The sequence below is a fragment of the Mycobacterium sp. WUMAC-067 genome (assembly GCF_020217485.1).
Classification (GTDB): Bacteria; Actinomycetota; Actinomycetes; order Mycobacteriales; family Mycobacteriaceae; genus Mycobacterium.
In genome coordinates this window covers 1-115343 of sequence record NZ_JAEKMI010000004.1, presented here as the reverse complement: position 1 = coordinate 115343, position 115343 = coordinate 1, and the positions used below count along the sequence as shown (strand labels likewise).

Annotated in this window: 90 protein-coding genes, 1 tRNA gene and 1 pseudogene (1 of these 92 running past the window's edge); 33 read left to right on the top strand and 59 right to left on the bottom strand. The window is 68.9% G+C overall.

The genetic code is table 11. From position 1 onward, the window contains the following. From JF781_RS04140 to JF781_RS04065, 16 genes and pseudogenes are all read right to left on the bottom strand, one after another. Positions 1–2692, bottom strand: the 5' portion of a protein-coding gene (locus JF781_RS04140) for a type I polyketide synthase (protein WP_225327528.1). It extends 416 nt beyond the left edge of the window; 2692 of the gene's 3108 nt are visible here — the first part of the coding sequence; its start codon is at positions 2690–2692; the stop codon falls past the left edge of the window. Positions 2693–2694: 2 nt separating this feature from the next. Then, positions 2695–9108 (bottom strand): type I polyketide synthase, encoded by a 6414-nt coding sequence (locus JF781_RS04135; RefSeq protein ID WP_225327527.1) that lies wholly within the window; start codon positions 9106–9108, stop codon positions 2695–2697. Beyond that, the gene (locus JF781_RS04130; RefSeq protein WP_225327526.1) at positions 9089–15481 is read right to left on the bottom strand and encodes a type I polyketide synthase; all 6393 of its coding nucleotides are present in this window, start codon (positions 15479–15481) and stop codon (positions 9089–9091) included. Before JF781_RS04130 ends, JF781_RS04135 begins: the two co-directional genes overlap by 20 nt. Before the next feature lie 125 nt (positions 15482–15606). Further along, entirely contained in the window at positions 15607–16668 is a 1062-nt protein-coding gene (locus JF781_RS04125; protein WP_225327525.1) for a type III polyketide synthase, read from the bottom strand. 111 nt (positions 16669–16779) lie between these two features. Then, complete coding sequence (gene argH, locus JF781_RS04120; protein ID WP_225327524.1) at positions 16780–18210, bottom strand: argininosuccinate lyase; 1431 nt, start codon at positions 18208–18210, stop codon at positions 16780–16782. 71 nt (positions 18211–18281) lie between these two features. Further along, on the bottom strand, positions 18282–19487 hold the full coding sequence (locus JF781_RS04115; RefSeq protein WP_225327523.1) for an argininosuccinate synthase: 1206 nt from the start codon (positions 19485–19487) through the stop codon (positions 18282–18284). Positions 19488–19514: 27 nt separating this feature from the next. Continuing rightward, the gene (locus JF781_RS04110; protein WP_083016028.1) at positions 19515–20009 is read right to left on the bottom strand and encodes an arginine repressor; all 495 of its coding nucleotides are present in this window, start codon (positions 20007–20009) and stop codon (positions 19515–19517) included. Then, positions 20006–20932: an ornithine carbamoyltransferase gene (argF, locus tag JF781_RS04105; protein ID WP_225327522.1), complete on the bottom strand. Its 927-nt coding sequence runs from the start codon at positions 20930–20932 to the stop codon at positions 20006–20008. The genes JF781_RS04110 and argF overlap by 4 nt, the downstream gene beginning before the upstream one ends. After that, positions 20925–22118: an acetylornithine transaminase gene (locus JF781_RS04100; RefSeq protein WP_225327521.1), complete on the bottom strand. Its 1194-nt coding sequence runs from the start codon at positions 22116–22118 to the stop codon at positions 20925–20927. Before JF781_RS04100 ends, argF begins: the two co-directional genes overlap by 8 nt. Further along, positions 22115–23002, bottom strand: a complete 888-nt coding sequence (argB, locus tag JF781_RS04095) for an acetylglutamate kinase (RefSeq protein WP_225327520.1) — start codon at positions 23000–23002, stop codon at positions 22115–22117. Before argB ends, JF781_RS04100 begins: the two co-directional genes overlap by 4 nt. Beyond that, positions 22999–24210, bottom strand: a complete 1212-nt coding sequence (argJ, locus tag JF781_RS04090; protein WP_225327519.1) for a bifunctional glutamate N-acetyltransferase/amino-acid acetyltransferase ArgJ — start codon at positions 24208–24210, stop codon at positions 22999–23001. The genes argB and argJ overlap by 4 nt, the downstream gene beginning before the upstream one ends. Continuing rightward, a pseudogene (gene argC, locus JF781_RS04085) lies at positions 24207–25266 on the bottom strand (N-acetyl-gamma-glutamyl-phosphate reductase). Before argC ends, argJ begins: the two are co-directional and overlap by 4 nt. A 31-nt stretch (positions 25267–25297) precedes the next feature. Further along, positions 25298–27784, bottom strand: a complete 2487-nt coding sequence (gene pheT / locus JF781_RS04080; protein ID WP_225327517.1) for a phenylalanine--tRNA ligase subunit beta — start codon at positions 27782–27784, stop codon at positions 25298–25300. Continuing rightward, positions 27784–28827: a phenylalanine--tRNA ligase subunit alpha gene (gene pheS, locus JF781_RS04075; RefSeq protein ID WP_225327516.1), complete on the bottom strand. Its 1044-nt coding sequence runs from the start codon at positions 28825–28827 to the stop codon at positions 27784–27786. The genes pheT and pheS overlap by 1 nt, the downstream gene beginning before the upstream one ends. 139 nt (positions 28828–28966) lie before the next feature. Continuing rightward, positions 28967–29785, bottom strand: a complete 819-nt coding sequence (locus JF781_RS04070; protein WP_225327515.1) for a rhomboid-like protein — start codon at positions 29783–29785, stop codon at positions 28967–28969. 9 nt (positions 29786–29794) lie between these two features. Then, positions 29795–30715 (bottom strand): adenylate/guanylate cyclase domain-containing protein, encoded by a 921-nt coding sequence (locus tag JF781_RS04065; RefSeq protein ID WP_225327514.1) that lies wholly within the window; start codon positions 30713–30715, stop codon positions 29795–29797. Positions 30716–30915: 200 nt separating this feature from the next. On the opposite strand from JF781_RS04065, the gene JF781_RS04060 reads away from it, so the two are divergent. Further along, on the top strand, positions 30916–31983 hold the full coding sequence (locus JF781_RS04060; RefSeq protein WP_225327513.1) for an oxygenase MpaB family protein: 1068 nt from the start codon (positions 30916–30918) through the stop codon (positions 31981–31983). Here the strand turns inward: JF781_RS04060 and JF781_RS04055 are convergent. From JF781_RS04055 to infC, 4 genes are all read right to left on the bottom strand, one after another. Then, positions 31970–32761: an RNA methyltransferase gene (locus tag JF781_RS04055; protein WP_225327550.1), complete on the bottom strand. Its 792-nt coding sequence runs from the start codon at positions 32759–32761 to the stop codon at positions 31970–31972. The two genes, JF781_RS04060 and JF781_RS04055, sit on opposite strands and share 14 nt — an antisense overlap. 30 nt (positions 32762–32791) lie before the next feature. Then, positions 32792–33187 (bottom strand): 50S ribosomal protein L20, encoded by a 396-nt coding sequence (gene rplT / locus JF781_RS04050; RefSeq protein WP_008257634.1) that lies wholly within the window; start codon positions 33185–33187, stop codon positions 32792–32794. Positions 33188–33275: 88 nt separating this feature from the next. Further along, entirely contained in the window at positions 33276–33470 is a 195-nt protein-coding gene (rpmI, locus tag JF781_RS04045) for a 50S ribosomal protein L35 (protein WP_014942304.1), read from the bottom strand. Between the two features lie 36 nt (positions 33471–33506). Further along, positions 33507–34115 carry a translation initiation factor IF-3 gene (infC, locus tag JF781_RS04040; RefSeq protein WP_225327549.1) on the bottom strand — a complete coding sequence of 203 codons (609 nt, stop codon included), beginning with the start codon at positions 34113–34115 and terminating at the stop codon, positions 33507–33509. Positions 34116–34658: 543 nt separating this feature from the next. Here infC and lysX point away from each other — a divergent pair. The 5 genes from lysX (at position 34659) to JF781_RS04015 (ending at position 42950) form a co-directional block, all read left to right on the top strand. Beyond that, positions 34659–37928, top strand: a complete 3270-nt coding sequence (lysX, locus tag JF781_RS04035; protein WP_374109666.1) for a bifunctional lysylphosphatidylglycerol synthetase/lysine--tRNA ligase LysX — start codon at positions 34659–34661, stop codon at positions 37926–37928. A gap of 77 nt (positions 37929–38005) precedes the next feature. Then, complete coding sequence (locus JF781_RS04030) at positions 38006–39490, top strand: alpha/beta hydrolase family protein (RefSeq protein ID WP_225327511.1); 1485 nt, start codon at positions 38006–38008, stop codon at positions 39488–39490. Between the two features lie 5 nt (positions 39491–39495). Next, positions 39496–39915 (top strand): DUF6653 family protein, encoded by a 420-nt coding sequence (locus JF781_RS04025; RefSeq protein WP_225327510.1) that lies wholly within the window; start codon positions 39496–39498, stop codon positions 39913–39915. Between the two features lie 161 nt (positions 39916–40076). Beyond that, on the top strand, positions 40077–40742 hold the full coding sequence (locus tag JF781_RS04020) for a TetR/AcrR family transcriptional regulator (RefSeq protein ID WP_225327509.1): 666 nt from the start codon (positions 40077–40079) through the stop codon (positions 40740–40742). 60 nt (positions 40743–40802) lie between these two features. Further along, positions 40803–42950: an Rv1355c family protein gene (locus JF781_RS04015; protein WP_225327508.1), complete on the top strand. Its 2148-nt coding sequence runs from the start codon at positions 40803–40805 to the stop codon at positions 42948–42950. A gap of 23 nt (positions 42951–42973) precedes the next feature. On the opposite strand, the gene JF781_RS04010 is transcribed toward JF781_RS04015, so the two are convergent. Continuing rightward, entirely contained in the window at positions 42974–43753 is a 780-nt protein-coding gene (locus tag JF781_RS04010) for a class I SAM-dependent methyltransferase (RefSeq protein ID WP_225327507.1), read from the bottom strand. A gap of 336 nt (positions 43754–44089) precedes the next feature. On the opposite strand from JF781_RS04010, the gene JF781_RS04005 reads away from it, so the two are divergent. Beyond that, complete coding sequence (locus tag JF781_RS04005; protein ID WP_225327506.1) at positions 44090–45460, top strand: cytochrome P450; 1371 nt, start codon at positions 44090–44092, stop codon at positions 45458–45460. Between the two features lie 215 nt (positions 45461–45675). After that, positions 45676–47541 carry a bifunctional diguanylate cyclase/phosphodiesterase gene (locus tag JF781_RS04000; protein ID WP_225327505.1) on the top strand — a complete coding sequence of 622 codons (1866 nt, stop codon included), beginning with the start codon at positions 45676–45678 and terminating at the stop codon, positions 47539–47541. A 38-nt stretch (positions 47542–47579) separates the two neighbouring features. Here JF781_RS04000 and JF781_RS03995 read toward each other — a convergent pair whose 3' ends face one another. Together JF781_RS03995 and JF781_RS03990 are read right to left on the bottom strand one after the other, a co-directional pair. After that, positions 47580–48182, bottom strand: coding sequence for a bifunctional 2-polyprenyl-6-hydroxyphenol methylase/3-demethylubiquinol 3-O-methyltransferase UbiG (locus tag JF781_RS03995; RefSeq protein WP_225327504.1), 603 nt, complete (start codon positions 48180–48182; stop codon positions 47580–47582). Positions 48183–48543: 361 nt separating this feature from the next. Continuing rightward, complete coding sequence (locus JF781_RS03990) at positions 48544–49278, bottom strand: hypothetical protein (protein WP_225327503.1); 735 nt, start codon at positions 49276–49278, stop codon at positions 48544–48546. A 338-nt stretch (positions 49279–49616) separates the two neighbouring features. Here JF781_RS03990 and JF781_RS03985 point away from each other — a divergent pair, with 338 nt between their 5' ends. Then, on the top strand, positions 49617–49862 hold the full coding sequence (locus JF781_RS03985; protein ID WP_225327502.1) for a hypothetical protein: 246 nt from the start codon (positions 49617–49619) through the stop codon (positions 49860–49862). 84 nt (positions 49863–49946) lie between these two features. Here JF781_RS03985 and uvrA read toward each other — a convergent pair whose 3' ends face one another. After that, entirely contained in the window at positions 49947–52865 is a 2919-nt protein-coding gene (gene uvrA, locus JF781_RS03980; RefSeq protein ID WP_225327501.1) for an excinuclease ABC subunit UvrA, read from the bottom strand. Between the two features lie 131 nt (positions 52866–52996). Here uvrA and JF781_RS03975 point away from each other — a divergent pair, with 131 nt between their 5' ends. Continuing rightward, the gene (locus tag JF781_RS03975) at positions 52997–53695 is read left to right on the top strand and encodes an MBL fold metallo-hydrolase (protein WP_225327500.1); all 699 of its coding nucleotides are present in this window, start codon (positions 52997–52999) and stop codon (positions 53693–53695) included. 19 nt (positions 53696–53714) lie between these two features. Here JF781_RS03975 and JF781_RS03970 read toward each other — a convergent pair whose 3' ends face one another. Further along, positions 53715–54158 carry a universal stress protein gene (locus tag JF781_RS03970; RefSeq protein WP_225327499.1) on the bottom strand — a complete coding sequence of 148 codons (444 nt, stop codon included), beginning with the start codon at positions 54156–54158 and terminating at the stop codon, positions 53715–53717. A 284-nt stretch (positions 54159–54442) separates the two neighbouring features. On the opposite strand from JF781_RS03970, the gene JF781_RS03965 reads away from it, so the two are divergent. Further along, positions 54443–56026: a hypothetical protein gene (locus JF781_RS03965; RefSeq protein ID WP_225327498.1), complete on the top strand. Its 1584-nt coding sequence runs from the start codon at positions 54443–54445 to the stop codon at positions 56024–56026. A gap of 12 nt (positions 56027–56038) precedes the next feature. Here JF781_RS03965 and JF781_RS03960 read toward each other — a convergent pair whose 3' ends face one another. The 3 genes from JF781_RS03960 to JF781_RS03950 all read right to left on the bottom strand — a co-directional run bounded on the left by JF781_RS03960 (position 56039) and on the right by JF781_RS03950 (position 61876). Continuing rightward, positions 56039–57457: an MFS transporter gene (locus JF781_RS03960; RefSeq protein WP_225327497.1), complete on the bottom strand. Its 1419-nt coding sequence runs from the start codon at positions 57455–57457 to the stop codon at positions 56039–56041. Positions 57458–57514: 57 nt separating this feature from the next. After that, positions 57515–59686 carry an excinuclease ABC subunit UvrB gene (gene uvrB, locus JF781_RS03955; RefSeq protein ID WP_225327496.1) on the bottom strand — a complete coding sequence of 724 codons (2172 nt, stop codon included), beginning with the start codon at positions 59684–59686 and terminating at the stop codon, positions 57515–57517. Between the two features lie 126 nt (positions 59687–59812). Next, positions 59813–61876 (bottom strand): serine/threonine-protein kinase, encoded by a 2064-nt coding sequence (locus JF781_RS03950; RefSeq protein WP_225327495.1) that lies wholly within the window; start codon positions 61874–61876, stop codon positions 59813–59815. Positions 61877–62028: 152 nt separating this feature from the next. Between JF781_RS03950 and JF781_RS03945 the strand changes: the two genes are divergently transcribed. Together JF781_RS03945 and JF781_RS03940 are read left to right on the top strand one after the other, a co-directional pair. Beyond that, positions 62029–64533, top strand: coding sequence for an FHA domain-containing protein (locus JF781_RS03945; RefSeq protein ID WP_374109665.1), 2505 nt, complete (start codon positions 62029–62031; stop codon positions 64531–64533). A gap of 94 nt (positions 64534–64627) precedes the next feature. Next, complete coding sequence (locus JF781_RS03940; protein ID WP_043955770.1) at positions 64628–65077, top strand: DUF402 domain-containing protein; 450 nt, start codon at positions 64628–64630, stop codon at positions 65075–65077. On the opposite strand, the gene JF781_RS03935 is transcribed toward JF781_RS03940, so the two are convergent. Together JF781_RS03935 and sigK are read right to left on the bottom strand one after the other, a co-directional pair. Beyond that, on the bottom strand, positions 65058–65756 hold the full coding sequence (locus JF781_RS03935) for an anti-sigma factor (RefSeq protein WP_225327493.1): 699 nt from the start codon (positions 65754–65756) through the stop codon (positions 65058–65060). The genes JF781_RS03940 and JF781_RS03935 overlap by 20 nt on opposite strands. Further along, positions 65753–66316, bottom strand: coding sequence for an ECF RNA polymerase sigma factor SigK (gene sigK / locus JF781_RS03930; protein ID WP_014942324.1), 564 nt, complete (start codon positions 66314–66316; stop codon positions 65753–65755). The genes JF781_RS03935 and sigK overlap by 4 nt, the downstream gene beginning before the upstream one ends. Before the next feature lie 368 nt (positions 66317–66684). Between sigK and JF781_RS03925 the strand changes: the two genes are divergently transcribed. From JF781_RS03925 to JF781_RS03895, 7 genes are all read left to right on the top strand, one after another. Beyond that, entirely contained in the window at positions 66685–67233 is a 549-nt protein-coding gene (locus JF781_RS03925) for a fasciclin domain-containing protein (protein ID WP_374109664.1), read from the top strand. Between the two features lie 89 nt (positions 67234–67322). Next, entirely contained in the window at positions 67323–69032 is a 1710-nt protein-coding gene (locus JF781_RS03920) for a cytochrome c biogenesis protein DipZ (protein WP_225327491.1), read from the top strand. 103 nt (positions 69033–69135) lie between these two features. Next, positions 69136–69720, top strand: a complete 585-nt coding sequence (locus JF781_RS03915) for a fasciclin domain-containing protein (RefSeq protein WP_275254156.1) — start codon at positions 69136–69138, stop codon at positions 69718–69720. Next, positions 69651–69899 carry a hypothetical protein gene (locus tag JF781_RS28395; protein WP_255641029.1) on the top strand — a complete coding sequence of 83 codons (249 nt, stop codon included), beginning with the start codon at positions 69651–69653 and terminating at the stop codon, positions 69897–69899. Before JF781_RS03915 ends, JF781_RS28395 begins: the two co-directional genes overlap by 70 nt. After that, on the top strand, positions 69899–70066 hold the full coding sequence (locus JF781_RS03905) for a hypothetical protein (protein ID WP_225327490.1): 168 nt from the start codon (positions 69899–69901) through the stop codon (positions 70064–70066). The genes JF781_RS28395 and JF781_RS03905 overlap by 1 nt, the downstream gene beginning before the upstream one ends. After that, a complete protein-coding gene (locus tag JF781_RS03900) occupies positions 70059–70844 on the top strand; it encodes an Fpg/Nei family DNA glycosylase (RefSeq protein ID WP_225327489.1) in 786 nt (261 codons plus the stop codon). Before JF781_RS03905 ends, JF781_RS03900 begins: the two co-directional genes overlap by 8 nt. Before the next feature lie 58 nt (positions 70845–70902). After that, positions 70903–71316: a hypothetical protein gene (locus JF781_RS03895; protein WP_225327488.1), complete on the top strand. Its 414-nt coding sequence runs from the start codon at positions 70903–70905 to the stop codon at positions 71314–71316. Here JF781_RS03895 and coaE read toward each other — a convergent pair whose 3' ends face one another. From coaE to polA, 5 genes are all read right to left on the bottom strand, one after another. Further along, positions 71317–72531 carry a dephospho-CoA kinase gene (gene coaE / locus JF781_RS03890; protein WP_225327487.1) on the bottom strand — a complete coding sequence of 405 codons (1215 nt, stop codon included), beginning with the start codon at positions 72529–72531 and terminating at the stop codon, positions 71317–71319. An 18-nt stretch (positions 72532–72549) separates the two neighbouring features. Beyond that, entirely contained in the window at positions 72550–73992 is a 1443-nt protein-coding gene (gene rpsA, locus JF781_RS03885) for a 30S ribosomal protein S1 (protein ID WP_014942332.1), read from the bottom strand. Between the two features lie 103 nt (positions 73993–74095). After that, positions 74096–75631 carry a carotenoid oxygenase family protein gene (locus tag JF781_RS03880; RefSeq protein WP_225327486.1) on the bottom strand — a complete coding sequence of 512 codons (1536 nt, stop codon included), beginning with the start codon at positions 75629–75631 and terminating at the stop codon, positions 74096–74098. Positions 75632–75648: 17 nt separating this feature from the next. After that, positions 75649–76278 (bottom strand): TetR family transcriptional regulator, encoded by a 630-nt coding sequence (locus JF781_RS03875; RefSeq protein WP_225327485.1) that lies wholly within the window; start codon positions 76276–76278, stop codon positions 75649–75651. 13 nt (positions 76279–76291) lie between these two features. After that, positions 76292–78952, bottom strand: a complete 2661-nt coding sequence (gene polA / locus JF781_RS03870) for a DNA polymerase I (RefSeq protein WP_225327547.1) — start codon at positions 78950–78952, stop codon at positions 76292–76294. A gap of 164 nt (positions 78953–79116) precedes the next feature. Here polA and JF781_RS03865 point away from each other — a divergent pair, with 164 nt between their 5' ends. Beyond that, the gene (locus tag JF781_RS03865; RefSeq protein ID WP_225327484.1) at positions 79117–79569 is read left to right on the top strand and encodes a Zn-ribbon domain-containing OB-fold protein; all 453 of its coding nucleotides are present in this window, start codon (positions 79117–79119) and stop codon (positions 79567–79569) included. Continuing rightward, on the top strand, positions 79566–80774 hold the full coding sequence (locus JF781_RS03860; protein ID WP_196773205.1) for a lipid-transfer protein: 1209 nt from the start codon (positions 79566–79568) through the stop codon (positions 80772–80774). The genes JF781_RS03865 and JF781_RS03860 overlap by 4 nt, the downstream gene beginning before the upstream one ends. A gap of 163 nt (positions 80775–80937) precedes the next feature. Here JF781_RS03860 and JF781_RS03855 read toward each other — a convergent pair whose 3' ends face one another. Further along, positions 80938–81555, bottom strand: a complete 618-nt coding sequence (locus JF781_RS03855; RefSeq protein ID WP_225327483.1) for an ANTAR domain-containing response regulator — start codon at positions 81553–81555, stop codon at positions 80938–80940. A 113-nt stretch (positions 81556–81668) separates the two neighbouring features. Here JF781_RS03855 and JF781_RS03850 point away from each other — a divergent pair. The 8 genes from JF781_RS03850 to cydC all read left to right on the top strand — a co-directional run bounded on the left by JF781_RS03850 (position 81669) and on the right by cydC (position 90423). Next, positions 81669–81745 (top strand) — tRNA-Leu (locus tag JF781_RS03850). After that, positions 81718–81930, top strand: coding sequence for a hypothetical protein (locus tag JF781_RS03845; RefSeq protein WP_225327482.1), 213 nt, complete (start codon positions 81718–81720; stop codon positions 81928–81930). Before JF781_RS03850 ends, JF781_RS03845 begins: the two co-directional genes overlap by 28 nt. Before the next feature lie 539 nt (positions 81931–82469). Further along, complete coding sequence (locus JF781_RS03840; RefSeq protein ID WP_225327481.1) at positions 82470–83801, top strand: adenylate/guanylate cyclase domain-containing protein; 1332 nt, start codon at positions 82470–82472, stop codon at positions 83799–83801. A gap of 38 nt (positions 83802–83839) precedes the next feature. After that, positions 83840–84445, top strand: coding sequence for an HdeD family acid-resistance protein (locus JF781_RS03835; protein WP_374109663.1), 606 nt, complete (start codon positions 83840–83842; stop codon positions 84443–84445). An 86-nt stretch (positions 84446–84531) separates the two neighbouring features. Beyond that, positions 84532–86004, top strand: coding sequence for a cytochrome ubiquinol oxidase subunit I (locus tag JF781_RS03830; RefSeq protein WP_225327479.1), 1473 nt, complete (start codon positions 84532–84534; stop codon positions 86002–86004). A 42-nt stretch (positions 86005–86046) separates the two neighbouring features. Further along, positions 86047–87087, top strand: a complete 1041-nt coding sequence (cydB, locus tag JF781_RS03825) for a cytochrome d ubiquinol oxidase subunit II (RefSeq protein WP_225327478.1) — start codon at positions 86047–86049, stop codon at positions 87085–87087. A 62-nt stretch (positions 87088–87149) separates the two neighbouring features. Further along, complete coding sequence (gene cydD, locus JF781_RS03820) at positions 87150–88763, top strand: thiol reductant ABC exporter subunit CydD (RefSeq protein WP_225327546.1); 1614 nt, start codon at positions 87150–87152, stop codon at positions 88761–88763. Beyond that, complete coding sequence (cydC, locus tag JF781_RS03815; protein ID WP_225327477.1) at positions 88750–90423, top strand: thiol reductant ABC exporter subunit CydC; 1674 nt, start codon at positions 88750–88752, stop codon at positions 90421–90423. The genes cydD and cydC overlap by 14 nt, the downstream gene beginning before the upstream one ends. A 36-nt stretch (positions 90424–90459) precedes the next feature. On the opposite strand, the gene usfY is transcribed toward cydC, so the two are convergent. The 11 genes from usfY to JF781_RS03760 all read right to left on the bottom strand — a co-directional run bounded on the left by usfY (position 90460) and on the right by JF781_RS03760 (position 102257). Further along, positions 90460–90771 (bottom strand): protein UsfY, encoded by a 312-nt coding sequence (usfY, locus tag JF781_RS03810; protein WP_225327476.1) that lies wholly within the window; start codon positions 90769–90771, stop codon positions 90460–90462. Between the two features lie 185 nt (positions 90772–90956). Further along, positions 90957–92354 carry a bifunctional lysylphosphatidylglycerol flippase/synthetase MprF gene (locus JF781_RS03805; RefSeq protein ID WP_225327475.1) on the bottom strand — a complete coding sequence of 466 codons (1398 nt, stop codon included), beginning with the start codon at positions 92352–92354 and terminating at the stop codon, positions 90957–90959. Between the two features lie 144 nt (positions 92355–92498). Continuing rightward, positions 92499–93431, bottom strand: a complete 933-nt coding sequence (locus JF781_RS03800) for an acyl-CoA thioesterase II (protein WP_225327474.1) — start codon at positions 93429–93431, stop codon at positions 92499–92501. Continuing rightward, the gene (gene pyk / locus JF781_RS03795; protein ID WP_225327473.1) at positions 93400–94818 is read right to left on the bottom strand and encodes a pyruvate kinase; all 1419 of its coding nucleotides are present in this window, start codon (positions 94816–94818) and stop codon (positions 93400–93402) included. The genes JF781_RS03800 and pyk overlap by 32 nt, the downstream gene beginning before the upstream one ends. 65 nt (positions 94819–94883) lie before the next feature. After that, entirely contained in the window at positions 94884–95327 is a 444-nt protein-coding gene (locus tag JF781_RS03790; protein WP_225327472.1) for a DUF2752 domain-containing protein, read from the bottom strand. Between the two features lie 70 nt (positions 95328–95397). Continuing rightward, positions 95398–96966 carry a prolipoprotein diacylglyceryl transferase gene (locus JF781_RS03785; protein WP_225327471.1) on the bottom strand — a complete coding sequence of 523 codons (1569 nt, stop codon included), beginning with the start codon at positions 96964–96966 and terminating at the stop codon, positions 95398–95400. Further along, positions 96963–97778, bottom strand: a complete 816-nt coding sequence (trpA, locus tag JF781_RS03780) for a tryptophan synthase subunit alpha (RefSeq protein WP_225327470.1) — start codon at positions 97776–97778, stop codon at positions 96963–96965. Before trpA ends, JF781_RS03785 begins: the two co-directional genes overlap by 4 nt. Then, positions 97775–99037, bottom strand: coding sequence for a tryptophan synthase subunit beta (gene trpB, locus JF781_RS03775; RefSeq protein ID WP_225327469.1), 1263 nt, complete (start codon positions 99035–99037; stop codon positions 97775–97777). The genes trpA and trpB overlap by 4 nt, the downstream gene beginning before the upstream one ends. Positions 99038–99107: 70 nt before the next feature. Further along, complete coding sequence (trpC, locus tag JF781_RS03770; RefSeq protein WP_225327468.1) at positions 99108–99926, bottom strand: indole-3-glycerol phosphate synthase TrpC; 819 nt, start codon at positions 99924–99926, stop codon at positions 99108–99110. Positions 99927–100039: 113 nt separating this feature from the next. Next, entirely contained in the window at positions 100040–100726 is a 687-nt protein-coding gene (locus tag JF781_RS03765; protein WP_225327467.1) for a TIGR02234 family membrane protein, read from the bottom strand. Beyond that, complete coding sequence (locus JF781_RS03760; protein WP_225327466.1) at positions 100719–102257, bottom strand: anthranilate synthase component I; 1539 nt, start codon at positions 102255–102257, stop codon at positions 100719–100721. Before JF781_RS03760 ends, JF781_RS03765 begins: the two co-directional genes overlap by 8 nt. 94 nt (positions 102258–102351) lie before the next feature. Here JF781_RS03760 and JF781_RS03755 point away from each other — a divergent pair, with 94 nt between their 5' ends. Further along, entirely contained in the window at positions 102352–102810 is a 459-nt protein-coding gene (locus JF781_RS03755; protein WP_225327465.1) for a peroxiredoxin, read from the top strand. A gap of 6 nt (positions 102811–102816) precedes the next feature. On the opposite strand, the gene JF781_RS03750 is transcribed toward JF781_RS03755, so the two are convergent. From JF781_RS03750 to hisD, 9 genes are all read right to left on the bottom strand, one after another. Beyond that, positions 102817–103923, bottom strand: a complete 1107-nt coding sequence (locus JF781_RS03750; RefSeq protein WP_225327464.1) for a calcium:proton antiporter — start codon at positions 103921–103923, stop codon at positions 102817–102819. A gap of 81 nt (positions 103924–104004) precedes the next feature. Then, positions 104005–104352, bottom strand: a complete 348-nt coding sequence (gene hisI, locus JF781_RS03745) for a phosphoribosyl-AMP cyclohydrolase (protein ID WP_225327463.1) — start codon at positions 104350–104352, stop codon at positions 104005–104007. Continuing rightward, positions 104349–105137, bottom strand: coding sequence for an imidazole glycerol phosphate synthase subunit HisF (gene hisF / locus JF781_RS03740; protein WP_225327462.1), 789 nt, complete (start codon positions 105135–105137; stop codon positions 104349–104351). The genes hisI and hisF overlap by 4 nt, the downstream gene beginning before the upstream one ends. Before the next feature lies 1 nt (position 105138). Next, positions 105139–105939 (bottom strand): inositol monophosphatase family protein, encoded by an 801-nt coding sequence (locus tag JF781_RS03735; protein ID WP_225327461.1) that lies wholly within the window; start codon positions 105937–105939, stop codon positions 105139–105141. Between the two features lie 7 nt (positions 105940–105946). After that, positions 105947–106690, bottom strand: a complete 744-nt coding sequence (priA, locus tag JF781_RS03730; protein WP_225327460.1) for a bifunctional 1-(5-phosphoribosyl)-5-((5-phosphoribosylamino)methylideneamino)imidazole-4-carboxamide isomerase/phosphoribosylanthranilate isomerase PriA — start codon at positions 106688–106690, stop codon at positions 105947–105949. An 82-nt stretch (positions 106691–106772) separates the two neighbouring features. After that, a complete protein-coding gene (hisH, locus tag JF781_RS03725; RefSeq protein ID WP_225327459.1) occupies positions 106773–107393 on the bottom strand; it encodes an imidazole glycerol phosphate synthase subunit HisH in 621 nt (206 codons plus the stop codon). Beyond that, entirely contained in the window at positions 107390–108022 is a 633-nt protein-coding gene (gene hisB / locus JF781_RS03720; protein WP_225327458.1) for an imidazoleglycerol-phosphate dehydratase HisB, read from the bottom strand. The genes hisH and hisB overlap by 4 nt, the downstream gene beginning before the upstream one ends. Continuing rightward, positions 108019–109152: a histidinol-phosphate transaminase gene (locus tag JF781_RS03715; protein ID WP_225327457.1), complete on the bottom strand. Its 1134-nt coding sequence runs from the start codon at positions 109150–109152 to the stop codon at positions 108019–108021. The genes hisB and JF781_RS03715 overlap by 4 nt, the downstream gene beginning before the upstream one ends. Then, complete coding sequence (gene hisD / locus JF781_RS03710; RefSeq protein WP_225327456.1) at positions 109149–110495, bottom strand: histidinol dehydrogenase; 1347 nt, start codon at positions 110493–110495, stop codon at positions 109149–109151. Before hisD ends, JF781_RS03715 begins: the two co-directional genes overlap by 4 nt. A gap of 96 nt (positions 110496–110591) precedes the next feature. Here hisD and JF781_RS03705 point away from each other — a divergent pair, with 96 nt between their 5' ends. Then, positions 110592–111005 (top strand): nitroreductase family deazaflavin-dependent oxidoreductase, encoded by a 414-nt coding sequence (locus tag JF781_RS03705; RefSeq protein WP_225327455.1) that lies wholly within the window; start codon positions 110592–110594, stop codon positions 111003–111005. Between the two features lie 87 nt (positions 111006–111092). Here the strand turns inward: JF781_RS03705 and nadC are convergent, their stop codons facing one another. The 3 genes from nadC to nadA are packed head-to-tail and all read right to left on the bottom strand — an operon-like array spanning position 111093 to position 114576. Next, positions 111093–111953: a carboxylating nicotinate-nucleotide diphosphorylase gene (nadC, locus tag JF781_RS03700; RefSeq protein WP_225327454.1), complete on the bottom strand. Its 861-nt coding sequence runs from the start codon at positions 111951–111953 to the stop codon at positions 111093–111095. Further along, positions 111950–113530 (bottom strand): L-aspartate oxidase, encoded by a 1581-nt coding sequence (locus JF781_RS03695; RefSeq protein ID WP_225341142.1) that lies wholly within the window; start codon positions 113528–113530, stop codon positions 111950–111952. Before JF781_RS03695 ends, nadC begins: the two co-directional genes overlap by 4 nt. Then, positions 113527–114576, bottom strand: coding sequence for a quinolinate synthase NadA (gene nadA / locus JF781_RS03690; protein WP_225330647.1), 1050 nt, complete (start codon positions 114574–114576; stop codon positions 113527–113529). The genes JF781_RS03695 and nadA overlap by 4 nt, the downstream gene beginning before the upstream one ends. A 45-nt stretch (positions 114577–114621) precedes the next feature. Between nadA and JF781_RS03685 the strand changes: the two genes are divergently transcribed. Beyond that, positions 114622–115343 (top strand): NUDIX domain-containing protein (locus tag JF781_RS03685; RefSeq protein ID WP_225330648.1); only part of this gene is annotated, 722 nt, incomplete at its 3' end.

The window sequence follows — 115343 nt, the reverse complement described above, 5'->3', positions numbered from 1 at the left end:
CCGAATGTCCCAGCACGGCCGCCGCGTGCTCGCACACCAATTCGACCAGCACGCGCTGCTGTTCGTCGCGCGGCAGCGCATGCAGCTGCTGGGCCAAGTCGGGTGAGCGTGTGACGGCGCCGGCCGGCGTCGCCCCCGCTTCGCCTGCCGGCCCTGGCCCGGCCCCCAGCCAAAACCTTTCTCGCGCAAAGCCATACGTCGGCAGCTCGACTCGCCGGGCGTTCAGGCCGGCGAAGACGCCCGCCCAGTCGACGCCGATGCCGCGGGTGAACATTTGTCCGGCCGCGCCCAGGATTGATTCGGTCTCGGGGCGGTCCTTGGGCATGGTCGCCAGCGCCGCCGCCCGTTCGGCGCTCAGCGACTGGTCGACCGCGGCCGTCAACGCCGCGCCCGGACCCAGCTCCACAAATGTCGCGGCACCGGCCGCCTCGGCGGCGCGCACCCCCTCGAAGAAGCGCACCGGCTGCCGCACATGCTCCGTCCAGTACTGCGCCGACCCATATTCGGCGTCGGCCAGCAGCCCGGTCAGGTTCGACACCAACCCGATTCGCGGGCGTCGCGGTTCGATACCGGCCGCCACGGCGGAAAACTCGTCGAGCATTGGCTCCATCAGTGGCGAATGAAACGCGTGGGAGACCGCCAACCGGTGCACGCGCCGACCCGATTGCGCCAGCCGGTCCGCCAGCGCCCCGACCGGTGTCCGCTCACCGGAAAGCACCACCGAATGCGGCCCGTTGACCGCCGCGATGCTCACCCCGCCGTCCATCAAGGCGGTCACCTCGGCCTCGCCGGCGCCGACGGCCACCATCACCCCGCCGGCCGGCAGCCGCGCCATCAACCGGCCGCGGGCCGCCACCAGCCGCGCCGCGTCCGGCAGCGACAGCACGCCGGCCACACACGCCGCGGCGATCTCCCCCACCGAATGTCCCATCACCATATCCGGTGTGACACCGAAGGATTGCCACAGCCCCGCCAGCGCGATCCCCAGCACGAACAACGCCGGCTGGGCAAACTCCGTGCTCTGCAACAACTCCGGATCCGCACCCCACATCACCTCGCGCAGCGGCAGCCGCACGTGACCGTCGACCGCCGCGGCGGCCTCGTCGAAAGCGCGGGCGAACACCTCGAAGCGGTCGTAGAGTTGGCGCCCCATTCCGACCCATTGCGAACCCTGGCCGGGAAAAACGAACACGGTCTTGCCCGGCGACGTGGCCCGACCCACCGACACAACCTGATGTGGCTCCCCCGCCGCCAGCGCCGCCAATCCCGTTGTCAGCCCGTCACGATCGCCACCGACCACGACCGCGCGGTGCTCGAAGGACGTCCGGGTGCTGACCAACGACCAGGCCACGTCGAGGGCGGTGAGGTCGGCTCGCTCGGTCACGTAGGCCGACAACCGCTGCGCCTGATTGGTCAGCGCGCGTTCGGAGCGGGCCGACAGCACCCACGGCACCGCGTGGTCTGAGCCCGGGCGCGGCGTATCCGGTTGGGCGGGGGGTTGTTCCACGATGAGGTGCGCGTTGGTGCCGCCCATCCCGAAAGAGGACACCCCGGCCCGCCGCGGGTGGTCGCTCGACGGCCACGGCACCGGCGCGGTATTAACGTGCAGCCCAAAGCGATTCAGGTCCGTCTCGGGATCTGCGCCGGCGTGGTTGAGACTCGCCGGAATGGTCGAATGGCCAATCGCCAGGACGGTCTTGAGCAGGCCCGCCGCCCCCGCGGCGCCACCGGCGTGGCCGATGTTGGTCTTCACCGATCCCACAAGCACCGGATCGTGTGCGTGCTCACCGAAAACCTCACCGAGCGCCTGCGCTTCGACCGCGTCACCGACCCTGGTTCCCGTGCCGTGGGCTTCGACGTAGTCGATGTCTGCCGCCTCGAGGCCGGCGTCGGCGAGAGCGCGGCGGATCACCTCGACCTCGCCGCGCGCCGACGGCACTGTCTGGCCGGCCGAGCTGTGTCCGGCGTTGGCGACGGCGCTGCCCCGAATGACGGCGTGGATGCGATCGCCGTCGTGAAGGGCCGCCGGCAACGGCTTCAGCAGCACCAGTCCCGCGCCTTCGCCCCGCACGTACCCGTCGGCGCGTCGATCGAAGGCGTAGGTGTGGCCCGACACCGACACGGCACCGAATTCCCGTTCCAGCATGGCGATTTCGTCGGCAAGGTTGAGGTGGACGCCGCCCGCGATGGCCAGCGACGATTGCCCGGTGCGCACGCTTTCGCAGCCGAGGTGCACCGCGACCAGGGACGAGGACTGGCCGGAGTCGACGGTCATGCTGGGTCCCCGCAGCCCGAAGGCATAGGAGATCCTGTTGGCGATCATCGCCCGGCTGATGCCGGCGAACGTGTGGTGGTCGAGGTTCTCGGCGAGGTCGCGCAGCGTCAGGGCGGCGTAGTCATCCGTCATCGCCCCGAGGTACACCGAGACCGGCGCTGTCCGCAGCGTGTCCGGCACGATGAACGCGTTCTCGAACAGCTCCCAGGTCAATTCGAGGGCCAAGCGTTGCCTCGGGTCCATCGCGCAGGCCTCGCGCGGCGATAGGTTGAAGAAGTCGGCATCGAATTGCTCTGCCTCCCCGCCGAACTGGGTGTTTTCCCGACCGTCGCGGATGAGCCGCCAGAAGGAGTCGGGGCCGGCCGCTCCGGGGAACTTGCACGCCAGCCCGATGATCGCTACGTCTGTCGAGGGCAAGGTCAGGGGCCGACTTCGTCGTCGAGGATCGCAAAGAGTTGGCTCTCGGTGGCGGTGGCGAGGTCGTCGTCGAACGGGTCCTCGGGGTGGTCCGGCAGCGCCGCCGGCGCTGGAGCGGTCGCTGTCGCCAGCAGACCTTCGAGCCTTGTGACGAGCTGCGCTCGGTCGCTCGCGCTCAGCCCGGGCTGGCTGAGCAGGGTGTGCAGCTCCCGCGCAATGTCGTTGAACCGGGCCATGCGATCGGGCGGGGTGACCGGGGCGGCCACGGAGTTGGTGGCCAGCTCGGTTCCGAGGTGCTCGGCCAGGGCGGCCGGCGTCGGGTGATCGAAGATCAGCGTGGGCGAAAGGGTAAGCCCCGTCGCGATTTTGAGCCGGTTTCGCAGTTCGACGGCGGTCAGCGAATCGAAGCCGAGGTCAGCGAAGGCGTCGTCGGCGTTGACCTCCGCGCCGGTGTGCCCCAATACCGTGGCCGCGTTGCCGCAGACCAGTTCCACCAATTCGGCTTGTCGCTGTTCGGGACTCATGCCGTCCAACCGCGCCCGCAGGCCCGTCAGGGACACCATGTCGGTGTGCTCCAGGACCCGGCGGGCCGGGCGGGTGGCCAACTGGCTCAGCAGCGGCGGCAGCGTGGCGCTGTGCTGAGCCAGCGCGCCCCGGTCGAGGCGGGTGCCCACCACCATGGGCTGGTCGCCGAGCAGCGCGGCGTCCAGCAGCTCCAGCGCTTGCCGAGTGGTCAACGCGCTCAGGCCGGCCCGGCTCATCCTGGCCCGGTCGACCTCACCGAGGTGGTGTGTCATCGCCGACGGCTCTTCCCACATCCCCCACGCCACCGACAACCCCGGCAGTCCCCGAGCCCGCCGATGGGCCGCCAGCGCGTCGAGGAAGCTGTTGGCCGCCGCATAGTTGCCCTGACCCGGCGCACCCACGATGCCGGCCATGGACGAAAAGGCCACGAACGCGGACAAATTGAGTTCCTTGGTCAGCTCGTGGAGGTTCCAGGCGCCGTCGACCTTGGCGCGCAACACCGTATCGACCCGCGCGGGCGTCAATGACGCGATCACCGCGTCGTCGATCACCCCGGCGGCGTGGAACACCGACCGCAGCGGGTATTGCGAGGGCACCTGCGCCAGCACGGCCGCCACCGCGTCCCGGTCGCCGACGTCGCAGGCGACCACCGACACCGAGGCCCCCGCGTCGCGCAATTCGCCGGCCAGCTCGGCGATTCCGGCCGCCCGCTCCCCGCTGCGGCTGACCAGCATCACGTGAGGCACCCGGTGCCGCTCGACGAGGTGGCGGGCCACCGCCGCACCCGCCATGCCGGTGCCGCCGGTGATGAGCGCGGTCCCGCCCGCCAGCCCCGCGGGCCCGTCCGGCATGGTGAGCACCACCTTGCCGATGTGGCGGGCCTGGCTCACAAAGCGGTAGGCGTCGGCGGCGCAGCGCGCGTCAAAAGCCTTGACGGGCAACGGCGCCAAGACCCCGCTGGCGAACAACCCCATCAACTCGGCCAGCATCTCCGCGATGCGATCCGGGCCGGCCTCCATCAGGTCGAAGGCGCGGTACCCCACGCCGGGGTGGGCGTGCGCGACGACATCCGGATCACGCAGATCGGTCTTGCCCATCTCGATGAAACGACCGCCGGGGCCCAAAAGCCGCAACGACGCATCGTTGAACTCGCCGGCCAGGGAGTTGAGCACCGCGTCGAAGCCCCCGGCGCCCACCGCCGCGCGGAACTTCTGCTCGAAGTCCAGCGTCCGCGAATCCGCGATGTGCGCGTCATCGAAGCCCATGGCGCGCAGCGTGTCCCATTTGCCGCGGCTTGCCGTCGCGAACACCTCCGCACCCCAATGCCGGGCCAGCTGCACCGCGGCCATGCCCACCCCGCCGGTGGCCGCGTGCACCAGCACTCGTTGGCCCGCCCGCAGCCCGGCCAGCACCGACAGCCCGTAATACGCGGTCAGAAACACCACCGGGACGCCCGCGGCCTGGGCCATCGACCAGCCCCGAGGCGCCCGCGTCACCAGTCGGCGATCGGCGGCCGCTTCCGAGCCCGCCAGCCCGAATATCCCCATCACCGCGTCACCCACGGCCACATCGGTGACGCCGGGACCGACTTCGGTCACGACGCCGGCGCCCTCGGCGCCCAACTGCGCGGCACCGGGATACATGCCCAGCGCCACCAGCACATCCCGGAAATTCACCCCGGCCGCGGCCACCTTCACCCGTACCTGACCGGCTTCCAAGTTCGCCGGCGGATACTCCTGCACCGCCAGATCCTCCAGCGTCCCGGCATCGCCGGCGGCCAGCCGCCACACCGACGGCGGCTCGGGTAACCGCAACAGCGCCCGCTGGCCGGCCGGCTTCAGCCGGGCGCTGTGGGCGACGCCGTCGCGCACCACCAATTGCGGTTCGCCGCAACCGATCACCGCCGCGACGTCCAGCGATCCATCGGTGTCGACCAGCACGATGCGGCCCGGGTGCTCGGCCTGCGCCGAGCGCACCAGCCCCCAGACCGCCGCGCCGGCCAGGTCGGAGATGTCGTCAGCCGACAGGGTCACCGCCCCGCGGGTCTGCACCACCAGGACCCCGGCGTCGTCGCCGGACAGCCAGGATTGCAGGACGCCCAGGGCCTCGTGGGTGGCCGTGTACACCGAGGCGACCGAGGCGCCGGGCGGCGGCTCCCATACCGTGACCTTCTCGCCAACGCTATTGCCCGGGAGAGCAACCGGCGACCACACCACGTCCAGGAGCTCGCCGCTGCCGGAGCGCGCCGCCACCGCGGCCGTCAACTGCTCGGCCGACACGGCGCGCGTCACCAGCTCCCGCACCGACAGCACCGGCAGGCCCGACGCGTCGGCCAGGTCGACCGACACGGCTCCGGTGCCGACGGGCGCCAGCCGCACCCGGACCCGCGATGCTCCGGCGGCGTTCAGGCTCACGCCCTGCCAGGAGAACGGCAACACCGCCTCGATCCGCTCGTCGGCCACCCCGAGCGCGTGCAACGCCGCGTCCAGCACCACCGGATGGATGCCGAAGCCACCGGTCGCGACTCCCGCGTGCTGCGGGAGTTCGACCTCGGCGAAGGTTTCGGTCCCACGCCGCCACACGGCCCGCAGCCCCCGAAACGCCGGGCCGTACCCGTAGCCCCGGGCCGCCAGGTCGTCGTACGCGCCGGCCACGTCCACCGCGTCCGCACCGGCCGGCGGCCACACCGACAGATCCATCGCCGGGGCGGCGGCGCCGCCGCTCAACACGCCTTCGGCGTGCAACGTCCAATCCGTTTGCGCGACACGCGAATACACCGAGACGGCTCGCGCCCCCGTGTCGCCCGGCGCGTCCACCACCACCTGAAGCTGCACGACGCCGCCCGCCGGCACCGACGGAACCACCAGTGGCGCCGACAGCGTCAGCTCCTCGATCACCGAGCAGCCGACCTCGTCACCGGCCCGCAACGCCAGCTCCACGAAGCCCGAACCGGGAAACAGCACGGTGCCGCCCACCGCGTGGTCGGCCAGCCAGGGCTGAGCCGCCGTCGACAGCCGCCCGGTCAACACCACGCCGCCGGAATCCGGCCGGTCCACCACCGCACCCAGCAGCGCGTGCTCGGCCTCGGCCAGGCCCAGGCTGGCGATGTTCGCCGACCCCACCGAATCGCTCGAGAGCCAAAACCGGCGCCGCACAAAGGCATACGTCGGCAACGCGATCCGGCGGGCGTTCAGCCCGGTGAATGACGCGGACCAGTCCACGTCCGAACCGGTCGCGAACAGCTGGCCGGCCGCCGACAGCAGCGAGTCGACCTCGGGGCGGCCCTTGGCCATCGACACCACCGACATCGCGCGGTCGGTCGTCACGGACTGGTCGACCGCGGCCGTCAACGCCGCGCCGGGGCCGACCTCCAGAAACACGCCGGCGCCCAGCGATTCGGCCAGCTGCACGCCGTCGACGAACCGCACCGGCCGGCGCACGTGGTCGACCCAGTACGCGACCGACCCATAGTCGGGGCCGGCCAGCTGCCCGGTCAGGTTGGACACCAACGCGATCCGCGGCTCGCGGGCCGACACTCCGGCCGCCACCGCGGAGAAGTCCCCCATCATGGGTTCCATCAGCGGCGAGTGGAACGCGTGCGAGACCGCCAGCTGCCGCACCCGGGCGCCGCCGTCCGCCAGGCGGTCCGCGACGGCCTTCACCGCCGACTCCGATCCCGAAAGCACCAGCGATTGCGGACCGTTGACCGCCGCGATGCCGACCTCAGCGTTCAGCAGGGGCGCCACGTCGGCCTCGGTGGAGGTCACCGCCATCATCACCCCACCGGGCGGCAACTGCGCCATCAATCTGCCCCGGGCCGCCACCAGTCGCGCCGCATCGGGCAGCGAGAGCGCGCCGGCGACGCAGGCCGCGGCGATCTCCCCCACCGAGTGGCCGATCACCACATCCGGCGTGACGCCGAAAGATTCCCACAGCGCGGCCAACGCGATCTCCAGCACGAACAGCGCCGGCTGGGCAAATTCGGTGCCCTGCAACAACTCCGCGTCGGTACCCCACATCACCTCGCGCAACGGCAGCCGGGAGTGGCCGTCCACCGCGGCCACGGCCTCGTCAAAGGCCCGGGCGAACACCGGAAATCGTGCGTACAAGGCGGCACCCATGCCCAGCCACTGTGAACCCTGACCGGGAAACACGAACACCCGCTTGCCCACCGAGCGGGTGCGCCCGGTGATCGCGCCCGGGACCGGCGCCCCGGACGCCAGCCCCGTCAGCCCCGCCATCAAGCCCGCACGATCGGCGCCGATCAGCACCGCGCGGTGCTCGAACGCCGCCCGGGTGGTCGCCAACGACCATCCCACGTCCACCGCGGGCACACCCGGGTCGGCGCCCAGGTGGTCCAGCAGGCGTTGGGCCTGACCGGCCAGCGCATCGGGCGACCGGGCCGAAACCACCCACGGCACAATCGGATTCGAGCCGTCGCGCGGGGGCTCGCCGTCCGGCTCCGGTCCGGGTTCGGCGGGGGCCTGCTCGACGATCACGTGGGCGTTGGTGCCGCTGATCCCGAAGGAGGAGACGCCCGCCCGCCGCAGCCCGCCGTGATCCGGCCACGGCCGCGGCTCGGTCAGCAGCGACACCGCGCCGGCCGACCAATCCACGTGCGGCGACGGGACATCCACGTGCAGCGTCTGGGGCATCACCCCGTGCCGCATCGCCTGGATCATCTTGATCACCCCGGCCACGCCCGCCGCGGCCGAGGTGTGGCCGATGTTGGATTTGATCGATCCCAGCCACAGCGGCCGGTCCGCCGGGCGATCCTGCCCGTACGTCGCGAGCAGCGCCTGCGCCTCGATGGGGTCGCCGAGCACCGTCCCGGTCCCGTGCCCCTCCACGACGTCCACGTCCGCCGCCGTCAACCCGGCGCTGGCCAACGCCGCCCGGATGACCCGTTGCTGCGACGGCCCGTTGGGTGCGGTCAAGCCGTTGGACGCGCCGTCCTGGTTCACCGCCGTGCCCCGCAACAGCGCCAGGACCGGATGTCCGAGGCGCCGCGCGTCGGCCAGCCGCTCCAGCACCAGCACGCCCGCGCCTTCCGACCACGAAGTCCCGTCCGCCGCACCGGCATACACCTTGCAGCGACCATCGGGCGCCAACGCCCGTTGCCGGCTGAACTCGACGAACGCCGCGGGGGTCGCCATGACGGTGACGCCACCGGCCAGCGCCAGGTCGCATTCCCCGGACCGCAACGACTGCGCGGCCAGATGCATGGAGACCAACGAGGACGAGCACGCGGTGTCCACCGACACCGCCGGCCCTTCCAGCCCCAACACGTACGACACCCGGCCCGAGGTGACGCTCAGGGTCGAGCCGGTGAGGCCGTAGCCCTCCAGCTCGCCCTTCACCTCGCCTCCATATCCGGCGTGGATGACGCCCGCGAAGACTCCGGTCGCCGTGCCGCGCAGCGCGAAGGGGTCAATTCCCGCGCGCTCCAACGCCTCCCAGCAGATTTCCAGCATCATCCTTTGCTGCGGATCCATGGCGAGCGCCTCGCTGGGCCCGATGCCGAAGAATCCGGCGTCGAATTCACCTGCGTCCTGCAGGAAGCTGCCGTGGCGGGTGTACATCTTGCCTTTGGCGTCCGGATCCGGGTCGTAGAGGCCCTCGACGTCCCAGCCGCGATCGAGCGGAAAGTCCGATACCGTGTCCCGGCCCTCGACGACCAGCTCCCACAGGGCTTCCGGCGTGTCCACCCCACCGGCGTAGCGGCAGGCCATGCCCACCACCGCCACCGGCTCGGACAGCCGGCCTTCCAGTTCCGCGACGCGCCGCCGGGTCCGCCTGAGATCCGCCGTGAGGCGTTTCAGGTAGTCGACGTGCTGCGCGGTGCCCGGCATCGTCGCTCCCGGCGGGGGGTCAGCGGCCGAGTTCGTCATCGAGGATCGCAAAGAGTTGGCTTTCGGTGGCGGCTTCGAGGTCATCGTCGAGGGGTTCGGAGTCGGGCGGGTCGCCCGGCGCAATGGCGCTGAGCAGCGTGTGGATGCGGGCCCGCAGCGCCGAGCGCTCGTCGGCACTCCAGTTGGGCGCGCCCAGCAGCGCCTGCAGTTCGCGGGTGATGTCGTTGACGCGGGCCATCAGGTTCGGCTGGACGTCGGTGTCCGACCCCGCCAGTTGGGTGTCCAGGTGTCCGGCCAGCACGGTCGGTGTCGGGTAGTCGAAGATCAGGGTCGGCGAAAGGGTAAGGCCCGTGGCGTTTTTGAGGCGGTTACGCAGTTCGACGGCGGTCAGCGAATCGAAGCCGAGCTCCTGGAACGCGCGGCCGACATTGATGTCGGCCGGGTTCGACACCCCCAACACCATCGCGGCGTTGCCGCGAACGAGGTCGACCAATTCGCGCTGCCGGGCTTCGGGGCTCAGACCGTGTAGGCGCGCGCTGAGACCGGTGCCGGACGCGGCGATGTCCGTGTCGTCGACGACGCGCCGCGCCGGGCCGGCGGCGAGTTCGCGCAACAGCGGCGGCAGCGCGGCGACGTTGTCCGACAGGGCGGCCCGGTCCAGGCCGGCGGCCACCAACACCGGCCGGTCGGCGAGCATCGCGGCGTCGAACGCCGCCAGGGCCTGCCCGGTGGACAGCGGCGCCAGCCCGATCCTGCTCATCCGCGCCTTGTCCCGGTCACCGAGGTGCGCCGTCATCGCCGAGGCCTGCTCCCACAGGCCCCAGGCCAGCGACAGGCCCGCAAGGCCGTGGGCGCGCCGGTATGAGGCCAGCCCGTCGAGGAAACTGTTGGCCGCCGCGTAGTTGGCCTGCCCCGGGGTTCCCACGATCCCGGCCATCGACGAAAACACCACGAACGCAGACAAATCCAGGTGCCGGGTGAGCTGGTGCAGGTTCCAGGCCCCGTCGACCTTGGCCCGCAGCACCGCGTCCACCCGATCCGGGGTCAGCGACGAGATCAATCCGTCGTCGAGGATCCCGGCGGCGTGGACGACACCGCGCAGCGGATACCGCGCCGGTATCCGGGCCAGCATCGCCGCCACCGCGTCAGGATCGGCGGCGTCGCAGGCCTCCACCGTCACCTCGGCGCCGGCCCGCTGCAACCCGTCCACCAATTCCGCGACCCCGGCCGCCGCCGCGCCGGCACGGCTGACCAGCACCACGTGGGCCACCCCGTAACGGTCGACGAGGTGGCGGGCCAGCGCCGAGCCGGCCATCCCGGTGCCGCCGGTGATCACGACGGTGGCCCCCGCCAGGCCGCCGCCGCACCCGCTGAGCACCTCACCGGGTCCCGACGGAACGGTGAGCGCGACCTTGCCGATGTGGCGGGCCTGGCTGACGTACCGGTAGGCCGCCGAGGCGCATCGAACGTCGAACGTCTTCTGCGGCAACGGTATTAAGACCCCGGCCGTCAACAGCCCTACGATCTCGGCCAGCATGGCCGCGGTGCGGTCGGGGCCGGCCTCCAACAGGTCGAAGGCCCGGTACTGGGCGCCCCGGTACTGGTCGGCGACGACGTGCGGGTCGCGGACGTCGGTCTTGCCCATCTCGATGAATCGCCCGCCCGCGGCCAATAGCCGCAGCGACGCGTCGGTGAACTCGCCTGCCAGGGAATTGAGCACCACATCGAAAGGCCGGTCGCCCGCCACCGCACGGAACTTCGCCTCGAACTCGAGCGTGCGCGAATCCCCGATGTGTTCGTCGTCGAATCCCATCGCGCGCAAGGTATCCCACTTGCCGCGGCTGGCGGTGACGAATACCTCCGCACCCCAGTGCCGCGCCAGTTGGACCGCGGCCATGCCCACTCCCCCGGTGGCGGTGTGCACCAATACCCGTTCCCCGGCCCGCAGCCCCGCCAGCACCGACAACCCGTACAGGGCCGTGAGGAACACCACCGGCACGCCCGCCGCCACGACCAGCGACAGCCCCTGCGGCACCGGCGTCACCAATCGCTGGTCCACCACCGCCTCGGAGCCGACGACCCCCAACAGCCCCATCACGTGATCACCGACCGCCACGCCGGTCACGTCGGGGGCGACCTCGACGACCACACCGGCGCCCTCGGCGCCCAACCGGCCGCCGCCGGGATACATCCCGAGGGCCACCAGCACATCGCGGAAGTTGACGCCGACCGCGGCCACCGCCACCCGCACCTGTCCGGCGGTCAATTCGGCTCGCGGGCAATGGCTTACGACCAGGTCCTCCAGGGTGCCCTCGCCACCGGCGTCCAGCCGCCAGCCACCAGCCGGCAGGCTGACCGCGGAGTCCGCTCGCGCCGGCCGCAGCCGGGCCGCGTAGGCGACGCCCCGGCGGACCACCACTTGCGGTTCACCGCAGCCGATTACCGCGTGGGCATCCAGCGATCCATCGGAGTCGATCAGCACCATGCGGCCCGGGTGCTCGGCTTGGGCCGAGCGCACCAGGCCCCATACCGCGGCGCCGGCCAGGTCCGAAACGTCTTCCCCGGCAAGCGCGACCGCCCCGCGGGTCTGCACGGCCAGCACCCCGGCACCGTCGGCGCGCAACCACGATTGCAGCACCTCCAAGGCTTCGGTAGCCGCCGCGTGCACCGACTTCACCACGTCGCCCGCATGATCGGCCACCTCCCACAGCGTGGCCTTCGCGCCAGCGCTGTCGCCGCCCAGTGAGATCGGCGACCAGGTCACGTCGAGCAATCCCTCGGCGAGCGGACGCCGCTCGGGGGCCGCCGCGACCGTCAACTGCTCGGCGGAGACCGGGAGCATCGCCAGCGAGCCCACCGACAGCACCGGCAGCCCCGCGCCGTCCGCCAATTCCACCGAGACCGCCCCGGCGCCGGCCGGCGCGATGCGAACGCGCGCCCGCGCGGCGCCCGACGCGTGCAACGACACGCCCTGCCACGAGAACGGCAGCGCGGTCTGGTCCTGCTCGCCGGCGACACCGATCGCGTGCAGCGCGGCGTCCAACAGCACGGGATGGATGCCGAAGCCGCCTTCGGCCGCGGCGGCGTCATCGGGCACGGTGACCTCGGCGAAGATCTCGTCCCCGCGCCGCCACATCGCCCGCAATCCCCGGAATGCGCGCCCGTATTCGTAGCCGCGCTGCGCGAGCCGGGCATAGGCGTCGGATACCTCGACCGCGGCCGCGCCGACGGGTGGCCACACCGAGAGGTCCGCGGCCGGCGTCACCACCCCCGGCCGCAACAGGCCCTCGGCATGCAACACCCACTCCGAACCCGGCTGCGCGGCATCCGAATACACCGACAGCCGCCGCTGACCCGACTCGCCGGGCGCGCCGACCACCAGTTGCACCTGCACACCGTCAGCGGCGGGCAGCACCAGCGGCGTCGACAGCGTCAACTCGTCGAGCACTCCGCAGCTGACCTCGTCACCCGCACGGATGGCCAGCTCGACGAATCCCGCACCCGGGAACAACACCGTCTCGCCCACCGCGTGATCGGCCAACCACGGGTGGGCGGCCGTCGACAAGCGGCCCGTCAGCACCACACCGCCGGAGTCGGGGCGCGGCACCACCGCGCCGAGCAGCCCGTGTTCGGCGCCGTCGACGCCCAGGGTGGCGACGTCATACGATCCGGTCGACCCGCCGGGAAGCCAAAAGTGTTGCCGCACAAACCCGTATGTCGGCAGGTCGACGCGCCGGCCGCCCAGGCCGGCAAGCGCGGCACCCCAGTCCACAGCGACGCCCGCCACAAACGCCTGTCCGGCCGAGAGCCAGAAGCGGTCCAGGCCGCCGTCATCGCGGCCCAACGACGGAATCACGCAGCCCTGTTCGCTGTCGGGCATCGTCTCTTCGATGGCGGCCATCAGCACGGGGTGCGGGCTGGACTCGATGAACGACTGATAGCCCGCGTCGCACGCGCTGCGTATCGCCCGCTCGAATTGCACCGTCTGCCGGATGCTGCGGAACCAGTAGTCGGCGTCCAGTCCCGCGGTGTCCATGAGCTCACCGGTCACGGTGGAGAAGAACGCGACCGAGGACGACCGCGGCGCGATGCCGTTCAGCGCCGCGGCGAGCGGCTCCCGGATCGCGTCCACCGCAGCGGAATGCGAGGCGTAGTCGACGTCGATGCGGCGGGCGCGAATGTTGTCGGCTTCGCACCGCTGCATCAACTCGGTCAGCGCGTCCACCTCGCCGGACACCACCACCGCCGAAACACCGTTGACCGTGGCGATATTCAAGCGCTCACCCCATGCCGCGATCAGTTGCTCCGCGCGCGGCAGGCCGCAGGCCAGCGAGACCATGCCACCCCGGCCCGACAACCCCACCAGCAGCTTGCTGCGCAGCGCCACCACCCGGGCGGCGTCTTCGAGCGACAGCGCCCCCGTCACAGAGGCCGCCGCGATTTCGCCCTGCGAATGGCCGATCACGGCATCGGGGGTCACACCCACCGAACGCCACAACTCGGCCAGCGACACCATGACCGCCCACAGCGCCGGCTGCACCACGTCCACCCGGTTCAGTCCGGGCGCGGCCGGCGCGCCGCGGATCACGTCGATCAGCGACCAATCGACGTGTTCGGCGAGCGCGTCAGCGCAGCGGTGCAGGTGCTCGGCGAATACCGTTGAGCTGTCCAGCAATTGGGCGCCCATACCGGGCCATTGCGATCCCTGGCCGGGGAACACGAACACCGTCTTGCCGGGCGACTGCGCCCGCCCCGCCGCGACGCCGGCGCCCTGTTCGCCGGCCGCCAATTCGGCCAGCCCGCGCAGCAGCTGCGCGCCGGTGGCGCCCACGATCACCGCGCGGTGTTCGAAGCGCGACCGCGTCGAAATCAGCGACCAGCCCACGTCGACCACCCGCAGAGCGGGGTGGGCCTTCACGTGCGCCAGCAGCCGCGCCGCCTGGTTCGACAGCGCCTCGGCCGACCTGGCCGAGAGCACCCACGGCACCACCACGTCATCGCCTGAGGGCGCGGCGCTTTCGGGCTCCGGTGCATATTGCTCCACGATGACGTGCGCATTGGTGCCGCTGATGCCGAACGACGAGACGCCCGCGCGGCGCGGCCGGTCAGGCGTCGACCAGGGGCGCGCTTCGGTCAGCAGCGACACCGCCCCGGCCGACCAGTCCACGTGCGGCGTCGGCTCATCCACGTGCAGTGTCTTGGGCATCACCCCGTGGCGGATCGCCTGCACCATCTTGATCACTCCGCCGGCGCCGGCCGCGGCCGACGTGTGACCCATGTTGGATTTGATCGACCCCAGCCACAGCGGCCGATTCGCCGGCCGGTCCTGCCCGTAGGTCGCCAGAAGCGCTTGCGCCTCAATCGGATCCCCCAGCGTGGTGCCGGTGCCGTGCCCTTCCACCAGGTCCACGTCCGCGGTGCCCAGCCGCGCGTTGGCCAGCGCCGCCCGGATCACCCGTTGCTGTGAGGGCCCGTTGGGCGTCGCCAGCCCGTTGGACGCGCCGTCCTGGTTCACCGCGGAGCCCCGCACCACCGCCAGGACCGGATGCCCCAGCCGGCGCGCGTCGGCCAGCCGCTCCAGCACGAGCACGCCGACGCCTTCGGAAAACCCGGTGCCGTCGGCCGCGCCCGCATAGGCCTTGCACCGGCCGTCGGCGGCCAGCGCCCGCTGCCGGCTGAATTCGATGAACATCGCCGGTGTGGCCATCACCGTCACGCCGCCGGCCAGCGCCAGATCGCACTCGCCGGAACGCAACGACTGCGCCGCCAGATGCAGTGCCACCAACGACGACGAACACGCCGTGTCGACCGAGACCGCCGGGCCCTCCAGCCCCAACGAGTAGGCCACCCGCCCGGATGCCACACTCAGCGTCGAGCCGCGCAGGCCGTACCGCTCCAGGTGTCCCGGCACCCGGCCCTGGCCACCGTAGGAGCCGTGGAAGATCCCGGCGAACACGCCGGTCGACGAACCGCGCAGGGTGACGGGGTCAATTCCGGCCCGCTCCAACGCCTCCCACGAGACCTCGAGCAGCAGGCGTTGCTGCGGGTCCATCGCCAGCGCCTCGCTGGGGGCGATCCCGAAGAAGGCGGCGTCGAATTCCCCGACCTCCGAAAGGAACCCACCGCAGCGCGCATACGACTTCCCGACCGCGTCCGGATCCGCATCGAAGAGCCCGGCCAAGGCCCAGCCGCGGTCCGACGGGAACTCCGAGACCACGTCGCGGCCCTCAACCACCATCTCCCACAACGCCTCTGGCGAATCGACACCACCGGGATAGCGGCATCCCATGCCGACGACCGCGACGGGTTCGGTGGTGGCGGCAAGGTATTGGCGGTTCTCGCGCTTGAGCCGCTCGTTATCCTTCAGCGATTGGCGAAGGGCCCGGACGAGCTCCTCGGTGTTGCCGTTCATCGAACGCGGCCTTTCGTGTCACTCACAGCGCCAGTCGCCCATGGGCCCTTTCGACCCACCGCCACAAACTCGCCACCGCCCCAAAAGGGCGCCTCAGGGCAGGAATGGAAGTACACGAGCGACCATCAGTGCCAACGCAACAACACCAGTTCGGAACAGAATCCCGGTCCCATCGCGAGCATCAGGCCGGGACTTCCGCTCGGCGGCGGCTTGGCGAGGGTGTCGCGCAGCACATGCAACACCGACGCCGACGACAGATTGCCGATCTCGCCGAGCGAACGCCAGGTGAGTTCCAGGGCCTCCGGCGGCAGGCTGAGCGCGGCGTTGATCGCCTCGATGACCTTGGGGCCGCCGGGGTGGCTGACGAACGCGCCGATGTCGGTCGGGGTCAAGCCGTGGCACCGGAGAAACTGGGTGACGTCGTCTTCGATGTATTGCTCGACGACGGCCGCGACGTCCTTCGACAGCACGAGCTCGAACCCGCCCGATCGCACATCGAAGCCCATGGTGCGCAGCGAATCGGGGTACAGATGACTGCGCGAATCCAGGACGCTGGGCCCGCCGGCCGCAAGGTGTTCGGCGCGCCGGTCGCCCACGGCCACCACCGCCGCGGCCCCGTCGGCGAACAGCGCGCTGCCGACCATCCCGGCCAGCGACGGCTTGTATCCGGGATAGGTCAGCGAGCACAGCTCGACCGAGACCAGGGCGGCGACGGCGTCGGGCGCACCACGCAGGTAGTCGTTCGCGCGGGCCACCCCGGCCGCCCCGGCCACGCAGCCGAGCCCGAACAGCGGCACCCGTCGCACGTCGTCGCGCAGGCCGAGCCGCGCGGCGATCCGGGCGTCCACCGACGGCACCGCCAGCCCGGTGACGGTCGTCGTGATCAGCACGTCGACGTCCTGCGGCCGCAGTCCCGCCTCGTCGAGCGCGCCGGACAGCGCCTCGCAGCCGAGGTTCACGGCATGCTCGGTGAAGATCCGGTTCGCCATGCCGAAGTCGCTCAGCGTCGGGTATTGCTCGAGCGGCAGCACCAGGTGGCGGCTGTCGACTTTGGCGCTGGCATGCAGCTGCCGGACGATGTCTTCGTAGCCCGCGAACTCGGGAATGCTGACGAAGAAGTCGGTGAGGTCGCGCTGCGAATAACGGTGCGGCGGTAGCGCACCGAACACGCCGGCGACGACGCTCATTGCCTTCCCACCCCTTGGTCACGGGGATCCGGCCCGCAAGGTTCATCCGGATCTCTTTGAGCCCGCAGTCTAGTCGGCATGGCGGCGCCGGGCGGCGAAACCGATCTCATCTCAACGGCTCCCACTCGACAGGTCTTCGAGCCGTTCCTTGAGCCGTCCGGCGCTGGCCAGGACGTTTTCGATCTGCTCGGCGACCCGGACGGGCGCGGTGCCGCCCCACGCGTCCCGCGAGGCCACCGAGCCCTCGATCGTCAAAACCTCACGAACCTGCGGCGTCAGGTCACCGCTGATGGCGGCCAGCTCGTCGTCGGTCAGCTCGTCGAGCCCGACGCCGCGCTGCTCGGCGGCGCGCACGGCGGCCCCGGCGGCCTCGTGCGCGGATCGGAACGGCACCCCCTGGCGCACCAGCCATTCGGCGATATCGGTGGCCAGCGTGTACCCGGCGGGCGCGAGGGCGGCCATCCGATCGACGTCGAACGTCAGGCTGCGCACGAGCCCGGCCATCGCGGGCAGCACCAGCTCCAGCTGGGCGACCGAATCGAACACCGGTTCCTTGTCTTCCTGCAGGTCACGGTTGTAGGCGAGCGGCTGGGCCTTCAGCGTGGCCAGCAGGCCGGCCAGGTTTCCGATCAGCCGCCCGGATTTGCCGCGGGCCAGCTCGGCGATGTCCGGGTTCTTCTTCTGCGGCATGATCGAGCTGCCGGTGGACCACGAATCGTGCAGGGTGACGTAGCCGAATTCGGTCGAGCTCCACAGGATGATGTCCTCGGCCAGCCGGGACAGGTCGACGCCGATCATGGCGAAGACGAACGCCGCCTCCGCGGCGAAATCCCGCGATGCGGTCGCGTCGATGGAGTTGTCGGCGGCGGCCGCAAATCCCAGCTCGGCGGCGATCGCGCCGGGGTCCAGCCCCAGCGAGGATCCGGCCAGCGCCCCGGAGCCGTACGGGGAGATCGCGGCCCGCTTGTCGAAGTCGGCGAGGCGGTCGACGTCGCGCAGCAGCGGCTGGGCGTGCGCGAGCAGGTGGTGGGCCAGCAGCACCGGCTGCGCGGACTGCAGGTGGGTCTTGCCGGGCATGATGGCGTTCGGGTGGGCGGCGGCCTGGGTGGCCAGCGCGCCGACGACGTCCAGCGCCCCGGCGGCGACTCGCCGCACCGCGTCGCGCAGCCACATCCGGAACAGGGTGGCCACCTGGTCGTTTCGGGAGCGGCCGGCACGCAGCCGCCCGCCAAGGTCGGGCCCGACCCGGTCGATCAGTCCGCGTTCCAGCGCCCCGTGCACGTCCTCATCGGTGACCAGCGGCGAGAAGCTGCCGTCGGCGACGTCCTCGGCGAGCTGGTCCAGGCCGGCCAGCAGCCCGTCGCGCTGCTCCTCGGTCAACAGCCCGGCCCGGAACAGGATCACGGTGTGGGCCCGCGAGGCGACGATGTCGTAGGGGGCCAGCACCCAGTCGAAGTGGGTGGACTTGCTCAGCGCGGCCAGCGCGTCCGACGGGCCGTCCGCAAACCGCCCGCCCCACAACGACCCCTCGCGAGTGCTCATCTACCCGCTCCTGCGCCGCGAGTGTGAATCCTGCGACGGCTCGAGGGCGTGTCGCGTCGTGGAATGCACAGTCACGCCTCGGTGGCCTGGTCCCGGCGGGACGCGATCTTCGACGACAGCCCGTGCACGTAGACGAAACCCTTGGCGGCCGACTGGTCGAAGCTGTCGCCCTCGTCGTAGGTAGCCAGGTTGAAGTCGTACAGCGATTCGGCGCTGCGCCGCCCGTTGACCGCAATGTGGCCGCCGTGCAACACCATTCGGACCTCACCCGTCACATGTTCTTGGGTCTTGTCGACGAAGCTCTCCAGCGCGGCCTTCAGCGGCGAGTACCACAGCCCGTCGTAAACCAGTTCGGCCCAACGCTGATCGGTGTGCCGCTTGAACCGGCCCAGCTCGCGCTCGAGCGTGACGTGTTCGAGCTCGGTGTGCGCGGTGATGAGCACCATGGCGCCGGGCGCCTCGTAGATCTCGCGGCTCTTGATGCCCACCAGCCGGTCCTCGACGACGTCGAGGCGGCCGACGCCCTGCGCGCCGGCGCGGGTGTTGAGTTCCTCGATGGCCCCCAGCACCGACACTCGCTTGCCGTCGATCGTCACGGGTACGCCGCGCTCGAACCCGACGACCACCTCGTCGGGGGTGCTCCAGTTCAGCGTGGGGTCTTCGGTGTAGGCGTAGACGTCCTTGGTCGGCGCGTTCCAAAGGTGTTCCAGGAAACCGGTTTCCACCGCACGGCCCCACACGTTCTGGTCGATGGAGAACGGCGAGCGTTTGGTCACGTTGATCGGGATGGCGTTCTCTTCGGCGAACGCGATCGCCTTCTCGCGCGTCCAGGCGTAGTCGCGGACCGGAGCCAACACCTCGAGATCGGGTGCCAGCGAACCGAATCCGACCTCGAACCGGACCTGGTCGTTGCCCTTGCCGGTGCAGCCGTGCGCGACGATGCTACCGCCGTGCTCGCGGGCCGCCGCCACCAGGTGCTTGACGATCAGGGGCCGGCTGATGGCCGACACCAGCGGGTAGCGATCCATATAGAGGGCGTTGGACAGGATGGTGGGAAGGCAATAGCCCTCGGCGAATTCGTCGCGGGCGTCGACGACGACGGCCTCCACCGCCCCGCAGTCCAGGGCCCGCTGGCGGATGACCTCCATGTCTTCGCCGCCCTGGCCGAGGTCGATCGCCACCGCTACGACCTCACGGCCGGTCTCCTTGCCGATCCAGCTGATGGCCACCGAGGTGTCCAGACCGCCGGAATACGCCAGGATGACGCGTTCTGACATGAACCAATCTCCTTAGGTTGAAATCGCTTACGTGAGTTTTTCCAATGTGGTGGCCAGTTCGGCGCCGGTCATCGGCTCTCGAGCGGCCACGAAGACGGTGTCATCGCCGGCGATGGTGCCGACGACGTACGGTAGCGCCGCGCGATCGATCGCGCTGGCCAAATAGTCGGCGGCGCCCGGCGGTGTACGCAGCACCGCGAGATTCGCGCTGGCGTCGGCCGACACCAGCAGCTCGCTCAGCAGCCGCGACAGCCGCGCGGTCCCGCCGGACACGCCGCGCACCGGGTTGCCGTCCTCGGGGACCATGTAGACGCCGACGCCGCCGTCGGCACCACGCAGTTTCACCGCGCCCAGCTCTTCCAGGTCACGCGACAAGGTGGCCTGGGTGACCTCGATGCCCTCGTCGGCGAGGCGCGCCGCCAGTTCGCTCTGGCTGCGCACCTCGGCCGACGACAGGATCGCCACGATGCGGGCCTGCCGGCCGGCCCGGGTGGTTTCGGGGGTTGTTTTCGAGCGGGTCATGATCGCCGCTCCAAAAGCCACACCAGCAGCGCCTTTTGGGCATGCAACCGGTTTTCGGCCTCGTCGAAGACCACGCTGGCCGGGCCGTCCATCACCTCGTCGGTGATCTCGTCGCCGCGGTGAGCCGGAAGACAGTGCAGCACAATGGCTTCCGGGTCCGCCAGGGACAGCAGGTCCGCGTTGATCTGATAGGGCCGGAACGGCTTGACCCGGTCCAGGCCGTCGTCCTCCTGGCCCATCGACGTCCAGGTGTCGGTGACCAGGACGTCGGCGCCGCGCGCGGCCGCCGCGGCGTCGGCGGTGACGGTGACCGAGGCGCCGGTGTCCTCGGCGCGCCTGCGGGCCGCCGCCACGAACGCCGGATCGGGGGCGAAACCATCCGGGGCGGCGATGGTGACGTGGACGCCGGCGGTGACCCCGCCGAGCATCAGCGAGTGCGCCATGTTGTTGGCGCCGTCACCGAAATAGGCCATCCGCAAACCGGTCAGCGAGCCCTTGCGTTCGGCGATGGTCTGCAGATCGGCGAGCACCTGGCAGGGGTGGAACTCGTCGGAGAGCGCGTTGACCACCGGCACCGTCGCCGCCCCGGCCATCGCCTCGAGGCGCTCCTGCCCGAACGTGCGCCAGACGATGGCCTCGACATAGCGCGACAGCACCCGCGCCGTGTCCTCCAGCGTCTCGTCGCGGCCCAGCTGCGTGCTGCGGGCGTCGACGACGACGGCGTGCCCGCCGAGCTGGGCGATGCCCACCTCGAACGAGAACCGGGTGCGGGTGGAGTTCTTGTCGAACAGGACCGCGACCCCGCGCGGTCCCTCCAGGGGACGCGCGCTGAACGGGTCCTTCTTCAGTTCGGCGGCCAGTTGCAGCACCTCGGCCTGCTCGGCGGGCGACAGGTCGTCGTCGCGCAGGAAATGCCTAACCACGTGCAACCCCCTCGAAAATGGCCGGCAGCGCGGTGACGAAGGCGTCGAGCTGGTCTTCGGTGATGATCAGCGGCGGCGCCAGCCGGATGACGTCGGGCGCGGCGGCGTTCACCAGGAATCCGGCCTCCCGCGCGGCGGCCTCGGCGTCCTTGGCCCGCGGCGCGGTGAGCACCACCCCGCACAGCAGCCCGCGCCCGCGCACGTGGTCGACGAGCGGGTGGCCGAGCGCCTCGATGCCGTGCCGCAGCGACTTGCCCAGCACCTCGGCGTGGCGGACCAGGTTTTCGGACGCCAGCACCCGCAGCACCGCCAGCGCCGCCGCCGTGCAGACCGGGTTTCCGCCGAAGGTGCTGCCGTGCAGGCCGGGCGTCATCAGCTCGGCGGCGCGCCCGACGGCCAGGCAGGCCCCGATCGGCAGGCCGCCGCCGAGCCCCTTGGCCAGCGTGACCACGTCGGGGGTGATGCCGTCGTGCTGGTGGGCGAAAAACGTTCCGGTGCGGCCCATCCCGGTCTGCACCTCGTCGAGCACCAGCAGCGCACCGTGCCGCGCCGTGACATCGCGGGCGGCGGCCAGGTATCCCTCGGGCGGGACGACGACGCCGCTTTCCCCCATGATCGGTTCCAAAAACACCGCCGCCGTGTCGTCGCCGACCGCCGCGGCCAGCGCCGCGGCGTCGCCGTACGGCACGTAGGTGACGTCGCCGGGCAACGGGGCGAACGGCGCCCGCTTGCTCGGCTGACCGGTGAGCGCCAGCGATCCCATGGTCCGGCCGTGGAAAGCCTCTTGCGCGGCAACCAGTTTGGTGCGGCCGGTGAGCCGGGACAGCTTGAACGCCACCTCGTTGGCCTCGGTGCCGGAGTTGCAGAAGAACACCCGCGCCGGCGTTTCTTCGGGCGCGCCCAGCAGCGCGACCAGTTCCTCGGCCAGCGCGATACCGGGTTCGGTGGCATACAGGTTGGACGTGTGCCCCAGCGTCGCCATCTGGTGGGTGACCGCCTCGATGATCGCGGGGTGGCGGTGGCCCAGGATATTGACCGCGATGCCGCCGAGCAGGTCGAGATAGCTCTTTCCGTCCGCGTCGGTGACCACGGCCCCGTCGCCACTGGCCAGCGCCATCGCGGGGGTGCCGTAGTTGTTCATCATCACGGCTTCCCACCGCCGCTTCAGGGCGTCGGTATTACTCATGCCGGTACCACCTTGGTGCCCGTGCCCGCGTCGGTGAAAAGCTCCACCAGCACACAATGTTCGACCCGGCCGTCGATGACGTGCGCGCTCGGCACGCCCGCGGTCACGGCCCGCAGACACGCTTCGACCTTGGGAATCATGCCCGCCTCCAGGGTGGGTAGCAGTTGCGACAGTGTGGCCGTGTCGATTTCGCTGACCAGCGAATCGCGGTCGGGCCAACTCGTGTACAGGCCTTCGACGTCGGTGAGCATCAACAGCTTCTCGGCGTGCAGCGCCTCGGCCAGCGCCGCCGCGGCGGTGTCGGCGTTGATGTTGTGCACCACACCCTCGGCGTCCGGCGCCAGCGTCGACACCACCGGAATGCGCCGTGCGGCAATAAGATCCAGCACCGCGGCGGTGTTGACCCGCTCGACGTCTCCGACCAGGCCGATGTCGGTGGCCACGCCGTCGACGGTGACGCTGCGCCGCACGGCGGTGAACAGCTGGGCGTCCTCGCCGGTGATGCCGACGGCGTACGGTCCGTGCGCGTTGATCAAGTTGACCAGTTCGCGACCGACCTGGCCGAACAACACCATCCGCGCCACGTCGAGCACTTCCGGTGTGGTGACCCGGAATCCGCCCTTGAAGTCACCCTGGATGCCGAGCCGGCGCAGCATCGCGCTGATCTGCGGGCCGCCGCCGTGCACGACGACGGGGTGCACGCCGCAGTTGCGCAGGAACGCCATGTCGGCGGCGAAGGCGTGCCGCAGGGTGTCGTCGGTCATGGCGTTGCCGCCGTACTTGATGACGACGATCTTGCCGTGCAGCTGCTTGAGCCAGGGCAGGGCCTCGGCGAGCACCTGCGCCTTGACTCCGGTCGACAGGGCTTCGGTAGAGGAACTCATGAGCTGTACGCCGAATTCTCTTCGACGTAGCCGTGCGACAGGTCGGTGGTCCGGATGGTGGCCCGGCCGTCGCCGAGCCGCAGGTCGACGGTGATGTCGATGTCGGCCCCGGAGAGGTCCACCTCGCGCGCGCCCGGCGCCCCCACCCCGTCGGCGAAGACCGCGGAACCGTTGAACGACACCGTGATCCGATCGGGATCCAGGGGTATGGGCGCGATGCCGACGGCGGCCAGGACCCGACCCCAGTTGGGGTCCGAGCCGAACACCGCCGTCTTGACCAGGCTGTCGCGGGCGATGGTCCGCGCGGCGACCAACGCGTCGTCCTCGGAGGCGGCGCCGGTGACGGTGACGTTGACGCGTTTGGTGACGCCCTCGGCGTCGGCCTGCAGCTGGGCGCACAGATCGTCGCAGACGCGCAGCACGGCGTCGGCGAGGTCGCCCTGGTCCGGGGTGATCCCGCTGGCCCCCGAGGCCAGCAGCAGCACCGTGTCGTTGGTCGAGCACGCGCCGTCGATGTCGAGCCGGTCGAACGTGCGCGCGGCCGCGTGGCGCAGCGCGGCGTCCAGCGCCGCCGCGTCGACGGCCGCGTCGGTGGTGAGCACGCACAGCATCGTCGCCAGCGACGGCGCGAGCATGCCCGCGCCCTTGGCCATCCCGCCGATCGTCCAGCCGCCGGGGTGATGCAGCGCAACCTGTTTGGGCACGGTGTCGGTGGTCATGATCGCCTGGGCGGCGTCGTCGCCGCCGGACAGGCCGCCGGCCATGTCCTGCACGATCGCGCGCACCCCGGCGAGCACCTTGTCCATCGGTAGCCGGTCGCCGATCAGCCCGGTGGAGCACACCGCCACCTCGATGGCGCCGGTCTCGGTGCCCCAGTCCGACAACGCGGCCGCGACGGCCTCGGCCGTGGCGTGGGTGTCCTGGAACCCGCCCGGCCCGGTGCAGGCGTTGGCGCCGCCGGAGTTGAGGATCACCGCGCGCAGCGCCCCGGTGCTCAGCACCTGCTGGGACCACAGCACCGGCGCGGCCTTGACCCTGTTGCGGGTGAACACCCCGGCGGCCGCGTAATCGGGGCCCTCGTTGAAGACCAGGGCCAGGTCGCGCTTGCCCGAGGCCTTGATGCCGGCGGCGATGCCCGCCGCCCGGAATCCGGCCGGCGCGGTCACGCCCTGCTCGCGCACCAACCGCGGCGTCTCGATGCGCGTCACGGCGCCACCCCGATCACCGAAAGGCCTTCGGACTCCGGCCAGCCCAGCGCCAGGTTCATCGACTGCACGGCCGCCCCGGACGTACCCTTGACCAGGTTGTCGATCGCGGCGATCGCCACGAACGTCTGGGCCGCCTCGTCCACCGCGATCGCGATGTGGGCCGCGTTGCTTCCGATCACCGCCCCGGTGCGGGGCAGTTGACCGTCGGGCATCAGATAGATGAAAGGTTCTGCGTCGTAAGCCTTTTCGTAGGCTTCCCGCAGTTGCGACAGTGGCGCGCGGGTGCGGGCGGTGCAGGTGGCCAGGATTCCGCGCGACGTCGGGATCAGCACAGGGGTGAAGGACACCGTGACGTCGCGGTCGGTGACGGCCGCCAGGCCCTGGGTGATCTCGGGGGTGTGCCGGTGCGCCCCGGCGATGTTGTAGGCCCTCGCCGATCCGATGACCTCGGCGCCCAGCAGGTCGGGCTTGGCGGCCCGCCCGGCCCCGGAGGTGCCGCTGACGGCGACCACCGTGACGGCGGGCTCGATGAGGTCCTCGGCCACCGCGGGCAGCAACGCCAGCAACGCCGCGGTCGGGTAACACCCGGGGACCGCGATGCGTCGGGCGCCGCGCAGCCGCTCGCGCGCGCCGGGTAGCTCCGGCAGCCCGTAGGGCCAGCTGCCGGCGTGCGGGGAGCCGTAGAACCGCTCCCACGCGGCGGCGTCGGTGAGCCGGAAGTCCGCGCCGCAGTCGATGATCAGGGTGTCGGGGCCGAGCTGAGAGGCCAGCGCGGCCGAATGACCGTGCGGCAAGCCCAGGAACACCACGTCGTGGCCGGCGAGCGCGGCGGGCTCGGTCGGCTCGACGACGCGCTGGGCCAGCGGCGTCAGGTGCGGATGGTGCTCGGCGAGCGTGCTGCCGGCACTGGCCGCGGCGGTCAGCGCGCCGATCGAGAGGCGCCCCTGGGCATAGGCGGGGTGCCCGAGCAACAGGCGGAGGATCTCACCGCCCGCATAGCCGCTGGCACCGGCAACTGCCACCTTGATCACGTCGGCCATTTCGACGATTCTGCATGGTTATGCAGTCCTTTGCAAATCCATTCCACCTAGGTGCGGAGCTCGGCGCCGACCGACTCGGCGGCCCGTCGCACGGCGGCGTCGCGGGCCGCGGTGGCGTCGTCCTCGGTGAGGGTGCGATCCGCCGCCCGGAACCGCAGCGCGAAGGTCAGCGACTTGCGGTCCTCGCCGATCTGCGGGCCCGTGAAAACGTCGAACAACTGCAGGTCTTCCAGGAGCTCCCCCGCGCCTTCGCGCACGGCGTCCGCCACCGCGGCGGCCGGGACGTCCGCGGACACCACCAGGCTGACGTCCTGGAAGACGGCCGGGAACGGCGACACCCGGGGCGCGGGCAGCGCCGCGACGAGGGGGATCGCGTCGAGGTTGAGTTCGAGCGCGCACGTGCCCTTGGGCAGGCCGGAGCGCTCGGTCACGGCGGGATGCAGCTGGCCCGCGTACCCCACCGTCGTGTCGCCGACGAGCACCTCGGCGCACCGGCCCGGATGCCAGGGCAGCTGCTGCGCCGCCCGCAACCGCACGTCGATTCCGGCGGCGCGGGCGATGATGCGCACCGCCTCGAACGCGTCGGCGGCCTCGGCGCGCCGGCCCGGCCCCCAGGGGCCGCGCCGTTCCCGCAGGCCGGTCAGCACCGCGGCGACATGCTGCGGTTGCCGCGGCAACGACGCGTCGAGGGTGGCGATCTCGCCGTCGGTCGGCCGCCGGTCGACGGGAATCAGCGTCACGCCGCGGGTCTCGGCTGACGGCTGCACCACCTGGGCCAGGGCATAGAGCGAAACGTCCACCAGGCCGCGGGATACGTTGCGCACCAAGGCTTCCAGCAACGCCGGCAGCAGCGTGGTGGCCAAGTGCGGTCGGTCGGCCTCCAGAGGATTGAGCACGGTGGTCGCGACCCGCCGCGGATCGTCGGCCGGCAGGCCCCACAGGTCGAACACGCCGGCTGGCAGAAACGGCGTCGGCAGAATCTCGACGTAACCGGACTGGGCCAGCGACTTGCCGATGGCGCGGCGGCGTTGTTGAACGGCGGACAGGCCGCGGCCGGCCGGCGCCGACGGCAGCACCGACGGGATGACCTCGAGCCCCTCGAGCCGCAGCACCTCCTCGACGAGGTCGGCGGGCTGCACCAGATCGGGGCGCCAGCTGGGTGGGGTCACCGTCAGCGTGTCGCCGTGTTCCGCTACGGCGGCACCGATTTGGGCGAGCCGCTTGGCGGCCGTTCCCGGGGCATAGGTCACGCCGGCGATGCGGCCGGGCAGGCCGGCGTCGATGTCGATCGGCGTTCCGGCCCAGTCGTCGCGTGCCGGCTCGCCCCGCCAATCGGTCAGCGTGTCGGACACCGCCCCGCCGGCGATCTCGGCGAGCAGCGAAGCGCACCGATCCAGGGCGGCCACGGAAATGGCCGGATCCACGCCCCGCTCGTAGCGGCGGGCGGCCTCGCTGGGCAGGTGCAATCTGCGCTGGGTGCGCGACACCGCGGCGGGGTCCCAGACCGCGGCCTCGAGCAGCACGTCGGTGGAGTCGGCGCGCACCTCGGTGCTGGCCGCGCCCATCACGCCGCCGATCGCGGTCGTCGCCGTGTCGTCGACGATCAGCACGTCGGCCGGTTCGAGTTTGCGCTCGATGTCGTCGAGGGTGACGACGGTCTCGCCGGGCCGGGCGAAGCGCACGCCGAAGCCGCCGGTGATGCGGTTGCGGTCGTGGGCGTGCATGGGGTGGCCGAGTTCGAGCATCACGTAGTTCGTGACGTCGACCGCCGGCGAGGTCGCGCGGATGCCGGAGAGCAGCAGTCGGCGCTGCAGCCACCAGGGCGACACGGCCGCGGGGTCGATGCCGGTGACCGGGCGCAGCGCGAACCGCCGCACCCCGGTGTCGGGCTGCACCGTCAGCGGCCAGGCCTCCCCGTTCGCCGGCAGGGGCTTGACGTCGGCCGGGTCGACGAAGTCCAGGTCGTAGGCGCAGGCGATTTCGCGGGCCAGGCCCCGCAGCGACATGCCGTAACCGCGGTCGGGGGTGATGGCCAGGTGGAAGATCACGTCGTCGAGTCCCAGCGCCGCGGCGCCGTCGGCTCCGGGTTCGGCGGTGCCCGGCGGCAGCACCAGGATCCCGGAATGGTCGGCACCCAAACCGAGTTCGGCCGTCGAGCAGATCATCCCGTCCGATGCGCGTCCGTAGGTCTTGCGCGCGGCGATGGCGAAGCCGCCGGGCAGCGTGGTTCCCGGAAGCGCCACCACCACGAGGTCGCCGGCCGCGAAATTCGTTGCACCGCAGACGATCTCGCGGTCTTGTCCCTCGCCGACGTCGACATGGCAGAACCGGATGGGCTTCTTGAAACCGGTGAGCTCCTCGATGTCGGTGACGCGGCCCACCGTCAGCGGGCCGTCGACGGGCCCGAGGGTGAGGACCTCTTCGACCTCGTGGCCGATGTCCACCAGCGTCTGCTCCAGCTCGGCGGGGCCGGCATCCCAACCCGGCGCGCCGGCGTTCACGACCTCGCGCAGCCAGCTGTACGGAACGCGCATCAGGCACCCACCCCGAACGGCAGCGAGAACCGGACGTCGCCCTCGACCATGTCGCGCATGTCCGGAATCCCGTTGCGGAACTGCAGCGTTCGTTCCAGGCCCATGCCGAACGCGAAGCCGGAGTACTCGTCGGGGTCGATTCCCGCCGCGCGCAACACGTTCGGGTGCACCATCCCGCAGCCGCCCCATTCCACCCAGCCGGGGCCGCCCTTCTTGCCGACGAACCACACGTCGACCTCGGCGGAGGGCTCGGTGAACGGAAAGAAGTGCGGGCGGATGCGGGTGCGCGCCTCGGGGCCGAATTGGGCGCGCGCGAACGCATCCAGCGTGCCCCGCAGGTGCGCCATCGACAGGCCGCGGTCCACCGCCAGGCCCTCGACCTGATGGAAGACCGGGGTGTGGGTGGCGTCGAGTTCGTCGGTGCGGAACGTGCGGCCGATCGAGACGATGTAGACGGGCAATTCGCGCGCCAGCAGCGTGCGCACCTGCACCGGCGAGGTATGGGTGCGCAACAGCTGCCGGGAGTCCTCCGGCGCGATGTAGAAGGTGTCCTGCTCGCTGCGCGCCGGGTGGTCGGCGGGGAAGTTGAGCGCGTCGAAGTTGAACTGCTCGCTCTCGACCTCCGGGCCCTCGGCCAACTCCCACCCCATCGCGATGAAGGTGTCGGCGATGTGTTCGGCCAGGATCGTGATCGGGTGCCGCGCCCCGATCGGCTGCCGGGTCGACGGCAACGTCACGTCGATGCGCTCGGCGACCAGCACCGCGGCGTCGCGTTCCGCGCGCAGGACCGCGAGGCGGTCGTCGTAGCCCTGCTGGGCCTCGCCTCGCGCGGCGTTGACCCGCTTACCGGCGTCGGCGCGCTCGCCTTTGGGAACGCTTCCCAGCGCCTGGCGCGCCAGGGCCAGCGGTGAGCGGTCGCCGAGGTGCTCGGTCTTGACGCGCGCCAGGGTGTCGAGATCGTCGGCCAGTGTGAAGGCCTGCCGGGCGGCGTTGACCGCCTCGGTCAACGCTTCGGGCGACAGGTCGACGGGTTGCTCACCCACGCGGCGACATTCTCCTTGCTGACGAGGCTGTTAGGGCTGCCGGCATCGATCGTGCTTTCCGCGCGGCACGGGTCGAGTGCTGATCATAGTGATTCGATGCCTGGCGCCCGGCGGGCGCTGGGCAGTTGCCCGGCGGGGGTCAGCCGGCGACGGCCGGCGCCGGACCGGGCAGCGCGCCGTCGCCGTCCAGCGGCGCGACCGGGAGGCCCCGGCCGGCAACGAACTTCGCCCCCGCGTAGGCGACCAGGGCGCCCAGGAGACCGAACACCGGCGTCGCCGCCATGGTCCCCCAGTGGTGGGCCAGCATCAGGAAACCGAAGCCCGACGAAGCCGCCAGCATCAGGTACCGGGCCGGCGTCCAGTGGATCGGCTGCCGGAACCGCGCCGACACGAGCACGCCCAGGATCACCGCGACGGTGTGGCCGGCATCGGTGAAGTCACCGCCGACGATCGCCGAGGCGATGCCCGCCGCCACCCACCAGCCGACCCAGGCGGCCCGCCAGCGCGACGGGATCACCGCCGTCATCGCGCCGAGCACCGCCAGCGCGCCGTAGCTCATGCCGACGTCGCTGGCCCGGGTGATCGACACGGGCAGCCACCCGAACTCGACGGCCCCGGCCAGTGCGGCGGCCACCAGCAGCGTCGCGCCGATGTGGCCGACGAGGAACGCCACCACCAGCCGGATGGTGCGCAAATGCAGCTCTGCCAGCGCCAGCAGGCAGGTCAGGAAGGGCAGCCAGAAGTAGAGCGGACCGGCGTCGACCACCAGCGCGCTGCCCAGCAGCGTGCCGAGGTGTCCGTGGGCCAGGTTGTGCACGTTGGTGCTGGCACGCGCGACGATGACGTCATGCGCGTCCGGGCCGAGCACCAGGATGGCGCAGCTGATGGCAAGCAGCAGCGCCGCATACCCCACGGTGAATTGGACCCGGGCGAGCCGGGACACGATGCCCCCTAGCATTGGCACCCATTATGGCTGCGAATTTGTTTCGGCTGTGTCATCAGAGCCTGACAACTCCCTAAAAGTCTTGAGGCGATATATCGCCAAGTCGGCGGGCATGCCGGCGGGTTTCGGCCCGAAAACCGGTTTGCGGGTGCGCTTGGCCTCGACGCCCAACGCGTCCAGCTCGCTTTGCGGTATGAGATCTAACGTTGAACTCGACACCATGATTCCACCTTTGGTGGCCCGTTCCATAACTCGTGCGGCGATATTCACATCCACGCCGAGCCAGTCCGCGGCCAGCCGCTGCGGTCGTCCGGTGTGGATGCCCACGCGCATCCGCGGCGTGTAGCCGTCCACCTCGACCGATTGGAGCGCCTCCTTGGCGGCCAGCACGGCCCGCACGGCGACCATCGGGTCGCCGAACACGGCCATGAGCCCGTCGCCCATGCGTTTGACGATGTGCCCGCCCGCGTCGAGCAGTGGCGGCTCGAGCGCCCGCGCCACCTGACGCAGCAGCACCAGCGCCGCGTCGTCGCCGGCCTGCAAGGACCACGTCGAAAACCCGACCAGGTCGGTGAAGACCAACGTCACCTCGGGATTGGCCGGCCGCCGGGAAACCCCCTCGGTCAGCGCCTGCCACACCTGCAGCACCCCGAGGCTGACCTCGCGCGACACCGCGTCGCGGTCCCCCAGCAGCCGATCGGCCGCACGCGCCGCGGCGCGCGGACCGCCATCGCCGGCCGTGGACAGCGGATCGCCGAACTCGGGGTCCCCGGGCAACAGCCGGCGCGCGCGCCGGACCAGGGCGACCGCCCCGGGGCTGTGATTCCGGCCGTGCAGCCATTGAGTCGCGTTGTGCACCGACAGCGGTGAACGCCGCGGGGCGGAGTGCGCCGCCGGGGATTCGCCGGGCTCGCCCGGATCCAGATCGCGACGCGCGAGTTCCACCTGGCCAGGTTATTTGGTTTCGTCAGAGGCAGGCAACGACGGCCCCGCCGGGTGTGTCACAAGTCGCACCTCGCCGCCCGATCACGGTGGCGGCACACCGGTGTGGAAGCTCGATAACAGCCGCGCGGACACATCGCCGAAATCGTAGACAACATACGTTGTCAAAGTTATCGTGAGGCCAATCGGTGCAGGAGGCCGCGATGACTGGCAGATCGACTACATCCGCTGATCCGCTCGGACCAGATTCCCTGACCTGGAAGTATTTTGGCGATCTGCGCACCGGAATGATGGGTGTGTGGATCGGGGCGATCCAGAACATGTACCCCGAACTCGGGGCGGCCGTCGAGGAGCATTCGATCCTGCTGCGCGAGCCGCTGCAGCGGGTGGCCCGGTCGGTCTACCCGATCATGGGTGTGGTCTACGACGGCGACCGCGCGGCCCAGACCGGCCAGCAGATCAAGGGCTACCACCGCACGATCAAAGGTGTCGACGCGGAGGGGCGCCGCTATCACGCGCTCGATCCCGACACCTTCTACTGGGCGCACGCCACGTTCTTCATGCTGATCGTCAAGGTGGCCGAGTACTTCTGCGGTGGCTTGACCGAGGCCGAGACGCGCCAACTGTTCGACGAGCATGTGCAGTGGTACCGGATGTACGGGATGAGCATGCGGCCGGTGCCCGGGTCGTGGGACGAGTTCCAGGAGTACTGGGAGCGCGTCGGTCGCGAGGAGTTGGAGATCAACCAGGCGGTCCTCGACATCTTCGACATCCGGATTCCCAAACCCAAGTTCGTGCTGATGCCGACCCCGGTCTGGGACCAGATCTTCAAGCCGCTGGTGGCCGGGCAGCGCTGGATCGCGGCCGGCCTGTTCGAGCCGGCGGTCCGCGAAAAGGCCGGAATGCGTTGGACTCCGGGCGACGAGGTGCTGCTGCGGTTGTTCGGCAAGATCGTCGAACTCGCGTTCCTTGCGGTGCCCGACGAGATCCGGCTGCACCCGCGCGCGCTGGCGGCCTACCGCCGCGCCGAGGGACGACTGCCCAGCGACGCGCCGCTGGTCGAGGCCCCGCCGTTCATGGCGCCGCCGCGTGACCGGCGCGGACTGCCGATGCACTACTTCCCCCCGCCGCCCAAGTTGCCGTTCGACCCCGCCCTGCAACCGGCCCGCGCGCTGCTGGAACGCGCCGGATCGCTGGTACACACGACGTTGTCGCTGGCCGGACTGCGCGCCGGGCGGGGCCGCCCGAAGCGAGCGGTCAGGGCCGCGTAGGCAGTTTGAGCGCCCGCGCGCTCTGGTACAGACAGATGGCCGCGGCCGACGCCACATTCAGGCTCTCGGCGCCGCCGGACATCGGGATGCGCAGCCGGTGGTCGGCCGCCGAGGCGATTTCGCTTGCCAGGCCGTGGGATTCGGGCCCGAACAGCCACGCCGTCGGCCTGCCGAGCAGGTCGCCGGCCCGGTCCAGCCGCTGCTCACCATCCACGGTCGTGGCCAGCGCCTGCAGGCCCGCGGCGCGCACCGCGTCAACGGCGGCCAGGGTGTCGGGCGCGGCGACGACGGGGATCGAGAAGATGCTGCCGGCCGACGCGCGCAGGCATTTGCCGTTGTACGGATCGACACTGTGGCCGCCGAGGATCACGCCGGCCGCGCCCATCGCGTCGGCCAGGCGAATGAGGGTGCCGGCGTTGCCCGGCTCGCTGATCTCGACGGCGACCGCGATCAGCTGCGGCGACCCGGCCAGTATGTCGTCGAGGCGGGCCGCCGGCACGTCGCACACCGCGACCAGACCCGCCGGGGTGACGGTGTCGGAGAGGGCCTTCGCGGCGCGCTCGGTGACCGGGTGGACCGGGCAGTCCAGGGCCGCGAGCAACGACGCATGGCGCTGCCGGGCGGCTTCGGTGACAAAGACGTCGCGGACCAAGTCCCGTCGGGACGCGGCCTCGACCAGGTTGGGGCCTTCGGCGAGGAAACGCCCCGCCCGACGGCGGCCGACGTGGCGATGCAGTTTGACCGCCGCGGCGACCCTGGCTGAACGTTCGGTCAGCACCTGCCGGTCAGGCATGTTCGGTCGGGCCGGTTAGGCGGCTTCTCCCGAATCCGAGGGAGCGTTGACGTCCTCGGGCAGCGCGGCGCGGGCGATGTCCACCAGCGCGGTGAAGGCGGCCGGGTCCGCGACCGCGATGTCGGCCAGGTTTTTGCGGTCCACCTCCACACCGGCGGCCTTGAGGCCCTGGATCAGCCGGTTGTAGGTGATGTCGTTGGCGCGCGCCGCCGCGTTGATGCGCGAGATCCACAGCTTGCGGAACTCGCCCTTGCGCGCACGACGGTCGCGATAGGCGTACTGCAGCGAATGCAGCTGCTGCTCTTTGGCTTTGCGGTAGAGCCGGGATCGCTGGCCGCGATAGCCCTTCGAGGCCTTCAGGATGCTGCGCCTCTTCTTGTGGGCGTTGACCGCCCGCTTCACGCGTGCCATTGGATTTTCCTACTCTCGTTCATGCGTAGTGGGTCGATAAAGGGGGTCGCCGTGCCAGCTCGCGCTGCGGGTCTGGCCGGCGCGGTGGTCAGCCGTTCAGCAGCCGGTTGATCCGCTGGGTGTCGTTGGCGGCCACCACGGTGCGGCCGTCGAGGCGCCGGGTCCGTTTCGTCGGCTTGTGCTCGAGCAGGTGCCGGCGGTTGGCCTTCTGCCGCACGATCTTGCCGGTTCCGGTGCGCCGGAAGCGCTTTGAGGCCCCGCTGTGGGTCTTGGCTTTGGGCATGTTTCCTCTAGTTCTCGCTTGGTTCTCGCTGTTAGGTCAGTTCGATGACGGTTCGGCGTCGGCGGCGGCATCGGAATCCGGTGCCGCGCCGCCCCCCAGCTCTTCGGGATGCCGCGCCCTCGCGCGGGTCTTCGCGCCGCGGTGCGGTGCCAGCACCATCGTCATGTTGCGGCCGTCCTGCTTGGCGGACGTCTCCACGAAGCCGTATTCGGCGACGTCGGCGCCCAGGCGCTGAAGCAACCGATAGCCCAGCTCGGGCCGCGACTGCTCACGCCCGCGGAACATGATCGTGACCTTCACCTTCGATCCCGCCTCCAGGAAGCGGATGACGTGGCCCTTTTTGGTCTCGTAGTCGTGATCGTCGATCTTGGGTCGCAGCTTTTGTTCCTTGACGACGGTCTGCTGCTGGTTCCGGCGGGATTCGCGCGCCTTTTGCGCCGCTTCGTATTTGAACTTGCCGTAGTCCATGATCTTGCAGACCGGCGGCCTGGCGTTCGGGGCAACTTCGACAAGGTCGAGATCGGCGTCCGCAGCGACACGCAGTGCGTCTTCGATGCGCACTATGCCTACCTGCTCTCCCCCTGGGCCAATCAATCGGACTTCAGGTACGCGGATGCGCTCGTTGACGCGGGTCTCAGTGCTGATGGGGCCTCCCTTGTTGGGCTTCTGTGTGTCCTGCAATGACGACCGGTGACCTGGGTTCGTCGGGAAGCAGCGGCGGAGACACCACACCACGAGCAAAAAAGCCCTGCACAAGCAGGGCCCAATGCCGACCGATCACGTCCGAGAACTGCTCGGGCCGCCCGCGCTACGCGCGGAACAGGCATACACGTTGCCTGTGACCGGACCGTCGAACCTTTGACGATCCGGACAGGGATCTCGTCGGTCCGCGGTGGGAGTGGGACTCCACTTAACTGTTCCTGGCGTTCGCCGGGATGGTCGCAGGCGCCAGTTTAGCAGCCTTGAGGTGCCTTTTAGCACTTCGCCGGTCGACGGCGCTGCAACGGCCACCAACCGGGCCCGAAAACGACGTCCAAACTCGTGCCCGCCACTCTTAGCGCTTCGGCAAGCTTTTCACGGATTGAGGGCATATCCTCGCGGTCTGTGACACTCGCTTCTCCTCGTTCAGGTCCCCGTTCGGGGCCGAGCTCGGGGCCCCGTGGCCGGGCGAACTCGCGGTATCGCTGGGTGCCGGCGGCGGCCGGATGGACCGTGGGTGTCATCGCCACCGTGTCGCTGCTGGGCAGTGTGTCCCCGCTGATCCGGTACCTGATCAAGGTCCCGCGCGAGTTCATCAACGACTATCTGTTCAACTTCCCCGACACCAGCATCGCGTGGTCGTTCGTGTTGGCCTTGCTGGCCGCGGCCCTGACCGCGCGTAAGCGGATCGCCTGGCTGCTGTTGCTGGGCAACATGATTCTCGCCGCCGCCCTGAACGCCGCCGATATCGCCGCCGGTGGCAACACCGCCGCCGAGATCTTCGGCGAGAATCTCGGGTTCTCCCTGCACATCGTCGCGATCGTCCTGCTGGTGTTGGCCTATCGGGAGTTCTGGGCCAAGGTCCGCAGAGGCGCGCTGGTCAAGGCGGCCGGGGTGCTGGTGGCCGGGGATGTGGTGGGAATCCTGGTCTCCTGGGGGCTGGTCGAGTTGTTCCCCGGAACGCTCGCCCGCCCGGATCGCCTGCCCTACGTGGCCAACCGGGTGGTCGGGTTCGCGCTCGCGGATCCGGACCTGTTCACCGGCCGGCCGCACGTGTTCCTCAACGCGATCTTCGGTCTGTTCGGCGCGCTCGCGCTGATCATGGCGACGATCGTGCTCTTTCAATCTCAGCGCGCGGAGAACGCGCTGACCGGAGAGGACGAATCGGCCATCCGCGGGCTGCTCGAGCTGTACGGCAAGAACGACTCGCTGGGCTACTTCGCCACCCGCCGCGACAAGTCGGTGGTTTTCGCCCAGAGCGGGCGCGCCGCCATCACCTATCGGGTCGAGGTCGGCGTCTGCCTGGCCAGCGGCGACCCGATCGGCGATCCCCGGGCGTGGTCCCAGGCCGCCGACGCCTGGCTGGGTCTGTGCCAGACCTACGGCTGGGCCCCCGGCGTCATGGGTGCCAGCACCCAGGGCGCGCGGACCTATCGCGAAGCCGGCCTGAACGCGCTCGAGCTCGGCGACGAGGCCATCCTGCGGACCGCGGACTTCAAGCTGTCCGGCCCCGATATGCGCGGGGTCCGACAGGCCGTGACCCGGGCCCGGCGGGCGGGGCTGACCGTGCGGATCCGGCGGCACCGCGACATCGGCGCCGACGAGATGGCCGACACCATCACCCGCGCCGACGCCTGGCGCGACACCCAAACCGAACGCGGCTTTTCCATGGCGCTGGGCCGCCTCGGCGATCCCGCCGACGGGGATTGCCTGCTGGTCGAAGCGCTGGACCGGGACGGCGCCGTCGTCGCGATGCTGTCGCTGGTCCCGTGGGGAACCACCGGTGTCTCCCTGGACCTGATGCGCCGATCGCCGCAGTCGCCCAACGGCACCATCGAGCTGATGGTCAGCGATCTCGCACTCAACGCGGAAACCCTTGGCATCACCCGCATTTCGCTGAACTTCGCGATGTTCCGGTCGGCATTCGAACAGGGCGCCCAGCTCGGTGCGGGCCCCGTCGCCCGGCTGTGGCGCGGGTTCCTGCTGTTCTTCTCGCGGTGGTGGCAGCTGGAGACGTTGTATCGCTCCAACATGAAATACCAACCCGACTGGGTGCCGCGCTATGCCTGCTACGAGGACGCCCGCCTGATCCCGCGGGTCGGGGTCGCCTCGGCCCTCGCCGAGGGCTTTCTCGTCCTGCCGTTCGGCCGGCGCAAGCCGCACACCGGTCATCACCCGGCCGTTCCCGCCCGGCTGGCCGAGTCCGGGCTGCTGCACCACGACGGGAGTGCGCCCGACGTCAGCGGGCTGCAGCGACGCCAGGAGTCGGCCGACGAGGAAGAGGCGAGGTCCCGACTGCCCGAACAGGTTCGGGTGCGCCTGGCCAAGCTGAAAGTGTTGCGACGCAACGGCATCGACGCGTATCCGGTGGGCTGTCCGCCCAGCCACTCCGTCGCCGCGGCGCTCGATGCGGACGACCGGGAGGCGATCACGGTCTCCGGCCGGATCCTGCGGATACGCGATTACGGCGGGGTGCTGTTCGCCCAGCTGCGTGACTGGTCGGGGGAAATGCAAGTGCTGCTGGACAATTCGCAGTTGCAGCACGGGCGAACGGCTGACTTCACCGCGGCGATCGATCTCGGCGACCTGGTCGAGGTCGCCGGCCACATGGGCTTTTCCAAGAAGGGAACCCGCTCGCTGATCGTCGGCGACTGGCGGATGATCGGTAAGTGCTTGCGGCCGTTGCCGAACAAGTGGAAGGGACTGACCGACCCGGAGGCCCGGGTGCGGACCCGATATGTCGACCTGGCGGTCAATCCCGAGTCGCGGGAGTTGATCACGGCGCGCAGCGAGGTGTTGCGCTCGGTCCGGCAGACGCTGTTCGGCAAGGGGTTCATCGAGGTCGAGACGCCGATCCTGCAGCAGATCCACGGCGGCGCCACCGCCCGGCCGTTCGTCACGCACATCAACACCTACGACATGGACCTGTTCCTGCGGATCGCGCCGGAGCTCTATCTCAAACGGTTGTGCGTCGGCGGCGTCGAGCGGGTCTTCGAGTTGGGCCGGGCCTTCCGCAACGAGGGCGTCGACTTCAGCCACAACCCGGAGTTCACCTTGCTGGAGGCCTACCAGGCGCACGCCGACTACAAGGTCTGGATCGACGGGTGCCGCGAGCTGATCCAGAACGCCGCGCAGGCCGCCCACGGCGAGCAGACCGTCATGCGCCCACGCGACCAGGGCGCCGGTGGCCGCCTCGAACCGGTCGACATCTCCGGCCTGTGGGCCGTCAAGACCGTGTACGACGCCGTCTCCGAAGCGCTCGGCGAGCACATCGACCCGTCCACGCCGCTGGCCGCCCTGCGCAAGCTGTCCGACGCCGCGCACATTCCGTACCGGGCGCAGTGGGATGCCGGCGCGGTGGTGCTGGAGCTGTACGAGCACCTGGTGGAGGACCGGACGGAGGAACCGACGTTCTATATCGACTTCCCGACATCGGTCTCGCCGCTGACCCGCCCGCACCGCAGCGAGCCCGGCGTCGCCGAACGGTGGGACCTGGTGGCGTGGGGTGTCGAGCTGGCCACCGCCTACAGCGAGCTCACCGACCCGGTGGAACAGCGCCGCCGCCTGCAGGAGCAGTCGTTGTTGGCCGCGGGTGGCGATCCGGAAGCGATGGAGCTCGATGAAGACTTCCTGCAGGCGATGGAATACGCGATGCCGCCCACCGGCGGGCTGGGGATGGGCGTCGATCGCCTCGTCATGCTCATAACGGGCCGCAGCATCCGGGAGACGTTGCCGTTCCCGCTGGCCAAACCCCATTGATCGAGGTCAGGAACATTCGGTCCGTCGTGCGCGAACATTAGGCAAACAGGTTCCAGGCCGGTAAACAATAGATCACAATGACTCACGTGACAGCCTCGACGAACGGTGCACCCGCGCAGTTCCTGGCTCTTAGTCACACCTCGCTGATGCATGGCTGGGTGCCGACGACGATCCAGGTGCTGGCCGCGGTCGTGCTGACGTCGGCGGTCGGCTGGCGGTCTCGTCGCTGGCGCACGGTGCGGATGCCGGCGGCCGCGCTGGGCGGCGCAACCGTGGCCTACCTGACGCACTGGTACATCGTCGACCATGGGCTCTCCGAGGAACCGGCGCCGGCGGCGCTCTGGGTCTGGATCGCGCTGACGGGCATGGCGGCGGCGGTGCTGGTTCTGGGATGGCGCAGCGCGCGCCGCTGGCGGCGCGGCGCGGCGCTGCTGGCCGTGCCGTTGTGCTTGCTCAGCGCGGCGCTGGCGCTCAACCTGTGGGTGGGCTACTTCCCCACCGTCCAGTCCGCGTGGAGCCAGCTGACGTCCGGCCCGCTGCCCGATCAGACCGACCAGGCGACCGTTACCGCGATGGCCGCCAAGGGAACCCGGCCGCCGCACGGCACCGTGGTGCCCGTCGCGATCCCCTCGGACGGGTCGCACTTCAAACACCGTGGCGAGCTCGTTTATCTGCCGCCCGAATGGTTCGCCACTTCCCCACCGCCGCCGTTGCCGACCGTGATGATGATCGGCGGGCAGTTCAACACGCCGGCGGACTGGACGCGTGCGGGCAACGCGGTCAAGACGATCGATGACTTCGCGGCCGCGCATGGCGGTAAGGCGCCGGTGTTCGTGTTCGTGGACTCCGGCGGCGCCTTCAACAACGACACCGAATGCGTCAACGGGGTTCGGGGCAACGCGGCCGACCACCTCACCAAAGACGTCGTGCCCTATATGGTTTCGGCGTTCGGCGTCAGCCCGCTCCGGTCCAACTGGGGCGTGGCGGGCTGGTCCATGGGCGGGACCTGCGCCGTGGATCTGACCGTCATGCATCCCGACATGTTCAGCGCGTTCGTCGATGTTGCCGGCGACTTCTTCCCCAACGCCGGCAACAAGGCCCAGACCATCGCCCGGCTGTTCGGCGGAAACGCCGACGCCTGGGCGGCTTTCGATCCGTCCACGGTGATCAACCGGCACGGACCGTACCGCGACGTGGCCGGGTGGTTCGCGATTTCGTCGGACGGCCCGGCGGCGGGGCGCCGCGACATCCAGCTGACCGACAGCGGCGCCATCCGTCTGGCGGGACGTGAGGCGGCCGCCAACCCGGCGAATCAGACCGCGGCCGCCTATTCGCTGTGTGCGCTCGGCCGTGCCAACGGAATCGACTGCGCGGTCGTCCCGCAGCCGGGCAGGCACGATTGGCCGTTCGCGGACCGCGTGTTCGCGGCCGCGCTGCCCTGGCTGGCCGGGGCGCTGGGCACCCCGGGCATTTCGCGGACGCCGCTGCCCGCCCCGTCCGCGCCGGCCGGTGGCGCCCCGGTCGTCGTTCCGGCCGAACATTCCAACACCGCGATGCGGTAGCGCGGGTGTTATCCGTTGCGCGCGTTCGGCGTGCGGTCTTCGCGCGGCACTGCCATCCGTGGAGCGCGTGGAGCCGCTGGGCGAGCACGCCGTTGATTCTGGTCCCGCCATGGACGCGGCAATGGAGCCACGCGGTGTGGATTGCGTTGTGGCTGGCCGTGAACCCGTTCATTTTCGGCGAGCCCGCGCATCACCGCGCATGGTCGACGCGGGCCATGCTGGGCGAGGAGCTGTGGATCAGCCGCCGCCCGCGCGATGCGGCGACAGCGGTCAGCGGGGCGACGTCGGCCGCCGCATTGGGCGCGGTGCTCGCCGCCCGTCGCCGCCGGCTGCGGCCGGCGCTGATCGCGGTCGCCGTGCAGATGGCGCTGACCCTGGTGTACTGGCAGCAGATGGTGCGGTATCTCGAGCGGCAGTCGCGGTAACGGGACCTCGTGCACGAGAACGCCGTTCGCCCGGGCCGCGCGCGGCCGTCAGGCGCGTGCCCGCGCGGAGGCCGCGGCGCAACGCAACCGCGGCAGTGATACGCAGATATGGTTATCCGATACCGCCATATCGTGACGCGATGCGGGTGTATTGTCCGGCCGTGGGACCCACCCGGTTGTTTCCGTACGACCCGCCCCCTCCAGCAGAACCCTCACCCAAGGAGCGCATTCGCGACGCCGCATTGAGCTGCTTTGCCGTTCGCGGCATCGCCGCCACGACGCTGCGCGCGGTTGCCGAGACCGCAGGGGTTTCGATTGGGCTGGTGCAGCACCACTTTCGCACCAAGGCCGCGCTGAGCGCCGCCGTCGATCAGTACGTCCTGCAGGCGGTTAGTGAGGCGTTGGAACCCGCTACGCTGCCCGAGCCACCCGCCGACAATCTCAACGAGGCCGGGCGCCGGCTGACCGCGCTGATGGTCGAACGTCCCGACGTGATGACCTATCTCGGACGCGCGCTCGCCGAGGGTGGCGCATTGGGTTCGGTCATCTTCACCGGGCTGGTGGGTATCAGCGCGGGCCAGGGCGACCAGTTCGGGCAACAGGGCAAACTCCGACCCGACCTGGATCCCGACTGGGGAGTGCTCAACCCGCTCATCCTGCGCATCGGCGCCATCATTCTGCATCCCTACATCGAACTCTACCTGGGTGAGTCGTTCTTCACCGCGCCTCAGCTGCGACGCTGGGACGCCGCGGTCACCAGCCTGATACGGCGAGGGCAATTCCTCGAGCAGACGGAGCCGCAGGATAAGGATGTCATCGCCTGGTGAGCGGCCAAACGCAGCGTTACGGGGGCCGACACGCCGGTCAGGTGCTATACACGAAACACCATGGACGAGCGCACCGTAACCGCGTACAGCGCACAAATTCTCGACTCCGATGAGCCCGGCGATCGTCTGGTATTGGACCGTCTTCGAACCGATCCCACCATCGAGGTCGTCGATCGACTCGACGCCCAACTGACTAACCTGCGCGGTCTCCACCCGGCGCCGGATTCGACACTTCTCGGCGAAGGAACCCGATGGGCGTACTACCCGTGGCGGCGTGCCGTCGTTGCGGTGCTGGGGCCGCGCGGATTTCGGGCGTTACGGCTTGATCGCAACAGAAACAACATCACCATCGCGGAACAAGCCCGGCTCAGCTCGCTGACCATCGGCGTCGCTGGTCTTAGCGTCGGCCATGTCATCGCGCACACCCTGGCGGTTCAGGGATTGTGTGGCCGCCTTCGGCTGGCAGATTTCGATCATTTGGAACTGTCGAACCTGAATCGAGTGCCGGCCACTGTGTTCGACCTCGGGCTGAACAAAGCTCACGTGGCGGCGCGCAGGATTGCTGAGCTCGATCCCTACCTGGCGGTGGACGTGCTCGACACCGGGATTACCGCAGACACCATTGACGCGTTCTTGGATGGACTGGACATCGCCATCGAAGAGTGTGATTCGCTCGACATGAAGGTCGCGTTGCGGACGGCGGCCCGTGACAGGCATCTCCCCGTGTTGATGGCGACCAGCGACCGGGGACGCGTCGATGTCGAACGCTTCGATCAAGACCCTGAACGTCCGATCATGCACGGATTGCTGGACGAGCTCGACGTCGAGTTGGTGGCGGGCATGAGTACCCGGGAGAAGCTCCCGCACATGCTGCGTTACGACGAAGCCGGGCACATCTCGCCGCGCACTGCCGCATCGCTCATCGAGATCGACCGGTCGCTCTCGACGTGGCCCCAGCTAGCATCCGATGTCATTGTGGGCGCGTCGGCGTTGGCGGAGGCTGTCCGCAGAATCGGACTGGGCGAAAACCTGAAATCCGGCCGGTGCCGCATCGACACGGGCTGGGCGCTCGATCAATTGGGCGAGGTCGAAACGGCCCAGCATCGCCCTGCGCGTGACAACGAGCTTGGAGATAACCCGGCACCTCCCGCAGTCGACGACACGATCGTCGCCGCCGCGATGCGCGCCCCCTCGGGGGGAAACAGCCAGCCGTGGCGCATCGACGCGCAACCGACCGAGCTCACCATAAGCGTTGCCACAGAACATACTTCGACGATGGACGTGGGCTTCCGCGGCAGCGCTGTCGCAGTGGGCGCCGCGTTGTATAACGTGAGAATCGCCGCCGCCGCCCGTGGGATGCTCGGCCCGGTGAGTGTATCCGAAGGCGGCGCCGGGCCTCCGCTGCGGGCCACCATGCACTTCGGAAACGGTAGCGACCCGGCCCTGGCCGATCTTTATGAACCGATGCTCGTGCGCGAGACCAACCGTCATCGCGGAACAGCTCAGTCACTCGACCATCAGACGACGAAGTTACTCGCCGTGACGGCCGAGCGGGAAGGCGCGCGCCTGCACCTGCTCACCGAGCGAGACGACCTTTTGCGGGCCGCAACGATTTTCGGGGCGGCCGACCGCATCCGGTACTTGACGCCGCAATTGCACACAGAGATGGTTTCGGAACTGCGCTGGCCCGGGGATCCAGAACCCGACACGGGTATCGACGTGCGATCTCTCGAACTCGACGCCAGCGACTTGGCGTTGATGGATATCGTGCGGCGGTCCGATGTCATGGCTTACCTTGCGGATTGGAACGCCGGCAGTGCGCTGGGCGACGGCATGCGCGACGAAGTCCTCACGAGCTCCGCGCTGGCGGTGCTCACCGTGACCGGGGGGTGCCTGAGCGACTACGCCCGCGGCGGGTCGGCCGTTGAGGCGGTATGGATCGTCGCCCAGCGCGAAGGCCTCGCTGTCAGGCCGCTGTCGCCGGTTTTTCTGCATGCGCGAAGCGCTGCCGATCTCAATGAGTTATCGGCTGGCTTCGCCGGCGAATTAGCGCGATTACAAGACGATTTTGTGCGCCTCATCGCGACCGATACAGAGGAATCGATCGTGCTGGTCTTGCGCTTGACCTCCGCGCCGCCACCGTCGGTGTCCAGTCGCCGCAGCCCGAGCCGGGTCCGCTCTGGGCGCCCTGATGCGCCCGTCGCGTGACGAGCGCCTGGGGCCATCGGACCTCAGAACGGTTTCGCCGTGAATCCCCATCGCAACAAAGCCGACTCGCGGCGGGCTTGACGGCTCAGCCGGGGATCACGCGTGCCGGTCGGCGCGTTCGGTTCGCCGCGCGCGCCGAACATCCAGTACGCCTGCAGGTAGGGCACCGGTGTCGAATGACCGCGGCGCATGCCTTGCAGACCCGCTGCGGCAAGCTCTTTCGACAGTTCCGCGATCGTGAACGCCGCCGCCTCGCTCGCAATGGCATCTTGGCGCAGGACGGCGGGCGAGGCGGGGTCGGCGATCTCCAGCATCTTGGGGGCGGCTGCCGGGTCCCGGAGGCGCTGAAAATCGGAAATCCATATTGCGGCCCCGCTGCGGCGTTGGATGGCAGCGATCTGCCCAAGGGCGCCGCGCAGCGTGTCGAAATCCGGTAGCTGATGCAGTGTCCACATGCAGGAGATGGCGTCCCACGGACCGGTTGAAACCCGTTCCGGCAACGCCGTGATGTCCTCCAGGCGCAGTTCGACACGTTCTCCGAGGCCTTCGGCTTCGAACAGCTCCCGCGCCGTGGACAGCATGTTGGGGGCGAGATCGACGGCGGTGGCCCGGATGTCGGGCCGTCGGCGCAGGACGGCACTGAGCGCACGGCCGGAGCCGACGCCGAGATCCAGCAAGTGGCCTCCGGGTGGCAGCAGCGCGTCAAGCGCGCGCGCACACAAGTCGTACACCGCGCACATGCCGGGATTGGATGCACCACCAGTGTGGAACTGTGCGACGGACTCCGGATCGTCCACCACCATCGGCTCAGGAATGCGCTCCCGCCCCGGCGGATGCGACCGCTCACGCAAAACGATCCCAGGCATTCGCCATAGCGGCCGAATTCTCTTCACCCTCAACCTTTCATGGGTCCGCGTGATCGATTTCTCGTCAGGCTCTGGCGGCAGTCAGGTACCCGGCCGAAGTGTCGTAGATGATTATTAACCTGTCTGCGCAGTCTGCACTGGCGTCCCATTGAATTTCGCTGCGTCGAAACGGACGTCCTGGAATACTTGTCCGGTCAGCGGGGGCCGCAAAGCTTTCGGCCTGCGCGGTCGTTCGACCGGCGTAGGCAACAGCATTATCCGCAGGAGGTAGGCGTGGTTCAGGCCCTTGCACGTGACGGAATCGAATGCCTGCCCCTGCCGCCGGTGAACCCGATGCCTTACCGTCAGCGCCTCGCGGCGGTGCGGGAATTCAGCACGGGGACCGAACGGCTGCGTGACGCCGGCGGGCGGGTGACGTCGTTCAAGTTAGGGCCGCGATGGCTGATGCCCCCGATGGTGTTGGCGACGTCTCCGGAGGCCATCCGCGACATCCTCAGTACCAAAGACGATTCCGTGGACAAGACCACCCCGGTATTCGACCAAGTGCGCCGCGTCATCGGCGCCAGCCTCACCGATCTTCCCTTCGAGCAATGGAAGCCACGCCGGCGCACCCTACAGCCGGTGTTCACCAAGCAGCGTGTGAGCGAGTTCGGCGGTCACATGGAGCAGGCGGCGCAATCGGTGAGCGAAGGCTGGCATGAGGACGCCCTGATCGATTTGGACGCCGAATGCCGCACGATCACGTTGCGCGCGCTGGGCCGATCGGTGCTCGGACTCGACCTGGAACAACGGGCCGACGAGGTCGTCGAGCCATTGCGGATCGCGTTGGCCTACGCGGTCAGGCGCGCGACGCGCCCGCTACGCGCGCCGCGCTGGTTGCCCACGCCGGCGCGTCGGCGCGCGCGAGCGGCAAGCGCCAAACTTCACGCCCTGACGCAGGAGATCCTGCGGGACTGCCGCGCCGATCCGACGCGAGTCGCACCCCTGGTCCATGCGCTCCTCGCCGCCGAGGATCCAGAGACCGGAAAACGGTTGTCTGATGAGGAGATTTGCGACGAGCTGGTGATGTTCCTCTTCGCCGGCCACGACACCACGACGACGGCGTTGACGTATGCGCTGTGGTCTCTGGGACACCACGCCGATTGCCAGGACCGCGTGGCTGCAGAAGTCGCGGCCCTGCCGGATCGGCCGCTGACGTCCGACGACATTCCGCAGCTTGGCTACACGGTGCAGGTGATACGGGAATCGTTGCGCCTGTGCCCCCCGGCGCCCACGGGGACACGCATGGCCTGCCGAGACGTCGAGGTGGGCGGCTACCGGGTGCCCAAGGGCACCATGCTCATTGTCGGGAGAATGGCCGTACAACGCGACCCCCTGCTTTGGGACGATCCGCTTCGATTCGACCCGGATCGGTTCAGCCCGGAGAGCTTCAAAGCTCTCGATCGGTGGCAGTACGTGCCATTCGGCGGCGGACCGCGCTCGTGCATTGGCGACCATTTCGCCATGCTCGAAGTCACGCTCGCCTTAGCGACACTCATCCGCGGAGTCGAAATTCGCTCACTCGATGACGAATTTCCGCTCGCGTTGCACTTCACCATGATTGCCGGCGGTCCGATCCGTGCTCGCGTTCGCCCGCGCCGCTAACCCAGCTAACAGTCGTGGGCCGTAACTTCCGACGGCTGGGTCAGTAGACCGTCCGAAGGATCCATCCGGCGGCGCCGCGTCCCCTCGTCGAGACGCCTCTCGGTACCGATTCCACGCGACCCTGATCACACTCGGGTGTTAACGTGAGCGAATCATTGCTAGAGGCGCTATGCAATGCCAAACGCCGCGCACCGGATACCGCTACGGTTAGGGCAATGTCGGGCACCCTGGACCACCTGGTCACCGCTGCCGCTGCCGAATTGATGGCGGCCACCGCGGCTGACTCTGCCGCGATCAGCCAACGCGTGCTGGGCAATCTGGTTCGCGACCTGGGTGTGGACTTCAGCTTCCTGCGACACAACGATCACTCCATCCGCGCGACCGTCCTCATCGCCGAATTCCCGCCGCGTAACGCCGACCCCGACCCGATCGGCCTGGTGTATTTCGCCGATGCCGACTCCATCTTCGCGCGGACCGAACACCTCAAGGTGCCCGAAGTGGTCCGCCCCGAACCGGAGAACGCCGACTATCAGCACCGTATCGAAGAGGGCACTGGAGCTCCCGCGGTCTCCCTGGCTGCCGTTCCGCTGCTGTCCGGCGACGTCACCACCGGCACGATGGCCTTCGGCAAGCTCGGAGACCGTGAATGGTTACCAGAAGAACTCAATGCGCTACAGGCGATCGCCGCGCTTTTCGCGCAGCTGCAGGCCCGCGTCGTCGCCGAGCAACAGATCCACTACCTCGCTGAGCACGATGAACTCACCGGGCTGCTGAACCGCAGGGCGCTCATCGCGCACCTCGACAACCGGCTGGCGAAAGGACAGCCGGGCCCCGTTTCGGTCATATTCCTCGCCATTGACCGCTTCAAGGTCATCAATAGTCGCCTCGGCCAAGACGCCGGCGATCGATTTATCGAGGCGTTCGCTGCGTTACTTCGTGAGGCCACCCAGGTTCCATCAGTCGTCGCCCGCTTCGGCGGCGACGAGTTTGGCGTCGTGCCATCCGCGGCCATGGATGTCGAGGCGGCTGAAACGTTCGCACACTCATTGCACGGTCGGGTTCGCCAACAAATACCCATCGACGGTGAGATGCTCAGTCGCACCGTAAGTATCGGCGTCGCCGCAGGCCTACCGGGGGACGAGACCACGTCAGACCTGCTACGGCGGGTCGACCAGGCCACCCGGTCGGCGAAGGCTTCCGGCGGCAACAACGTCGCAACGTTCCGACCGGAGATGTCTACCACAGACATGATCCGCAACGACATTGAGCTGCATCTGGAAGGGATGATCGAGGGCGGTGGTGGCGCGTTGGTGCTCCATTATCTCCCGGAGTTCGACATGCGTACCGGCGAGATCCTCGGCACTGAGGCGTTAATTCGTTGGCAACACCCAACTCTGGGTTTGTTGATGCCTGATTCGTTTATCCAGGTCGTGGAGTCGATCAACCTCGGTGCCAAACTCGGCCGCCTAGTAATGCGCTCTGCATGTGCGCAATTCGGACTCTGGCGGTCACACGGTGTCGGGGAGGGCACGGTGCTGCGGGTCAACGTATCTCCCGTACAGCTCGTCACGGCCGGCATCGTCGACACCGTTGCGGCCACCCTCGACGAGTTCGGGCTTGATCCCAGCACCGTCTGTCTGGAGATCACCGAAAGCGTTGTGGTCCAAGATATCGACGCAACACGTCAGACGTTGTTCGCGTTGAAGGACGTTGGAGTACAGATCGCCATCGATGACTTCGGCACCGGCTACAGTGTGTTGACATATCTGAAATCTCTTCCCGTCGATTCGCTCAAGATCGACAAGGGTTTTGTCCAGAGTCTCGATACCAACGCCGGTGATCTGGCGATCGTGCGCTCGACGATGGCCCTGGCTGACGCATTCGGGCTCGATGTCGTGGCCGAAGGGGTGGAAACCGTGGCCGCCGCCGAGAGGTTGCTCAGCCTGGGCTGCCATCGCGCACAAGGCTTTCTGCTGTCACGGCCCCTCGACAGCGCGGCAATGGAGTCGCTGCTGGCCAAACGCGTCATACCGATGAACTTCTCCAGCACGCGGTTTTCCGGAACGGGAAACGCGGTTTAGACCCGCCGAACGCCCAACGCGGGCAGACGGTCGGCCGCTCAGGCGCGACGTTGGAACAAGTAGTAATTCGCCGGGGTTTTCTTATCGTCGAGTTCCTGCTCGTCGCCCGTGAACAACAGCGTCCAGCCGGCGGCGAAGCGCCGTTCGATCTCGGCGTGATCAATGCCCGGCACGCCGAACCGGCCCCCGGGAGGGAATGCGGCAATGAACAGCCGTGCGTCGGGTGCCGCCACTGCGGTGACTTCCCGGACGTACGCCTCACGGTCGCCGCCACTCATGTTGTGGATGCAAGCGTTGTCGACGATCAACTGGAAGCCCGTTCCGATCCCGGACTGACTCAGCTGCGTCACATCGGCACGGGCAAAATTGACCGAGACATCGGCGTTGCGCGCCTTCGCCCGCGCCTTTTCAAGAGGTTTCGCGACGTAATCGACCCCTGTGACCTCCCAGCCCTGCTGGGCGAGGTAGATGGCGCAATCTCCGGTGCCACATCCCACGTCGAGAGCCTGGCCCTTGGGAAGCGCAGGTGTGTCACCGGTTCCCTCGACCAGATCCCGCAGAGGCTGCCCGATCGGATGGCCCTCCCACGGCGTGAAGCCGACCCGGTAGAAGAACCGAAATCGCGTGTGTCGAGAAGCCATAGCCGCAATGATGGCATTCGCGGCAACCGGCCCGTCTCCGACCCCCGATCCGCATCGTCGCGCTGGGCGCCGTGCGCGCCGGCGACCTCGACATCGCGCGTCGCGGGCCCGGTTCTCGTCGACCTCGGCGGGCATAGCCGCGGCGGCTCGCGAAGTACCTCGACGTAACGCTCAGTCGCGCAACGTCATCGCGAGCAAATTTGCGGTCTGGATGTTCGTCATCGTGGCCGCTATCCGCGCGGAGCTCATTGTGCGACACCGCCTTCCCGGTTTCACCGTGGACGCGGCGACGTCACGCTTGGGCTCAGCGATGGGCACGACACGACCCTAGAACACTTCGCAGCCAACCGGGACCGCGTCGTCAAGACGTCAGTTCTTCCAATGCCGAAAAGCGGCTGAGGATTTCGGCGTTCTCGGCGCACATCAGCTTGAATTGCCCCGGCTCTGCATGGGTGGAAAGAGTGCGCCGATCCCACCACATCACTTTGGTTCGGTAGTTTTCATTCGGATAGGCCGCCGCCGGAACGCGCGCGGCCACGACGCCCCCGGAGGATTGCCACTGCTCCAGCACATGGGCCGCCGCGGTAGCCATCACGAATTGAGCACCCAGCAGCGTCATCGTCGGCAGGGCCGTGCGGGCCAAAACTCGCGAAAGCGACTGATTGCCATATTCGCGGGAATTGGCCCAGGCGCTTTTCACCTCCACAACACCAAACGGAAGCCGGTTGGCGATCATATGGCGCAACAGGGAAAGGCCCGGGCTGCCTTTCCACTCCACCAGAGCGTGCGAGTCCTCCGGCGAGCGCAAGGGCCCCACGACGCGCGTGCCCCCGACCACGCGCCCCTGCGGGTCAAGCGCGGCGAAGAACAGCGCCGTGTCCGCACCGTCCGCAATGGCGTCCACGTCGAGCACCCAATCCAATCCGTGCCTGCGATAGCTGTCCAGCGCGCCTTCCAGGTATTGATTCCACAGCGCGGGCTCCGCCCTCGGCGTGGACGCGACGACCCAACATCCCGTCGCGTGGTCGCGCCAACCGGACACACTGTCCGACCGCGGGGCATCAAACACTCTTGCTTCGAGCTGAGCCGCTTCCATGGGTTTGCCTCCACTATTAACCGTGCGATCCGCACTATTTCTTGAACGCGTCTTGAATCGTTTTCTCAATTCGACTCGCGACAAATAACCAAGGAGATTGTGGCATAAGTAGCTAATGGCAGCCGCGCAGCGCGGGTGAAAATTTCAACGCGCGCTTGCTCAGCGGCGCAGGGGATTTGACGAAAACGTCAGCTACCGTTCAGTAACCGGCGACGGCGGGCCGATTTATGGTTAACGCCGGCGTGCGGCTAGAGCACCCGAAATGCGACGCACAGCGACTCCAAGAACTGACAACGGATGTTGCCTATTTCGACAGCTGCGCGCAGTACCGTGGCGGTATGCCCGACGAACCGACCACTGAAGGCGTCGCCGATGCCGGATACGACGACGCCGGTGTGCCTACGTTCGAGTCCGTGCGCGACAAGATTGAGGCGAGGTACTCGACGGCACAAGGCTCCGCCGAACTCGATGCGGAGTCACCCGAGGGGCGCTCGGTCGAGGACGAGTACGACGAACGCCGGCGCGCCGCGGCCGAGCGGCTGGCCCAGATCCGCGAGTCGATGCGACGGGACGGCGACGCGTGAGGAACGCGGGGGCTACGCGGCCGTTGAGGGATTTGCCAGATGCCTTGCCCGACAACGCTATCGGCTGCTACCGCGAAAACGGGCTCAGGCGGTGGCTTTGCGGCGCCGGGTCGATCGGCGCGCGGGAGCGCTGGCCGGCGGTGCGCTGCGCCCGATGACCTCGGCGAGGAACTTCCCGGTGTAGCTCTCGGGCACCGCCGCGACGTCCTCCGGAGTGCCTTCCGCGACAACGGTTCCGCCCTCGGCGCCGCCTTCCGGGCCCATGTCGACGATCCAGTCCGAGGTCTTGATGACGTCCAGGTTGTGTTCGATGACGATGACCGTATTGCCCTTGTCGACAAGGCCGTTGATGACCTTGAGCAGCTTGCGGATGTCGTCGAAATGCAGCCCCGTGGTGGGCTCGTCGAGGATGTAGATGGTGCGTCCGGTGGAGCGCTTCTGCAGTTCGGCGGCCAGTTTGACGCGCTGCGCCTCGCCGCCGGACAACGTCGGCGCCGGCTGGCCGAGCCGCACATAACCGAGACCGACGTCGACCAGGGTGCGCAGATAGCGGTGGATGCCGGTGATCGGCTCGAAGAATTCGGCCGCCTCCTCGATGGACATGTCCAGCACCTCGGAGATGGTCTTGCCCTTGTAGTGCACCTCGAGGGTCTCCCGGTTGTACCGGGCGCCATGACACACCTCGCACGGGACGTACACGTCGGGCAAAAAGTTCATCTCGATCTTGATGGTGCCGTCACCGGTGCACGCTTCGCAGCGGCCGCCCTTGACGTTGAACGAGAACCGGCCCGGTTGGTAGCCACGGACTTTGGCCTCGGTGGTGGCGGCGAACAGGGTGCGGATCTTGTCGAACACGCCGGTGTAGGTGGCCGGATTCGACCGCGGCGTGCGCCCGATCGGCGACTGGTCCACCCGCACCAGCTTGTCCAGGTGGTCAAGCCCGGTGACCCGGGTGTGACGCCCGGGAACCTGCCGGGCGCCGTTGAGCCGGTTGGCCAGCACCGCCGCGAGGATGTCGTTGACCAGAGTCGACTTGCCGGACCCGGACACGCCGGTCACCGACGTGAGCACCCCGAGCGGGAACGAGACGTCGATGCCGCGCAGGTTGTGCTCGCGGGCGCCGACGACGGTGAGCTGACGGCGCCGGTCGACGGGACGCCGGATCGCCGGCATCTCGATGCTTTCCTTGCCCGACAGGTAGGCGCCCGTGATCGAGTCCTTGTTGGCCAGCAGCTCGCTGTAGGTGCCGCTGTGCACGATCTGGCCGCCGTGCTCGCCGGCCCGCGGGCCGATGTCCACGATCCAGTCGGCGTGCGCGATGGTGTCCTCGTCGTGCTCGACGACAATCAGAGTGTTGCCCAAACCCCTTAGGCGAGTGAGGGTTTCGATGAGGCGACGGTTGTCGCGCTGATGCAGCCCGATGGACGGCTCGTCGAGCACGTAGAGCACGCCCACCAGACCGGACCCGATCTGGGTGGCCAGCCGGATGCGTTGCGCCTCACCGCCGGACAGCGTGGCCGCCGCGCGGGACAGCGACAGATATTCCAGCCCGACGTCGAGCAAAAAGCCCAGCCGCGACTGGATTTCCTTGAGCACCTGCCCGGCGATCGCCTGCTCGCGCGGCCCCAGGGTGAGGGTGTTGAGGAAGTCGGCGCAATCGGAGATCGACAGCTCACAGACCTCGGCGATGGACTTCTTGCCGCGATTCCCCGCGCTCAACGACACGGCCAGGATCTCCGGCTTGAGCCGGGTGCCCTCGCAGACCGGGCACGGCACGTCGCGCATGAAGCCCTCGTAGCGTTCCTTCATCTGCTCGGATTCGGTCTGCGCCATCTTGCGCTGCAAAAACGCCAGCACGCCCTCGAAATCGGCGTAATACGACCGGGTTCGGCCGTACCGGTTGCGGTACCGCACGTGCACCTGATGGTCGGAGCCCTCGAGGATCGCCTTGCGGGCCTTGGCCGGCAGCTTGCGCCACGGGGTGTCGACGTCGAAGCCCAGCTCGTCACCGAGCCCGGCCATCATCCGGGTGAAGTACTCCCCCGTGTGGCCCGTCGACCACGGCGCCACCGCGCCCTCGGCCAGGGTGCGCTCGGGGTCGGGCACCACCAGGTCGGGGTCGACCTCCTTGCGGATGCCCAGCCCGCTGCACTCGGGGCAGGCGCCGTACGGCGAGTTGAACGAGAACGACCGCGGCTCCAGGTCGTCGACGGCCAGCGCGTGGCCGTTGGGGCAGGCCAGCTTCTCGGAGAACCGCTGCTCGCGATTGTGGGCGTCGTGCTCGTGATCGACGAACTCGAGCACCACGATGCCGTCGGCCAGATTCAGCGCGGTTTCCACCGAGTCGGTGAGCCGCTGCTTGGCGCTGGCCTTCACGGTGAGGCGGTCCACCACCACCTCGATGTCGTGCTTCTCCTGCTTCTTCAGCTTCGGCGGATCGGTCAGCGGATGCACGACGCCGTCGACCCGGACCCGGCTGTAGCCCTGGGCGTTGAGCTTCTCGAAGAGGTCGGCGAACTCGCCCTTGCGGGTGCGCACCACCGGGGCGAGCACCTGGAACCGGGTGCCCTCCGGCATCGCCAGCACCTGATCCACGATTTGCTGCGGGGTCTGGCGGGCGATCCGCTCACCACACACCGGGCAGTGCGGGGTGCCCGCGCGCGCGTACAGCAACCGCAGGTAGTCGTAGACCTCGGTGATGGTGCCGACCGTCGACCTCGGGTTGCGGTTGGTGGACTTCTGGTCGATGGACACCGCCGGGGAGAGGCCCTCGATGAAGTCCACGTCCGGCTTGTCCATCTGCCCGAGGAACTGGCGGGCGTAGGCCGACAGCGACTCCACGTAGCGCCGCTGCCCCTCGGCGAAAATCGTGTCGAAGGCCAGCGACGACTTGCCCGAACCCGACAGCCCGGTGAAGACGATCAGCGCGTCGCGGGGCAGGTCGAGGTCGACGCCGCGCAGGTTGTGCTCGCGGGCGCCCTTGATGATCAGACGGTCAGCCAACGCTGCCCCTCTCAGGAACTATCGGCAACTTTCCGTAGCCGCAAAGCCGATCCGGATCGGAATTGCGCACGGCGCATTCCATGCTATGTGTCCATACCGACAAGCAGCGTGTGACCAGTAACGTGGCCGCTATGACTGCCCAGGACGGCCCCACTGACAAGCTCGTCGACAACTACACGGGACACGTCGACCCTGGTACCGCGGCCCGCCGGACCCTACCCGGCGCCACGATCATAAAGGCGTCGGTGGGCCCCATGGACAACAATGCTTATCTGGTGACGTGTTCCGCCACCGGCGAAACACTGCTCATCGACGCCGCCAACGATGCCGACGACCTGATCGGCCTCATCCGGCAGAACGCGCCGAAGGTGTCGTTGATCGTGACCAGCCATCAGCACTTCGACCACTGGCAGGCCCTGGACGCCGTGGCCAAAGCGACTGGCGCGCCGACCGCCGCCAACGAAATCGACGCCGAGGCGCTGCCGGTCAAGCCGGACCGTTTGCTGGCGGGCGGTGACACGGTGCGGATCGGCGAGCTGAACTTCGACGTCATCCACCTGCGGGGTCACACCCCCGGATCGATCGCGCTGGCCCTCGACGGACCCGCGACCGGCGGGGTCACGCAGTTGTTCACCGGCGACTGCCTGTTCCCGGGCGGCGTCGGCAAAACTTGGCAGCCCGGCGATTTCGAGCAGCTGCTCGACGACGTCACCACCCGGGTGTTCGACGTGTATGACGACTCGACCGTCATCTACCCCGGCCACGGCGACGACACGGTGTTGGGCGCCGAGCGCCCCCACCTGAGCGAATGGCGGGCGCGGGGCTGGTAGTCGCCGGCAGGCCGGGCTTCTACGTCGTGGTGTGCACGATCAGGACGTCGGTCTTGGCCCGCCGCGACACGTTGGCCGGCACCGATCCCAGCAGCCGGCCGGCGATGGTGCTCAGACCGACGTTGCCGACCACGAGCAGGTCAGCGTGCTCTTCCTCGGCGAGATGCACCAGCGCGTCGACCGGCGCCCCCACGATCGGGCGCTCGTCGATGTTTTGCGCACCGGCCGCCTGGGCGCGGTCCTTGGCGTCGCGCAGAATCGCGTAAATCGGCGCGGTGCCCGAAACCTTGTAGCTTTCATCCCGGAGGGCGTCGGCGGCCCGGGCGTCCTCATGTTGGGGCAAGTACGCCGAGGCCACGATCAGCTTGGCGTCCGGCCCGGCGATCTGCGCCGCCTTCTCCACCGCGCGCATCGACGAGTCCGAGCCATCGGTTCCTACCACCACAGTCCGATAGGCGCCCATTTACCCTCCCAGTTTCGGTTGGTCAGCCAACCCAAGACAGTATCGCGTTTGCTCGATGCAGAGGAGATAGATGAACGACACGGTGTGGCGTGGCGCACCCGCGATTTGCGGCGTCTGGCTGCACCAACGGACAATATCGACAATGAAGAAACAATCGCATGCTCGGGGCGATAACGGAAAGCGTTGCATGACGCCGCTTTTCGTGAATACGGGCGCGAACTGCGAATGCGGCGGGTGCTGTTTGTGACCGGCCCGACCGGCCGCGCCCTACAGTAACAATCATCATGTCCATGCCCACCCTCGAGCCGATTTTCGAGCCGCGCGCCGGGGATGTTGTCGACAAATCCGTCGCCGAGCGCCCCCGCGGCAGGTTGCTCGACCCGTGGGCGATCGCCCTGTTCGCCACCGTCGTCAGCGCCGCCTGGGCCTGCCGGCCGTCGCTGTGGTTCGACGAGGGGGCCACGATCTCGGCCGCGGCGAGCCGGACGCTGCCGGAGCTGTGGCGGCTGCTGGGCCACATCGACGCCGTGCATGGGCTGTATTACCTGGTGATGCACGGTTGGTTCGCGCTGTTTCCGCCCACCGAGTTCTTCTCTCGGCTGCCCAGCGCGCTGGCAGTGGGCGCCGCCGCCGCCGGGGTCACGGTGTTCACCAAGCGGTTCGCGACGCGGTCGACGGCGGTGTGCGCCGGCGTCGTCTTCGCCATCCTGCCCCGCACGACGTGGGCCGGCATGGAGGCGCGTTCGTATGGCTTCGTGGCGGCCGCGTCGGTGTGGCTGACGGTGTTGTTCGTGGCCGCCGTCCGGCGCAACAGGCCGCGCTGGTGGATTTGCTACGCGCTGGGATTGATGCTGTCGATCCTGCTGAACGTCAACCTGCTGTTGCTGGTGCCGGTGTACGGCGCGATCCTGCCCCTGCTGCTCCCCGCGGGGGCCCGCAGGTCCCCGGTCTTGTGGTGGGCCGGCAGTTCGGCCGTCGCGGTCGGGGCCATGGTTCCGTTCGCGCTGTTCGCTCATGGCCAGGTGTGGCAGGTCGGCTGGATCTACCCGGTGAGCTGGCATTACGCGTTCGACATCATCCTGCGGCAGTACTTCGACCACAGCGTCGCTTTTGCCGTGCTGAGCGCGGTGCTGATCGTCGCGGCGGCGCTGTCCCGGCTGGCCGGTGCGCCGGCCCCGGCCGGCGACACGCGCCGCTTGCTGATGCTCTGCGCGGCGTGGATGGTCATTCCGACCGCGCTCATCGTCATCTATTCGGCCGTCAGCGAACCGATCTACTACCCGCGCTATCTGATCTTCACCGCGCCAGCGATGGCCATCGTCCTGGCCGTCTGCATCGCCACGCTGGCGCGCCGGCCCTGGCTCATGGTCGCCGCTGTGCTGCTGTTCGCCATCGCCGCGGTGCCGAATTACCTGTTCGTCCAGCGCTGGCCGTACGCCAAGGAGGGCTGGGACTACAGCCAGGTCGCCGACCTGATCGCCTCACACGCCGCCCCCGGCGACTGCCTGATGGTCGACAACACCGTGCCGTGGCGGCCCGGCCCGATCCGGGCGCTGCTGGCCACCCGGCCGGCGGCCTTCCGGTCGCTGATCGACGTCGAGCGCGGCGTGTACGGCCCGAAGGTCGGCTCGCTGTGGGACGGCCACGTCGCCGTATGGCTGACCACGGCCAAAATCAACAAATGCTCGACCATCTGGACCATTACCAACAAAGACGTGTCGCTGCCCGATCACCAATCCGGACATGCGCTGCCGCCCGGAAGCGCATTCGGGCGCGCCCCGGCGTACCGATTCCCGGGCTACCTCGGCTTCCACATCGTCGAGCGCTGGCAATTCCACTACTCGCAGGTGGTGAAGTCCACGCGGTGATCGCCGACCGGCTCAGCCCACGCTGACGACCGGCCGCGCCTGGCGCGTGGCGCGGGTCGCGGCGTACGACACCGCCACACCGGCAGCGCTCAACGCGGTGAAGACCGTAAACAGCAGGTGGGCCGCCATCGCCTCGCCGCCGGTGGCGGTGTTGACGACGACGCCGGCCAGCCCGGCGCCGATCGCCGCGGAGGTCAGCTGGACGGTGTTGATCGCCGCCGAGGCGGCGCCGCCCTCCGCGGGATCGTCGACGCTGGCCATCGCGCGGGCCGACAGGTGCGGCCAGGCCATCCCGATCCCGACGCCGGCGACCAGCAGGGCCACCGCCCACAGCGCGGCGGTCCAGGCGGATCCGTCGCCGTGCCGGGCCACGGCCCCCAGCGCCAGGCCGGACGCCGCCACCAGCGGCGCCACCATGACCACCCGCCCGATCGTTCGGGGGTTTTCCAGCGAGGCGCTGACGATTTCGCTGACCGTCCACCCGAGGGCGAGCGCGGCACCCAGGAATCCGGCCGCGATCGGCGTCAGATGGGCCAACCGCTGCCCGAACAGCGGCACGTACGTGTTCACCATCGCCGCGCCCATCAGGACGCCCATGGTGAGATAGATCCACTTCAACGGCCCGGGAGAGAATACGCTGGGCGGCAAAATGGCCGCGTGCATGCGCCAGTCGACGATCACGAACAGGACGACAAGCAGGATGCCGGCCGCGAGCAGCCCGTACGTCGCGACGGTGTTGCGCGGAATCTGCGCGGCGCTGACGGCCAGTGCGGCCACACCGATGATCAGGAGCGACCACACGGGCACCTTCATCCGCGGGATGCCGTTCGTCGGGTCGACGCGGGCCAGCGCGACGGGCACCAGCATCGCCATCAGGACGGTCAGTACGGCCATCGCGACAAAGGCCCACCGCCAGATGCCGAGCTGCGCGAACAGGCCGCCCGTCGTCGGGCCCACCACGGTCGCCACGCCCCACATCGCCGACACCAGCGCGGAGCCCCGCGTCCACAGCCAGCGGGGCAGCGCGGAGTTGATCACCGCATAGCCCAGGCCGGCCAGCAGCCCCCCGGCCACCCCCTGCATCGCCCGTCCAGCAATCAAAACATGCATGGTGGGCGCGGCGGCGCAAACCAGGCTGGCGATGCCGAACACGGCGAGTCCGAACAAATACGACGACCGCGCCCCGACGCGCAGCAGCATCGGATTGACCATCGTCGCCGCGACCACCGACCCGACCAGGTACAGCGTCGTCACCCACGCGTAGAGCCGACTTCCGCCGATCTCGGCGATGGTGTTGGGCAACAAGCTGGTGGTCAGGAACTCGTTGGTGGCGTAAAGCGCTACCCCGCCGGCCAACAGGATTGACGTCCTCAGATACCTGGCGCCCAGCAGCTCTCGCCAGCCGCCGGTGATAGTCGCCGCGTCGGTCACCCCTCTACCGTATGGGGTGCGGCGGGGATACCGGCCGGAGATCGGTTGCCAGCAAACTCATTTCAGGCCGGCGGCGTCCATCCCGCGCAGTTCCTTCTTGAGGTCGGCGATCTCGTCCCGGAACCGCGCGGCCAGCTCGAACTGCAGGTCGCGGGCGGCGGCCATCATCTGCGCGGTCAGGTCCTTGATCAGGTCGGCCAGCTCGGCGCGGGGCATGCTCGCGGTGTCGCGCCCCTCGAACACCCCGGCGCTGACCGCGCGGCCCGGCTCGCCCTGTGCGCGCCGACCGCGGGACGCATTGCGCCCTGACCCGCCGATCTCCACCGTTTCGCTGTCGTCCGCCTCGCGATAGACCTGGTCGAGGATGTCGGCGATCTTCTTGCGCAGCGGTTGCGGGTCGATCCCGTGGGCCTCGTTGTAGGCGACCTGCTTCGCCCGGCGCCGTTCGGTCTCGTCGATCGCCTCCTTCATCGAGTCGGTGATCGTGTCGGCGTACATGTGCACTTCGCCGGAGACGTTGCGGGCGGCGCGGCCGATGGTTTGGATCAGGCTGCGCGCCGACCGCAGGAACCCCTCTTTGTCGGCATCCAGGATGGCGACGAGCGACACCTCCGGCAGGTCCAGACCCTCGCGCAGCAGGTTGATGCCAACCAGCACGTCGTACTCGCCGAGCCGCAGCTGGCGCAACAGTTCCACCCGGCGCAGCGTGTCGACCTCCGAGTGCAGATAGCGCACCCGGATCCCCATCTCGAGCAGGTAGTCGGTGAGGTCCTCGGCCATCTTCTTGGTGAGCGTCGTGACCAGCACGCGCTGGTCGGCGTCGGTGCGCTTGCGGATCTCGCCGATCAGGTCGTCGATCTGCCCCTTGGTCGGCTTGACCACCACCTTCGGGTCCACCAGGCCGGTGGGCCGGATGACCTGCTCGACGAACTCGCCACCGGACTGGCTGAGCTCGTAGGGGCCCGGGGTGGCCGACAGATACACCGTCTGCCCGATGCGGTCGGCGAACTCCTCCCACGTCAGCGGGCGGTTATCGCACGCCGAAGGCAACCGGAACCCGTATTCGACCAGGTTGCGCTTGCGCGACATGTCGCCCTCGTACATGCCGCCGATCTGCGGCACGGTGACGTGCGACTCGTCGATGACCATCAGGAAGTCTTCCGGGAAGTAGTCGAGCAGGGTCGCCGGCGGCGAGCCCGCCCCCCGGCCGTCGATGTGGCGCGAGTAGTTCTCGATGCCCGAGCAGAACCCGACCTGGCGCATCATTTCGATGTCGTAGTTGGTGCGCATCCTCAGGCGCTGCGCCTCGAGCAGCTTGCCCTGGCCCTCCAGCTCGGCCAGCCGGGCGGCCAGTTCCTCCTCGATCGTCGAGATGGCGTGGGCCATCCGCTCGGGACCGGCCACGTAGTGGGTGGCCGGGAAGATGCGCAGCGAGTCGACCTGGCGGATCACGTCGCCCGTCAGCGGGTGCAGGTAATACAGCGCCTCGATCTCGTCGCCGAAGAACTCGATGCGCACCGCCAGCTCTTCGTAGGACGGGATGATCTCCACCGTGTCACCGCGCACCCGGAAAGACCCGCGGGTGAAGGACAGGTCGTTGCGGGTGTACTGGACGTCGACCAGCAGCCGCAGCAGCCCGTCCCGGGGCACCTCGTTGCCGACCCGCAGCTCCACCGAGCGGTCCAGGTACGACTGCGGTGTGCCCAGGCCGTAGATGCACGACACCGACGCCACCACGACCACGTCGCGCCGCGACAGCAGCGACGACGTCGCGGAGTGCCTCAACCGCTCCACGTCGTCGTTGATCGAGCTGTCCTTCTCGATGTAGGTGTCGGTCTGCGCGATGTACGCCTCGGGCTGGTAGTAGTCGTAGTACGACACGAAGTACTCAACGGCGTTGTGCGGCAACATCTCCCGCAACTCGTTGGCCAGCTGGGCGGCCAGCGTCTTGTTGGGCGCCATGACCAGGGTCGGCCGCTGCAGCCGCTCGATGAGCCAGGCGGTGGTGGCCGACTTCCCGGTGCCGGTGGCGCCGAGCAGCACCACGTCGCGCTCCCCCGCCCTGATCCGGCGCTCCAGCTCGTCGATGGCCGCCGGCTGGTCCCCTGCAGGATCGTGCGGGCTGACCACTTCGAAGCGGCCGCCGACGCGCACCAACCCCGCCACGGCCTCTTCCGCCGGGCGGTATTCCGAATGAGCGACTACTGGATGTTCCGTGGCAAATGCCATGCCACCAGGGTAGAGGCGCTCACCGACAAGTGCGTTGGAGCTGGTCTTTACGAGCCGGCGCGCTCATAGGGGTGGCCATCGCCCGCGGCCGGTCGTGTCCACACCGCGCCGCGCGGCCGTCCCCGGCTATCCCGCGGGACGCGTCCACGTCCGGGTGACCGGATCGCATTGCAACAGGTAGCCGTCGCTGGAGGTGCTCATGGCGAACACCGAGGTGCCCGGCCGGTCGCACGAGCTGCCGGCCGCGTGCACGCCCATCGTGATGGGCGCCTTGGCCCAGCTGCTGCCCTCGCACACGATCTGCTCGTTGTTGGTCGGGTCGTAGGCGACCTTGCCGACGTCGGCGCACAACCCGCCGAGCACGGGCGGCGCCGGGGCGGCCGCGGTGGCCGAGGTGTTGATGACCTGGGTGGGGTCGCCCAACGCCACCCCGGCCGGCGCGGCGCCCGCCCGGGTGGCCACCACGGGCACCCGGACCACCGCCCCCTGAGCGCCGCACTCGTCGCTGAGCACGGTCTCGGTCTCCGTGCCCCGCAGCGTGCCGTCGGCCTGCGGCGCCAGCGACCACGCGACGGTCTCCTGCTGGGTGGCCGGGACCCGTCCGTTCGGCTGGGCGCAGCCCACCCGCAACGGCTCGGGCGCCCCTTGCCAGTAGCCACCCACGTAGCGCAGGGTGTCGGCCTGGCCGCCGCCGGCGGTGCTGGCCAGTTGGTGCGTGGCATCGTCGAGCTGGGTCCCGGTCGCCGCGCATCCGTTGGTCGTACAGGCCGACCGGAACGCCCACCAGTCGGTGGTGGCCCCGCGGTGGCGGATGCCGATGCCGTTGGTGGTCCGCTTGGTCTGGTCGTAGTCCAGCCGGTACGTCCCATTCAGCGCCGGTCCCCCCGCGGTAGGCGCGGCACTCGCAACGGGGACCGACGGTTTGGACGCGAGCGTGGGGTGGGGCGGCGGCGCGGCGGGCTCGACGGAGTACAGGATCGACCAGGTCGCCGCGACGGCCACGAGCACCGCGCACACCAGCGCCGCGGCCCACCGGGTTTTCGACGAAAAGCGGTGGTTCAAAGCCGCCAGGGCGCCACCGGGCCCGCGCCGGCGGTGCGGTGTCAACGGAACGGCGCGCGGCGGGCGGCGGCCCGCTTCGGAGAACTGCTCGCTGACGGCGGTCGCGAACTCGCGGCACCGCGCGAACCTGTCCTCGGGCCGTTTGGCCAGCGCCTTCGAGAACACCTCGTCGAGCCCCGCCAGATCCGGCCGAAAATCGCTGAGCCGAGGAGGGGCCTCGTGCAGGTGCTGGCTGATCACCGCGATCGGGTTGGAATGCTGGAACGGCGGGGCACCGGTGAGCAGGTGGAAAGCCGTTGCCGCCAAAGCATATTGGTCGGCCCGCCCGTCGATAGGCGCACCCGCAAGCTGCTCGGGTGCCGCGTAGGCCACCGTTCCCACCGCGACATTGGTCTCGGTGATGCCGCTCACGTCACCCAGGTGACGTGCGACACCGAAGTCCGCCAACAGGATTCGGCGCTCCCCGTCTTCGGGATGGGTGAGCAGGATGTTGGCGGGCTTGACGTCGCGGTGCAGCAGGCCACGGTCATGCGCGTAGTCCAGCGCGCCCGCGACCGCGTGCACGATGGCGCCCACCTCGTGGATCGGCATGCCTTCGGGGTGGCCCTCTTTGACCAACCGCGACGCATCGGTGCCCTCGACATAGTCCATCGAAATCCACAGATGCCCGTTGAATGCGCCGCGGTCGTGGACGCCGACGATGTGCGGATGCCACAGCGTCGCCGCGAGATCGGCTTCCCGGTTGAACCTTTCGCGGAACTCGGGATCGGCCGTCACCGCCTCGGCGAGAACTTTGATCACGTCGCGGCGCGGCAGCCGGGGATGCAACGCCAGGTAGACCTCGGCCATACCGCCGGCGCCCAGCTGCCGCAAGATCGTGTAGCCGGCGAAGGACGCGCCGTTTCCCACCGCAAGACGCGGCGCACTGGACTCGCTGCGCGGTTGTGCCGCTTCGGGTTCCGCGTTCGGCGCGGAACTTACCGGTGGTATCCGGCGAAACAGCTGCCCGATCGGCATGGCGGGCAGCGAGTGAAAACCCGCGCGCAGGGCCTCACGGGCCTGGCGCGGGTTGCCCAGCAGTCGTCGCCCGGTGCCGATGCGCCGGGTCGTTCGCTTGTGCTCATCCATTAATCGCTTGGCCCCCTCGTTCGAATAATGCCGCACGCCAGTGGGCGATTCGACTCAGCCGACTATGAAAGCGCTATGAATCGCCGAGCCGAAACAAAGGGAAGTCACAGCCGGATCTCATCGAAGCATGGCCGGCGCGGCCCGATACTTGAGTGGTGACTCGACCCGCCCCGCCCCTCCTGACGATTCGGCACGACGGGTCCCAACGATCCTTCGCGGCCGGACACGAAGTGGTCGTCGGACGCGACGTGCAGGCCGACGTGCGGATCGCCGATCCGCGAATCTCGCGCGCGCATCTGATCCTGCGTTTCGACCAAGGCCGCTGGCTGGCAATCGATAACGGCTCCCTGAACGGGACCTATCTCAACGGTTACCGGATGCCGGTCATCGACATCCACGACGGCCAGAGCATCCACGTCGGGAACCCGCGGGGCCCGCACCTGACCTTCGCGATCGGGCCCCGCCAGGGCCACGCCGGCCGCCCGGCCCGCACCCGGCCCCGCCACGATTCCGGCCCGCCGACACTGGCGTGGTCCGCGCCGGGCGCGCAACAGAACGTGCCGCATCGGCCGCCGGCGGGCCGGGGCGGTCCACCCGAGCCGCCGACCGTCGTCCACTCCGTTTCACCCGCAACGGAATTCACGGTGATCGACGCCAAGACGGCCGACGTGTCGAACCTGGCGACGCGTTTTGTGAGATTGCTCTCCCCGCGCGCGTCGTCCGCCGCGGGCACGACCGGCGCCATGACCATCGGGCGTGCCCCCGAAAACGACATCGTCGTCCCCGACGTGTTGGCGTCGCGTCAGCACGCGACCTTGGTCCCCACGCCGCTGGGCACCGAGATCCGGGACAACAGCGTCAACGGCACGTTCGTCAACGGCACCCGGGTCGGGTCGGCGATCCTGTCCGAGGACGACGTCGTCACCATCGGCAACGTCGACCTGGTCTTCCGCGCCGGCACGCTCACCCCACGCAGCGAGGCCGCGACGCGCAGCGGCGGTCTCGAGGTGCGCAACGTCAAGTACGTCGTGGACAACGGAAAACAACTGCTCGACGACATCTCGCTGATCGCCCGTCCCGGAACACTGACCGCCGTGATCGGCGGGTCGGGCGCCGGAAAGAGCACCTTGGCCAGGCTCATCGCCGGCTACACCACCCCGAGCTGGGGCTCAGTTACGTTCGAGGGACACAACATTCACGCCGAGTACGCGTCCCTGCGCAGCAGGATCGGCATGGTGCCCCAGGACGACGTGGTGCATCGCCAGCTGACCGTCAACCAGGCGCTGGGCTACGCCGCCGAGCTGCGGCTGCCGCCCGACACGGGCAAAGCGGACCGCGCCAAGGTCGTCGCCCAGGTGCTCGAGGAGCTCGACCTGACCAAGCACGCCGACACCCGCGTCGACAAGCTCTCCGGCGGGCAACGCAAACGCGCGTCGGTGGCGCTCGAGCTGCTGACCGGGCCGTCACTGCTGATCCTCGACGAGCCCACCTCGGGCCTGGACCCCGCGCTCGACCTGCAGGTCATGACAATGCTGCGCCAGTTGGCCGACGCCGGTCGCGTCGTGCTGGTGGTCACGCACTCGCTGTCCTACCTGGACGTCTGCGACCAGGTGTTGCTGATGGCCCCCGGCGGCAAGACGGCCTACCGCGGCTCGCCCGAGCAGATCGGCGACGCGATGGGGACCACCAACTGGGCCAAGATCTTCACCCAGGTCGGCGCCGACCCGGACGAGGCGAACCGTCGCTTTGTAGAACGGAGCGAGGCCCAAAAGCGCGTGCCGGACAAGGCCGATGAGCCCAGCGGCCTCGGCGAGCCGGTGCACACCAGCGTGCGACGCCAGATCTCGACCATCGCCCGACGGCAATTTCGCCTCGTCGTCGCCGACCGCGCCTACTTCGTCTTCCTGGCGCTCCTGCCGTTCATCCTGGGTTCGCTGTCATTGACCGTCCCGGGCAGCAACGGATTTCGTGCGCCCGGGCCGAACGCGGGAACGCCCGACGAGGCCGCACAGATACTTGCCCTGTTGATGCCGGCCGCGGCATTCATGGGCACCGCCTTGACGATTCGCGACCTGGTCGGCGAACGGGCCATCTTCCAGCGGGAGCAGGCTGTCGGCCTGTCGACCACCGCCTACCTGCTCGCCAAGAGCGCGGTGTTCTGCGCGTTCGCCATCCTGCAGTCGGCGATCGTCACGGCAATCGTGGTGGCCGGCAAGGGCGCACCCACGCGCGGCGCGGTTCTGTTCGGCCACTCCACGCTCGGGGCCACCGTCGAACTGTTTGCCACCGTCGCCGCGACGTGCGTCGCGTCGGCCATCCTGGGACTGGCCATCTCGTCGCTGGTGCGCTCCAGCGAGCAGATCATGCCGCTGTTCGTGGTGACCGTGATGGCGCAGCTGGTGCTGTGCGGCGGCATGGTGCCCGTGACCGGCCGGCTCGGCCTGAACCAGCTGTCCTGGGCGATGCCGGCGCGCTGGGGCTACGCCGCCGCCTCGTCGACGGTCGACCTGCGGCACCTGGTGCCCGATTCGCTGCTGTCGCAGGACAGGTTCTGGCAGCACACGCCGAAGAGCTGGCTGCTCGACATGGGCATGCTGGCCGCGCTGTCGCTGCTGTATGCCGGCTTTGTGCGGTGGAAGATCCGGTTGCGCCGGTAGGGTGACATCATTCAGGAGGAAAAGCGACATTCATCCACCGAAACACGAAACGTTCGACCTAGCGGGCCGCACCAACACCGATCCCAAGGGCATTGTGCGGGCCGTGGACGAGTATGCGGTGCGCCCGTGGGGTCTCTACGTCGCGCGTCCCACCCCCGGCCGCGCCCAGTTCCACTACCTCGAGTCGTGGCTGCTGCCGTCCTTGGGCTTGCGCGCCACGGTCTTTCACTTCAATCCCGGCCATGAACGCGACCACGACTACTACCTGGATGTGGGCGAATACACGCCGGGCCCCGAGGTATGGCGCTCCGAGGATCATTACCTCGACATCGAGGTCCGCACCGGTGCCCGCGCGGAACTGGCCGATGTCGACGAGTTGCTCGACGCGGTGCGCCACGGCCTGCTGACCCCCGAGGTCGCGGAGCTGGCGGTGCAACGCGCCGTGGCCGCGGTGGATGGATTGGCCCGCAACGGCTATGACCTGTCGCGGTGGCTGGCCGGCGGCGGCATGGAACTGACCTGGCTCAGCTCAACGGGAGTTTGAGAAACGGTGTGGTCGTGGGTTGGGCGGAGCCCTGCCCCGGTTCGGCCGTCACCGCGAGCACGGTGCTGTGCCCCAGGTTGGGCACGATGGCGGTGGTGGACGGCTTGACGGTGTCGGCACCCATGGTGCCCGCCGGGCGCGGCCCGTTCTGGTCGATCAGCCACATCTCGTAGACGCTGTCGGGCAGGGGCGGCGCGACGTTGTTCAGCACGACCACCGCCGCGTTGCGTTGCCGGGAGAACACCACGGTCGCGGTGCCACCGGCCGGCAGCTCGGCGGTCGCGGTGTGGACGTCCGGCGCGGCGAAGACGGCCTCCGCCGTCGATGTCGTCGGCGTCGGGCGGAGCGCCACGGTGACGCCGGTAGCGATCACCGCGGCGACCACGGCCGCGGCGGCCGCCAATGCCGCTGTGCGCCAACGTATCCGGCCGGAGCGACGGGGTTCGACGGCCGCCAGCACTTTGGCGCGCAGCCTCGGGTGCGGATCCAGTTCGGTGTGCGCCGACACGACCGCCATCGTCTCGCGAACCGCCCGCACTTCGGCGTGAAATTCCTCGGCGACCGACGGCGGCGCGGCCGCGACGCGTCGCTCGATATCCGCGCGTTCGGCGTCGGAGACGGCGTCGAGCGCGTACGCCGCGGCCAGCTCGAGCAGGGTGAAATCGGATGGGTCGGTCATGGCACATCCAAACAACGACGGAGTTTGCGCAAGGCATCCCGCATCCGCGATTTGATCGTCGACGGGTTCTGCGCAAGACGCTCGGAAACCTGAGCGTAGGTCAGGCCCTGGTAGTAGGCCAATTCGACGCATTGACGCTGGGCGTCGGTCAACCCCTGCAGGCATTCGACGACCCGGTCGCGCTCGTCGCGGGCCATCGCGGCGTCGGCGACGACGTCGCGGTCGCGCTCGACATCCGCGGCGCCGTAGCGTGATTCGCGATCCGTCGCCGCTTGTTCGGCACGGACCCGGTCGACGGCCCGCCGGTGCGCCAGCGACAGGATCCACGCCACCGCGCTCCCCGCCGCCGGATCGTAGGCCCGGGCGTTGCGCCACAACTGCAGGTAGATCTCCTGGGTCGTCTCCTCGCTGTATCCGGGATCGCGAAGCACCCGGAACACCAGCCCGAAGACCCGGGCGCGGGTTTGGTCGTAGAGTTGCGCGAACGCATCGGTGTCCCGGTCGGCCACCCGGCGCAGCAACGTATCGAGCTCGCCGCTGACGCGCGCCGAACTACCCATGGCGCGATAGCGTAACGAGTCCCGCGGCGCCGCGCGCACTCGCGCCGTTCGAGCGGCTGCGAGGACCTCCATAACTGGTATTCGGGGCCGCCCCGGCCGCGGACGTTGCGAGAAATCGCACCGCGGCCGCCGGGCGGCCCGCACCTGTTGTGCGCCCCAATTTCCGTCCCCCGCCCCGTCGTTTCCGAATAACTGCGGTCCGGCCGAAATACGGCGGCACAAGGCCGCCCATGACGAAGGAGTCGAACGCAATGACGAACGCTCGCGCAAGGACGGTCGCGGCCACGGGGCTGGCGGCGACCGCACTGTTAGTCGGCTTGTCAGGATGTTCCAGTGACAAGTCGGCGTCTGGGCCGACAACCAGCAGCATGACCAGCAGTATGACCGCGCCTTCGACAACGTCGGGCGCCGCCGACCCCGCCGCTGACCTGGTCGGCCCGGGTTGCGGGGACTACGCGAAGCAGAACCCCACCGGCCCGGGCTCGGTGGCGGGGATGGCGCAGGACCCGGTCGCCACCGCGGCGTCGAACAATCCGATGCTCACCACGTTGACGTCGGCCCTGTCGGGCAAGCTCAACCCCGACGTGAACCTCGTCGACACCCTCAACAACGGCCAGTACACGGTCTTCGCGCCGACCAACGCCGCCTTCGACAAACTTCCCGCGGCGACGCTGGACAAGCTGAAGACCGACGCGCCGATGCTCAAGAGCATCCTGACCTATCACGTCGTGCAGGGACAGACGAGCCCGAACAAGATCGACGGCAGTCACGCGACCCTGCAGGGCGCCACCGTGAACGTGACCGGCCAGGGCAATGGCCTCAAGGTCAACGACGCCGGTCTGGTGTGCGGAGGGGTGCACACCGCCAACGCGACGGTGTACATGATCGACACCGTGCTGATGCCGCCGGCCCAGTAGGTCCTTCGGAGCATCGGCCTTCGGCGCGCCTGCCGTGGGCGCACCAGACTCGATGCGATCCATGACCGGGCCGGCTGCGAATAGCAGTCATGTTGACTCTCGCGCTGATCGGCTTCGTCGGAGGCTTGATCACCGGCGTGTCACCGTGCATTCTGCCGGTGCTGCCGGTGATCTTCTTCTCGGGCGCGCAAGGCACCGGCGGCGACGCGGCCGAACATTCACGCTCGCAACGGCTACGGCCCTACCGGGTGATCGTCGGCCTCGTTCTCAGCTTCAGCCTGGTCACCCTGATCGGGTCGACGCTGCTCTGGCTGCTGGGCCTGCCGCAGGACGCCATCCGGTGGGCGGCGTTGGCGGCCCTGGTCGCGATCGGGTTAGGCCTGATCTTCCCCAGGTTCGAACAACTCCTGGAGCGTCCCTTCGCGCGCATCCCGCAGAAGCAAATCGGCGGGCGCGGCAACGGTTTCGGTGTCGGCCTGGCATTGGGGGTGCTCTACGTCCCCTGCGCCGGTCCTGTGCTGGCCGCGATCGTGGTCGCCGGGGCGACCGCCTCGATCGGAACGGGCACGGTCGTGCTCACCTGCGCGTTCGCCATCGGTGCCGCGCTGCCGCTGCTGATCTTCGCGCTGGCGGGCCGGCAAGTGGCGCAACGGGTGGCGGCCTTCCGGCGCCGGCAGCGCGAGATCCGCATCGCCGCAGGCATAGTCACGATCGGGCTCTCGGTGGCGCTCGTGTTCAATGTGCCCGCGCTGCTGCAGCAGGCGATCCCCGACTACACCGGCGCGCTGCAGGACAAACTCGCCGGCGATCAGCGGGTCCGGGAAAAACTCAACCTGGGCGGCGTCGTCAACGATCAGAACGCGCAGCTGTCCCGCTGCAGCAACGGCGCCACCGAGCTCGAAAACTGCGGCCCGGCGCCCGATCTCAAAGGCCTCGCCGGCTGGCTCAACACCCCCGGCGGCGCCCCGATCGACCTGAAGTCGCTGCGCGGCAAGGTCGTGTTGATCGACTTCTGGGCGTACTCGTGCATCAACTGCCAGCGCGCGATCCCGCACGTCGTCGGCTGGTACCACGCCTACCACGACGACGGCTTCGAAGTCATCGGGGTGCACACCCCCGAGTACGCGTTCGAAAAGGTGCCCGGCAACGTCGCCAAGGGCGCCGCCGACCTCGGCATCACATACCCGATCGCGCTCGACAACGGCTACTCCACCTGGACCAACTACCGCAATCGGTACTGGCCCGCGGAGTACCTGATCGACGCGGACGGCACGGTGCGCCACGTCAAGTTCGGCGAGGGCGACTACCGCGTCACCGAGCGGCTGATCCGGCAATTGATCTCCCTCGCGGACCCCCGGGCCGCGCTGCCCCCGCCGGTGGACGCCGCCGACACCACCCCACGGCACCAGATGACCCCCGAGACGTACTTCGCCGTCGGCAAGGTCGTCAACTATGGCGGCAGCAGCCAATACGACGAGGGCTCAGCAACATTCGACTATCCCCCGGCCCTCGCGGCCGACAGCTTCGCGCTGCGCGGGCCGTGGACACTCGACTACCAGGGCGCGACCGCCGACAGCGACCAGTCCAGCATCAAACTCAACTATCACGCCACCAACGTCTACCTGGTCGTCGGCGGAACCGGGACCGTCACGGTGACGCGCGATGGCCGCTCCACCCCGCTGCCGATCAGCGGGCCGCCGACGTCACACCAGATCGTCGCCGGCGACCATCCCGACACCGGCGCCCTCGAGGTGCGTCCCGGCAAAGGGCTGCAGGTGTATTCGTTCACCTACGGTTGATCGCCACCAATCGCGCCGGTGGGCAATCCAACAACGCCGCGGCTCCGAATCCCCCGTAACGACGGCCGAAGGTGGCCGTCGACGAACCGGAGGGACCAACGCGATGAAACTGGACAAAAAAGCAATGGCGGCAACGGGGCTTGCCGCGGTGACCATGATGGGTTTCGCGATCACAACGTCCCCGCTGGCCGCGGCCGCCGACCTGGTCGGACCGGGATGCGGAGACTACGCGAGCGCACACCCCGACGGCCCCGCCTCAGTGCAGGGCATGTCGCAGGTGCCCGTCGCGGTGGCGGCCTCCAACAACCCGATGCTCACGACGCTGACTTCCGCGGTGTCCGGCCAGCTCAACCCGCAGGTCAATCTCGTCGACACCCTCAACAACGGTCAGTACACGGTGTTCGCGCCGACCGACGACGCGTTCAACAAGCTGCCGGCCTCGACGGTCGACCAGCTGAAAACCGACTCCGCGATGCTGAACAAGATTCTGACCTACCACGTCGTGCAGGGCCAGCTCAGCCCCGCGAAGGTGATCGGCAGTCACCGCACCCTGCAGGGTGCCGACCTGGCCGTCAACGGTCAGGGAAACAACTTGACCGTCAACAACGCCGGCGTGGTCTGCGGCGGGGTGCCGACCGCCAACGCCACGGTGTACATGATCGACACCGTTTTGATGCCACCGGCGTAGCGCGGCCGGGGCTACCCTGGCGCCATGATCGCGAGGCCGGCGCGCACTGGGTATGCCCCGAGATGGTGGTTCAGACCGGATTCAGCGAGTGGACGCGCAATAGCAAGTCGCGTCATCCGCGCTACCTCGGTGTGCGCACCGACAAGGAACCCGGCGAAGTCGTGCGGGAGACGCACTGATGGCTGCTGAACCCGGTTTCATCCAGCAGGATTTCCGGGCCGACCGGTTGATCATCCGGGATCTTCCCAAACCACTTGTCGGACAACCGGATTCGTGGGCGAACATGTCGAGGCACGTCCGCTCCCCGGCGGGCCCACTGCGGCGCGTGGCGAAGCTGCGTGCCTGAACTGCCCGACGTGGAAGGGTTCCGGCGGCAACTGGCCGCCGGGTTGCCGCGCCGGCGGATCCGGCACGTGCAGGTGCACGATCCCGGGATCTTGCGTAACACCACCGCAAAAGCGTTCGCGCGCAGGCTGACCGGTCACCGATTCGCCGGTCCACGCCGGCACGGCAAGTGGCTCGTGCTGCCCACGGACGGCCCGACACTGCTGATCCACAGCGGCATGACCGGCCGCCCCTACTATGCCGCCAGCGGGGCCACCCGCGACCCCTACGAGCGGCTCGTGCTGGAGCTGGACAGCGGCGAACTGCGCTACGCCGACCTCCGCAAGTTGCGCGGGATATGGCTGGCCGACGATGCCGACGACATCACCCACGTCACGGGCCCGCAGGGTCCCGACGCGCTGGGCCTCGGCCTGCGCGAATTCCGCGCGGTGCTGAACTCCCGATCCGCACGCTCGCGCCAGCTCAAACCCACGCTGATGGACCAATCGGTGATCGCCGGCCTCGGCAATCTGCTGGTCGACGAAATCTGCTGGCGGGCCAGGATTCGGCCCACCGTGGCGGTCGCGGAATTGGGTGACGACGACGTGAAGACCTTGCATGCCGCGATGACGCGGGTGCTGCGCACCGCCGTGCGGCATGGCCGGGTGCCGGGTTTGCCACGCTGGCTCAAGAGGGTGCGTGACGAGCCCGACCCGCGCTGCCCGCGCTGCGGCACGCCGCTCGAGCGTGCCCGGGTGGGCGGCCGGGCGACGCTGTGGTGTCCGCGCTGCCAGCCTTGAAGCAATCCAGCGCAAACCATCTGGTTCGCAAATCACGCTGGTTGTAATGTCACCGGCTATGAGCTGCAAAGGCCGCATGATCCTGCCGATCGCCGCGGTCACGCTGATCGCCGCCGGCGCTCAGCTGAACCCGGCGACGGCGAGGGCGGATCTGCACAACATCACCTATCGCGCCAGGATCGACGGCGTCACGACGGGAAGTCAGGCCACGTTCGTGATCAACGGCGGCCAGACGAACACCGCCGGGCTGAGCTCGATGCCCGGCAACGCGTTCGAAGCCGACACGGTATTGCCCGACCCGCAGCAGGCCGGCATGCGCATCGTGCTGCACTTCCCGTACTCGGCGAACGTGCACTGCGAGATCGACGTGGACGACAACGTTTTCGTCCAGGCTGACCAAATGGTCAGGCCGGTGGCCGGGAACGCCGATCCCAACAACGGTGCGCTGCAGTGCGGGGCGCCGCTGCCCTAGCTAAGGGCGCCAGCCCGTCGAGTCGGCCCACTCCCAGGCCCGCCGGTAGGCGTCGAGGAACCAGCGCTCCTTGCTGTCGGCGTATATCGCAGTGTCGCCGCCGGCGAGCTGTTCGGCCGCGCGCTTGACGCTCAGGTACTCGGCGCGCGCGTCGGGGTCGGCCCTCAGCCAGTCGACGAACAGCAGCGCGAACTGCTGATTGGGGTGGCCGGAGACCCGGATATGCACGTTGGTAATCCGGCCCGGGTCGGCTGATTTGTGAAAGCGCTTGTGCCACAGCCCTGGAGCATCACTGTGGTCGTACCTCAGGTCGGTGCTGCGGGCAGTGTCCTTGGGAACATCCTCGCCGATGTGCCCGACGCGCGGGTAACCGGCGGATAGCAACGGTTCGACGAGTTCGTCGGCGACATCCAATGATTCGACCGTGATCTGGATGTCGATGACGTCCTTGGCCGGAAAATCCGGCACGGCCGTCGAACCGATGTGGTCGACGCGCAGCGCCCGGTGCCCGCAGGTCGTCTTGAGGCGGTTGAGGATTCGTTGCGCCTGATCCGGCCAGGTCGGGTCGGGCGGCACCAAACGGGCCGGCGCCCGGGCGATCTGGCGCGTGCTCAGGTTGTGGGCGAACGGCACGATGCGGTTGTCCCACACCTCCTGCGCCCGCCGCGCCAAGTCTTCCGGGCTGCCGGAGTTGTCCAACCAGATGTCGGCCACAGCGCGGCGCTGGTCGTCGCCGGCCTGCGCGGCGATCCTGGCGCGGGCATCGTCTTCGGCCATACCGCGTTGCTCGACCAGCCGCCGCAGCCGCAGCTCGACGTCGGCGTACACGATCACCACGAGCGGGAACAGCGGCGCCATCCCGGACTCGACGAGCAGCGGAATGTCCTCGACGACAACCGAATCCTCGGCCACCGACGCGATGATCTCCGCGCGGCGCTTCCCCACCAGGGGGTGGACGATCCCATTCAGCGTCTGGCGCGCCTCGTCGTCACGAAAAGCCTTGGCGGCCAACGCCGGACGATCGAGCGCTCCGTCCGGCAGCAGGATGTCGTCACCGAACGCTTCGACGAGCGCCGCCAGCCCTTCGGTGCCCGGCTGGACCACCTCACGCGCGATGACGTCGCCGTCGACGATGACGGCGCCGCACCGTTCGAACGTGGACGACAGCGCCGACTTGCCGGCGCCGATGCCGCCGGTCAACCCGATACGCAGCATGGCGTCCTCAGGAAGCGGTCACGCGTTGCCGGCGAGTTTCTCCCGCAGCGCGGCCAATTGGGCATCGCTGGCCAGCGATCCGCCCGCCTTCTCCGGGGGCGCACCGTTGCCCGGCGACTGCTCGCCGCCGGCGTGCCCGGCCGCCTCGGCCGCGGCGAACTTCTCCATCTGCGCGGTGTGCATCTTGTGCCGGCGCTCAGCCTCGGCGTAGCGGGCCTCCCACTCGGTGCGCTGCTTGTCGAATCCTTCGAGCCATTCGTTGGTTTCGGAGTCGAAGCCCTCGGGGAAGATGTAGTTGCCCTGCTCGTCGTAGCTGTCGGCCATGCCGTACTTCGCCGGGTCGAACTCGTCGGTGTAGTCCTCGTTGGCCTGCTTGAGCGACAGCGAGATCCGGCGCCGCTCCAGGTCGATGTCGATGACCTTGACCATCGCGTCGTCGCCGACGGCAACCACCTGGTCGGGGACCTCGACGTGGCGCTCGGCCAGCTCGGAGATGTGCACCAGGCCTTCGATGCCCTCCTCGACGCGGACGAACGCGCCGAACGGAACCAGCTTGGTGACCTTGCCGGGCACGATCTGGCCGATGGCGTGGGTGCGGGCGAAGTGACGCCACGGGTCTTCCTGGGTCGCCTTGAGCGACAACGAAACCCGCTCGCGGTCCATGTCGACGTCGAGCACCTCGACGGTGACCTCGTCGCCGACCTGGACCACCTCGGACGGGTGGTCGATGTGCTTCCAACTCAGCTCGGAGACGTGCACCAGACCGTCCACACCGCCGAGGTCGACGAACGCGCCGAAGTTGACGATGGAGGAGACGACACCCTTGCGGATGGCGCCCTTCTGCAGCTGGTTGAGGAACTCGCTGCGCACCTCGGACTGCGTCTGCTCGAGCCACGCCCGGCGCGACAGCACCACGTTGTTGCGGTTCTTGTCCAGCTCGATGATCTTGGCCTCGATCTCCTTGCCGATGTACGGCTGCAGATCGCGCACCCGGCGCATCTCGACGAGCGAGGCGGGCAGGAAGCCGCGCAGCCCGATGTCGAGGATCAGGCCACCCTTGACCACCTCGATGACGGTGCCCTTGACGGCCTCGTCCTTCTCCTTGAGCGCCTCGATGGTGCCCCAGGCGCGCTCGTACTGCGCGCGCTTCTTGGACAGGATCAGGCGGCCCTCTTTGTCCTCCTTGGTGAGGACCAGCGCTTCAACCTCGTCTCCCACGGAAACGACCTCGTTGGGGTCGACGTCGTGCTTGATCGAGAGCTCGCGGGCGGGGATGACCCCTTCGGTCTTGTAGCCGATGTCGAGGAGCACCTCGTCCCGGTCCACTTTGACGATCGTGCCTTCGACGATGTCGCCATCGTTGAAGTACTTGATCGTTTTGTCTATTGCGGCGAGAAAGTCCTCGCTGGAGCCAATGTCGTTGACGGCTACTTGCGGCGAGGTGACGGCGGGACTCGGCATATTGTTGGGGTGCTCCGGACAGGTTTGGTCGTAGGGACAATTGGGATTTACCCATCGAGGCTACTCGACTGTGCACACGCTGGCCAAACCCAGTCCCGGCGCTTCACCCCGTTCGGTGGGCCACCCGGTTGGTGAAGGCGCCGTGGTAGCTCATCGGCACGTGGAACGGCAGCCAGGCCTCCGCGATCGGACCGTCCGCCACGCGGGCCGCGTCGACCACCATTAACCTGCTGCGATGCTGCGATTCGTGGTATCCGACCGTGAGCAGCCAGCCGTCGTCCTCGGCCGTTCCGCCGGTGCGCGGCACAAACGTCGGCTCCACCAGCACGTCCCCGGGCGGGCAATACGTCTGAACCGCCCCGGTGCGGTGATCGATGCGTGCGATCCCCTGGCCCTCGAACTTCGCGGGGTCCTGGACGGTCACGTAGGACACGTCGTGCCGGGTCGTGGAACGCCGCTGGTCGATCTGGGGGAATTCGCACCCGAAATCGGCCAACGGTTCGCCGGACACCCGCCCCGACGGGGCGATCCGGAACCGCGTCAGCACCACGGCGTCGTCGATGGCCCCGTAGTTGTCGAGCTGGGCGATGTCCGACCGGATGTGTGCGGTGTATTTCTTCATGCCGGCATACGTCTGGGGCACGAACCGTGGCAGCTCGACGACGACGTCGTCGCCGTCGTCATAAGCGTTGGTGAAATGCCAGTGATAGAACGGGTCCGTCTCGGCCACCCGCACCCGGCCCCCGTCGCGCGGCGCGAGAACGAAGTACGACGGCGCGTGCGGCTTGAAACGTATGGAATCCCAATAGGATTGGCGGCCGGCCAGCGCCCACGGGTTGATGCGGAGCGGCGATACGACGAAGATCGCGTAGCGCCGGGTCAACGCCATGTCGTGCACCACGCCCATCCCGGGCAGCGGCACCGCGCGCAGGTAGCGGGTCACGCCGTTGGCGCCGGTCTCGTAGAGCCGCAGGCGCATCCGCGGCACCGCCTCGCCCGCCAACTCCCGCAGCCGGCGCCACCGCTCGCGACCGCCGGCCCCGCGCAGCACGTGGCGCAGGTCGATCCGCGGAAAGTACGGGTCGAACCCGAAGTTGATTTTGGTGTTGGTGGCCGGGTCGTAGGTGTAGTGCGCCGAATAGGCCCGGACCGCACCCTTGAGCGCCCCGCCGAGGTTTGACGGCCCGATGGTGTCCAGGGTGTCGAGATCGAGTTCGTGCGGCGGTCCGCCCTCCCAGAGCGCCAGCAGCTGGTTTCGGTTGACCATGACGCTGGTGTTGGCGGTGTTGGCGGGAAGCCGCAGCGCGTTCGCCAACGTGCCGCCGTCGCGCTGGTAGGCGAAGCCGCGGTCCACCAGGCGTCCGGCCGCCGTCGACCTCAGGTAGTGCTTGGTGCGGACGAAGCGGTTGCGGAAACGCACCCCCGATCCGTCGAGGACGAACGCGCTGACCATCCCGTCGGCATCGAAAATGCTCTCGACCTGCTCCGATCCGAGGGTCCAGCGGCCCGAGCCGTTCCGGTACAGGGTGCCGACCAGGCCGTCGGGGATCGTTCCGGTGATTTCGGTGACGTCGACATCGGTTTCGCCGACGATGTTTTCCCAGTAGCGCGAAGGAGCTTGAACCTCTGCCAGAACCATAAAAGACAGTCTGTCTATTATGATTGGGCGTTGTCAATGGTCTTGATGTCATCCGCGTTGAACGGCAGGGCCGCCCCGCCGTCCCAGCACAGTGCGGTGAGGTGTTCGACGAGCGCCTCCCGCGGCATGGTTCCCGTCCGGCACCACCATTCCGCGGCCGCAACCGCCGACCCGACGATGGCCCGCGACCAGGGCGCCGCCGCCATGCGCGCGTCCTCGGAGCCGGACGACGACGCCAGCATCCATTCGACCGCGCCGGCCAGCTGCTCGAAGACACTGGTCGACGGGTCGCCGGTCAGGGCCCGATAAAGGTTCGGCTCGGCTTGCATCCACGCGCTGATCACGTCGAAAAACAACGCCATCCGCTCCCGAAGGTCGGTGGAACCGGCTGCGCGAGTGGTGATTTCGGCCAGCAGTCGCTGCGAGGTGCGTTTGCTCAGCTCGGCCAGCAGCGCGTCACGGCCGGGGTACACGGCGTAGACCGCCGACCTGACGAACCCGGCCTCGCCCGCGATGTCGACCAGTCCGGCCGACGGGCCCTTGGCGCGGATCACCCGCTCGGCGGCGTCGAGGAGCTCCGAGCGCCGCTCGCCGGGATCCACCCGCGAGCCCGCCGGGCGACCTCGACTGCGCTTTGCCGTAGGCATGGACGGTGGCCTGTCAGTGCGCCGCAGCGTCCCAGCTGCGCCCGTAGCCGACCGAAACCTCGAGTGGGACGTCCAGCGGGTAGGCGCCGCCCATCTTGTCGCGCGCCAGGGCTTCGAGCTGCTCTCGTTCCCCCGGCGCGACCTCGAACAACAGCTCGTCGTGCACCTGCAGCAAGATCCGGGAGGACAGCCCGGCGTCCTTGATCGCCTGGTCGGTCTCGATCATCGCCACCTTGATGATGTCGGCCGCGCTGCCCTGGATGGGCGCGTTGAGCGCCGCCCGCTCGGCGGCCTCGCGCACCTGGCGGTTACTGCTGTCGAGTTCGGGCAGATAGCGGCGGCGGCCGAACACCGTCGAGGTGTAGCCGTCCTTGCGGGCCTGTTCCACGACGTCCATCAGGTAGTCACGGACCCCGCCGAACCGGGCGAAGTACTGCTCCATCTGGTCTTTGGCCTCTTCGGTCGAGATCTTGAGCTGGGCGGACAACCCGTAGGCGCTCAGTCCGTAGGCCAGCCCGTAGGACATGGCCTTGACCCGGCGGCGCAGTTCGGCGGTGACCTCCTCGATCGGCACGCCGAAGGCGCGTGAGGCGACGAACGAGTGCAGGTCCTCGCCGGTGTTGAAGGCCTCGATGAGCCCCGCGTCCTTGGACAAGTGGGCCATGATCCGCATCTCGATCTGGCTGTAGTCGGCGGTCATCAGCTCGCTGTAGCCGTCGCCGACCACGAACGCGTCGCGGATCCGCCGGCCGGCCTCGGTGCGGATCGGGATGTTCTGCAGGTTCGGCTCGGTCGACGACAACCTGCCCGTCGCGGCGATGGTCTGATTGAACGTGGTGTGGATGCGCCCGTCGGAGGCCACGGAATTCAGCAGCCCGTCGACGGTGACCTTGAGCCTGGTGGCGTCGCGGTGGGCCAGCAGGTGCTGCAGGAACGGGTGACCGGTCTTGTCGAACAGCGATTGCAGCGCGTCCGCATCGGTGGTGTAGCCGGTCTTGGTGCGCTTGGTCTTCGGCATCTCCAGCTCGTCGAAGAGCACCGCCTGCAACTGTTTTGGCGAGCCCAGGTTGATCTGCTTGCCGATCACCGCGTACGCCGCTTCGGCCGCGTCGCGGATCAGGTGGGCGAAATCGCTCTGCAGCTCGGTCAGCAGCTCCAAATCGACTGCGATGCCGGCGTTTTCCATCCCCGCCAGCACCCGCTGCACCGGCAGCTCCATGCCGCTGAGCAACGAGGTGGAGTTGATGCGGGCCAGCTCCTCGTCGAGCGCGTCGGCCAGATCCAGCACCGCCACGGCACGCAAAAGCAGCGTCTGCACCGCCTGGTCGTCGGTGCCGTCGGTGTCATCCAGTAGCGAAAGCTGTTGCTGTTCGGGGTTTTCGGCCCGCAACTCGCGCCGTAGATAGCGCAGCGACAGGTCGTCGAGGGAAAAGCTGCGCTGCCCGGGGCGCACCAGATAGGCCGCCAGCGCGGTGTCGGAGGTGACGCCGGCCAGTGCCCAGCCCCGCCCGGCCAGGTCGTGCATCGCCAGCTTGGCTTCGTGCAGCGCCTTGGGCGGGCCGGGGTCGGCCAGCCAGGACGCCAGCGCCGCTTCGTCTTCGGGGTCCAGCGTCGCGGTGTCGATGTAGCGGCCCTCGCCGTCGGCGGACACGATGGCCAGCGCGGTGGCGTCGGCGTCGTACGCCAGGTGGGTGCCGACGACGGCCAGCCCGAATCGCTTCCCCGAGCTGTGCTCGGCCAACCACACCGCCAGCTCACCCGCTTCCAGCGCGCCGCCGCGCACGTCGAAGCCCTCGTCGACCTCGGGCTCCACCGCGGCCAGGGTTTCGAACAGCCGGTCCCGCAGCACCCGGAACTCCAGGTCGTCGAAGAGCCGGTGGATCTGGTCGCGGTCCCACGGTTGCAGCCGCAGCGTGTCGGGCGTCTGGGCCAGCGGCACGTCTTTGACCAGATCGGTGAGCTCGCGGTTGCGGATCACGCTGGCCAGATGTTCGCGCAGCGCGTCGCCCACCTTGCCGCGCACCGAGTCGACGTTGTCGACCAGCGCCTGCAGCGACCCGTACTCGCCGATCCATTTGGAGGCGGTCTTCTCCCCCACGCCGGGGATGCCGGGCAGGTTGTCGCTGGGGTCGCCGCGCAGCGCGGCGAAGTCGGGGTACTGCGTGGGCGTCAGCCCGTACTTTTCGACCACGGCATCCGGGGTGAAGCGGGTCAATTCGCTGACCCCCTTGCGGGGATAGAGCACCGTGACGTTCTCGCTGACCAGCTGCAGGGAATCGCGGTCGCCGGTGACCACCAGCACGCGATAGCCCTCGTTTTCGGCTTGGGTGGCCAGGGTGGCGATCAGGTCGTCGGCCTCGAATCCCGCCTCGGCGAGCACCGTGATGCCCAGGGCCGCCAGGACCTCCTTGGTGATGTCGATCTGGCCGTGGAACTCGTCGGGCGTCGCCGACCGATTGGCCTTGTACTCCGGGTAGCGCTCGGAGCGGAAGGTCTGCCGTGACACGTCGAACGCCGCGGCGATGTGGGTGGGGGCTTCGTCGCGCAGTAGGTTGATCAGCATGGCGGTGAAGCCGTAGACCGCGTTGGTGGTCAGGCCGCCGCGGGTCTTGAAGTTCTCGGCGGGCAGCGCATAGAACGCCCGAAACGCCAGGGAATTGCCGTCCAGCAGCATGAGCGTCGGCCTGGTTTGTTCCTCGCTGGCCTTCGTAGCGGTTTTCGTGGCGGGCACGGCTTTCACTTTAGGCACCCGGTGCGACGAGTTACGCGCCCCGACCGTGCCGCCCGCAGAACTGCAACACGTTTCAGTTTTATGCGTGGGCTGGGTACGCTGGCCCGGTGCCAGAAGTCATCCGACAAGAACCGGCGGTGGATGGATGGTTCACCACCGAATCGACTAGTGAACAAGCCGGTGTCCCGCATCTGATCGGCAGCAAGTGCCCCGAATGCGGCACCTACGTCTTCCCGCCGCGGGAGAACAACTGCCCCAACCCGGGTTGCACCGGCGACGCGCTGGAATCGGTCGCGCTGTCGACGCGGGGAAAGTTGTGGAGCTACACCGAGAACCGGTACGCGCCGCCGCCGCCCTACCCGTCGCCGGACCCCTTTGAGCCGTTCGCCGTCGCCGCCGTGGAGCTGGCGAAGGAGGGCCTGATCGTGCTGGGCAAGGTCGTCGAGGGCACGCTGGCCGCCGACTTGAAGGTCGGCATGGAGATGGAACTGACCACCATGCCGCTCTACACCGACGACGACGGCGTGCAGCGCATCGTGCACGCGTGGAAGGTGGCGTGACGATGAGCGCTCCAGAACCGCTGTACATCTTGGGCGCCGGGATGCATCCCTGGGGCAAGTGGGGCAACGACTTCACCGAATACGGGGTGGCCGCGGCCCGGGCCGCGCTGAACGAAGCGGGCCTGGACTGGCGTCAGATCCAGTTGGTGGCGGGCGCGGACACCATCCGCAACGGCTACCCCGGGTTCGTCGCGGGTGCGACGTTCGCGCAGAAGCTCGGGTGGAACGGCGTGCCGGTCAGCTCGAGCTATGCCGCGTGCGCCAGCGGCTCGCAGGCGCTGCAGAGCGCCCGGGCCCAGATCCTGGCCGGCTTTTGCGACGTTGCCCTCGTCATCGGCGCCGACACCACGCCGAAGGGCTTTTTCGCCCCGGTCGGCGGTGAGCGCAAAAACGACCCCGACTGGCAGCGGTTCCACCTGATCGGCGCCACCAACCCGGTGTACTTCGCGCTGCTGGCGCGGCGGCGGATGGACCTCTACGGCGCCACGCTCGAGGATTTCGCCCAGGTCAAGGTCAAGAACTCGCGGCATGGCCTGCAGAACCCGAACGCCCGGTACCGCAAGGAGGTGTCGGTCGAGGACGTGCTGGCCAGCGCGGTGGTGGCCGACCCGTTGCGGCTGCTGGACATCTGCGCCACCTCCGACGGCGCGGCCGCGCTGATCGTGGCCAGCGCGAAGTTCGCCCGCGAACATCTCGGCTCGCTGGCCGGCGTGCCCTCGGTGCGGGCGGTCAGCACGGTCACCCCGAACTATCCGCAGCACCTGCCCGAATTGCCGGACATCGCAACGGATTCCACCGCCGCGGTGCCCGCACCCGATCGCGCGTTCAAGGACCATATCCTCGACGCGGCCTACGCCGAGGCGGGCATCGGGCCCGAGGACGTGAGCCTGGCCGAGGTCTACGACCTGTCCACCGCGCTGGAGCTCGACTGGTACGAACACCTGGGCCTGTGCCCCAAGGGCGAAGCCGAGGCGCTGCTGCGCAGCGGCGCCACCACCATCGGCGGCCGGGTTCCCGTCAACGCGTCCGGCGGGCTGGCCTGCTTCGGCGAGGCCATCCCCGCGCAGGCGATCGCTCAGGTCTGCGAGCTGACGTGGCAACTGCGCGGCCAGGCCACCGGTCGACAGGTGGAAAACGCCACGGTCGGGATCACCGCCAACCAGGGGCTGTTCGGGCACGGTTCGTCGGTGATCGTCGCCCGCTAGGGATTACGGCGGCTTTCGGTGTGAAGCCGCGGCTTTCGGTGTGCGGCCACGGCGCCCGCGCCCGGCGTGTCGTCGCCGTGGGCTCCCGGTCAAGGCCGTGGCTTCACACTCGAATCCCTGAGCTCACACTCGACTCCGTGAGCTCACACTCGGCCGCCGAAAGTTAGGCGTCCTTGGGCGGATCCAGAGTCTCCAGAACCACTTCGGCGACCCGCTTCATCGTCGTCCGCCGGTCCATGGCGGCCCGCTGAATCCACTTGAACGCCTCGGGCTCAGTCATGCCCTGCTCGGTCTGCAGCAGACCCTTGGCGCGTTCCACCAGCTTGCGGGTCTCCAGCCGATCGGACAGCGTGGCCACCTCGCGCTCCAGCTCCGCGATCTCGCCGAACCGGCTGACGGCCAATTCGATGGCCGGGATCAGGTCGCTGATGGTGAACGGCTTCACCAGGTAGGCCATCGCCCCGGCGTCCCGGGCACGCTCAACCAAGTCGCGCTGGCTGAACGCGGTCAACACGACGATCGGGGCGATGCGCTTGCTGGCTATCTCCGAGGCCGCGTCGATGCCGTCGCGGCGCGGCATCTTCACGTCCATGATCACCAGGTCCGGCTGATGGCGCTCGGCCAACTCGACGGCCTCCTGGCCGTCGCCGGCCTCCCCGACGATCTCGTAACCCTCCTCTCGGAGCATCTCCGCGAGATCCAGTCGGATGAGCGCTTCGTCTTCAGCGATCAGGACCCGGCGCGGCACAGCGGCGTCGGTGTCGGTCGTGGGGCCTGTCATGACGGACATTCTGTCGCGAACGCCTCAGACCAGCGTGCGCGGGGGCGGTGTGACAGCTGAGGACACCAAATCCTCTATGGTGGGAGGCTGCCTCTAAGGTAAGAGGCCGGCAAGCCCTCGTATCCCAACTGGCAGAGGAAACGGATTCAAAACCCGTCCAGTGTGAGTTCGAATCTCACCGAGGGCACCAGCAGCGCGGTCGGCAGCATCATCGGCGCCGCCGGCATTCCGGTACTGCAGTGGCGCGTCCGCCGGACGAAACCGGTTCACGGTTTTCAATTCGGCCGTAATACCTTCCAAAGGTATGGATTATCCCGTTTTTATAAACTGCGCGAATTTATGCCTTTTGTGTTGCAGCCGCAATATGCCGCTTAAAAGATCACTTGAATTCATAAATTGGCGCTTCGTCGGCGGGATTTCGACACGCGTGGCGACGGCACCGCATCGGGGCGGCAACGCCCCCCGTCGGCCTCGCGACGGCTCCCGGCTGATCACCCGGGACGCCGCGCGAGCGCGAACGGCTCAGTCGCCGAATGACCGCGTGACGCACACCTGGCCCGAAGCCGAAACCTCCGGCCCCGCGGTGTAATTGCCGATGGAATCGCCGGCCACCCGTAGCAGCCAACTCGGATCACTACAGGCCATACTGCAGCCATCCATGAGCGCGGCGGCAAGGGCAATGAGCGACGCAAGAACGATTCTTCTGAGAACCGTCATCAGGCACCCCTTAGTCGAGGCGAACACGCGTCACGCAGAGCGTCCAACACGTGTTGAATAACCGAACCAAATGACTCGTAAACCCGACAAAAACCCGATAACAAGATGGTTATCAGATCCGGAAACTTACGGGGGCGAAAACGGCGATATTCATTAGACAGCCGACAAATACCCTGCTCAGCGGTTAGGCTTGCTGCGTGGCGGCCAAGGATTGTGGTGGCCCACCGCGATGGCCAGACGGCTCGTCGAAGCGCCCGGACTGTGTAGCCGCGGCGCGGGCCCAGTCGCGCGCCCGCAACCAGCACTACGCCGACAGCGCCGCGCGCCAATACCGGGTGCTCGCGATCGCCGCGTGGCTGGCCGTGCTGGTCTGCGTCGACTTCGTCGCTTTGCAGTTGATCACCGGAGTCTGGACCTGGCAGATCATCTCGATCAACGCCCTCGCCGCGATGATCTTCGCCGCGGTGCCATGGCTGCACCGCTTCGGTGCCCTCGTCGCGCCGCTGACCTTCATCGGCGCCGCCTACATCACGGTCTTCGTCAGCTGCTGGGACGCCGGCACGGGGACGGGCTCGCAGTTTTTCTTCTTGGTGGGCGCGTGCCTGGTGGTGCTGTTGCTGGGCATCGAACACACCGTGCTGGCGGCCGGCCTCACGGCGGTCGGGGCCGGGCTGGTGATCGCGCTGGAGTTCCTGGTCCCCCGCGACACCGGATTACAGCCGGCGTGGGCGCAGTCCATGACCTTCGTCGTCACCATCGTCTCGGCCTGCGTGATGGTGTTCGTGGCGGTGTGGTTCGCCCTGCGCGACACCCAGCGCGCCGAGGCGGTGATGGAGGCCGAGTACGAGCGCTCGGAAGCGCTGCTGGCCAACATGTTGCCGGGCAGCATCGCCGAGCGGCTCAAGAGCTCGTCGCGCAGCGTCATCGCCGACAAATACGACGAGGTCTCCGTTCTGTTCGCCGACATCGTCGGGTTCACCGAACGCGCCAGCACCACCACCCCGGCCGACCTGGTGCGGTTTTTGAACCGGCTGTACGGCGCCTTCGACGAACTGGTCGATAAACACGGCCTCGAGAAGATCAAAGTCAGCGGCGATTCCTACATGGTGGTCAGCGGGGTCCCGCGGGCCCGGCCGGATCACGCCTTCGCCCTTGCCGATTTCGCACTCGACATGGCCAATGTCGCTGCCGCACTGAAGGATCCGCACGGCGACGCGGTCGCGCTGCGGATGGGCATGGCCTGCGGACCCGTGGTCGCGGGCGTCGTGGGCTCGCGCCGATTCTTTTACGACGTGTGGGGCGACGCGGTCAATGTCGCGTCGCGGATGGAGTCCACCGATTCGGTCGGACGCATCCAGGTGCCCGAGGCGATGTACGAGCGGCTCAAAAACGAGTTCGTCCTGCAGGAGCGGGGCAGCATCGAGGTCAAGGGCAAGGGCGTTATGCGCACCTGGTATCTCATCGGGCGCAAGGCAGCCGAAGAGCCGACCGACCTGCGCACCGGGCGATCGCACACCGCCCACGTCTGATCAAAGTCCCTGTACGGTCCCTGTACCACGGCCCGCGTTTGTGCCAGACTGCGGCCATGACTATCTCCCCTGACTCTCCTGGAACCCACCCCATTCCAAGCTTGTTGCCGCATTTGTGGAAATCCGCTCTGCTGTCGGGAATTCTGTCGATCGTCCTCGGTGTCCTGGTGCTGGCGTGGCCGGGAATTTCCATCCTGGTCGCCGCCGTCGCCTTCGGCGTGTATCTGCTCATCACCGGTATCGCGCAGGTCATCTTCGCGTTCTCGCTGCACGTCTCGGCGGGGAGCCGGGTCCTGTTGTTCATCAGCGGGGCCGCGTCGCTGATCCTGGCGTTGCTCGCGTTCCGCCACTTCGGTCAGGGATACGCAATTCTGCTGTTGGCCATCTGGATTGGCATCGGGTTCATCTTCCGCGGTGTCGCCACGACGATTTCGGCCGTCAGCGACCCGCACCTGCCCGGCCGGGGCTGGAACATCTTCCTCGGCGTGCTCAGCCTGCTCGCCGGCATCGTGGTCGTGGCGTCACCGTTCGAATCGATTGTCACGCTGGCGATCGTGGTCGGCGCGTGGTTCGTGGTCATCGGGATCTTCGAGGTCATTTCGTCCTTCGGCATCCGCAAGGCGTCCAACACCCTCGGCGGCTGACACGGACGCCGGTGGCGCAGGCGCCGACCTATCTACTACACTCTGTCGTAGCCGTTGATCGGGCCTCCGCAGTCGGGAGATGACAGATGAATGTCGTCGATATTTCGCGGTGGCAGTTCGGTATTGTTACCGTCTACCACTTCATCTTCGTGCCGCTCACGATCGGTTTGGCCCCGCTGATCGCCATCATGCAGACGGTGTGGGTGGCTACCGGCAACACCGCGTGGTACCGACTGACCAAGTTCTTCGGCAAGCTGTTTTTGATCAACTTCGCCATCGGTGTGGCGACCGGCATCGTCCAGGAATTTCAGTTCGGGATGAACTGGAGCGAGTACTCGCGGTTCGTCGGCGACATCTTCGGTGCGCCGCTGGCGATGGAAGGGCTGTTCGCCTTCTTCTTCGAATCCACGTTCATCGGCCTGTGGATCTTCGGCTGGAGCCGGTTGCCGAAGCTGCTCCACCTGGCGTGCATCTGGATCGTCGCGATCGGGGTCAACGCCTCGGCGTTCTTCATCATCGCGGCGAACTCGTTCATGCAACACCCGGTCGGCGCGCACTACAACCCCAAGGCGCGGCGCGCCGAGCTGGACAGCATTTTCGCCCTGCTATCCAACAACACTGCGCAAGCGGCGTTTTCGCACACTGTGGCCGGAGCGCTGCTGACCGCCGGCACCTTCGTCGCCGCCGTCAGCACATGGTGGATGGTGCGCTCCCGCACGGCGGGATCCACCACCGAGGCCGCGGAAACCGAGGCCCGCAGCATGTTTCGCCCCGCGGCAATGCTGGGGTGTGGGGTGGTCCTGCTCGCCGCTGTCGGCCTGTTCTTCACCGGCGATCGCCAGGGCAAGCTGATGTTCGTCCAGCAGCCGATGAAGATGGCGTCGGCGGAGGCGTTGTGCCACACCCAAACCGACCCCGACTTCTCGGTGCTGACCATCGGCACCCACAACAACTGCGGCAGCGTCACGGAAGTGATCAAGGTGCATTACGTGCTGCCGTTTTTGGCCGAAGGCAAGCTCAGCGGCGTGACGCTGCAAGGGGTGAACGAGCTGCAGCAGCAGTACCAGCACCGCTTCGGACCCGACGACTACCGGCCGAATCTGTTCGTCACTTACTGGTCCTTCCGATTGATGATCGGATTCCTGGTGTTCCCCGTGGCGTTCGCCCTGGCGGTGCTGTGGCTGACCCGGGCCGGGCGAACCCCCAAGGGCCGCTGGGTTTCCTGGTTCGCACTGCTCACCATTCCCACGCCGTTCCTGGCCAATATCTCGGGATGGGTGTTCACCGAGATGGGTCGCCAGCCATGGGTGGTGGCCCCGAACCCGACGGGTGACCCGTTGGTCCGGATGACCGTCCGCGAAGGTGTGTCGAACCACGTGCCCGGCATGGTCATCACGTCGCTGGTGACCTTCACCCTCGTCTACGCGGTGCTGGCCGTCCTTTGGTTCTTCCTGCTCAAGCGCTACACCGTCGAAGGGCCACTGGAACACGACGCGGAACCCGCTCCCCCGCACGCACCCAGCGCTGACGAGGTGGCGCCCCTGTCGTTCGCCTACTAGAGGCGTGCCGGGGCTTATCGACGCCGAAAGGAGCTGATCGCAGTGGGACTGCAAGAAGTGTGGTTCGGCATCATCGGGATGCTGTTCCTGGGGTTCTTCATCCTCGAGGGCTTCGACTTCGGCGTGGGCATGTTGATGGAGCCGTTCGCGCGCGTCGGCATCGGCGAAGCCGAACCGTTGCGCCGCACGGCACTCAACACGATCGGGCCCGTGTGGGACGGCAACGAGGTGTGGCTGATCGTCGGTGGCGCGGCCATGTTCGCCGCCTTTCCCGGTTGGTACGCCACCGTGTTCTCCACGCTGTATCTGCCGCTGCTGGCGATCCTGTTCGGCATGATCGTGCGTGCCGTGGCGATCGAGTGGCGCGGCAAGATCGACGACACAAAGTGGCGCGGCTGGGCCGATTTCGGCATCGCCGCCGGCTCGTGGCTGCCGGCCGTCCTGTGGGGTGTCGCGTTCGCCGTCCTGGTCCGCGGGCTCCCGGTGGACGCCGCGGGCCGCATTCACCTGTCGATCGGCGACGTGCTGAACGCCTATACGGTCTTGGGTGGTCTCGCGACGGCCGGTCTGTTCCTGCTGTACGGCGCGGTGTTCGTCGCGTTGAAGACGTCCGGCGCGATCCGTGAGGATGCGTACCGGTTCGGCGTGTGGCTCTCGCTGCCGGTGACCGGACTGGTTGCGGGCTTTGGGCTTTGGACGCAGCTGGCGTACGGCAAGGACTGGACCTGGCTGGTGCTGGCCGTCGCGGTGGTCGCGCAACTGGCCGCGGTGCTGCTGGTGTGGCGGCGCGCCTCCGACGGCTGGGCGTTCACCTGCATCGCGCTGGTGGTCGCGGCCGTGGTGATCCTGCTGTTCGGCTCGCTGTATCCGAACCTGGTGCCCTCGACACTGAACAAGCAGTGGAGCCTCACCATCTACAACGCCTCCTCGACCCACTACACGCTCAAGGTCATGACGTGGGTGACGGCGTTCATGGCGCCGCTGACGGTGGTGTACCAAGCGTGGACGTACTGGGTTTTCCGGCAACGGATCTCGGCCGAGCGGATACCGGCGCCCATCGGTCTGGCAAGGCGCCCGTCCTGAGCGGTAACAACCGCGCGAGCCGGGCGCCGCTAGACCCGAGACTGTGGCGGGCATCGACGGCGCTGCGCCGCTACCTGCTCGCCGCGGTGGGCTGCGGGGTGCTGATCTCCGCCTGCGCGATCGGCTCGGCGATCGTGTTGGCGCGCATCGTCGCACACGTCGTCGACGCTCCCCCCGCGCGCGGCCTGCACGCCTGGTGGGGGCCGCTGTCAATCCTGGTGGCGCTGTGGGCAATTCGCGCGGTGACGCATTGGTTTCAGGCCCGGCTGGGGCAGCGGGGGGCCAGCGCGGTCATCGCCGACCTGTCCGGCCAGGTGCTCGATGCGGTGACCGCCAGGCAGCCGGGCGCACTCGCGGCGCAACGCGACGCCGCCGCCGTGGTGGTCACCCGCGGCCTGGACGGCCTGCGTCCCTACCTCACCGGATACCTGCCGACGCTGCTGCTCGCCGCGATCCTGACGCCGGCCACCGTCGCCGTGATCGCGGCCTACGACCTGAAATCGACGGCGATCGTGGCGATCACGCTGCCACTGATACCCATCTTCATGGTGCTGATCGGGCTGGCGACCCGCGACCGGTCGGCCGCGGCGTTGGCCGCCATGACCACCCTGCAGGCCCGACTGCTGGACCTGATCGCCGGCATCCCCACCCTGCGGGCGCTGGGACGCGGCGCGGGCCCCGAACAGCGCATCGCTGAACTCGCTGCCGCGCACCGCCGCTCGGCCATGGCGACGCTGCGGATCGCGTTCCTCTCGGCACTGGTGCTGGAATTGTTGGCCACCCTGGGGGTGGCGCTGATCGCCGTCGGCATCGGCCTTCGCCTGGTATTCGGCGAGATGACACTGACCACGGGCTTGACGGTGCTGTTGCTGGCGCCGGACGTGTACTGGCCACTGCGCCGCATCGGCGTGGAATTCCATGCCGCTCAAGACGGAAGGACCGCCGCCAGCGAGGCGTTCACCCTCATCGGCGAGCAGACCCCGTCCACGGCCGGGACACAGACGGTCGCCGCGCGCGGTGCGCGGATCCGCCTCGGACATCTCACCGTCGCCGGCCGCGACGGGCAGGCGCCGCACGATCTGAACGCGCTGATCGAACCCGGCACCGTGACCGTGCTGACCGGGCGAAACGGCGCCGGCAAAAGCACCACACTGCAGGCGATCGCCGGCATCACCGCACCCTCGTCGGGCCGGGTCACGGTCGCGGGGATCGATGTCGCCGATCTGGAGCCGGCCCGATGGTGGGGACAGCTGTCCTGGCTGCCGCAACGCCCGATGCTGGTGCCCGGCACCGTCGACGACAACCTGATGCTGCTCGGCGAGCTCGAGGACCGCGAAAACGCTTGCGCGGTATCGGGATTCGATGCGGTGTTGGCGGAGCTGCCCGCGGGGGGCGACACCCTGCTGGGGCGCGGCGGCGTCGGGCTGTCCCTGGGGCAGCGGCAGCGGCTGGGACTCGCGCGGGCGCTCGGATCGGCGGCCGCCGTGCTGTTGCTCGACGAGCCGACCGCGCACCTCGACGCACACACCGAGCAACGCGTCTTGCGGGCCATCGTGGAACGAGCCCGCGCCGGTGCGACCGTGATCGTGGTCGGGCACCGTGAGCCGGTGCTTGCCATTGGTGATCAGGTCGTCGAGGTGACCGCCGACCGTGGGGTGCGCTATGCCCCAGTCTGATTCGACGACGAGCCGCGCCGAACCCCTACTGGCCGCGGCGGCACTGTTGCGGCCCCGGCTGCCGCGGGTGCTGGCGGCGATCGCGCTCGGGGTGCTGTCGCTGGGCAGCGCGCTGGCGCTGGCCGGCATCGCGGCGTGGCTGATCACCCGCGCCTGGCAGATGCCGCCGGTGCTCGACCTCTCGGTCGCCGCGGTCGCGGTCCGCATGTTCGCGATCTCGCGGGCCGTGCTGCACTACTGCGAGCGCCTGGTCACCCACGACACGGCCCTGCGCGCGGCCGGCACCGCCCGGGTGCAGGTCTATCGACGGCTGGCGCGCGGACCCGCCGCGGCCGCCGTCCGGCTGCACAGCGGTGAACTGGTGGCCCGGGTGGGCGCCGACGTCGACGAGCTGGCCAACGTGTTGGTGCGCGCCCTGGTGCCGATCGGGGTCGCGGGGGTGCTGGCGCTCGCGGCCACCGCGGTCGTCGCCGCCATCTCGCCGGCGGCCGCCGCCGTCCTCGCCGTCTGCCTGCTGATCGCCGGTTTCGTCGCGCCCCGCCTCGCCGGCCGGGCGGCCGCGACCCAGGAAGACATCGCGCGGCACCATCATTCCGAGCGCGATACCGCGGCGATGATCGCTCTCGAACATGCGCCCGAGCTTCGCGTCGCCGGCCTGCTACCCGGCGTCATCGCTGAATCGCAACGCCGGCAACGTGCGTGGGGCGATGCCCTGGACGCCGCCGCCAAACCGGCCGCCATTGCCGAGGCGATGCCCACCGCGGCCGTCGGGGCCAGCGTGCTGGGCGCGGTGGTGGCCGGGATCGGTTTGGCGCACGCGGTCGCGCCCACCACACTGGCCGTGCTGATGTTGCTGCCGTTGTCCGCCTTCGAGGCGATGACGCCGCTGCCGGCGGCGGCCGTGCAGCTGACGCGGTCGCGGATCGCCGCGCGCCGATTGCTCGAGTTGGCGGCCGAGGCCCCGCGTGAGGCAGTCGAAACCACAAACGCAGCACCGAGACCCGTCGGCGCCGGCCGGTTGTCCGCCGACGTGCGTTCCGGTCACGGTGCGGCAGGCTCGATCCGCGTCGCGCTGGACTTACCCCCGGGCGCGCGGCTGGCCGTGACCGGCGCCAGCGGGTCGGGGAAGACGACGCTGCTGATGACGCTCGCCGGGTTGCTGCCGCCGCGCGATGGGCAGGTGCTGCTCGACGGCGTCGCCTTGACTCAGTTCGACGAAGGCGACTTGCGCTGCGCAATTGGCTTTTTCGCCGAGGACGCCCACATTTTCGCCACCACGATCCGGGACAACCTGCTGGTCGCCCGCGGCGACTGCCGAGACGACGAACTCACCGCGGCCCTGGGCGCCGTCGGGCTGGGCGCGTGGCTGGCCGGCCTGCCCGACGGCTTGGCCACGGTGTTGATCGGTGGCGCGCAAGCCCTTTCGGCGGGCCAGCGCAGGCGACTACTGCTGGCCAGGGCGGTCCTCTCGCCCGCGCGGATCGTGTTGCTCGACGAGCCCACCGAGCACCTCCACGTCACTGACGCCGAGCAGGTCCTGCGCGACCTGTTGGCCCCGGATTCCCGGCTGCTGTCCCCCGAGCGCACCGTGGTGGTGGCCACTCACCACCTGACCAAGGGAATCGGCTGCGACGAACTGCGCGTCGATCACAAAGCCTGAGCGCCAGGAGCTACCGCGTGTCCGCCCGGGGAGCGGTCAGCTGGCCGGGCGCTGCCGATAGGCGTCCGGGTGCTCCTCATACCAGCGGTTCTCGAGCTTGCGGACCCGCCCGCGTTCGACCTTGAGCCACACCAACCCGACCGTCATCGCCGCGACCGCTATCACGGCGCCGATCACACTGCGGCCTTCGTGACCCGTGCCGAGGGCGACGAGGCACCGAAAGACGGCGATCACGCCCACGAGCATGAACAGGTACCCCGGCCAACTCATCACGTCGATCAGCGACTCACCGGCATGCGGCCTCGTCGTCCTCGCATGGTCGATGGGGTCGCGAAACGTGTCACCCATGACAATTCCCTTTCCCCGTAGTTTCACCAGGGGGGCGTCCGGACAGTGCGTCGATCATGCGACCACGCACATGCGGAAGCCGACCATGTCTATGCCTTCAACGGTAGTCACCGAGGGTGAGAATGTTCTGTCTAGTAACTGGACAGCCGCTGCCAATCGGGCTGTCCCCCACCGCCGGCGGCGGGTTAGAGGTGTCGCCGGCGCGGCATGAACTCCAGCGACAACAGCACGAACAGCAGCGGGACGATCTGTGTCAGGGAGATCAGCGCGTACCGGCGCGTGTCGAGCGCGTGCCACTTGCGCACGTACCGGTACAGCGACTCCAGCGCGATCAGCGGGTCGAGGATGTGGGTCAGCCGGTACAAGACGCGCTGGGTCCAGCCGCGGTTCTTGTCGTCGAATATCTCGGGGAATGCGGCGAACGCGAGCGAAACCCGCTGTGCCCCATTGTCTTTACCGGCCATGATCATGTCGACGCTGAGCCGCTCGTCGAGTCCGTTGGGGGCACCGCGGCGCCGCCACGGGACGTCGAGGGTGATGTCGCTACCGCCGCCGGCCGTGGCGTATCGGTGAAATGCCTGCACCTTGCCCGCGGCGTCCCTGGCGATGATCAGCTGTATCCCGGGGAAACGGCCTTCCAACACGCCGTCGAGATTCATGTGGAATCCGCGGTCGGCATGCGCCCCTTTGGACGATTCCCGCACCACCTCGGTCAGCTCGGTCAGCAGCGCGTCGTCGAGCCCCTGCTCCGCCACGATTTCGGTTGTGACGCCGCAGTTATGGGTGCGCTTCACGGCCTGACGCAGGTTGCGGAACTTGCGGCCCACCATGTCGAAGCCCGACACGTCGACCACCACGTCGCGCCCAATCGGTATGGGCCACAACGTTTGTCCCAGTGTCGCCGAGTCGCTCCAGAGTTTGAGCCGCCGCTCGCCACAGCCCACCACCGCGATCCGCCATCCGTGGGCATGACAGGTGGCGGCGAAATCGGCCACCAGTTCCGGGAAGTGCGTCTCGTCGCCGATGGGGTCGCCGCTGACCACGGCGATTCCCATCCGCGTCCGGTAGGCCAGCGCCGCGGAGCCGTCGGCGGTGAAGTGGTAGCTCTTGCCGGTCTGCATGGTGAACGGCGCCAACGCGTCATCGCTGGTCGCATTGATCAACTCCCACACACGCGGCAGGTCGGCGGGCCGCGGGTGCGAGGTCATCGGCCACATCAACACCATGCCCGAGCTGGCGATCACGACGTCGCCGAGCAGGTCGAAGGACAACACGTGCAGGCCCAGCCCCGCCAGCACGAAAAGCGCGGCCGCGATGGCGTGCATCGTCGTCACCGGGCGGCCCAGGAACACGCCGCGCGCGATCCATGCCACCGCGATCAGCACCGTCACCGACCAGGCCAACCGATCCGCGAACTGCCAGTTGGGTTGGCTGTGATGACGAGCGAGTATCTCGATGAGCCAGCACGTCGCGCAGAGCAGGGCCAGGGCACCGATCAGGCGGGCCGCCAGTGAATCGGCCGAAACGACAACGCGTTCGCGCGCGCGAGGTCTTGCCGTGACGTCCACGACCGGCCCGTTCACACTTCACCTCCCGATGCGCTGACAACAGCTGGGCGGCGTGTCCGCCGCCTCTGCACCGAATACCCGGCTAGGTCAAAGTTACGCCCGATCAAGGCCCTACCGGGAGAGATTCGGGCGGATATCCTGCGGCTATTGGGTAACGGTTTATCGGCGAGAAGACGGAAAGTACTTCAGCACGCCCTCTTGCACCACGGTGGCGACCGGCTGCCCGGACCGGTCGAAGAAATGCCCGGTGCCCAGGCCGCGCGAATCCGCCGCCACGGGCGACGACGTCGAGTACAACACCCAGTCGTTGAAGTTGACCTGCCGGTGAAACCAAATGGAATGATTGGCCGACGCGGCGAAAATGCGGTCGAATCCCCAGGAAAGGCCGTGCGTGGTGATGACCGAGTCCAACACCGTGGTGTCCGAGGAATACACCATTGTCGCCGTGTGCAATACGGGGTCCTCGGGAACCTCTCCCAGCGCCTTGACCCAGACCCGGTTGTGGGGCAGCCGATCCCCCTTCGACCGCATCACCCAGGCGGGGTCGTTCGTGTAGCGCCATTCGATGGGCTGCAGGGCGTTGACGAAGTGCGGGACGGTGTCTTCGTAACCGCGCAGCAGTTCGCCGATCGTGGGCTGGGTGTGCGGTTCGGCCACCTGGGGCGGATCGATTCCGTGCTCGAGGCCTCGGCCGCCGGACATGAAGGAGATCATCGCCGAGCACAGCAACGTGCCGTCTTGCATCGCGTCGACGCGACGGTTGGCGAACCGCCGCTCGTCGCGCAGCCGGGTCACGCGGTATTCGATGTCCTTGCCGGTGTCGCCACCGTTGATGAAGTGCACCGATAGCGCGCCCGGGGGCAGGTCGTCGCGAATCAGGCTGCGGCTGGCCGCGACGAATGATTGCGACATGAGCTGACCGCCGAACGTGCGCATCGGGTTCTTGCTGGGGTGCGAGCCGATGAACAGGTCATCGTCGAGACGATCGAGGTCGAGTGTCGCCAGCAGCTCCTGGAAATCAGAATCGGTGCTGATGGCGGCCTCTCCTTCGGTCCGGGCGTTAAACGTCGTCCTCCCCGATCCGGTGCACATGGATCAGGTTGGTCGACCCTACTGTGCCAGGTGGCGCGCCGGCGACGATGACCACCAGGTCGCCGCGCTTGTAGCGGCCGAGTTCGAGCAGCGACTTATCGACCTGGCGGATCATGCCGTCGGTCGAGGTCATCATCGGGACGATGAACGTCTCGGTGCCCCAGGTCATGGCCAGCTGGCTGCGCACCTCGGGCCAGGCGGTGAAGGCCAGCAGCGGCAGCGGGGTGTGCAGGCGCGCGAGCCGCTTGACCGTGTCGCCGGACTGGGTGAAGGCGACGAGGGCCTTGGCGTCGAGCCGCTCGCCGATGTCGCGGGCCGCATAGGAGATCACGCCCCGTTTGGTGCGCGGGACGTGGGTCAGCGGCGGGGCGGCCGTGGAATTGTCCTCGACCGCGCAGATGATGCGCGACATGGTCCGTACGGCCGCCATCGGATACTTGCCCACCGACGTCTCCCCGGACAGCATCACCGCGTCCGCGCCGTCGAGGACCGCGTTAGCGACGTCGGACGCCTCCGCGCGGGTCGGCCGTGAGTTCTCGATCATGGAATCGAGCATCTGCGTGGCCACGATGACCGGCTTGGCGTTCTCGCGCGCCATCTGGATGGCCCGCTTCTGCACCAGCGGAACCTCTTCCAAGGGCAACTCGACGCCGAGGTCGCCGCGGGCCACCATGATGGCGTCGAAGGCCAGCACGATGGCTTCCAGATTGTCGACGGCTTCGGGCTTTTCCAGCTTGGCGATCACCGGAACCCGCCGGCCCACCCGGTCCATCACCTCGTGCACCAACTCGACGTCGGCCGGCGAACGCACGAAGGACAGCGCCACCAGGTCGACACCGAGATCCAGCGCGAAGGTGAGGTCCTCGATGTCCTTCTCCGACAAGGCCGGTGCGGACACGTTCATGCCCGGCAGCGAGATGCCCTTGTTGTTGCTGACCGGGCCGCCCTCGACGACGGTGCAGATGACGTCGTCGCCCTCGATGCCGTCGACCACCAGGCAGACCTTGCCGTCGTCGACCAGAACCCGGTCACCGATGGCGGCGTCCTCCGCCAGCCTTTTGTAGGTGGTCGACACCCGGTCGTGGCTGCCTTCGCAGTCCGCGACGGTGATCCGGACCGTCTCACCGTCGGCCCAGTAGGTGGGGCCGGTGGCGAAGCGTCCCAGCCTGATCTTGGGGCCCTGCAGGTCGGCGAGCACACCGACGGCGCGGCCGGTCGCGTCGGAGGCGACCCGGACCCGTTCGTAGGCGGCTTTGTGATCGGCGTAATCGCCGTGGCTGAAGTTCAACCGGGCGACGTCCATTCCGGCCTCAACCAGCGCCAAGATCAACTCGTCCGAATTGGTCGCAGGCCCAAGGGTGCAGACGATCTTTCCGCGTCTACTCACGCCGACCCAGCATAGTCGCGTGTAACCCCGACGGCCCGCACATAAGGGCGCCGCGCAGTGTGCTCTTACCCACCAAGAACGCTCGGAATCAACGGGAAGGCGGGCAAGTTACGCGCAACCGTCCAGACGACCGTCGCGACCACGACGGTCAGCAACGCCGTCCGCGACAGCGGCGAAGCGCCGCGTGCGCGGCGAACCAGCAGCCACGCGGCCAACATCGGGATTGCGGCCAGCAGAAAAACGTTGTCGTGGATGGCGGCCGCCAGGTCGCCGTGCACCACGTCATACGTCATGCGCAGCCCGCCGCAAAACGGGCAATTCCAGCCGGTGAGCCACTTGAACGGACACGGCGGATAGATCGAAGCGGGATTGTGCGGGTCGGCCAGCGCGACGTAGCCGAGCGCGCCGCCCAGCGCGAGGCCGGTCGCCGCCCCGGCATAGCCGAGAGGAGCACGCAGGCCGTGCGAGCCGGCATGCGCGGGTGGAAGGGCTGACCTCGCGTTGGTCACAGTGCTTCCAGCATGCCAGATTCGCGGCGCCCCGGCGCCCGGATCCGGCGCGCCGGTAGTGAGCGGGTAGTCAGCGGCCCGACAGTCGGTTCCGCAGTCGCGAGCCCCATCGCCGCCGGGCTTCTGGTTGATCCGAAACCTTTTCGGCGACGGGCTCTTCCGTAGCGGGTTCTGCGCTTTGGGCTTCCGGTTCTTCGGATTCGGAATCCTCTGCGTCGGCTTCGGCTTCCGGTTCTTCGGCTTCCGCCTCGTCAGCTTCCACCTCGTCGGCCTCTTCGGCTTCCGGTTCCTCGTCCTCCGCGTCGGCTTCCGCCTCGTCGGTCTCTTCGGCTTGCGGCTCTTCGACTTCCGGTTCCTCGGCTTCCGCGTCGGCCTCCGGCTCGTCGAGCTCGAGCTCTTCGGCCTCGGATTCCTCCCCCTCGGCCTCGTCGGCTACCGCCTCGGCCTCCGATTCATCCGCGTGCTCTTCGGCTTGCGGCTCTTCGACTTCCGGTTCCTCGGCTTCCGCCTCGTCGGATTCCGCCTCGTCGAGCTCGAGCTCTTCGGCCTCGGATTCCTCCGCCTCGGCCTCGTCGGCTACCGCCTCGGTCTCCGGCTCGTCGGATTCCGCCTCGTCGCCGCCCGTGTCGGCGACTTCCGCGCTCCCCACCGCAGATTCGGTCGGCACGTCGTCGTCGGCAGCACCCGCGGCACCGGCCGCACCCCCCGCGGCCGCGGCCGCCGCCACAGTCGCCGGCTCCAGTTCCGGCTCGGCGTATTCCTCGTCAACGTATTGGTTTCCGCGCAGGCTCTCGGGATCTTCGCGGCCCCTGGGCGCCGCCATCAGGTACACCACCGCCCCGATGAACACGAAAGTCGATGTGAACGAATTGATCCGGATGCCGGCGATGTGGGTGGCGGTGTCGTCGCGCAGCAGCTCCACACAGAAGCGTCCCACGCAATAACCAGCCACATACAGCGCGAACAGCCGGCCGTGGCCCAGCGTGAATCGTCGATCCGCATAGAGCAGAACGACGAAAATCAGTAGGTTCCAGAGCAATTCGTAGAGGAACGTTGGCTGCACGACCAATGCCACCTGGCCCGTGGAGATCCCGTCCAGCGAATGCGGGTCGATGTATCCCGAGGGGTCCCGGCGGTAGAAGATCTCCAGCCCCCACGGCAGTGTGGTCTCGCGGCCGTAGAGTTCCTGGTTGAAGTAGTTACCGAGCCGACCGATGGCCTGCGCCAGGATGATTCCCGGGGCGATCGCGTCGGCGAAGGCCGGCAGCGGAATGCCGTGCCGGCGGCACCCGATCCAGGCGCCCACGGCGCCGAGCGCCACCGCGCCCCAGATGCCCAAGCCGCCGTCCCAGATCCGTACGGCCGCGCCTAGTCCGGCTCCGCCCGGGCCCCAATAGGTGCGCCAGTCGGTGGCCAAATGGTAGAGCCGACCACCGATTAGCCCGAACGGCACCGTCCACAGCGCGATGTCGTAGATCACGCCGCGCTCGCCGCCGCGCGCCTCCCAGCGCCGGTCGCCGATCAGCAGGGCGGCCACAATGCCGGCGATGATGAACAGCGCGTAGGCCCGAATGGGCAGCGGCCCAACGTGCCAGACGCCCTGCGCGGGACTCGGAAAATAGGCGAGCAACGTCGTCACGACGCGACCGCCCTGTGGCGTACACCGGCGGCGAGTTCCTCAGTGAGTGCGCGCAATGCGGTCAAACCCCCGTCTCCGAGCGCCGACACCAGCGCGGAACCGACAATGACACCGTCGGCGTAGCCGCCGATCTGCGCGGCTTGCTCTCGCGACCGCACTCCCAGCCCGACACCGACCGGGATGTCCGATATCTCCTTGACTCTGCCCACCAACTCGGGCGCGGCATTGGATACCACGTCGCGCGCTCCCGTCACACCCATCGTCGATGCCGCGTAGACGAATCCGCGGGACGCCTCGACCGTCATCGCCAAGCGCTGCGGCGTCGAGGAGGGCGCCACCAGAAATATCCGGTCCAGTCGATGCTCCTCGGACGCCGCCAGCCACTGCCCGGCTTCGTCGGGAATCAAATCCGGGGTGATCAGGCCGTAACCGCCGGCCGATGCCAGGTCACGGGCGAAGGCGTCAATTCCGTAGCGCAACACGGGGTTCCAGTAGGTCATCACGACGGCGTGGCCACCGGCGGCGCTGATCGCCTCGACCGCCGCCAGGGTGTCGCGCACGCGCACTCCCCCGTGCAGCGCGGCCTCGGTGGCCTTGGCGATGGTCGGGCCGTCCATGCCGGGATCCGAATAGGGCACCCCGACTTCGACGATGTCGCAACCCGATTCGACCAAGGCGATCATCCCGTCCACCGAGGTCCGCACATCCGGGTACCCGGTGGGCAGATAGCCGATCAGCGCCGCGCGGCCGCCTTCGCGGCACGCCTCGAAGACCGGCCCGAGCCGGCTCGCTTCGCTCTGCTTGACGGTCATCGGTCGCTGGATCCCAACAGCCCGAACCACTGCGCGGCCGTCTCGACGTCCTTGTCCCCGCGCCCCGACAGGTTCACCACGATGATCGCGGCGTTCCCCAATTCGGGCGCCACCTTCAGGGCCCCGGCCACGGCGTGCGCGGATTCGATGGCGGGGATGATCCCTTCGGTGCGGCACAGGGCGCGGAACGCCTCCATCGCCTCGGAATCGGTGATGGGCCGGTACTCGGCGCGTCCACTCTCGCGCAGCCACGCATGTTCTGGGCCCACTCCCGGGTAATCGAGACCCGCTGAGATGGAATGGGATTCGATGGTCTGACCGTCCTCGTCCTGCAGCAGGTAGGAGAACGACCCCTGAAACGCCCCGGGGGAACCGCCGCTGAAGGTTGCGGCGTGCCTTCCGGTTTCGACACCGTCGCCGGCCGCCTCGAATCCGATCAGCCGCACGCCGGGATCGTCGATGAACGGGTGGAAGATGCCGATCGCGTTCGATCCGCCACCGATGCAGGCCACCACCGCGTCGGGCAGCCGGCCCGCCTGCGCCTGAATCTGGGCGCGCGCCTCGAGGCCGATGATGCGCTGGAAATCGCGGACCATGGCGGGAAAGGGATGGGGTCCGGCCGCGGTGCCGAAGCAGTAGAAGGTGTTGTCGGCATTGGTAACCCAATCCCGGAACGCCTCATTGATGGCGTCTTTGAGCGTCCTCGAACCGCTCTGGACCGAGACGACCGTGGCTCCCAGCAGTCGCATCCGTGCCACGTTGAGCGCCTGGCGCTCGGTGTCCACTGCGCCCATGTAGATCACGCATTCCAGGCCGAGCAGGGCGCAGGCGGTGGCCGTCGCCACGCCGTGCTGACCGGCCCCGGTCTCGGCGATCACCCGCTTCTTGCCCATGCGCTGAGCGAGCAGCGCCTGACCGAGCACGTTGTTGATCTTGTGAGAACCGGTGTGGTTCAGGTCTTCTCGCTTGAGGAAGATGCGGGCGCCGGCCTGCTCGGACAGGCGAGGCGCCTCATACAGCGGCGACGGCCGCCCGGCATAGTGCGCCTGCAGGTAATCCAGCGTGTCCAGGAAGTCCTGGTTGACGCGTTCCTTCTCGTAGGCCGCGGTGACCTCTTCGATGACGGCCATCAACGCCTCGGCGACGTAGCGGCCGCCGTACACGCCGAAATGGCCACCCGCATCGGGTTCGTGACGGGTGGGTTCGGCGATGGCTGCGCTCGGAAGCGGAAGGTCCGGGCGGGACAGGTCCACCATCACCAAGGCTCTACGCGGGGATGGCTCATGGGGTTCAACGTTACAGCGCAGGGGCTCTTCAGTGACGCAGCGACTAGCGAGACGGTTTCGGACAGGACGGATGGGTGCCCGCGGTCACCAGGTCGGCGACCGCGGCGCGTGGGTCACCGCTTTTGACCAGACCTTCGCCGACCAACACGGCGTCGGCGCCCGCGCCGGCATACGCCAGCAGGTCTCCGGTGCCGCGCACACCGGATTCGGCGATCCTGATCACGTTGCTGGGCAGCCCGGGAGCGATGCGCGCGAAGCAATCCCGGTCCACCGCCAGCGTGGCCAGATCGCGGGCGTTGACGCCGATTACGTTGGCCCCGGCCTTGAGCGCCCGGTCGGCTTCCTCTTCGGTGTGCACCTCGACGAGCGCCGTCATGCCCAGCGATTCGGTGCGGTCCAGCATCGACACCAGTGCGGACTGCTCCAGCGCGGCGACGATGAGCAACAACATGTCGGCGCCGTGCGCCCGCGCTTCGTGGATCTGATAGGGCTGCACGACAAAGTCTTTGCGCAAAATCGGTATCGAGACCGCCGCCCGAACCGCGTCGAGATCGTCGAGCGAACCGTGGAAGCGGCGCTCCTCGGTCAAGACGCTGATGATGCGCGCGCCGCCGTCTTCGTACGCCCTGGCCAGTTTGGCCGGATCGGCAATGGTCGCCAGGGATCCCGCCGACGGGCTGGCGCGCTTGACTTCTGCGATGACGCCGATTCCGGGCTCGCGCAGGGCGGCCATCACGTCTCGCGGCGGTGGCGCGGCCGCGGCGGCGGCTTTGATCTCGGACAGGCTGATGAGGGCTTCGCGCGCGGCAACGTCGGCCCGGACTCCTTCGAGGATGGAGTCAAGCACGGTTGCCGGACTCATGCCTGTCGTTTCCCTTCGCCCTGTCGCCCCGCTGTCATCGCACGGCCACTCGGTTGTCCCCAGCCGATCGCGACGACGTCAATGAAGGGTAGCGGCCCGCGGCTCGCGGCCCGTCACCGACCCTCGGTGTCAGACCCGCTCGGCCGATCGGTTGGGTCGCGCCCCTCGTCAAGCGCGTCCCAGATCATCCGCTCCGACATTTCCGGCGTCTGTCGCTCCTCCAGCATCGCCCCGTCGGCGTCTTTGCGTCGCGCAATCGAGCGGCGCGTCGCCGGCGTCGTGTACTTCGTCGCGCTGGAGCGGGCGGGCCCGGAGTCCGACGCCGATCGCATCAGCAGGACGGCCGCGATCAGGGCGCACGCCGCGGCGGCCACCGTGACCCCGGCGCCCCAGTACCGCCGCTCGCTTCCGACCAGGGACATCACCGAGACGTGCGCCAGCTCGGCGCCGCGCACCGCCACGTCGGGTAGCGCCCACAGGCTGATTCCCAGGTAGCCGACCGCCAGGCTGGCCAGCGCCAGCAGCCCGGCCAGCGCGCGCAGCAGCCAGCCGCGCACGGCGATGACCGCAACGGCCGCGGCCAGCATCAGCATCGCCAGCGGCAGCAGCGCCGTCGACCACGTCCCGCCGGACAGCGTCACCTCCTTGGGCGGCCCCAGCCCGTCGAACGACCGGATCACGACCCAGGGCAGGCGCGAGGCCACCCACAGCGCGCCCGCGGCCACCACGAGCGTCGCCTGGGAGATCCGGATCATCCACCGGCCGTCCAGCCGGCGCCGCTCGGCGCGGGCCTCAGTCATCGCGGCTCGCACCCGGCTCGGTCAGCGTCTCGGCGGCGGCGATCGCGCTGAGCACCGCGCGCGCCTTGTTGGTCGCCTCGGTGTACTCGTAGGGGCCGTTGGAGTCCGCCACCACCCCGCCCCCGGACTGCACGTAGGCGGTGCCGGCGCGCATCAGGGCGGTGCGGATGGCGATCGCGAAGTCGGCGTTGCCGGCGAAGTCCAGGTAGCCGACCACGCCGCCGTACAGGCCGCGGCGCGTCTTTTCGACCTCTTCGATCAGCTCCATGGCCCGCACCTTCGGCGCGCCCGACAGTGTGCCGGCCGGGAAGCAGGCCGTCACCGCATCCAGGGCGGTCCGGCCCTCGCCGAGCAGGCCGGTCACCGTCGACACCAGGTGCATGACGTGGCTATAGCGTTCGATGTGGCTGTAGTCCTCGACGCGGACGGTGCCCGGGGCGCACACGCGGCCGAGGTCGTTGCGGCCCAGATCGACCAGCATCAAGTGCTCGGCGCGTTCCTTCTCGTCGGCCAACAGCTCCTTCTCCAGCAGCTGATCCTCCTCGTCGGTCTCCCCGCGCCAGCGGGTTCCGGCGATCGGATGGGTGGTCGCGACGCCGTCGGCGACGGTGACGAGCGCCTCCGGGCTGGACCCGACGATCGAAAAGTCCGTTCCCCCAGTGTCATTCGGCACGTGCAGCAAATACATGTACGGGCTCGGGTTGGTCACCCGCAGCATCCGGTACACGTCGATCGGATCGACGTCGGTGTCCATTTCGAACCGCTGCGACGGCACCACCTGAAAGGCTTCACCCGCGGCGATCTGCTCGACGAGGTAGTCGACGATCTTCCCGTATTCCTCGACGCTGCGCTGCGCGCGGTAGCGCGGTTCCGGCCGGTCGAACGTGGCGACGGTCGACGACAGCGGCTGGCCCAGCGCCGCGGTCATCACGTCCAGCCGGGCGACCGCGTCGTCGTAGGCCTCGTCGACCCGCTCGTCGGTCCCGTTCCAGTTCACCGCGTTGGCGATCAGCGTGATGGTGCCCTCGTGGTGATCGACCGCCGCCACATCGGTGGCCAGCAGCAACAGCATGTCCGGCAGGCCCAGGTCGTCGACCGCCAGCTCGGGCAGCCGCTCCAGGCGTCGCACCAGGTCGTAGGCGAAGAAACCCACCATGCCGCCCGACAGCGGCGGCAGACCCGCGAGCGGCTCGGTGGCCAGCAGTTCGAGGGTGGCCCGCAGGGCCTGCAGCGGGTCGCCCCCGGTCGGCGCGTCCTGCGGCACCACGCCCAGCCAGATGGCCTCGCCGTCGCGCACGGTCAGCGCCGAGGGCGCGCCCGCCCCGATGAACGACCACCGCGACCAGGAACGGCCGTGCTCGGCGGACTCCAGCAGAAACGTGCCCGGGCGGTTGGCGGCGAGTTTGCGGTACGCCGACAGCGGCGTCTCGCTGTCGGCCAACACCTTGCGGGTCACCGGGACCACCCGGTGCTCGGCGGCGAGCTGGCGGAAGTCCTCTCGTGAGGTCGTCGCGGCGAGGTGGGCGTGCACCGCCCCATCCTCCCAGACGGGCTCGGCCGGCTCGCGAGCGTAACGTGGCTGCGCTTTTCGGCGCTGCAATTGGCAGCAGCGTTACGCTCGCGGAATGAAACCTGGTGAGACCGTCGCCGACTTCGAACTGCCCGACCAGACCGGCACGCCGCGCAAGCTCAGCGAACTGCTCGCGAGCGGGCCCGTCGTCCTGTTCTTCTACCCGGCCGCCATGACGCCCGGCTGCACCAAAGAAGCGTGCCACTTCCGCGACCTGGCCTCCGAATTCGCCGCGGTCGGGGCCAACCGGGTGGGCATCAGCGCCGACCCCGTGCAAAAACAGGCCAAGTTCGCCGACCTGCGGAAGTTCGACTACCCGCTGCTGTCGGACACCGACGGCACCGTCGCCGCGCAGTTCGGCGTCAAGCGCGGCCTGCTGGGCAAGCTGATGCCCGTCAAGCGCACCACGTTCGTCATCGACACCGACCGCACGGTCCTCGAGGTGATCTCCAGCGAATTCAACATGGACACCCACGCGGACAAGGCACTCGCAACGCTGCGCACCCGGTCCTAGCCGACCTCACGGGCTGATCGCCAGGAAGACGTAGGCGGCCAGCAGCACCAGGTGCACCTCGCCCTGCAGCCGGGTGGCCCGCCCGGGCACGACGGTCAGCACGCTGATCACGACGGTCAGCGCGAGCAGCACCAGCTGGATGGGGCCGAGGCCGAGCACCAGCGGCCCCTTCAGCCAGATCGACGCCAGCGCGATCGTCGGGATGGTCAGCCCGATGCTGGCCATCGCCGAGCCGTAAGCCAGGTTCAGGCTGGTCTGGATGCGGCCCTTGCGCGCCGCCCGGGCCGCCGCGAGCGTCTCCGGCAGCAGCACCAGCGCCGCGATGATCACACCCACGAACGACTGCGGCAAGCCCGCCACCGTCACCGCGTGCTCGACGGCCGGCGACTCCTCCTCGGCCAGGCCCACCACCGCCACCAGCGCGCAGAGCAGCAGCGCCAGGCTGCTCAGCGCCTGCCGCCTGCTGGGTGGATCCGCGTGACTCTCGTCCTCGAATACGCGCTTTTGGCCCCTCTGCGCGATCGGCAGGAAGAAGTTGCGGTGCCGCACGGTCTGGGTGAACACGAACAGCAGGTACACCAAGAGCGTGGCGATCGCGGCGAAGGTGAGCTGGCTGGGGGTGAACTCCCTGGCCGGGTTGCTGGTGGTGAAGGCGGGCAGGACGAGGCTCAGCGTGGCCACCGTGGTGACCGTGGCCAGCGCGGCGCCGGCGCCTTCGGCGTTGAACAGCGTCACGCCGTAGCGCCGCGAGCCGAGCAGCAGCGACAAACCGGCGATCCCGTTGGTGGTGATCATCAGCGCGGCGAACGCGGTGTCCCTGGCCAGCGTCGCGGCCTCGTTGCCGCCGGACATCATCAGGGTGACGATGAGGGCCACCTCGATGATGGTGACGGCGGCCGCGAGCACCAGCGACCCGAACGGTTCGCCGACCCGGTGTGCGACGACCTCCGCGTGATGCACCGCGGCGACCACGGCGCCGACGAGAAACAGCGCGGCGACCCCGACCAGTACGGGTCCCAGCGTCTCGCCCCATATCAAGGCCAGCACGACGACGGCAAGCACCGGAACAACCACGTTCCAGGACAAGACGTCCCGGGACAACCATTTCGACATTGCCTGCCATTCTTGTCGAAGTCATGCGCCGGCGCCCGCCGAAAGTGACTGTGGACACATCGGCGGGTGCGCGCCAGTCGGTTAGCGCTCCGGTTGCAGCAGCGAGTCGGCGTCGAAGCAGCTGTGATCGCCGGTGTGGCAGGCGCCGCCGACCTGGTCGACCGTCAACAGCACGGTGTCCCCGTCACAGTCCAATCGCACCGAATGGACGTATTGGGTGTGGCCGGAGGTCGCGCCCTTCACCCACTGTTCGCGCCGCGACCGCGAATAGTACGTCGCCTCACGGGTTTCCAGGGTGCGGGCCAGGGCCGCGTCGTCCATCCAGGCGACCATCAGCACGTCGCCGCTGCCGCGCTCCTGCACGACGGCGGCGATCAGGCCGCCGGCGTTGCGCTTCAGGCGCGCAGCGATCTGCGGGTCGAGCGTCATCGGACGGTGATCCCCTCTTTGGCCATGGCGGCCTTCACCTGACCGATGGTCAGCTCCCGGAAGTGGAAAACGCTGGCCGCCAACACCGCATCGGCCCCGGCCGCGATCGCGGGCGCGAAGTGTTCGGCCGCCCCGGCGCCGCCGCTGGCGATGACGGGCACGGTCACCGCCGAGCGCACCGCCTGCAGCATCTCCAGGTCGAACCCCGCCTTGGTGCCGTCGGCGTCCATCGAGTTCAACAAAATCTCACCCACCCCCAGATCGGCTCCGCGAGAGGCCCATTCGACGGCGTCGAGCCCCGTGCCGCGCCGCCCGCCGTGGGTGGTGACCTCCCAGCCCGACGGGGTGGGCACCGCACCCGGTGGCACGGTGCGGGCGTCGACGGAGAGCACGATGCATTGGGATCCGAACTGCCGTGCCATCTCGCCCAGCAGTTCCGGCCGGGCGATCGCGGCGGTGTTGATCGAGACCTTGTCCGCCCCGGCACGCAGCAACACGTCGACGTCGGCCACGGTGCGCACCCCGCCGCCGACGGTCAGCGGGATGAAGACCTGCTCGGCCGTGCGCCGCACCACGTCCAGCATCGTGGACCTTCCCGACGACGACGCGGTCACGTCGAGAAAGGTGAGCTCGTCGGCGCCTTCGGCGTCATAGGCGGCCGCGAGTTCCACGGGATCGCCTGCGTCCCGGAGGTTTTCGAAATTGACCCCCTTGACCACCCGTCCGCCGTCGACGTCCAGGCACGGGATCACCCGGACCGCGAGGCCGCTGTGGTTCGCGTGCATGTCAGTAGTCCTCCGGTCGGCCGGTGCTGCGCAACAGGTCGAGGATCTCGGCGTGCGCGGCGGGGCCCGCCGCCACCGCGGAATCCGACGCGGGACTCCACGGCTCGCCGGCCAAGTCGGTGACGACGCCGCCGGCGGCCCGCACCAACGCGACCCCGGCGGCGTGGTCCCACACGTGCCCACCGAAACTGATTGCCGCACCGAGGATTCCGTCGGCGACATACGCGAGGTCGAGCCCGGTGGACCCGTGCATGCGCAACCGCGACGAGACCCGGCTCAGATTCTCCAGCACCGCGATCCGGTAGCGGCCCGGGAACCGGCCGCGGGCGTCCGCGCTGAACGATCCCGCGCCGACAAGGGCGTCGGCCAGGTCGATCGCCGTCAGCGGCGGCTGCGGGGCCCCGTTCTTCCGCAGCGGTCCACCCGACACCGCGGTGTAGCGCTGGTCCATGAACGGCAGCCAGGTCAGTCCGGCGACCGGGTCGCCGTGGTGCAGCAGGCCGAGCAGGATCCCGGCCATCGGCGATCCGGCCGCATAGTTGAAGGTGCCGTCGACGGGATCGAGCACCCACACCCAGGGTGAGTCGACCGCCGAACCGCCGAATTCCTCGCCGTGGACGCCGATCCCCGTGGCCTCGACCAGCGCGGCGACCACCTGACGCTCGATCGCGAGGTCCACGTCGGTGGCGAAGTCGTTGCCCTTCTTGCGCACCGCGGAGTCGGCACGGTGCCCGGCGAGGAAGGGTTCCGCAGCGTCGTCGAGGATTGCCGATGCCGTCTCGACCAACGCGTCCAAGTCCATGCCGTCGTTACTCTCCGACCGAGGCCAGCGCCTGCGGCAGCGTGAATCGCCCGGCGTAGAGGGCCTTACCGACGATGGCGCCCTCGACGCCGCGCCCGGTCAGGGTCGCGATTGCGCGCAGGTCGTCCAGGCTGGACACCCCGCCCGACGCGATCACCGGGACGTCGGTGCGGTCGGCGACGGCCGCCAGCAGCTCCAGGTTGGGCCCGCCCAGCGTCCCGTCCTTGGTGACGTCGGTGACCACGAATCGCGAACAGCCTTCGCGGTCAAGGCGTTCCAGCACCTCCCACAGGTCGCCGCCATCGGTTTCCCAGCCGCGCCCCCGCAGCCGGTGCGACCCGGCCGGATGGCTCTTGTCGATCTGGACGTCGAGCCCCACGGCGACCTTGTCGCCGTGCTCGCTGATCGCCCGGGCGCACCACTGCGGGTTCTCCAGCGCCGCCGTGCCCAGGTTCACCCGGGCGCAGCCGGTGGCCAGGGCCGCCGCCAGCGAGTCGTCGTCGCGGATCCCGCCGGACAACTCCACCTGCACGTCGAGCTTGCCGACCACCTCGGCGAGCAGTTCGCGGTTGGAACCGCGCCCGAAGGCCGCGTCCAGATCGACCAGATGGATCCATTCGGCGCCGTCGCGTTGCCAGGCCAGCGCGGCGTCCAGCGCCGAGCCGTATTCGGTTTCACTGCCCGCCTTGCCCTGCACCAGGCGCACGGCACGGCCGTCGACCACGTCGACCGCGGGCAACAAGATCAACACGCTTTCTCCTTTGCACCGAGACTGCAGTGAGCTACGGGTTCTCTCGGCGTTTGTGTCGTGGAATACAGTTTCGCGGAAGCGATCACAGTGCTTCCACCCAATTGCTCAACACGGCCGCGCCGGCGTCGCCGCTTTTCTCCGGGTGAAACTGGGTGGCCGACAACGGTCCTTCCTCGACCGCGGCCAGGAACGGCCCCTCGTGGGTGGCCCAGGTCAGCACCGCCTCGGGCGACCCCTCCCACTGCTGGGCGGCGTAGGAGTGCACGAAGTAGAACCGGGTCTCGGCGTCGAGCCCCTTGAACAGGACGCTGCCGGGCCCGGAATTCACGACGTTCCAACCCATGTGCGGGATCACCGGCGCCTGCAGCCGCGTCACGTATCCCGGCCACTGCCCGCATCCTTGGGTCTCCACGCTGAATTCGACGCCGCGGGCGAACAGGATCTGCATACCGACGCACACGCCCAGCACCGGGCGCCCGCCGGCGACCCGATCGGCGATGATGCGGTCCCCGTTGATCGTGCGCAGCCCCGTCATGCAGGCCTCGTAGGCGCCGACGCCGGGCACCACCAGTCCGTCGGCGGCGGCCGCGGCGTCGGCGTCGGCGGTCACCTCGACCGACGCACCGACCCGCTCGAGCGCGCGCTGAGCCGACCGCAGGTTGCCCGATCCGTAATCGAGGACAACGACCGATTTCTTTGTCACAGAACACCTTTGGTGGACGGCACGCCCGACACCCGCGGATCGGGCTCGACCGCCTGGCGCAACGCGCGGGCCACCGCCTTGTACTCCGCCTCGGTGATGTGGTGTGGGTCGCGCCCATACAGGACGCGCACGTGCAGCGCGATGCGCGCGTTGGCGGCCAGCGACTCGAACACGTGCCGGTTGATGACGGTGTGGTAGGGCACCGAGTTGCCGGCAATCGTGGTGTGCTGCAGGTGATCCGGCTCCCCGCTGTGCACACAGTAGGGCCGGCCGGACACGTCGACCGCCGCGTGGGCCAGCGTCTCGTCCATCGGGATGAAGGCGTCCCCGAACCGGCGGATGCCCCGCTTGTCACCCAGGGCCTGGCCGAGCGCCTGGCCCAGGGCGATGGCGGTGTCCTCGATGGTGTGATGACCCTCGATCTCGACGTCGCCCCTGGTGCGCACGGTCAGGTCGAAGCTGGCGTGACTGCCCAGCGCCGTGAGCATGTGGTCGTAGAACGGCACCCCGGTGTCGACGTCGACCTGGCCGGTGCCGTCGAGGTCGAGTTCGATGACGATGTCGGACTCCTTGGTGCGGCGCTCGATGCGCGCACGGCGGGCGGCTTGTCCGGTGTGGACGGTGGTCATGGCGCTCCTACGTTGACGGGGGCCAGTTCGGTGGCGGCGATCTGGGCGCTGGCCCGCAGGAAGGCGTCGTTCTCCTCGGCCAGGCCGGTGGTGGCGCGCAGGTAGCCGGGGATGCCGACGTCGCGGATCAGGACGCCGGCATCCAGATAGCGCTGCCAGGTCGCCGGCGCGTCGGCGAACTCCCCGAACAGCACGAAGTTGGCGTCGCTGGGAATCACCCGAAAACCCAGGCGGGTCAGCTCCGCCCCGACGCGCTCCCGTTCGGCGATCAGCGCCGCGACGCTGCCCAGCGTGTCGTCGGCGTGCCGCAGCGCGGCCCGCGCGGCAGCTTGCGTGACCGACGACAGGTGATACGGCAGCCGCACCAGCAGCATCGCGTCGATCACCGCCGGCGTGGCAACCAGGTAGCCGAGCCGGCCTCCCGCGAAGGCGAACGCCTTGCTCATGGTGCGCGAGACGATGAGCTTGGTCGGATACTCCCCCACCAACGCCACCGCGCTGGGCTCCGACGAGAATTCGCCGTAGGCCTCGTCGACGATCAGGATGCCCGGCACCACGTCGAGCAGCCGCCGCAGATCCGGCAGCGAAACACTCTGCCCGGACGGGTTGTTCGGGCTGGCGACGAACACCACGTCGGGCCGGCGCTCGGTGATGGCGGCCACCGCGGCCTCGACGTCGAGGCCGAAGTCGTCGGCACGGGCGGCCTGCAACCATTCGGTGCGGGTGCCGTCGGCGATGATCGGGTGCATCGAGTAGGAGGGAACGAACCCGATCGCCGTGCGCCCCGGGCCGCCGAACGCCTGCAGCAGTTGCTGCAGAATCTCGTTGGAACCGTTTGCCGCCCAGAGGTTTTCGACGCCGAGCTGAACCCCGGTCTGGGCGCTCAGGTACGCGGCCAGGTCGGTCCGCAGGGCGACCGCGTCGCGGTCGGGATAGCGGTGCAGGTCGGCGGCGGCGTCGGCGACCGAGCGCACCACGTCGTCCACCAGCGCCCTGCTGGGCGGGTGCGGGTTCTCGTTGGTGTTCAGCCGCACCGGGACCGCCAATTGCGGTGCGCCATAAGGCGATTTACCGCGCAGGTCGTCGCGCAGCGGCAGGTCGTCCAGTGTCGGTTGCTGCGGCCCGGTCATCGCTCGAACCTCCGCCGTACCGCCTCGCCGTGCGCCGGCAGGTCCTCGGCCTCGGCGAGTGTGATCACGTGCCCGGACACGTCTTTGAGCGCGGCCTCGGTGTAGTCGACGACGTGGATGCCGCGCAGGAAGGTCTGCACGGACAGTCCGCTGGAATGCCGGGCGCAGCCCGCGGTCGGCAGGACGTGATTGGATCCCGCACAGTAGTCGCCGAGGCTCACCGGCGAGTACGGGCCGACGAAAATGGCTCCGGCCGAACGTATTTGCCTGGCCACGCCGGCCGCGTCGGCGGTCTGGATCTCCAGGTGTTCGGCGGCGTAGGCGTTGACGACCTTGACGCCGGCGTCTATGTCGTCGACCAGGATGATCGCCGATTGGCGCCCGCCCAGCGCGGCGGTCACCCGCTCGCGGTGCACGGTCGTCCGCAACTGGGCGGCCAGTTCCTTGTCGGTGGCGGCGGCCAGGTCTTCGCTGGGGGTCACCAGCACGCTGCCGGCCATTTCGTCGTGTTCGGCCTGACTGATCATGTCGGCGGCCACATGCGCGGGGTCGGCGGTGTGGTCGGCCAGAATCGCGATCTCCGTCGGCCCGGCCTCGGCGTCGATGCCGACCCGCGAACGGCACAGCCGCTTGGCGGCGGTGACGTAGATGTTGCCGGGCCCGGTAATCATGTCGACGGCGGCCAGCTCCGCACCGTCGAGGTCGGTGCCGCCGTAGGCCAGCAGCGCCACCGCCTGGGCACCGCCGACGGCCCACACCTCGTCGACCCCCAGCAACCGGGCCGCGGCGAGGATCGTCGGGTGTGGCAGTCCGTCGAACTGGGCCTGCGGCGGGCTGGCCACCACCAGCGAGGCGACGCCGGCGGCCTGCGCCGGCACCACGTTCATCACCACGCTGGACGGGTACACGGCGTTGCCGCCGGGCACGTACAGGCCGACCCGCTCGACCGGTACCCACCGTTCGGTCACGGTCGCGCCGGGGCCGAGTGTCGTCGTGACGTCGGTGCGGCGCTGGTCAGCGTGCACCGCGCGGGTGCGTTCGATCATCACGCGCAGGGCTTCGGCGACCGCCGCGTCCAGTTCGGCGAGGGCCTTGTCGAGCGCCGCCGCGGGCACCCGGACGGCCGGGGGCCGCACCCCGTCGAAGGAGGCCCCGAAATCCAGGGCGGCCTCGGCGCCCCGCTCCGCGACGGCCTGCACGATCGGGCGCACGGTGGGCAGCACCGCCTCCACGTCGGCGCCGCCACGCGGCAGCGCCGACCGCAATCGGGCGGCCGTCAATTCCGCGCCCCGCAGGTCGATACGGGCCATCGGCGACGGCTGGGTGGTGCTCACGGTGTCCATTGTCCCAGAGGAACTCAAATCAATATCCGACCGGTAGTGTGCCGCTACAGAGGCCATACCCCGCGCTGAAAAGAAGAGCCAACCCAGGGAGCCCCCATGTCCGCCAAGGATCACCCCAACCACGCCCCCGGCGTCCCGATGGTCTTCCCGCCCTGGTTCGAGCGCTTTCAGATCAAGTACTTCAACCGGGCGGTCAGGCCGATCGTGCGCTACCTGCCCGGGACCGCGACGATCAAGCATCGTGGTCGCACCTCCGGCACGCCCTACGAGACCATCGTGACCACCTACCGCAAGGGCAACACCCTGGCGATCGCGCTGGGCCATGGCAAGACGAACTGGGTGAAGAACGTGCTGGCCGCCGGCGAGGCGGACGTGGAGTTGAGCCGCAATCGCACGCTGCACCTCATCAACCCGCGGATCCTGCCCGCCGGCTCCGACGGCGCCGGGCTGCCCGCGTTGGCGCGCCTGCAGCTGCGCGTGATCGGCGTTTTCGTCGCCGACATCGCCTGAGATCGGGCGCGCCGACTTGAGTGTGCGCCGACGGCTTTCAGTGTTAACCCACGGCGGCGACACGCCGACGATTCACGCGCAACACCGCTACATATCCAGGCCGATGTCGAGCACCCGCACCGAATGCGTCAGCGCGCCGACGGCCAGGTAGTCCACGCCGGTCCCGGCGTAGGCGGCGGCGTTCTCGAGGCTCAGGCCGCCGGACGACTCGAGCAGCACCGCGGGCGCGCGCGCATCCCGGCGTTGCACCGCCATCTGCGTCTGCCACACCGGGAAATTGTCCAGCAAAATCAGCTCGGGTTTTTCGGGCAGCACCTCGTCGAGCTGCTCGAGTGAATCCACTTCCACCTCGCACGGCAGATCCGGTGCCGCGTCGCGCACCGCGCGCAGCGCGTCGACCACCGAACCCGCGGCCACCACGTGGTTGTCCTTGATCAGCGCGGCATCGCCGAGCCCGAGGCGGTGGTTGACGCCCCCGCCGACGCGGACCGCATACTTCTGCAGTACCCGCAGGCCCGGCAGGGTTTTGCGGGTGTCGCGCACCTTGGCCTTGGTGCCGTGCACGGCGGCCACCCACTGCGCGGTCGTGGTGGCGATCCCCGACAGGTGGCAGATCAGGTTCAGCATCGTCCGCTCCGCGGTCAGCAGCCCGCGGGTTTCCGCCCGCACCGTGAGCACGGGCTGGCCCGCCTGCAGGTGGGCGCCGTCCTCGACGCGGTCGACGACCTCGTAGCCGCGCGTGCCGAGCACCTCGTCGAGCACCAGCAGCGCGATGTCGATGCCGGCGATCACGCCGGGCTGCCGGGGCACCATGGACGCGGTGGCCACGGCCTCGGCGGGCACCGTCGCCAGCGTGGTGACGTCGGGTCCATAACGCAGGTCCTCGACCAAACCGCGCCGGATGGTTTCGCGCGCGGCGGTGAGTTCACAGTCGGACATCGAGGTCATACGACCGCCGCCAACGCCTCCACCAGCACCGAGTGCTGGTCGTCGGCCAGTCGCAGCACGTTGCTGCGCGCCTGCTCGGCCACGGTCTGCCGATGTTCCTCGCGGTGGTGACAGCCCCGGCTCTCGGTGCGGGCCAGGGCCGCGGCCGTCACCGCGCGGGCGGCGACGGCCAGCGCCACATCCTCGAAATCCCGACGACCCGCCACGGCGCGCACCTGGGCCCGCGACAGCGTGGTGGACAGCCGGCTCAGCCCGGCGGCGTCGCGCACCACCGACGCGTCGCGGCCCATCGCGCGTTGCAGCTCGCCGCGCTCGGGCGCGGTGTGCACGACGGGCTCGGGCGCGACCGCCCGGACGGGCCCGGCCGCCGCGGCGTGCGCGGCCGCCGCCTTGCCGGCCCGGCCGCCCACCACCAGACCTTCCAACAGGCTGTTGGACGCCAGCCGGTTGGCGCCGTGCAGCCCGGTACGAGCCACCTCACCGGCGGCGAACAGCCCGGGCAGCTCGGTTTGGCCGCACACGTCGGTGACGATGCCCCCGCAGCTGTAATGCGCCCCGGGGACAACGGGAATGGGCTGGCGGACGGGGTCGATGCCGGCGGCCCGGCAGGCGGCCGTGACCGTCGGGAACCGGTTCGCAAAGTCCCCGATGTGGCGCGCGTCGAGGAAAACGCACGGGTCACCGGTGGCCTTCATCCGCGCGTCGATGGCGGCGGCGACGACATCGCGGGGCGCCAGGTCCCCCATCGGATGCACACCGGCCGTCACCGAATCCCCTTGCCGGTCAATCAGTCTCGCGCCCTCACCGCGGATGGCCTCGGTGACCAGCGGACGCCGCCCGCCGGCGGCCGTGGGCGCGTAGAGCATCGTGGGGTGGAACTGGATGAACTCGAGATCGCTGACCGCGACGCCGGCCCACAGGCCTAAGGCGATTCCGTCGCCGGTGGATCCCTCCGGGTTGGTGGTCGCGCCGTAGAGGTGTCCGAGGCCGCCGCTGGCGATGATCACCGAGGGCGCACTGACGATTCCGTATCCCTGCGGGTTGCCCACCAGGACGCCGGTCACGGCCGCCCCGTCGTGCAGCACGCGCAGGGCCACGTGCCCGGTGCGGATGTCCAGCGTGCGCGCGGCGTGGTCGAGTGCGCGCTGCACCTCGGCGCCGGTGGCGTCGCCCCCGGCGTGCACGATGCGCCGCCGCGAGTGCCCGCCCTCGCGCGTCAGTGCCCACTGGCCGGGGGCGGATTCGTCGAATCGCGCTCCGTCGCCGACCAATTCGGAGACGGCCGCGTACCCGTCGGCGACGATCGAGTAGACCGCCTGGGGATCGCACAGGCCCGCCCCGGCGACCACGGTGTCAGCGACGTGCGCCTCGACCGAGTCGTCGTTGTCGGGCAGGACGACCGCGATGCCGCCCTGCGCGTAGTGGGTCGCCGTCGCGCCGCGCGCCTGATCGGCCTTGCTCAGCACGACGACGCTGCGGCCGGCGCGATGGGCGGCCAGCGCCGCGGCCAATCCGGCGACGCCGGTGCCGATTACGACGACGTCGGCGCTATGAGTCCACTGGGGACGGGCGGTCATTCGCCACCGCCCGGCTGCCCGATCTCGATCATTCGCTGCACGCTGCGCCGGCCGGCCGCGGCGATGTCGGGGTCGACGTCGACTTCGTCGGCGCCCTCGACGAGGCAGCGCAGCAGGGCCGCCGGGGTGATCATCTTCATGAACTTGCAGGACGCGCGGTCGTTGACGGCGCGGAAGTCGACGTGCGGCGCGGCCCGCCGCAGCTGATACAGCATGCCGACCTCGGTGGCGACCAACACTTTTCGCGCGTCGGTCTGGTTCGCGGCGTCGAGCATGCCGCCGGTGGACAAGATCTTCACCCGGTCCGGGGGGAAGGCGCCCTCGCCGGCGAGGTACAGCGCCGAAGTGGCGCAACCACATTCGGGATGCACGAACAGTTCGGCGTCGGGGTTCGCGCGGGCCTGGTCGCCCAGTTCGTCGCCGTTGATCCCGGCGTGCACGTGGCATTCGCCGGCCCACACGTGCAGGTTCTTGCGGCCGGTGATCCGGCGCACATGGGCGCCGAGGAATTGATCCGGGCAGAACAGCACCTCGCGGTCCGGGTCGATGGACTCGACCACCTCGACCGCGTTGGACGACGTGCAGCAGATGTCGGTGAGCGCCTTGACCGCCGCCGTGGTGTTGACGTAGGAGACGACGACCGCGCCGGGGTGCTCGTCCTTCCAGGCGCGCAGCTCGTCGGCGGTGATGGAATCGGCCAGCGAGCAGCCGGCGCGCTGATCCGGGATGAGCACCGTTTTGTCGGGGCTGAGCATCTTGGCCGTCTCGGCCATGAAGTGCACACCGCAGAACACGATGGTGTCCTCGGCCGCCTCGGCGGCGATCCGCGACAGCGCCAGCGAGTCGCCCACATGGTCGGCGACGTCCTGGATCTCGGGCAGCTGGTAGTTGTGCGCGAGCACGGTGGCGCCACGCAATTTCGCCAGTCGGCGAATCTCTGCGGCCCACTGCGCGTCAGCGACCACGCCGGCGTAGCCGGTGGGTGAATCCGTAATGTCGGCAACCATGTCTTCGGCGAGCGTGTCCATGCGATTGATCACCGTCATGGGGGCTCCTTTCAGCCAGGAGGTTTTCGACTTATAATCGAAAACATGGCCCATCGTAGCACCGCCCACGAAGTGCTCGCGGTCGTGTTCCAGGTTCGGGAAGTCACCGAAGAGGTTGCGCGGGGCCGCACAACGGCGAAACCGCAGCTTAACGTGCTGTTATGGCAGCGCGCCAAGGATCCGCAGCGCGGCGCGTGGTCGCTGCCCGGCGGACAGGTGCGCAACGACGAGGACATGATCACCTCGGTCCGCCGCCAACTCGCCGAGAAGGTCGACCTCAAGGAGCTGGCACATCTGGAACAGCTCGCGGTGTTCTCCGACCCGCACCGGGTGCCGGGCGCCCGGGTGATCGCGTCCACCTTCCTGGGCCTGGTGCCCTCCCCCGCCAGCCCCGAACTACCGCCGGACACCCGCTGGCACCCGGTGAACCGCCTGCCGCCGATGGCCTTCGACCACGCCCCGATGGTGGACCACGCCCGCACCCGGCTGAACGCCAAACTGTCCTACACCAACATCGGATTCGCCTTGGCGCCAAGGGAATTCGCGCTCTCCACGCTGCGCGACATCTACGGAGCCGCGCTGGGATATCAGGTCGACGCGACGAACCTGCAGCGGGTGCTGGCGCGGCGCGGCGTCATCACCGCGACCGGCACCATCGCGCAATCCGGCCGCAGCGGCGGACGCCCCGCCGCGCTGTACCGGTTCACCGACGCGGCGTTGCGGGTCACCGATGAATTCGCCGCGCTCAGGCCGCCCGGGCTGCCCGG

What these genes read in the sequence shown, in the direction of transcription:
- JF781_RS04135 (WP_225327527.1), bottom strand. Translation starts at nt 9,108, where the DNA reads ATGACGAACTCGGCCGCTGACCCCCCGCCGGGAGCGACGATGCCGGGC.
- JF781_RS04130 (WP_225327526.1), bottom strand. Translation starts at nt 15,481, where the DNA reads ATGAACGGCAACACCGAGGAGCTCGTCCGGGCCCTTCGCCAATCGCTG.
- JF781_RS04125 (WP_225327525.1), bottom strand. Translation starts at nt 16,668, where the DNA reads ATGAGCGTCGTCGCCGGCGTGTTCGGTGCGCTACCGCCGCACCGTTAT.
- argH (WP_225327524.1), bottom strand. Translation starts at nt 18,210, where the DNA reads ATGAGCACTCGCGAGGGGTCGTTGTGGGGCGGGCGGTTTGCGGACGGC.
- JF781_RS04115 (WP_225327523.1), bottom strand. Translation starts at nt 19,487, where the DNA reads ATGTCAGAACGCGTCATCCTGGCGTATTCCGGCGGTCTGGACACCTCG.
- JF781_RS04110 (WP_083016028.1), bottom strand. Translation starts at nt 20,009, where the DNA reads ATGACCCGCTCGAAAACAACCCCCGAAACCACCCGGGCCGGCCGGCAG.
- JF781_RS04100 (WP_225327521.1), bottom strand. Translation starts at nt 22,118, where the DNA reads ATGAGTAATACCGACGCCCTGAAGCGGCGGTGGGAAGCCGTGATGATG.
- argB (WP_225327520.1), bottom strand. Translation starts at nt 23,002, where the DNA reads ATGAGTTCCTCTACCGAAGCCCTGTCGACCGGAGTCAAGGCGCAGGTG.
- pheT (WP_225327517.1), bottom strand. Translation starts at nt 27,784, where the DNA reads ATGCGCGTTCCGTACAGCTGGCTGCGCGAGGTCGTGAACGCCGGCGCG.
- JF781_RS04070 (WP_225327515.1), bottom strand. Translation starts at nt 29,785, where the DNA reads ATGCTAGGGGGCATCGTGTCCCGGCTCGCCCGGGTCCAATTCACCGTG.
- JF781_RS04060 (WP_225327513.1), top strand. Translation starts at nt 30,916, where the DNA reads ATGACTGGCAGATCGACTACATCCGCTGATCCGCTCGGACCAGATTCC.
- rplT (WP_008257634.1), bottom strand. Translation starts at nt 33,187, where the DNA reads ATGGCACGCGTGAAGCGGGCGGTCAACGCCCACAAGAAGAGGCGCAGC.
- rpmI (WP_014942304.1), bottom strand. Translation starts at nt 33,470, where the DNA reads ATGCCCAAAGCCAAGACCCACAGCGGGGCCTCAAAGCGCTTCCGGCGC.
- JF781_RS04030 (WP_225327511.1), top strand. Translation starts at nt 38,006, where the DNA reads ATGACTCACGTGACAGCCTCGACGAACGGTGCACCCGCGCAGTTCCTG.
- JF781_RS04015 (WP_225327508.1), top strand. Translation starts at nt 40,803, where the DNA reads ATGGACGAGCGCACCGTAACCGCGTACAGCGCACAAATTCTCGACTCC.
- JF781_RS04010 (WP_225327507.1), bottom strand. Translation starts at nt 43,753, where the DNA reads ATGGTGGTGGACGATCCGGAGTCCGTCGCACAGTTCCACACTGGTGGT.
- JF781_RS04000 (WP_225327505.1), top strand. Translation starts at nt 45,676, where the DNA reads ATGTCGGGCACCCTGGACCACCTGGTCACCGCTGCCGCTGCCGAATTG.
- JF781_RS03995 (WP_225327504.1), bottom strand. Translation starts at nt 48,182, where the DNA reads ATGGCTTCTCGACACACGCGATTTCGGTTCTTCTACCGGGTCGGCTTC.
- JF781_RS03990 (WP_225327503.1), bottom strand. Translation starts at nt 49,278, where the DNA reads ATGGAAGCGGCTCAGCTCGAAGCAAGAGTGTTTGATGCCCCGCGGTCG.
- JF781_RS03985 (WP_225327502.1), top strand. Translation starts at nt 49,617, where the DNA reads ATGCCCGACGAACCGACCACTGAAGGCGTCGCCGATGCCGGATACGAC.
- JF781_RS03975 (WP_225327500.1), top strand. Translation starts at nt 52,997, where the DNA reads ATGACTGCCCAGGACGGCCCCACTGACAAGCTCGTCGACAACTACACG.
- JF781_RS03970 (WP_225327499.1), bottom strand. Translation starts at nt 54,158, where the DNA reads ATGGGCGCCTATCGGACTGTGGTGGTAGGAACCGATGGCTCGGACTCG.
- JF781_RS03965 (WP_225327498.1), top strand. Translation starts at nt 54,443, where the DNA reads ATGTCCATGCCCACCCTCGAGCCGATTTTCGAGCCGCGCGCCGGGGAT.
- uvrB (WP_225327496.1), bottom strand. Translation starts at nt 59,686, where the DNA reads ATGGCATTTGCCACGGAACATCCAGTAGTCGCTCATTCGGAATACCGC.
- JF781_RS03950 (WP_225327495.1), bottom strand. Translation starts at nt 61,876, where the DNA reads ATGGATGAGCACAAGCGAACGACCCGGCGCATCGGCACCGGGCGACGA.
- JF781_RS03935 (WP_225327493.1), bottom strand. Translation starts at nt 65,756, where the DNA reads ATGACCGACCCATCCGATTTCACCCTGCTCGAGCTGGCCGCGGCGTAC.
- sigK (WP_014942324.1), bottom strand. Translation starts at nt 66,316, where the DNA reads ATGGGTAGTTCGGCGCGCGTCAGCGGCGAGCTCGATACGTTGCTGCGC.
- JF781_RS03925 (WP_374109664.1), top strand. Translation starts at nt 66,685, where the DNA reads ATGACCAGCAGTATGACCGCGCCTTCGACAACGTCGGGCGCCGCCGAC.
- JF781_RS03920 (WP_225327491.1), top strand. Translation starts at nt 67,323, where the DNA reads ATGTTGACTCTCGCGCTGATCGGCTTCGTCGGAGGCTTGATCACCGGC.
- JF781_RS03915 (WP_275254156.1), top strand. Translation starts at nt 69,136, where the DNA reads ATGAAACTGGACAAAAAAGCAATGGCGGCAACGGGGCTTGCCGCGGTG.
- JF781_RS03905 (WP_225327490.1), top strand. Translation starts at nt 69,899, where the DNA reads ATGGCTGCTGAACCCGGTTTCATCCAGCAGGATTTCCGGGCCGACCGG.
- JF781_RS03895 (WP_225327488.1), top strand. Translation starts at nt 70,903, where the DNA reads ATGAGCTGCAAAGGCCGCATGATCCTGCCGATCGCCGCGGTCACGCTG.
- coaE (WP_225327487.1), bottom strand. Translation starts at nt 72,531, where the DNA reads ATGCTGCGTATCGGGTTGACCGGCGGCATCGGCGCCGGCAAGTCGGCG.
- rpsA (WP_014942332.1), bottom strand. Translation starts at nt 73,992, where the DNA reads ATGCCGAGTCCCGCCGTCACCTCGCCGCAAGTAGCCGTCAACGACATT.
- JF781_RS03880 (WP_225327486.1), bottom strand. Translation starts at nt 75,631, where the DNA reads ATGGTTCTGGCAGAGGTTCAAGCTCCTTCGCGCTACTGGGAAAACATC.
- JF781_RS03875 (WP_225327485.1), bottom strand. Translation starts at nt 76,278, where the DNA reads ATGCCTACGGCAAAGCGCAGTCGAGGTCGCCCGGCGGGCTCGCGGGTG.
- polA (WP_225327547.1), bottom strand. Translation starts at nt 78,952, where the DNA reads ATGCTGCTGGACGGCAATTCCCTGGCGTTTCGGGCGTTCTATGCGCTG.
- JF781_RS03855 (WP_225327483.1), bottom strand. Translation starts at nt 81,555, where the DNA reads ATGACAGGCCCCACGACCGACACCGACGCCGCTGTGCCGCGCCGGGTC.
- JF781_RS03830 (WP_225327479.1), top strand. Translation starts at nt 84,532, where the DNA reads ATGAATGTCGTCGATATTTCGCGGTGGCAGTTCGGTATTGTTACCGTC.
- cydC (WP_225327477.1), top strand. Translation starts at nt 88,750, where the DNA reads ATGCCCCAGTCTGATTCGACGACGAGCCGCGCCGAACCCCTACTGGCC.
- usfY (WP_225327476.1), bottom strand. Translation starts at nt 90,771, where the DNA reads ATGGGTGACACGTTTCGCGACCCCATCGACCATGCGAGGACGACGAGG.
- JF781_RS03800 (WP_225327474.1), bottom strand. Translation starts at nt 93,431, where the DNA reads ATGTGCACCGGATCGGGGAGGACGACGTTTAACGCCCGGACCGAAGGA.
- trpA (WP_225327470.1), bottom strand. Translation starts at nt 97,778, where the DNA reads ATGACCGTCAAGCAGAGCGAAGCGAGCCGGCTCGGGCCGGTCTTCGAG.
- trpC (WP_225327468.1), bottom strand. Translation starts at nt 99,926, where the DNA reads ATGAGTCCGGCAACCGTGCTTGACTCCATCCTCGAAGGAGTCCGGGCC.
- JF781_RS03765 (WP_225327467.1), bottom strand. Translation starts at nt 100,726, where the DNA reads ATGACTGAGGCCCGCGCCGAGCGGCGCCGGCTGGACGGCCGGTGGATG.
- JF781_RS03755 (WP_225327465.1), top strand. Translation starts at nt 102,352, where the DNA reads ATGAAACCTGGTGAGACCGTCGCCGACTTCGAACTGCCCGACCAGACC.
- JF781_RS03750 (WP_225327464.1), bottom strand. Translation starts at nt 103,923, where the DNA reads ATGTCGAAATGGTTGTCCCGGGACGTCTTGTCCTGGAACGTGGTTGTT.
- hisI (WP_225327463.1), bottom strand. Translation starts at nt 104,352, where the DNA reads ATGACGCTCGACCCGCAGATCGCTGCGCGCCTGAAGCGCAACGCCGGC.
- hisF (WP_225327462.1), bottom strand. Translation starts at nt 105,137, where the DNA reads ATGCACGCGAACCACAGCGGCCTCGCGGTCCGGGTGATCCCGTGCCTG.
- JF781_RS03735 (WP_225327461.1), bottom strand. Translation starts at nt 105,939, where the DNA reads ATGGACTTGGACGCGTTGGTCGAGACGGCATCGGCAATCCTCGACGAC.
- hisB (WP_225327458.1), bottom strand. Translation starts at nt 108,022, where the DNA reads ATGACCACCGTCCACACCGGACAAGCCGCCCGCCGTGCGCGCATCGAG.
- JF781_RS03715 (WP_225327457.1), bottom strand. Translation starts at nt 109,152, where the DNA reads ATGACCGGGCCGCAGCAACCGACACTGGACGACCTGCCGCTGCGCGAC.
- hisD (WP_225327456.1), bottom strand. Translation starts at nt 110,495, where the DNA reads ATGGACACCGTGAGCACCACCCAGCCGTCGCCGATGGCCCGTATCGAC.
- JF781_RS03705 (WP_225327455.1), top strand. Translation starts at nt 110,592, where the DNA reads ATGTCCGCCAAGGATCACCCCAACCACGCCCCCGGCGTCCCGATGGTC.
- nadC (WP_225327454.1), bottom strand. Translation starts at nt 111,953, where the DNA reads ATGACCTCGATGTCCGACTGTGAACTCACCGCCGCGCGCGAAACCATC.
- JF781_RS03695 (WP_225341142.1), bottom strand. Translation starts at nt 113,530, where the DNA reads ATGACCGCCCGTCCCCAGTGGACTCATAGCGCCGACGTCGTCGTAATC.
- nadA (WP_225330647.1), bottom strand. Translation starts at nt 114,576, where the DNA reads ATGACGGTGATCAATCGCATGGACACGCTCGCCGAAGACATGGTTGCC.